The sequence below is a fragment of the Streptomyces sp. NPDC088254 genome (assembly GCF_044740925.1).
Taxonomy (GTDB): Bacteria; Actinomycetota; Actinomycetes; order Streptomycetales; family Streptomycetaceae; genus Streptomyces.
This window is the reverse complement of record NZ_JBIURQ010000008.1, coordinates 229,893-345,235: the sequence shown is the minus strand read 5'-3', so window position 1 is coordinate 345,235 and position 115,343 is coordinate 229,893. Positions and strand designations below refer to the sequence as shown.

Genomic DNA, 115,343 nt, shown 5'->3' with positions numbered 1-115,343 from the left:
CGTCCTCGGCCGGCGAGGTGGCCACCCGGGCCAGGCCGTCGGCGAGGCTCTCCTCCGCGAGCGCGTACCGCTCCAGCCCGACCAGGACCCGGACCGGACGAGCCTCCTCGTCCCCCTCCTCGCCCTCCCTGGACGCGTCGGCGGGCTTCGTGGCCCCGGCCTCGTCCAGGGCGTCCTGGAAGACGAGGGCCTCGCCCTCGGCGAGGGTGCTCTGCACGGCCGCGTCGGCGTCCCGGACGCCCTGCCTGCCGAGCGCGGTGGTCAGCGCGGGCAGCTCCAGCGCGGTGTGCCCGGCCAGGGCGGCCTGCTCCAGAAGCCACACCGTGACCGCGCGGGCGCGCCGCTCGTCGTCGGGCGCGCAGTCGGGGCCGAGCAGCGCCCGCGCGAAGCCGTCGGCCTGCTCCGGCCGGACCCCCGGGACACGCAGCAACTGCCAGGGATCCTCGGCCAGCGTCTCCCCGGCGCCCTCGCCGAGCACGGCCGCGACCTGCGGCGCGAGCGACTCGGGGGCGCCCGCGCCGGTGAGAACGCGGCGCACGGCCTCCACGGTCTCCGGCGCGGGCCCCTGAGGGGCGGGCGCGGGGGCGGGCTGCGGGCGGCGCACGGGTTCCCGGGCGGCGGGGCGGCGCGGGGCGGGTTCGGGGTCGGCGAAGACCGTGGCGGCCGGTTTCGCGCCGCCTTCCACGGCCCGCACCGCGGCGAGCAGATCGGCGGCCTTCCCGCTGAGCTTGCCGCCCGCCTCGACGGGCCCCTGCCGCTCGGCCTTGCGCCGCTCGATCCGCTCCCGCTCCACCTTCTGAGCGGCGAGCTCCGCCTCGGCCTCGGAAACCTGCCCCTCCTCACCCTCGGCCCGAGCGTCCGCCGCAGGCTCCGCGGGCTCGCCGGGCGGTGCGTCGACGGCGGGGGCCGCGGCCTCCGAGTCCGCGGTGCTCTCACCGGTTTCGGTGACCTCGGTGGACTCTGCGGTCTCGGCCGGCGTCGGTTCCGTCTGCGAAGGGCCCGTCTCCGGGGTGGCCGGCCCGGTGGGCGCCTCGTGCTCCGGGGGGTCCGGCTCCGTGCTCACAGCGTGCTCCAGTCGTGATCGGGATAGCGGTGCACCGGCGCCGACACATCGTCGAGCGCGCGGCAGATCTCGTCAGGAAGACTAAGGGCCTCCACTGACAAAGCCCCCGTGAGCTGCAGCGCGTTGCGCGGGCCGATGATCGGCGCGGTCACGCCGGGCCGGTCGCGGACCCACGCCAGGGCCACCTGCAGCGGGGTGACCGCGAGCCCGTCCGCCGCAGTCGTCACCGCGTCCACGATGCGACTCGCCGTGTCGTCGAGATAGGGCTCCACGAACGGCGCGAAGTGCTCGGAGGCGCCGCGTGAGTCCGGGGGCAGCGCGTCGCCCCGGTACTTGCCGGTGAGCACGCCCCGCCCCAACGGAGAGGACGGCAGCAGCCCGATGCCCAGATCCAGCGCGGCCGGCAGCACCTCCCGCTCCACGCCCCGCTGGAGCAGCGAGTACTCCATCTGCGTGCCGGCCAGCCGGGTGCGCGTGCCCGGCGCTGCGAGCTGCCAGGTCGCGGCCTTGGCGAGCTGCCAGCCGCAGAAGTCGGAGACCCCGGCGTACCGGGCGCGCCCGCTGGCCACCGCGATGTCGAGCGCCTGGAGCGTCTCCTCGAGCGGCGTGTCCGGGTCGTACGCGTGCACGTGCCACACGTCGACGTGGTCGGTGCCGAGGCGGGCGAGCGAGGCGTCCAGCGCGGCGAGGAGATGCCCGCGGGAGCCGTCGAAACGCCGGTCCGGGTCGGGCACGCTGCCCGCCTTCGTGGACAGGACCAGATCCCGGCGCGGGATCAGCCCGTCCATGAGCCGCCCCAGCAGGTACTCGGCCTCCCCGTCGCCGTACACGTCCGCGGTGTCGACGAGGGTGCCGCCCGCCTCCCAGAACGTCTTCAGGAGGTCCGCGGCGTCATGCTCGTCGGTGTCGCGGCCCCAGGTCAGGGTGCCGAGCCCGATCCGGGACACGCGCAGGCCCGTACGGCCGAGATGCCTCTGCTCCATGGACGCCGAGATTACTGGCCAGAACTGGGCCATGGGTTGCCTGTGGACAACGGTTCCGGCCGCCGCGCCCCGGATCGGCGCAGGCCGGAGGCCCGCCCGGCGGACGCGACCCTCGCCACACCGACCTGACCCGGCGGGCGGCCCCGCGCTACTGTCTCCGGGAACAGCGTCGTTACTGATCAGTAAGGGGAATCGGCCATGCAGCTCGGGATCAACCTCGGCTACTGGGGTGCCGGAATGGACGGGGACAACCTCGCCGTGGCCCAGGAGGCCGACCGGCTGGGGTACGCCGTGTGCTGGGCCGCCGAGGCCTACGGCTCGGACGCGGCCACCGTGCTCAGCTGGGTCGCCGCCCAGACCGAGCGGATCGACGTCGGCTCGGCCATCTTCCAGATCCCGGCCCGCCAGCCGGCGATGACCGCGATGACCGCCGCCACCCTCGACTCGCTGTCCGGCGGCCGCTTCCGTCTCGGCCTCGGCGTCTCCGGCCCGCAGGTCTCCGAGGGCTGGTACGGCGTCAAGTTCGACAAGCCGCTGTCACGCACGCGTGAGTACGTCGAGATCGTCCGCAAGGCGATGACGCGGGAGCGGCTGTCCTACGAGGGCGAGCACTGGACGCTGCCGCTGCCCGGCGGCCCCGGCAAGCCCATCAAGCTGACCGTGCACCCGCAGCGCGAGCACATCCCGCTGTACATCGCCGCGATCGGCCCGAAGAACCTGGAGCAGACCGGCGAGATCGCCGACGGCGCCCTGCTGATCTTCCCCTCGGCGGACCACCTCGAGGACACCGCCGTCAAGCACCTGCGCGCGGGCCGCGAGAAGGCCGGCAAGACGCTGGACGGCTTCGACGTCTGCCCGACGCTGCCGCTCGCCGTCGGCGAGGACAAGGACATCGAGCGGCTCGCCGACGCCTTCCGCCCCTACACCGCCCTCTACGTCGGCGGCATGGGCAGCCCCAAGCAGAACTTCTACAACCAGCTCGCCCGCCGCATGGGCTACGAGCAGGCGGCGACCGAGATCCAGGAGAAGTACCTCTCCGGCGACAAGCAGGGCGCCGCGGCCGCCGTGCCGCACGACCTGATCGACAGCACCACGCTGCTCGGCTCCGTGGAGCGCATCGCCGACCGGATGAAGGCCTACGCCGCGGCCGGGGTCACCACCCTCAGCCTCGCCCCCGCCGGCTTCTCCCTCGACGAGCGCCTCGCCTCCCTGCGGGCCGGCGCGGAGGCCCTGGAGCTCTCCGGCCTGGCGTAGGACCCTCCAGAAGTTCAGCGGCCGTGGTGGGGGCTCGGGGGTCTTCCCCGCCACGGCCGTCACGGGGAACAACGCGCCGGAACCCGGCCGGTTACGCTCCCGCGGCGAGCGACGCCGTCACCTTTTCGGCCGAGCCGTCCGGCGCACCTGTTGCAGCCCCTCTCATACCGCACTTGACTCGTTCTCCCGGTATGCAGAGAGGTGCCCCCCCATGCTTTCGGCCAAGAACCTCTTCCAGGAGATCCTCGACGACGACGAGTCGTTCCGCCTGTTCTGCTCCATCGCCGCCGGCGGCGAATCCCAGGGCGGCTGGGAGAACGCCCGGATCGCCGCCCTCGTCCCACCCGCCGAACGCGACCTCGCCCCCAAGATCGCCCGGCACGGGGCCGACGAGGACAAACACGGCCGGATCTTCGAAGCCCTCCTGAGGAAACGGGGCCTGTCACCCGCCCCCGTACCCCCCGAGACCGACTACACGATGCTCCTGGAGCGCGAGGGCATCGGCCTCCCCCACGACAGACTCCGGGCCGACGAGCCGCTCACCGTGCCCGACATCGTCACCTACCTCGCCCACAGCCGCGTCACCGAACAACGCGCCTCCGAACAGATGCGGCTGCTGCGCAAGCACTTCGGCGACCATCCCGACCTCGGCCGCGCGGTGAAGATGATCTCCCACGACGAGGACAACCACCTCGCCTACTGCCACGAGGAACTGCTGCGCTACGCGCGCGCGGGACACGGCCGGACCATCCAGCGCACCCTGCGCCGATGCGCGCTCGCCGAGATCCGCGTCTACCGCGACGTCAGCCTCGCCGTCATGGCCCACATGGGCCGCCTCCTCGGCTGGAGCCGCCCCAAACGGGCCGCCCTCGCCGCCGGCATCCACGCCGTCCACGCCTGGGAACGCCTCGCCGGCTGGCACCGCATGGTCACCCTGAAGCCACCGCGGCGCACCAACGCCCTCGGCGGCCCCGAACCCGCGACTACAGCCAGCCCCGCCGTTTGAACATCCGGTACAGGCCCACCTCCAGGACGGCCATCACCGCTATCACCAGCGGATACGACCACACCCAATGCAGCTCCGGCATGTGCTCGAAGTTCATGCCGTAGATGCCCGCGATCATCGTCGGCACCGCCGCCATCGCCGCCCACGCGGAGATCTTCCGCATGTCGTCGTTCTGGCGGACGCTCATCTGCGCCAAGTGAGCCGACAGGATGTCCGACACCAGTCGGTCCAGGCCCTCCACGGACTCGTTCACGCGCGCGAGGTGATCGCTGACGTCACGGAAGAACGGCCGCGCCTTGTCGTTGACGAAGGGCAGAGTCGACCCCATCGCCCCCGTGCCCGCCAGCCGCGACATCGGCGGCGCCAGCGGACCGGTCGCCCGGCGGAACTCCAGCACCTGCCGCTTGAACGTGTAGATCCGCGACGCCGTGTGCCGCGAACCGCCGCCGTCCGGGGAGAACACCTCCGCCTCCAACTCCTCCAGGTCCGTCTGCAACTCCGTCGCCACATCCAGATAGTGGTCCACCGTCGCGTCGGCGATCGCGTACAGCACCGCCGTCGGCCCCTTCGCCAGCAGCTCCGGCTCGTGCTCCAGCCGCTGCCGCACCGCCGCCAGCGGAGCGCCCTCACCGTGCCGCACGGTCACCACGAACGAGTCGCCGATGAAGACCATGACCTCGCCCGAGGACACCGTGTCGCTCTCCTGCTCGTACACCACCGGCTTCAGCACCAGGAACAGCGAATCGTCGTACACCTCCAGCTTGGGCCGCTGATGGGCCTTCAACGCGTCCTCCACCGCCAGCGGGTGCAGCGCGAACTCCCGCGTGACGTGGTCGAACTCCTTCTCGGTGGGCTCATGCAGCCCGATCCATACGAAACCGCCCGCGGCGCGCGCCTCGTCCAGCGCGTCGGAGAAGTCCTGCGGGCCCTCACTGCGGTGCCCGTCACGGTAAATGGCACAGTCCACGATCACGGAGCGTGTTCTCCCTTCGGCCGTTCCTCTTCGCCCCCCGGCGTACGCCTACCCTGGGCCGCATGCCCACGCTGATCCTCGTCCGGCACGGACGGTCCACCGCCAACACCGCAGGCCTCCTCGCCGGCTGGACGCCCGGCGTCGCCCTCGACGAGCGCGGCGCCGAGCAGGCCGCCGCACTCCCCGGACGGCTCGCCGGACTGCCGATCGCCGAGGTCGTCGCCAGCCCCCTGCAACGCTGCCAGGAAACCGTCCAGCCCCTCCTCGACGCCCGCCCCGGCCTGCCCGCGCACACCGACGAACGGATCGGGGAGTGTCACTACGGCGACTGGTCGGGCCGCAAGCTCGCCGAGCTGAAGGACGAACCGCTCATGGACATCGTCCAGGCGCACCCCTCCGCGGCCGCCTTCCCGGGCGGCGAGTCGATGCGCGCCATGCAGACCCGCGCCGCCGAAGCGGTCCGCGAGTGGAACGCGCGCGTGGAGCGTGACCACGGCGCCGACGCCGTCTACCTCATGTGTTCGCACGGCGACATCATCAAGTCGCTCGTCGCCGACGCCCTCGGACTCCATCTCGACCTCTTCCAGCGGATCTCCGTCGAACCGTGTTCCATCACCGCGATCCGCTACACCCGCGTGCGGCCCTTCCTCGTCCGCCTCGGCGACACCGGCGACTTCGCCTCCCTGACGCCCCGCGAGGAGCCCCCCGCCGAGGACGCCGCGGTAGGGGGCGGTGCGGGCGCACCGTGATCGTCGGCCGCAGTAGGGTGAAGCGGTCCGCATACGCACGTTCACGCATGGACGTTCACGTACCCACGATTCCCATGGAGACAGGACGTGTCCCGTCAGGTGTTCCTCTACGACCCCCCGGACCGCTTCGTGGCCGGTACGGTCGGACTGCCCGGACGCCGTACCTTCTTCCTCCAGGCCGCCGCAGGCTCCCGGGTGACCAGTGTGGCCCTGGAGAAGACCCAGGTCGCCGCACTCGCCGAGCGCATGGACGAGCTGCTGGACGAGGTCGTACGCCGTAGCGGCGGGAGCGCCGCCGTGCCCGCCGTGGCGCCCGCCGAGGTCGCCGACACCGCGCCCCTCGAAACGCCGGTCGAGGAGGAGTTCCGCGTCGGCACCATGGCCCTCGCCTGGGACGGCGAGGAACAGCGCATGATCGTCGAGGCGCAGGCACTCGTGGAACTCGACGCCGACTCCGAGGAAGACCTCGCCGAAGCGGAGGAGCGGCTCCTCCAGGACGAGGAGAACGGGCCACCGATGCTGCGGGTCCGCCTCACCGGCGCCCAGGCCCGGGCCTTCGCCAAGCGGGCCCTCGACGTCGTCAACGCCGGCCGGCCGCCGTGCCCGCTGTGCAGTCTGCCGCTCGACCCGGAAGGACACGTATGTCCGCGCCAGAACGGATACCGCCGCGGGGCGTGACGACCGCCGGCCCCGCCTTCGCCGACCTGCTCGCCCGGGGCGAGCTGACCGTGCGCGGACGCATCCAGGACGCCTCCAACGCGGCCCTCTACTGCACGGTCGCCCACGAGGGCCGCGAAGCGGCCTGCGTGTACAAACCCGTCGCGGGGGAGCGGCCCCTGTGGGACTTCCCCGACGGCACCCTCGCCCAGCGGGAGGTCGCCGCGTACGCCGTTTCCGAGGCCACCGGCTGGGGGCTCGTACCGCCCACCGTGCTGCGCGACGGACCGTACGGCGAAGGCATGTGCCAGCTGTGGATCGAGGCCTCCGCGCAGGACGGGCTGCTCGCCCTCGTCGACGCGGAGGAACCGGAGCCCGGCTGGAAGGCGATCGGCCTCGCCGACGTCGGCGAGGGCCGCACGGCGCTCCTCGTGCACGCCGACGACGAACGGCTGCGGCGGCTCGCCGTCCTCGACGCCGTCGTCAACAACGCCGACCGCAAGGGCGGCCACCTCCTGACCACCGACACCGGGCACCTGTACGGCATCGACCACGGCGTCACGTTCAACGCCGAGAACAAACTCCGCACCCTGCTGTGGGGCTGGGCCGGGGAACCCCTCACCCCGGACGCCGTCGAAGCCCTGGAGCGCCTGCGCACCGCCCTCGAACCGGCGGGGGAGCTGACCGGCGTCCTTGCCGGGCTCATCACACCGGCGGAGACCGACGCCACTCGCGCGCGCGTCGACGCCCTGCTGGCCTCCGGCAGACACCCCGCGCCCGGCGGCGACTGGCCGGCGATCCCCTGGCCCCCCGTCTGACCACACCCGCGACGTACGCGCAAGAGTGCCTTCCCGGTCAACCGGCGGGCACCGGTTCGTAACGGGAACTCCGGTCCGGTTAGGCTCATGACATGCATGCCTGGCCCGCTTCCGAGGTCCCCGCCCTGCCTGGTCAGGGCCGCGACCTGAGGATCCACGACACCGCGACCGGCGGCCTCGTCACCCTCGACCCCGGTCCCGTCGCCCGAATCTACGTCTGCGGTATCACGCCGTACGACGCGACCCACATGGGTCACGCGGCCACCTACAACGCGTTCGACCTCGTGCAGCGCGTGTGGCTCGACACCAAGCGGCAGGTCCACTACGTCCAGAACGTCACCGACGTCGACGACCCGCTCCTGGAGCGGGCCCAGCGCGACGGCGTCGACTGGACCGCCCTCGCCGAGAAGGAGACCGCCCTCTTCCGCGAGGACATGACCGCCCTGCGCATGCTCCCGCCGCGCCACTACATCGGCGCCGTCGAGGCGATACCCGGCATCGTGCCCCTCGTCGAGCGGCTCCGCGACGCCGGCGCCGCCTACGAACTGGACGGCGACGTCTACTTCTCCGTCGAGTCCGACCCGCACTTCGGCAAGGTGTCCCGCCTGGACGCCGCCGCCATGCGGCTGCTCTCCGCCGAACGCGGCGGCGACCCCGACCGCCCCGGCAAGAAGAACCCGCTCGACCCGATGCTGTGGACCGCCGCCCGAGACGGCGAGCCCAGCTGGGACGGCGCCTCCCTGGGCCGCGGCCGCCCCGGCTGGCACATCGAGTGCGTCGCCATCGCCCTGGACCACCTCGGCATGGGCTTCGACCTCCAGGGCGGCGGCTCCGACCTCGCCTTCCCGCACCACGAGATGGGCGCCTCCCACGCCCAGGCCCTCACCGGCGAGTTCCCCATGGCCAAGGCGTACGTCCACGCCGGCATGGTCGGCCTGGACGGCGAGAAGATGTCCAAGTCCAAGGGCAACCTCGTCTTCGTCTCGCAACTGCGCCGCGACGGCGTCGACCCGGCGGCGATCCGGCTCGCCCTGCTCGCCCACCACTACCGCGCCGACTGGGAGTGGACCGACCAGGCGCTCCCCGACGCGCAGGACCGGCTCGGGCGCTGGCGCGCGGCCGTCTCCCGGCCCGACGGCCCGCCCGCCGAGGCCCTCGTCGAGGAGATCCGCGACGCCCTCGCCGACGACCTGGACGCCCCCGCCGCGCTGGCCGCCGTCGACCGCTGGGCCGCGCTCCAGCAGGAGCGGGGCGGCACGGACACCGGGGCGCCCGGCGTCGTGTCGCGAGCGGTGGACGCCCTGCTCGGCGTGGCGCTGTAACCCGCGCGGGAGAACCGGCACGTGCCCTTCCCCTCGGGAGCAACACCCCCGAAGCGGAAGGGCACGTGCCGTTCCCCCGCCCGGCCCGTCGTCAGGCTGCCGGTGACGCCTGTCATGTGATGGGGTGTGAGCGTTCACGACAACCGCTCCGCCGGCCACGAGCCGGCCCCCACGCGGAAGGACGCACAGTGGCATCCACAGAACGGTCCTTAGCCCGCCGCAGACTTCTCACCGCGACCGCCGCCCTGTCCGGCGCGGCGCTCCTCGGCGGCGCCGGCGCCACCACCGCCCACGCCGCCGGCGCGCGCGGCACGGCATGGCCCGCCGCGTTCCCCCTGCCCGACGGCTTCCAGCCCGAGGGCATAACCATCGGCAGCCGCCCCCACGCCTACCTCGGCTCCCTCGCGAACGGCGACGTCCACCGGGTGAGCCTCGCCACCGGCCGCGGCTCCCTCGCCGTCAAGGGCCTCGGCGAGGGCCACCCCACCGTCGGACTGAAGATCGACCGGCACCACCGGCTCTTCCTGGCCGGCGGCCCGAGCGGCGAGATCCGCGTCGCCGACGCCCACACCGGCGAGACCGAGCAGGTCCACGCCACCGGCGGCGTCTTCGTGAACGACGTGATCCTCACCCCGGGCGCCGCCTGGTTCACCGACTCCTTCGCACCCCGGCTCTACAAACTGGTCCTCGGCCGGCACGGCACGCCGCAGGCACTGGAGAACCTGCCGCTGAGCGGCGACTGGGTGCAGGGCGACGAGTTCACCGCCAACGGCATCGAACGCACCCCCGACGGCAGGGCGCTGCTGGTGGTCGACACCGCCGCCGACGGCGGCGGCCTGATGCGGGTCGACCCGGCCACCGGAGCCGCCCGCGCGGTCGACCTCGGGCCGGCCCGGCTGCCCAACGGCGACGGCCTGCTCCTGCTCGGCCGGATCCTCTACGCCGTCCAGCAGCGGCAGAACGCGATCGACGTCTTCCGGCTGAACGCGGCCGGCACCCGGGGCACCGCCATCGCCCGGATCACCGACCCGCGCTTCCGCATCCCGACGACGGCCGCGGCGTGGGGAGACCGCCTCTACCTGCCGAACGCCCGCTTCGACGTCCCCCCGACGCCCACCACCGACTACGACGTGGTGGCCGTGGACCGCGTCTGACGACGAGAGGGCGGTGCGCCGACGCGCACCGCCCTCCCCCGCCTGCTCCCCGCGCAGGGCTTCAGTCCTCCGACGAGTCCTCGTCGTCGCTCGCCGGCTTGGGCGGCCTCGGCGGGCGGGTCCGCTCACCGGGATCGGGCGGACCACCGCCGTCCCGGCGCCGCAGATACCGCTCGAACTCGCGGGCGATCGCCTCACCCGACGCCTCCGGCAGCTCCGCGGTGTCCCGGGCCTCCTCCAGCGTCTGGACGTACTCGGCCACCTCGCTGTCCTCGGCGGCGAGTTGGTCCACCCCCGTCTGCCACGCCCGGGCGTCCTCGGGCAGTTCGCCCAGCGGGATCCGCAGGTCGATCAGGTCCTCCAGACGGTTCAGCAGAGCCAGCGTCGCCTTGGGGTTGGGCGGCTGCGACACATAGTGCGGCACCGCCGCCCACAGGCTCACCGCCGGCACGCCCGCGTGCGTGCACGCCTCCTGGAGGACGCCGACGATGCCCGTCGGACCCTCGTACTTGGTCTCCTCCAGGTCCATCCGCCGGGCCAGGTCGGCGTCGGACGTGGTCCCGCTGATCGGCACGGGACGCGTGTGCGGGGTGTCGCCGAGCAGGGCGCCCAGGATGACCACCAGCTCCACGCCCAGCTCGTGGGCGAAGCCGAGCAACTCGTTGCAGAACGAGCGCCAGCGCATGGACGGTTCGATCCCACGCACCAGCACCAGATCGCGAGGCTTCTCACCGCCGACCCGCACCACCGACAGCCTCGTCGTCGGCCACGTGATCTTGCGGACGCCGGACTCCATGAACACCGTGGGGCGGTTCACCTGGAAGTCGTAGTAGTCCTCGGCGTCCAGCGCCGCGAACACCTCGCCCTTCCACTCCCGCTCCAGATGCGCGACCGCGGTGGAGGCGGCGTCGCCGGCATCGTTCCAGCCCTCGAACGCGGCCACCATGACCGGGTCGATCAGCTCGGGAACCCCCTCGAGCTCGATCACCCAGCGCCTCCTTCCGACGTGCCCTCGCCTGACCACCCAACCTTACGGCGTTCCGCGGGGGCGCCCGCAGCCCCCTCGCACGGGGGAGTGAACGGATCACTGCCCCGATCCCGACCCCCGAACACCCGTCCCCCGAAGCCGCTCACGGCTCGACCGTCGGCGGTCAACCGGGCGTCACAACTCCCCACGCCGAGAGGGGCGCCTCCGGCATGCGGAGACGCCCCTCTCACGGTGTCGGCCCTCGACGAGGCCGCCGGCGGGACTACTTCTTCTCGAGGAGGTTCTGCACCTTCGCCCGGACCTCGTCCGAGGCCAGACCGCGGATGGTCAGCGTCGTACGGCGGCGCAGCACATCGTCCGCCGTCTCGGCCCACTCGTGGTCACGGGCGTAGACGACCTGCGCCCAGATCTCGGGGGCGTCCGGGTGGACCCGCTCGCCCAGCTCCGGGTTCTCGTTCGCCAGCCGGGCGATGTCGAAGGCCAGCGAACCGTAGTGCGTCGCCAGGTGCTTGGCGGTGTCGGCGGCCATGCGCGGGCCGGGTGCCGGGTTGTCCACCAGCAGCCGGTGGGCGATCGCCCGCGGGTTGGCGACACCCGGCAGCGGCAGCTTCTTCGGCAGCGAGGAGATCGGCTCGAAGTCGTCGCCGAGCGGGTGGCCCGGCAGCGCCTCCAGCTTCTGCATCACCGTCCGGCCGATGTGGCGGAACGTCGTCCACTTGCCGCCCGCGACGGACAGCATGCCGCCCCGGCCCTCGGTGACGACGGTCTCCCGCTTGGCCTTGGCCGTGTCGCCGGGACCACCCGGCAACACCCGCAGGCCCGCGAAGGAGTAGGTGATCAGATCACGGCTGAGCTGCTGGTCCCGGATCGAGAACGCGGCCTCGTCCAGGATCTGGGTTATGTCGGCGTCGTTGACGGCGACGTCGGCCGGGTCACCCTCGTACTCCTCGTCGGTGGTGCCGAGCAGCAGCATGTCCTCCCAGGGGAGGGCGAAGGTGATGCGGTACTTGTCGATCGGGGTGGCCAGCGCGGCCCGCCAGGGCGAGGTGCGCTTCAGGACCAGGTGCGCGCCCTTCGACAGCCGGATCGACGGCGCCGCGTTCTCGTCCTCCATCCGGCGCAGGTGATCCACCCACGGCCCGGTCGCGTTCAGCACCAGACGGGCGTTCACGCCGAACTCGTCGCCGGAGACCCGGTCGTGCAGATCGGCGCCGGTGACCCGGCCGCGGGTGAAGCGCAGTCCCTTCACCTCGGCGTGGTTGAGCACCACCGCGCCCGCCTCGACGGCCGCGCGGACCGTCATCAGCGCCATCCGGGCGTCGTTCATCTGGTCGTCGCCGTACACGGCCACGGCCTTGAGGTTGTCGGTGCGCAGCTCGGGCACGTCCTGCGCGGCCTTGGCGGGGGAGAGCAGATGGCCCACCCCGTCGCCGAAGGCCGACAGGGCGGAGTAGGCGAACACGCCCGCCCCGAGCTTCGCCGCGCCGTGCGGCCCGCCCTTGTACACCGGGAGGTAGAACGTGAGCGGGTTCGCCAGGTGGGGGGCCACCTGGCGGGAGACCGCACGGCGCTCGAAGTGGTTCTCCGCCACCAGCTTCACCGCGCCGGTCTGCAGGTAGCGCAGACCGCCGTGGAGCAGCTTGGAGGAGGCGGAGGAGGTGGCGCCGGCGAAGTCGCCGGCGTCGACCAGGGCCACCCTCAGGCCGGACTGCGCGGCGTGCCAGGCGGTGGAGATGCCCAGGATGCCGCCGCCGATCACGAGGAGGTCGTACGACGCCTTTGCGAGCTGCTCCCGGGTCTCGGCCCGGCTCGGGTTGGAGCCGGAGGCCGGGTGCGTGCCCAGGGCAGGCACGGACTGGAGGGTGGACTGACTGGTCATATCGGGTTCTTACTCCTCATGTGAGCTCCGGCCGCGGCCGGCTTCGAAGCGGGGAGCCGGCTCTCGTCAGCTCTCGTCCTCGAGCCAGCCCATGGTCCGCTCGACGGCCTTGAGCCAGCTCTTGTACTCACGGTCGCGGGTGTCCGCGTCCATGCGGGGGGTCCATTCGGCGGCCCGGCGCCAGTTGGCGCGCAGGTCGTCGGTGCTGGTCCAGAAGCCGACGGCGAGGCCGGCGGCGTAGGCGGCGCCGAGGCAGGTCGTCTCGGCGACCATGGGGCGCACCACAGGCGCGTCCAGGAAGTCCGAGAGGGTCTGCATCAGCAGGTTGTTGGAGGTCATGCCGCCGTCGACCTTGAGGGCCGCGAGCTCGACGCCGGAGTCCTTGGTCATGGCGTCGGTGATCTCACGGGTCTGCCAGGCGGTGGCCTCCAGGACGGCGCGCGCGAGGTGCGCCTTGGTGACGTACCGGGTGAGGCCGGCGATCACACCGCGGGCGTCGGAGCGCCAGTACGGGGCGAACAGGCCGGAGAAGGCCGGCACGAAGTACGCGCCGCCGTTGTCCTCGACCGAGAGCGCGAGGGTCTCGATCTCGGCGGCGGTGGAGATCAGGCCCATCTGGTCGCGCATCCACTGCACCAGCGAACCGGTGACGGCGATGGAGCCTTCGAGGGCGTAGACCGGCTTGTCGTCGCCGATGCGGTAGCCGACGGTGGTCAGCAGCCCGGAGTAGGAGTTGATGATCTTCTCGCCGGTGTTCATCAGCATGAACGTGCCGGTGCCGTAGGTCGACTTGGCCTCGCCCTCGGCGAAACAGGTCTGGCCGAACAGGGCGGCCTGCTGGTCGCCGAGCGCGGAGGCGACCGGGATGCCGCCCAGCAGGTCGCCGAGCCTGCCGCCGCTGATCTCGCCGTACACCTCGGCGGAGGAGCGGATCTCGGGGAGCATCGCGAGGGGGACGCCGATGGACTCGGCGATCTTCTCGTCCCACTCCAGGGTGTGCAGGTTCATCAGCATGGTGCGGGAGGCGTTGGTGACGTCGGTGTAGTGCTTGCCGCCGTCGACGCCGCCGGTCAGGTTCCAGATGACCCAGGTGTCCATGGTGCCGAAGAGGATGTCGCCGGCCTCGGCGCGCTCGCGCAGGCCCTCGACGTTGTCCAGCAGCCAGCGGGCCTTGGGGCCGGCGAAGTACGAGGCGAGCGGCAGGCCCGTCTCGCGGCGGAAGCGGTCCTGTCCGACGTTGCGGCCGAGCTCCCGGCACAGGCCGTCGGTGCGGGTGTCCTGCCAGACGATGGCGTTGTGGACGGGCTCGCCGGTGTTCTTGTCCCACAGCAGCGTGGTCTCACGCTGGTTGGTGATGCCGATGGCCTTGATGTCGTCCCGGGTGATGCCGGCCTTCTCGACGGCTCCGGCGACGACCTCCTGGACGTTGGTCCAGATCTCGTTCGCGTCGTGCTCGACCCAGCCCGGCTTGGGGAAGATCTGCTCGTGCTCCTTCTGGTCGACGGAGACGATGCGCCCGTCGCGGTCGAAGACGATGCAGCGGGAAGACGTGGTGCCCTGGTCGATCGCCGCGATGAAGGGGCCGGCGGTGTGGGCGTCGGTCACTGTGTGCTCCTGGGAGTTCCGTGGGTGAGTGGCAGTACGTACGGCGCGTGCTGGCGGTGCAAGGTGCAGCCTGGCCTATGCGAATGCGACGTTGTAGATGCCTGCGGCGATCGCCCCGCCGATCAGCGGGCCGACGACGGGGATCCAGGCGTAGGCCCAGTCGGAGCCGCCCTTGTTGGGCAGGGGCAGGAGGGCGTGGACGATGCGCGGACCGAGGTCACGGGCCGGGTTGATCGCGTAGCCGGTGGGGCCGCCGAGGGACAGGCCGATCGAGACGACCACGAGCGCGGTGACCAGTGCGCCCAGGGTGCCCAGACCGTTGCCCTTGTCGTTCAGGCCCTGAGTGAGGACGGCGAGCACGAGCACGACCGTGCCGATGATCTCCGTGGCGAGGTTCTGCACGACGTTGCGGATCTCCGGGCCGGTGGAGAAGACGCCCAGGACCGGGCCCGCGCCCTTCTCCTGTGCCTCCACGGCCTTGGCCGCCGTGGACTGGGCACCGGGGCCGCCGACGATCTCACGGTCGGTGAGGTGGGCGTGGAACTGGCCGTAGTAGGCCAGCCAGACCAGTGCCGCGCCGATCATGGCGCCGAGGAGCTGTCCGGCGAAGTAGGTCGGAACGTTGCTCCAGTCGCCGTCCTTGATCGCGAGTGCGACCGTCACGGCCGGGTTGAGGTGGGCGCCGGAGAGCGGCGCCGAGGTGTACACGGCCGTCAGAACGGCGAAACCCCACCCGAAGGTGATGGCGAGCCAGCCGGCGTTACGGGCCTTGGAGGCCTTCAGTGTGACGGCCGCGCAGACGCCGCCGCCGAGCAGGATGAGTATGGCGGTACCGATGGTCTCGCCGATGAAGATGTCGGAGCTGGACACCCGCGACTCCTTTGTCCTTCGTCCAGGGGACCGAACCCCGGGTCCCTCCGGGGGTTCGAGCCGCCCTCGGGGGTGAGAGCGATGCCGGCCCATGGCGTTGCCACACTCTAGCGCTTATTGCCGGTAGGTGTTCGACAATGCCGACCGATGGACGGGAGTCTTTCTCCGGCGTTCCGTGCACGTCAAGAGCTGTGTTGCCGAATGCAGGATCGTTATTGATCGGCTCCGGTCGTCGAACCTGTGATCGAATTCATGATCGAACCTGTCCGAAACATCCCTTTCAGGGTATGGCGAAGGCCGGGACGCCCGTACGGCGCCCCGGCCCGCTCTCACCTGCTTGTCGAAACCGCGCCGCCGCTTCTGGAAACCCGCGCCGCGCAGGCCCCTCAGGCCCGCGTCACACGAGCAGCGCTCAGAACCGTGCCGCGCCCAGATCCCGCGACACCGCGCGGGCGCAGTCCCGCACCGCCGCGATCAGCTCGGGGCGCAGCTCGCCCTCCCGGCACAGCCGCTCCACCGCCCCCGTGATCCCGACCGCCCCCACCGGCATGCGCCGCCGGTCGTGCACGGGCGCGGCAATAGAGGCCACGCCCTCCCAGGTCTCCTCCACGTCGGCCGCGTAACCACGCGCGCGCGTGAGGTCCAGAAGCTGCTCGAAATCCTCCAGTTCGCACACCGTGCGATCCGTGAAGGGCTTGCGGTCGGCCTCCAGCACCTCGCTGTGCGCGACCGGGTCGTACGCCGACAGCACCTTGCCCAGCGCGGTGGAGTGCAGCGGCTGCATGGCCCCGATCTCCAGCACCTGCCGGCTGTCGTCGGGCCGGAACACGTGGTGCACCACCAACACGCCCTGCTGGTGCAGTACTCCGAGATGAACGCTCTCACCGCTGGAGCGCGCCAGGTCGTCCGTCCACACCAGGGCACGCGCCCGCAGCTCGTGCACATCGAGGTAGGTGGTGCCCAGACGCAGCAGCTCCGCGCCCAGCTGATACCGCCCCGAGGCCTCGTCCTGCTCGACGAACCCCTCCTGCTGGAGGGTGCGCAGGATGCCGTGGGCGGTCCCCTTGGCCAGGCCCAGCGACGAGGCGATGTCCGACAGACCGAGCCGCCGCTCGCCGCCCGCGAGGAGCCGCAGCATCGCGGCCGCCCGTTCGAGCGACTGGATGTTCCGTGCCATCGCCGTCCTGCCTCCGTCCCCTCGACCGTCCACGCGCGGCAACACCGCCGTCGTTCGGCAATGTCGAACACTACCGGTCCATGCCGACCTCCCGCTAATGGTCGGCCGGAAGGTGTTACGCACTCGCCCCACACGGGTGAACCGCACACCGCCGCGGTCCGTCCCGTGGACGCCATGACCATAAGCCCGCCGACCCGGCTACGCTGGCGGCGAGCGCCCTTCACGGAAGATCCGTGCGCCGCCCCTCCCGGGCGGCTCCCGGGAGCGACCGCGGAGCCGGCGCCGAAGAAGCCGACAGCCGTCGCACCCGAGGGAGCCCTTACATGGCCTCAGTGCCGCCGACCCCTTCCGCCGACAGCCGGACCCGCGTGTCCGAGCTCCGAGAGGCCCTGGCCACCCGGGTGGTGGTCGCCGACGGAGCCATGGGCACCATGCTCCAGGCCCAGGAGCCCACCCTCGAGGACTTCCAGAACCTCGAGGGCTGCAACGAGATCCTCAACGTCACCCGCCCGGACATCGTCCGCTCCGTCCACGCCGAGTACTACGACGCCGGCGTCGACTGCGTCGAGACCAACACCTTCGGCGCCAACCACGCGGCCATGGCCGAGTACGACATCCCCGAGCGCGTCCACGAACTGTCCGAGGCCGGCGCCCGCATCGCCCGCGAGACCGCCGACGAGTACGCCGCCCGCGACGGCCGCACCCGCTGGGTCCTCGGCTCCATCGGCCCCGGCACCAAACTGCCCACCCTCGGCCACGTCGCCTACACCACCCTGCGCGACGCCTTCCAGCAGAACGCCGAAGGGCTCATCGCCGGCGGCGCCGACGCCCTCATCGTCGAGACCACCCAGGACCTGCTGCAGACCAAGGCCGCCGTCCTCGGCGCCCAACGCGCCCGCGAACTCTCCGGCCTGGACCTGCCGCTCATCGTCTCCGTCACCGTCGAGACCACCGGCACCATGCTGCTCGGCTCCGAGATCGGCGCCGCCCTGACGGCCCTGGAGCCGCTCGGCATCGACATGATCGGCATGAACTGCGCCACCGGCCCCGCCGAGATGAGCGAGCACCTGCGCTACCTCGCCCGCAACGCCCGCATCCCGCTGGCCTGTATGCCCAACGCCGGCCTGCCCGTGCTCGGCAAGGACGGCGCCAGCTACCCCCTGACCGCGCCGGAACTCGCCGACGCCCAGGAGAACTTCGTCCGCGACTACGGCCTCTCCCTGGTCGGCGGCTGCTGCGGCACCACCCCCGAACACCTGCGCCAGGTCGTCGAACGCGTCCGCGGCCTCGCCCCCGCCGAGCGCGACCCGCGTCCCGAGCCGGGCGCCGCCTCCCTCTACCAGAGCGTCCCCTTCCGCCAGGACACCTCCTACCTCGCCATCGGCGAGCGGACCAACGCCAACGGCTCCAAGAAGTTCCGCGAGGCGATGCTTCAGGCACGCTGGGACGACTGCGTGGAGATGGCCCGCGAGCAGATCCGCGAGGGCGCGCACATGCTCGACCTGTGCGTGGACTACGTCGGCCGCGACGGCGTCGCCGACATGGAGGAACTCGCCGGCCGCCTCGCCACCGCCTCCACCCTGCCGATCGTGCTCGACTCCACCGAGGTCGACGTCATCCAGGCGGGCCTGGAGAAGCTCGGCGGCCGCGCCGTCATCAACTCCGTCAACTACGAGGACGGCGACGGCCCCGAATCCCGCTTCGCCAAGGTCACCAAGCTCGCCCGCGAGCACGGCGCCGCGCTCATCGCCCTCACCATCGACGAGGAAGGCCAGGCCCGCACCCCCGAGAAGAAGGTCGAGATCGCCGAACGGCTCATCGCCGACCTCACCGGCAACTGGGGCATCCGCGAGGAAGACATCCTCATCGACACCCTGACCTTCACCATCTGCACCGGCCAGGAGGAGTCCCGCAAGGACGGCATCGCCACCATCGAGGCGATCCGCGAACTCAAGCGCCGCCACCCCGACGTGCAGACCACCCTCGGCCTGTCGAACATCTCCTTCGGCCTCAACCCGGCCGCGCGCATCCTGCTCAACTCCGTCTTCCTCGACGAGTGCGTCAAGGCCGGCCTGGACTCCGCCATCGTCCACGCCTCGAAGATCCTCCCGATCGCCCGGTTCTCCGAGGAGGAGGTCGCCACCGCCCTCGACCTCATCCACGACCGCCGCAGCGAGGGCTACGACCCCCTGCAGAAGCTCATGCAGCTCTTCGAGGGCGCCACCGCCAAGTCCCTCAAGGCCGGCAAGGCCGAGGAACTGGCCGCCCTCCCACTGGACGAGCGCCTCAAGCGCCGCATCATCGACGGCGAGCGCAACGGCCTGGAAGCCGACCTCGACGCCGCCCTGCAGGACCGCCCCGCCCTCGACATCGTCAACGAGACCCTCCTGGACGGCATGAAGGTCGTCGGCGAACTCTTCGGCTCCGGCCAGATGCAGCTGCCGTTCGTCCTGCAGTCCGCCGAGGTCATGAAGACCGCGGTCGCCCACCTCGAACCCCACATGGAGAAGTCGGACGCCGAGGGCAAGGGCACCATCGTCCTGGCCACCGTGCGCGGCGACGTCCACGACATCGGCAAGAACCTCGTCGACATCATCCTGTCCAACAACGGCTACAACGTCGTCAACCTCGGCATCAAGCAGCCGGTCTCCGCGATCCTCGAAGCCGCCGAGGAACACCGCGCCGACGTCATCGGCATGTCCGGGCTCCTGGTCAAGTCCACGGTGATCATGAAAGAGAACCTGGAGGAGCTCAACCAGCGCGGCCTGGCCGCCGACTACCCCGTCATCCTCGGCGGCGCCGCCCTCACCCGCGCCTACGTCGAACAGGACCTCCACGAGGTCTACGAAGGCGAAGTCCGCTACGCCCGCGACGCCTTCGAGGGCCTGCGCCTGATGGACGCCCTCATCGGCGTCAAGCGAGGCGTCCCCGGCGCGAAGCTGCCCGAACTCAAGCAGCGCCGGGTCCGCGCCACCGCCGCCGCCGAGGTCGAGGAACGCCCCGAGGAAGGCCACGTCCGCTCCGACGTCGCCGTCGACAACCCGGTCCCCGAACCGCCGTTCTGGGGCACCCGGGTCATCAAGGGCATCCAGCTCAAGGAGTACGCCTCCTGGCTGGACGAAGGCGCCCTGTTCAAGGGCCAGTGGGGCCTGAAGCAGGCCCGCACCGGCGACGGCCCCACCTACGAGGAACTCGTCGAGACCGAGGGACGGCCCCGCCTGCGCGGCCTCCTCGACCGGCTCCAGACCGAGAACCTCCTCGAAGCGGCCGTCGTCTACGGCTACTTCCCCTGCGTGTCCAAGGACGACGACCTCATCCTCCTCGACGAGCACGGCAACGAGCGCACCCGCTTCACCTTCCCCCGCCAGCGCCGCGGCCGCCGTCTGTGCCTCGCGGACTTCTTCCGCCCCCAGGAATCCGGCGAGACCGACGTCGTCGGCCTCCAGGTCGTCACCGTCGGCTCCCGCATCGGCGAGGAGACCGCCAAGCTCTTCGCCTCCGACTCCTACCGCGACTACCTCGAACTCCACGGCCTGTCCGTGCAGTTGGCCGAGGCGCTCGCCGAGTACTGGCACGCACGCGTCCGCTCCGAACTCGGCTTCGCCGGCGAGGACCCGGCCGACATCGAGGAGATGTTCGCCCTGAAGTACCGAGGCGCCCGCTTCTCCCTCGGCTACGGCGCCTGCCCCGACCTGGAGGACCGCGCCAAGATCGCCGAACTCCTCCACCCCGAGCGGATCGGCGTCCACCTCTCGGAGGAGTTCCAGCTCCACCCCGAGCAGTCCACCGACGCCATCGTCATCCACCACCCGGAGGCCAAGTACTTCAACGCACGGTGACGACCCCCGCACCGCGTGCACACGGCGGCCCGCGTCACACGACGCGGCGCGCCACACCCAGCACACTGATCGGATAAGTCGTACACTGGTCGATCCCCGGCAGGCCGGTTGCCTCTTCGTGAGAAAAGGGCAGCCGGCCTGCTCGTCCCTCCAGGAGGTACGTGGATGACCAGTACGGTTCCCGCGCTCGGCACACGGACGGCCGAAGGTTCGGCCCTGCAGGCCGTGCTCCTCGACATGGACGGCACCCTGGTCGACACCGAGGGCTTCTGGTGGGACGTCGAGGTCGAGGTCTTCGCCGGCCTCGGGCGCACCCTCGACGACTCCTGGCGCCACGTCGTCGTCGGCGGCCCCATGAGCCGCAGCGCCGGCTTCCTCATCGAGGCGACCGGAGCGGACATCACCCTCCCCGAGCTCACCGTCCTGCTCAACGAGAGCTTCGAGAACCGCATCACCCGCACCCTGCCCCTGATGCCCGGAGCCACCCGCCTCCTCGCCGAACTCGCCGAACACGAGGTCCCCACCGCCCTCGTCTCCGCCTCGCACCGGCGCATCATCGACCGTGTCCTCACCTTCCTCGGCCCGCAGCACTTCGCCCTCACCGTCGCCGGCGACGAAGTCGCCCGCACCAAGCCCCACCCCGACCCCTACCTGTTCGCCGCCGCCGGCCTCGGCGCCGACCCCGCGCGCTGCGCCGTCGTCGAGGACACCGCCACCGGCGTCGCCGCCGCCGAGGCCGCCGGCTGCCACGTCGTCGCCGTCCCCTCCGTTGCGCCCATCCCGCCAGCCGCCCGCCGCACCGTCGTCCCCTCACTCGAACACGTCGACCTGACATTCCTGCGCGGCCTCATCACCGTCTGAAGATCACCGGCGGCGCGCCGGCGACGGAAAAGAGCGGACGTTCACCCAGCGTGCGCAACCGGCGACAACGGGAATTCCGCACCCGTGCGCACGGTGAATTCGAACCATCACCGACGGCTGAATTCCGCTGTCACCGCACCCCCCGGAACCTGTGACGTTCCCCACGCAGGGCGGGGTCGACACGGACGCCACCGTGTGCTGCACACCCCCGTAAGGGGGGTCACCACGCGCCCATGTGTCCCGATTGGTCAGACGCTGCACGAAACATTCCCCGCTCGGGTTTTCGGTCCGTCCGCACCCGGTTTCGCAGCGTGATGGGCTTTCAACTCCGGTGCCCGCGAACCGCCGTGCCGACCCGGACTAACCTCGACGCGAGAACAACGCAGTTACCCCCGTGTCCCGCCGCGACACCCCTGCATGCCGGGTACACGGACTTGAGAGCTCTGGAGAAACTCGAGCATGAACCGCAAGACTTTGGTGCTGCCGGCCGTCGTCGGTCTGCTCGCGCCCGTGCTCGCCGCCTGCGGCGGGTCCGACAGCGGCAGCGGCGGCGACGACGGCGCCATCGTCGTCGGCACCACGGACCGGTTCACCGTCACCAAGGACGCCCCCGCGCCGTTCGACCCCGCCTACTCCTACGACGTCGGCACCTGGAACGTCCTGCGCCAGACCGTGCAGACCCTGATGATCCAGCCCAAGGGCGACGGCGACCCCGTCCCCGAGGCCGCCCAGAGCTGCGGCTTCACCGACAGCGGCAACGAACGCTACGCCTGCAAGCTCCGCGACGGCCTGAAGTTCTCCAACGGCGACCCCGTCACCGCCGAGGACGTCAAGTTCTCCATCGACCGCGCCCGCTCCATCAAGGCCGACTCCGGCGTCTTCGCCCTGCTGTCCACCATCGACACCGTCGAGACGCAGGGCGACAACGAGGTCATCTTCCACCTCAAGACCGCCGACGCCACCTTCCCGTTCAAGCTGTCCACCCCCGTCGCCGGCATCGTCAACCCCGCCGACTACGACAAGGGCAAGCTCCGCGAAGGCTTCGCGATCGACGGCTCCGGGCCCTACACCCTGAAGACCGAGACCGACGGCGACGCCGTCACCAAGGCCGTCTTCACCAAGAACCCCGAGTACAAGGGGGTCCTCGACGTGAAGAACGAGAAGGTCGACATGGTCTCCTTCGAGGACGCCGACGCCATGGGCGCCGCCCTCGACAAGGGCGACATCGACGTCATGACCCGCACCATGACGCCGGAGCAGATCAAGAAGCTCTCCGACGCCGCCGGCGGCAACAAGGAATCCCTCGTCGAACTCGCCGGCCTGGAGATCCGCTACCTCGCCTTCAACACGAGCGCCCCCACGGTCAAGACCAAGGCCGTCCGCCAGGCCATGGCCCAGCTGATCAACCGCAGCGAACTCGTCTCCGCGGTGTACGGCACCCAAGCCGAACCGCTCTACTCGCTGGTCCCCGCCTCGATCACCGGCCACTCCAACTCGTTCTTCAACACCTACGGCGACCCCGACCCCGCCAAGGCCAAGGCGCTCCTGAAGGAAGCCGACGTCAGCACCCCCGTGAAGCTGACCCTGAACTACACCACCGACCACTACGGCGCGGCCACCAAGCAGGAGTTCGAGCACCTGCAGAAGCAGCTCAACGCCAGCGGACTGTTCGACGTCACCATCAAGGGCACGCCCTGGGCGACGTTCGTCCCCGCCGAACGCAAGGGCCAGTACGAGGTCTACGGCATGGGATGGTTCCCCGACTTCCCCGACGCCGACAACTTCCTCGCCCCGTTCCTGGACAAGGACAACTTCCTCAAGTCGCCCTACAAGAACGGCGACATCATCGACGACCTCATCCCGCAGTCCCGCCGGGTGGCCGACCGGCTCACCGCGGCCAAGAGCCTGACGGAGATCCAGGACATCGTCGCCCGAGACGTCCCCGTCATCCCCCTGTGGCAGGGCAAGCAGTACGTCGCATCCAGCGACGACATCACCGGCACGGCCTACGTGCTCAACTCCTCCGCGAGCCTGCAGCTGTGGGAGCTCTCCCGCGGCGTGAGCGGCTGACGCACCTCTCTCATCGACGTCCCGGGGCCCGGACCTGCGGCGGCCACGGCCCCGGGACACGAGATCCGACGACAAGGCACACCTACGTGAACATGCGCAACCAGTGGCCGCTCCTGCCCATCATGGCGGGGCTGGCCTCCGGACTGCTGACCGGATGCGGCTCGCAGGACAGCGGCTCCGGCGGCGACGGCTCCTCCGTCGTGATGGGGATGTCCGACGAGGTCCTCGCCACGGACCCCGCCTCCGGATACGACCCGGGCTCATGGCTGTTGTTCAACAACGTCTTCCAGTCGCTGCTGAGCTTCCCCAAGGGGGGCACCGAGCCCCAGCCCGACGCCGCCAAGGAATGCTCCTTCACCGACACCCGGACCACGGTCTACACGTGCACGCTGAAGGACGGCCTGAAGTTCAGCAACGGTGAAGCGCTCACGTCCGAGGACGTCAAATTCTCCTTCGACCGCATGCTGAAGATCAACGACGACGCCGGCCCGGCCATCATGTTCCCCATGCTCGACCAGGTCGAGGCACCGGACGAGGCCACCGTCGTCTTCAAGCTGAAGGTCCCCGACGCCACCTTCCCCAGCAAGATCGCCTCCGGCGCCGGCTCCATCGTCGACCACCGCTCCTACGACGCGGACAAACTCCGCGAGGACGGCGAAGCCGTCGGCTCCGGCCCCTACAAGCTGGACTCCTTCAAGGACGACGAGGCCGTCTTCTCCGTCAACGAGAACTACGAGGGCACCGCCGACGTCCAGAACACCGGCGTCACGATCAGGTTCTTCAAGGGCGACCAGAGCGCCCTGAAGAAGGCCCTCCTCACCGACGACATCGACATCGCCTACCGCGGCCTCACCGCCGCCGACATCTCCGAAGTCGAACAGAGCAACGACAGCACGGGCGTCGAAGTCGTCGAGGGCACCAGCGCCGAAGTCCAGCACCTCGTCTTCAACATGGACGACCCGGTGGCCGGAAAGCTCGGCGTCCGCCAGGCCATCGCCCACCTCATCGACCGCGAAGCCCTGATCGAGAACATCTACCAAGGCACCGCCACGCCGCTGTACTCGATCATCCCGGCCGGCATCGGCGGCCACAACACCGCCTTCTTCGACCGCTACGGCGCCCGCCCCTCCAAGGCCAAGGCAGCCGCCGCGCTCAAGGAGGACGGCATCACCGGCAAGGTGAAACTCACCCTGTGGTCCACCCCCTCCCGCTACGGCCCGGCCACCGACGCGGAACTCAAGGCCATCGCCGCCCAGCTCAACGCCAGCGGCCTGTTCACCGCCGACGTCAAATCCGTCGCCTACGACCAGTACGAGAAGGACATCGCCGCCGGCAAGTACGGCGTCTACGTCAAGGGCTGGGTTCCCGACTACCCCGACGCCGACAACTTCACCGCCCCCTTCTTCGGCGAGGGCAACGTCCTCGACAACAACTACACCAACGACACCATCACCGGGAAGCTCATCCCGCGCACCGCCGCCCAGAGCACCCGCTCCTCCACCGACACCGACTTCGCCGAACTCCAGGACATCGTCGCCCGGGAGATGCCCGTCCTGCCCGTCTGGCAGGCCAAGCAGTACGCCGTCGTCCACGAGAACGTCTACGGCCTGGAGAACTGCCTCGACGCCTCCACGGTCTTCCGCTTCTGGGAACTCCACAAGGGCTGACCCGGCCGCCACACCACCACGAAGGGCGCCCCCCACGGGGGGCGCCCTTCCGTCGTACCGCACCTCTCAAGACCGCCACACAGCTGCCACGAGACGCCTCTTACTGCGCGCCCGGACGCACCAGCCCGCTCTCGTACGCGTACACCGCGGCCTGCACCCGGTCCCGCAGCCCCAGCTTCGTCAGCACATGCCCCACATGCGTCTTCACCGTCGTCTCGCTCACGAACAGATCCGCCGCGATCTCCGCGTTCGACAACCCCCGAGCCACCAGCTTCAACACCTCCACCTCACGGTCCGTCAGCGTGTGCAGCGTGTCCGGCACCGGCTCCTCACCCGACGGCAGATGCGTGGCGTACTTGTCCAGCAGCCTGCGCGTGATGCTCGGCGCCAGCATCGCCTCACCGTCGGCCACCACCCGGATCGCCTGCACCAACTCGTTGGCGGGCGCGTCCTTCAACAGAAACCCGCTCGCCCCCGCCCGCAGCGCCTCCACCACATACTCGTCGAGATCGAACGTCGTCAGCACCAACACCTTCGCCGGACCGTCCCGACCCGGCCCCGTGATCTGCCGCGTCGCCTCCACACCGTCCATCCGCGGCATACGGATGTCCATCAGAACCACATCGGGCTGCAGAGCCCGCACCTGGTCGAGGGCCTGCAAACCGTCACCGGCCTCACCGACCACCGCGAGATCCTGCTCCGCCTCCAGAATCATCCGGAAGCCGGTACGCAGCAGCGGCTGATCGTCGACCAGTAGGACGCGGATGGCCACGTAAGTCTCCTTAGTTAGTCCGGCCCCATTCTGCCCTGAGCGTCCACCGCCGGCCCGACCGCCCTCACCGGCAGCGGATACGGCGGGGGAGTCCCACCGAACTCCGGACAGTGCGCCCGGTGATCGCACCAACCGCACAACTTCGTCGGCCGCGGCCGCCACTCACCCGTCTCCGTGGCCCGGCGGATCGCCTCCCACAACGCCAGCAGCTTGCGCTCCACCCGCTCCAGATCGGCCACCACCGGGTCGTACGTCACCACATCACCGCTGCCCAGATACACCAGCTGAAGCCGGCGCGGCACCACCCCCTTCAGCCGCCACACCACCAGCGCGTAGAACTTCATCTGGAACAGCGCGCCCTCCGCGTACTCCGGCCGCGGCGCCTTGCCCGTCTTGTAGTCGACGATCCGCACCTCACCCGTGGGCGCCACATCCACCCGGTCGATGATCCCGCGCAGCGTCAACCCCGACTCCAGCTCCGCCTCCACGAACAACTCCCGCTCGGCGGGCTCGAGCCGCGTCGGATCCTCCAGCGTGAACCACCGCTCGACCAGCCCCTCCGCCTCCGCCAGCCACCCGGCCAGCCGCTCACCCTGAGGATCGTCCGCGAACAGATCCACCAGCTCCGGCCGCGACTCACGCAACCGGTCCCACTGCCCCGGGATCAGCGACTTGGCCCGCGGCGCCGTCCGCTCCACCGCCGGAGCGTCGAACAGCCGCTCCAGCACCGCGTGCACCAACGTCCCCTTCGTCGCCGCCGCACTCGGCTTCTCCGGCAACCGGTCGATCACCCGGAACCGGTACAGCAACGGACACTGCATGAAATCGCCGGCCCGCGACGGCGACAGCGAAGCGGGCGCCACTGCGACGACCGCCTTCCCACCCGCCGCCGCGCCCCCCTGAGACCCCGCTCCCGACTCCGACTCCACCCGTGCCTCCGACTCCACCCGCGACCCCACCACACCGCCCCCGACCGCCCCGGCGACCCGCTCGCTGCTGCTCTCCATGCCCCAGACCATACGGCCCACCACTGACAGTCACCCACTCCGTCCGCTACAGCAGTGAAAACACAGGGGTGCCGGGGCGGAACACGCCACCACGGCCGCATACCATCGATCCCGAGACCCTTCCGCCCGGCAGGACGGGAGACGCATCGAACGAGGGGACACCGTGGTGGAAAGCGGCGGGAACGGGCAGCCGCGGCCGGACAGCGAACAGCCGGCCAAGCCCCCCACGACACCGACCGAGGGCCCGCCCCCACCGGACACCGACACCCCCGCACCGGGCGACGCCCCGGCCCCCGGCGAAACCCCCGCACGCCACGACCCCTCCGCACCCGCCGACGCCTCACCACGCGCCGAAACCCCCGCCCGCACCCACGGCGACCACCACCCCGAACGCCCCCACGCCCACACCCCGGGCGGCGCGGCACCGGGCCCCGCCCTCGGACAAGCCCCCGCCGGCAAAGGACGCCCCCCCAAGGCCCCCGAACCCCGCGGCGGACTCCTCATGGGCCGCCCCTTCGGCGTACCCGTCTACGTAGCCCCCAGCTGGTTCCTCGTCGCCGCCCTCATCACCTGGGTGTTCGGCGGCCAGCTCGACCGCGTGCTCCCCGAACTCGGCGCCGCCCGCTACCTCGTCTCCCTCTTCTTCGCCGTCGCCTTCTACGCGTCCGTCCTCATCCACGAACTCGCCCACACCGTCGCCGCACTCCGCTTCAAACTCCCCGTCCGCCGCATCCAGCTCCAGTTCTTCGGCGGCGTCTCCGAGATCGAGAAAGAAGCCGAGACCCCCGGCCGCGAGTTCTGGCTCGCCTTCGTCGGCCCCCTGCTCTCCCTCGCCCTCGCCGGCGTCTTCTACCTCGCCATGCAGCCCGTCGAGCCCGGCACCGTCCCCGGCGTCCTCCTGGCCGGCCTGATGATCTCCAACCTCATCGTGGCGGTCTTCAACCTTCTGCCCGGCCTCCCCCTCGACGGCGGCCGCATGCTCCGCGCCGTCGTCTGGAAGATCACCGGCAAGCCCATGACCGGCACCGTCGCCGCCGCCTGGGTCGGCCGCGCCCTCGCCGTCTCCGTCCTCATCGGACTGCCCCTGCTCACCCAGTCCGGAGCCCTCGGAGACGCCGCCGAGGACAGCGTCGGCATGGACACCGTCATGGACGCCCTGCTCGCCGCCATCCTCGCCGCGATCATCTGGACCGGCGCCGGCAACAGCCTGCGCATGGCCCGACTGCGCGAACACCTCCCCGAACTGCGCGCCCGCAACCTCACCCGCCGCGCCGTCCCCGTCGAGTCCGCCACCCCGCTCTCCGAGGCACTGCGCCGCGCCAACGACGCCGGCGCCCGCGCCCTCGTCGTCGTCGACGCCGACGGCGAACCGCTCTCCCTGGTCCGCGAGGCCGCCATCGTCGGCGTACCCGAACACCGCCGCCCCTGGGTGGCCGTCAGCGGCCTCGCCCAGGACCTCACCGACGGCATGCGCGTCTCCGCCGAACTCGCCGGGGAAGACCTCCTGGACGCCCTGCGCGCGACACCCGCCACCGAATACCTCGTCGTGGAGGAGACCGGCGCGATCTACGGCGTCCTGTCCGCGGCCGACGTCGAACGCGCCTTCGTCAAGGCGATGGCCCGCCCCAGCTGACACCCCCCGGCGGTTCCGGCCCCCAGGACCGGAACCGCCCGGCCCGCCTCAGCCGGCCTTCGTCCCCACCAGGACGAACTCGTTGTACGGGAACACCTTCCCCACCGAGCGCGGGAACGGGAAGGAGAACGCCCGCGCCACCGTCAGTCCCGCCTTGTCCGCATGCCGGCGCAAGTCCTCGAAGCCCACGAAACGCACATGCGTCGCGTCCGTCTTGTAACCGGCCTCCTGCGGAGTGATCAGCACCACCCGGCCCCCCGGCTTCACCAGCGGCAGGTACTGCGCCAGCACATCCGCGCCCAGAGCCTCGTCCATGTGCTCCAGGACATGCGCGCACAGCAGCGAGTCGAACGACCCCGGACCGCAGTCCGGCGCCTTCGCCAGATCCTCCGGCACATACGCCGTCAGCCCACGCTCACGACACGTCGCCACCGAATGCTCGTTGTGGTCCACACCCACACTGTCCGGCCCGCAGTTCAGCAGGTTCCGCCCCAGGCCGCAGCCCACGTCGAGAACCCGCCCCAGCCGAAGCCGCTTCAGGTTCCACCGGTACGGCGCCTGCGTCGGCAGGAAACGCTTGATCCCCGAGGTTTCCAGCCGGGCGAGCCGCTTCGTGTAATCGGAGCCCTCCGTGCTCGCCTCGGGCTTACCGTTCTTGGCCTCGGACATCGATGACCGCCATTCCCAGATGAGAGAGATCGACAACGGGCCACACCGGCGGAACGAACGGAACCCACGAGGAAAGCCCAAGCACGGACCCGCATCGCGTCCCGCCCTCGCGGCCCATGTCCCACCCGCCATGTGACCTGATCCACAAGGCTATGAGGCACAAGGGAACAGGTAAAGCCGAACCGGCCGATGCCCGCAAGCAATTTCGACCAGTCACCCCGCCCCCGGCCGCACCCCCCTCCCGACGAACACCCGCCCCGCACCATCGTGGTCGGCGACCCCCGCAAACGCCGGTAGTCTGGTCACATGTCCGAACCGACCGGTGCCGCCCGCAGGCGCGGGCCCTTCAAGGTCGGGGACCAGGTTCAGCTGACCGACCCCAAGGGCCGCCACTACACGTTCACGCTCGAAGCCGGGAAGAACTTCCACACCCACAAGGGTTCCTTCCCGCACGACGAACTGATCGGCGCACCCGAGGGCAGCGTGGTCCGCACCACCGGCAACGTCGCCTACCTCGCGCTGCGCCCCCTGCTCCCCGACTACGTCCTGTCCATGCCCCGCGGGGCAGCCGTCGTCTACCCCAAGGACGCGGGGCAGATCCTCGCCTTCGCCGACATCTTCCCCGGCGCACGCGTCGTCGAAGCCGGCGTCGGCTCCGGATCCCTCAGCAGCTTCCTCCTGCGGGCCATCGGCGACGAGGGCATGCTGCACAGCTACGAGCGCCGCGAGGACTTCGCCGACATCGCCCGGCAGAACGTCGAACGCTACTTCGGCGGCCCCCACCCCGCCTGGCAGCTCACCGTCGGCGACCTCCAGGACAACCTGTCCGACCCCGACGTCGACCGCGTCATCCTCGACATGCTCGCCCCCTGGGAATGCCTCGAGGCCGTCTCCAAGGCCCTCGTCCCCGGCGGCATCCTGTGCTGCTACGTCGCCACCACCACCCAGCTCGCCCGGACCGTCGAGTCCATCCGCGAGATCGGCTGCTTCAACGAGCCGACCGCCTGGGAGTCGATGATCCGCAACTGGCACATCGAAGGCCTCGCCGTCCGCCCCGACCACCGCATGATCGGCCACACCGGCTTCCTGCTCACCGCCCGCCGCCTCGCCGACGGCGTCGAGCCCCCCATGCGCCGCCGCCGCCCCGCCAAGGGCGCCTACGGCGAGGACTACGCCGGCCCCAACGCCGACGCGGGCAACGGCCGCTGACACCACACCCCCGCAACGCCACGACGCCGTGACCGAGTTCCCCGTCACACCAGGGAACCCGGCCACGGCGTCACCGCGTTGACACCCCGCCCCACCCGACACCCCACCGGCCCGGCCCCGCACCCCGCCGTTCCCCCGCACTGTGACGTGTGGCACGATGCTGGCCACCCCACCCCCCGGCACAGCCCAGGAGACGCACCTCGTGCAGCAACCCGCCGTCCCGGAACTGGCACACACCCACACCCGACCGATCCACTGGCTCGCGACCGCCACCGCGCTGGCCGCCGTCATAGCCCTCTCCTCGGTCCTCCAACCCCGGCCGGCGACCGCCGCCCAGACCACCGGCCCCCACCCCACCACCGCCACGGCGCCCGCCACCACCGGAATCGACTTCCCCCTCCGGTGCGGCCCCGTCAAACCCCTCGTCGTCAAGAAAGCCACCGGAGACCTCGACGGCGACGGCAGACCCGAAACCATCGCAGCCGTCCACTGCGACTCCGCCATGGGCACCCCACCCGACGGCCTCTACGTCCTCACCCAAGGCGCCGACACCCCCCACCCCCGCCTCGTCGCCACGCTCCTCGACCCCGAGGAACGCCGGACCGTCACCGCCCTCACCGTCCAGGACGGCGCCGTCCTCGCCACCTACCTCGGCTACTCCTCGGCCGACGTGCCCAGTTGCTGCCCCGACGTCAAAGCCGACGCCAAGTGGCGCTGGAAGGACAACGTGTTCATCCGCTCCACCCCCGCGGGCACCCACACCGTCTGACACCCGCCCGCCGCCCCCACGACACCCCGCGCAGCGGCCGGCACGCGCAACTCGCCCCTCAGACAGGCCTCACCGCATCACCCCACGCGCACGCGCACTCACTCCGCGTCAGGGCCGTACACCTCGACACTGTCCGAAATCCTTCGCACATGGATGCACTCACCCGGACACTCCCGCGCCGAATCCACCACATCGGTCAGCAACGGCAGCGGAACCGGCGCCGACGCCCCCGGAGCCTGCAAAAGCTCCTCACCCGCACCCTTCACGTACGCCAGCCCGTCGATGTCCAGCTCGAACACCTCCGGCGCGTACTGCGCACAGATGCCGTCACCGGTACAGAGATCCTGGTCGATCCAGACCTCCAGCGCCTCACCGCCGACCACCGCATCCTGCTGCACGCCCATATCTCCTGCCGTTTAGAACCGAGCCCCACGGGAACCATGCGAGCCCTGACGGGTGTTGAACACTTCGACCCTACCCCTGGCGGCTTTCCAATCATGTTCGGTGGGTATCCCCCTGGCGTGAGGGAGAGCGCAAGGGTGAAGATCGGACACACCCCGACAGTCTTTGTGATCTAGGGGTTTCAATCGACACCCACCCAGGTAGGGTCTGGAAGCGTCCAGCTCCCCTTGGAGGAGGTGAGGACCGTGGCAGCCCACGACGACGACATGAACCGCGGCATCCGCCCGGGACGAGGGTCCGACGACCCGGCCGGGCAGATTGCCTACCTTGAGCAGGAGATCGCCGTCCTGCGACGCAAGCTCGCCGACTCTCCGCGACACACGAGGATTCTCGAAGAGCGGATCGTCGAGCTGCAGACCAACCTGGCCGGCGTGTCCGCTCAGAACGAGAGACTCGCCAACACGCTCCGCGAGGCCCGCGACCAGATCGTGGCCCTCAAAGAGGAAGTCGACCGGCTCGCCCAGCCGCCGGCCGGCTTCGGAGTCTTCCTGCAGGCCAACGAGGACGGCACCGCCGACATCTTCACCGGAGGCCGCAAACTCCGCGTGAACGTCAGCCCCGGCGTCGAGCTCGAAGAGCTCCGACGCGGCCAGGAACTGATGCTCAACGAAGCGCTCAACGTGGTCGAAGCCATGGAGTTCGAGCGCGTCGGGGACATCGTCACCCTCAAGGAGATCCTCGAGGACGGCGAACGCGCCCTGGTGCTCGGGCACACCGACGAGGAACGGGTGGTACGGCTCGCCGAGCCGCTGCTGGACGTCACCATCCGCCCCGGCGACGCCCTGCTGCTCGAACCCCGCTCCGGCTACGTCTACGAAATCGTCCCCAAGAGCGAGGTCGAAGAACTCGTCCTCGAAGAAGTCCCCGACATCGGCTACGAACAGATCGGCGGACTCGGCGGCCAGATCGAAGCCATCCGCGACGCGGTCGAGCTGCCCTACCTCTACCCCGACCTGTTCAAGGAGCACGAACTGCGGCCCCCCAAGGGCGTCCTGCTCTACGGACCCCCCGGATGCGGCAAGACGCTCATCGCCAAGGCCGTCGCCAACTCGCTGGCCAAAAAGGTCGCCGAAGTCACCGGCCAGGCCGCCGGCAAGAGCTTCTTCCTCAACATCAAGGGACCCGAGCTCCTCAACAAGTACGTCGGCGAAACCGAACGCCAGATCCGCCTCGTCTTCCAGCGAGCCCGCGAGAAGGCCAGCGAGGGCACCCCCGTCATCGTCTTCTTCGACGAGATGGAATCCCTCTTCCGCACCCGCGGCTCCGGAGTCAGCTCCGACGTCGAGAACACCATCGTCCCGCAGCTTCTCGCCGAGATCGACGGCGTCGAAGGCCTGCAGAACGTCGTCGTCATCGGCGCCTCCAACCGCGAGGACATGATCGACCCGGCGATCCTGCGCCCCGGCCGGCTCGACGTCAAGATCAAGATCGAGCGCCCGGACGCCGAGGCCGCCAAGGACATCTTCGGCAAGTACCTCACCGAACGCCTCCCCCTGCACTCCGACGACCTCGGCGAGCACGGCGGCAGCAAGGCCACCACCGTCGACAGCATGATCCAGACGGCAGTGGAACACATGTACGCCGAATCCGAGGAAAACCGCTTCCTGGAAGTCACCTACGCCAACGGAGACAAGGAAGTCCTCTACTTCAAGGACTTCAACTCCGGCGCCATGATCGAGAACATCGTCGGCCGCGCCAAGAAAATGGCCATCAAGGACTTCCTCGAAAAGAACCAGAAGGGCCTCCGCGTCTCCCACCTCCTCCAGGCCTGCGTGGACGAGTTCAAGGAGAACGAAGACCTCCCCAACACCACCAACCCCGACGACTGGGCCCGCATCTCCGGAAAGAAGGGCGAACGGATCGTCTACATCCGCACCCTCATCACCGGAAAGCAAGGCTCCGACACCGGGCGCTCCATCGACACGGTGGCCAACACCGGACAGTACCTGTAAAACCAGGGCGGCTGCGGGTGCCCTCCACGGGGGTACCCGCAGCCGACTGCTTTTCGGGCCACGGCTGGAGCAGCCAATGACGCAAATGATCTCCCCGCCAGCGCAGAGCCGTTCTAGGCTCTTCCGTACCGCCGGGCGCAGTGCGGGGACGGGCACCGCACACGCACCGGAGCACCCGCGGTACTGGAGTGGCGCCCACGACCGAGGGCGCCGCCGGGCAAGGAGGGCCGCATGACCGTACGGCGAGTAATGGGCATCGAGACGGAGTACGGGATCTCCGTCCCCGGCCACCCCAACGCCAATGCCATGCTCACCTCATCCCAGATCGTCAACGCCTACGCGGCCGCGATGCACCGGGCCCGCCGGGCCCGCTGGGACTTCGAGGAAGAGAACCCCCTGCGCGACGCCCGAGGATTCGACCTCGCCCGCGAGGCCGCCGACGCCAGCCAGCTCACCGACGAGGACATCGGCCTCGCCAACGTCATCCTCACCAACGGCGCCCGCCTCTACGTCGACCACGCACACCCCGAATACAGCGCCCCCGAAGTCACCAACCCCCGCGACGCCGTCCTCTGGGACAAGGCCGGCGAACGCATCATGGCCGAAGCAGCCGAACGCGCCGCCGCACTCCCCGGCGCCCAGCCCATCCACCTCTACAAGAACAACACCGACAACAAGGGCGCCTCCTACGGCACGCACGAGAACTACCTGATGAAGCGGGAAACCGCCTTCTCCGACATCGTGCGCCACCTCACGCCCTTCTTCGTCTCCCGCCAGGTCTTCGCCGGAGCCGGCCGCGTCGGCATCGGCCAGGACGGCCACGAACACGGCTTCCAGCTCAGCCAGCGCGCCGACTACTTCGAAGTCGAGGTCGGCCTGGAGACGACGCTGAAACGCCCCATCATCAACACCCGCGACGAACCGCACGCCGACGCCGAGAAGTACCGCCGCCTCCACGTGATCATCGGCGACGCGAACCTCTCGGAGATCTCCACTTATCTCAAACTCGGCACGACGGCCCTCGTCCTGTCCATGATCGAGGACGGCTTCATCGCTGTCGACCTCGCCGTCGACCAGCCCGTCCGCACCCTCCACCAGGTCTCCCACGACCCGACGCTCCAGCGCCTCGTCACCCTGCGCAGCGGACGCACGCTCACCGCCGTCCAGCTGCAGATGGAGTACTACGAGCTGTCGCGGAAATACATCGAGGAACGGTACGGCGCGGACGCCGACGCCCAGACCAAGGACGTCCTGGCGCGCTGGGAGGACACCCTCACCCGCCTGGAGAACGACCCCATGAGCCTCGCCGGCGAACTCGACTGGGTCGCCAAACGCGAGCTCATGGAGGGCTACCGGCGCCGCGACGACCTCGACTGGGACGCCGCCCGCCTGCACCTCGTCGACCTCCAGTACGCCGACGTACGGGCCGACAAGGGCCTGTACAACCGGCTCGCGGCCCGCGGCCGCATCAAGCGGCTGCTGGACGAGGCCGAGGTCGAGCGGGCCAAGGCCAAGCCCCCGGAGGACACCCGCGCCTACTTCCGCGGCCGCTGCCTGGAGCAGTACGCCGACGACGTCGCCGCGGCCTCCTGGGACTCGGTCATCTTCGACCTTCCGGGTCGGGACTCGCTCCAGCGGGTTCCAACCCTCGAACCTCTTCGCGGAACGCGAAATCACGTCAAGGAACTCCTGGACCGCTGCCGGACCGCGGAAGACCTGGTCAGGGTCTTGTCGGGCGGCTGACCGGGTACTCGGCCGGACCCGGGCGAGCGGGGTGAGAGCCCCGCCGTCCGGGAATCATCGAGGTGGCGCCCGTACGTTCCAGGAACTGCGGGGCCGATGTCGGACCCGGCTTGTAGGGTCTGATCATCACCGATCGGCAGGAAAGCCGACCTGTCGACCCATGTCGGGCGAACTGAGCGGGGTGAGGGTAATGGCGACCAAGGACACCGGCGGCGGCCAGCAGAAGGCGACGCGCTCCACGGAGGAGGTCGAAGAGCAGGCCGCGGAGACGCAGGCCTCGGACGACCTCAAGGAGCGCCAGGAGAAGCTGAGCGACGACGTCGACTCGGTTCTTGACGAAATTGACGATGTCCTCGAGGAGAATGCGGAGGATTTCGTTCGCTCATTCGTTCAGAAGGGCGGTCAGTAAGCTGCTTTGACCTTCAAATCGAAGGTCCGGTCGGGGGTGCGGGTGCAGGAAGATCAGACGGTGAAACGCTGCTCGCGGTGCAAGGAGTCCAAACCGCGGGCGGCGTTCGCCGGCAACAGGGCGGCGCGCGACGGCCTGCAGGCTTATTGCAGGGAATGCTGGGCGCAATACCACCAGGCTCGGCAACTGGCCAAGGGCAAGAAGGTGCGTCCCCGCGTCGAGGTGCCGGAGGGGCACAAGTTCTGCCGTTCCTGCTGTGAGATCAAGCCGTACAGCGAGTGGCATCGCAATGCGTCTGCTTCTGATGGCCTGTCGACGAGCTGCAAGGCGTGCCGCGCGATCAAGGGGCGCGCCGGTCATCTGAAGCGTCAGTACGGCCTCACCGAAGCCGAACCCGCCGAGTTGGTCTCCTCTCAAGGAGGCGTCTGCTGCATCTGTCTGGCAGCGGCGCCCGAGCATGTGGATCACTGCCATCAGACGGGTAGGGTCCGTGGCGTACTGTGCTTCAGCTGCAATGCAGCACTGGGGCAGTTCAAGGATCGGCCCGATGCCATAAGGCGGGCTGCCGCTTACGTGGAAGGAATCGCGTGGAAGCCAACACTCGTAGCACCGGGCGTCTACCGGCTGCCTTCCTGACGCCTGGGTCCTCGTCCTTCATGGACTTCCTCTCCGAGCACCAGCCGGAGCTGCTGCCGGGCAAGCGGCAGCTGCCGCCGACGCAGGGTGTCATCGAGGCGCCGCACGGGACGACGATCGTGTCCGTGACGTTCCCGGGCGGTGTCGTGCTCGCCGGCGACCGCCGGGCGACGATGGGCAACGTCATCGCGCAGCGGGACATCGAGAAGGTGTTCCCGGCGGACGAGTACTCCGCGGTGGGCATCGCCGGCACGGCCGGTCTGGCGGTGGAGATGGTGAAGCTGTTCCAGCTGGAGCTGGAGCACTTCGAGAAGGTCGAGGGCGCTCAGCTGTCCCTGGAGGGCAAGGCGAACCGGCTGTCGACGATGATCAGGTCGAACCTGGGCATGGCGATGCAGGGGCTGGCCGTGGTGCCGTTGTTCGCCGGGTTCGACGTGGACCGGGGCAAGGGGCGGATCTTCTCCTACGACGTCACGGGCGGGCGTTCGGAGGAGCAGAACTACGCGGCGACCGGTTCGGGTTCGATCTTCGCGCGTGGTGCGATGAAGAAGCTGTTCCGTGAGGACCTGACCGAGGAGCAGGCGACGACGCTGGTGGTGCAGGCGCTGTACGACGCGGCTGACGACGATTCGGCGACGGGTGGTCCGGATGTCGCCCGCCGGATCTTCCCCATCGTCACGGTGATCACGGAGGACGGTTTCCGCCGGCTCACGGAGGACGAGTCGTCTCAGGTCGCCCGGTCGGTGCTGGCTCGGCGTCTGGAGCAGCCGGACGGTCCGCGGGCGGCGCTGCTGTAGTGGGCCGGTTCCGTTGGTTCAGGTGATCGAGTGACTTTCACAGAAAGGGACGGATAGCCGGTGTCGACGCCGTTCTATGTCTCACCTCAGCAGGCGATGGCCGACCGTGCGGAGTACGCGCGGAAGGGCATTGCCCGTGGTCGCAGCCTGGTCGTGCTGCAGTATGCCGACGGGATCGTGTTCGTCGGCGAGAACCCGTCCCGTGCGCTGCACAAGTTCAGCGAGATCTATGACCGGATCGGTTTCGCCGCGGCCGGTAAGTACAACGAGTACGAGAATCTGCGGATCGGTGGTGTGCGGTACGCGGATCTGCGGGGTTACACCTATGACCGTGACGATGTGACGGCGCGTGGTCTGGCGAACGTGTACGCGCAGACGTTGGGCACGATCTTCTCTTCGGCGGGTGAGAAGCCGTACGAGGTGGAGTTGGTCGTGGCGGAGGTCGGGGAGACTCCGGACGGCGATCAGATCTACCGGTTGCCGCATGACGGTTCGATCGTGGACGAGCACGGTTCGGTCGCGGTGGGCGGTAACGCGGAGCAGATCAGCGGTTACCTGGATCAGCGTCATCAGGACGGCATGAGTCTTGCCGAGGCTTTGAAGCTGGCGGTGCAGGCGTTGTCGCGGGACACCAACGGTACGCAGCGGGAGATTCCGGCGGAGCGTCTGGAGGTGGCGGTGCTGGATCGTACGCGGCCGCAGAAGCGGAAGTTCAAGCGGATCGTGGGGCGTCAGCTGGCGCGTCTGCTGGAGTCGAGTGGTGCGGTGTCGGAGGCGGAGAGCGCCGAGGAGTCGGAGGACGACTCGTAGGCGTCGGTCCTGCTTGATGTTGCCCTGTTCTGCGCCCCGGTCGGTCTGCCGTCCGGGGCGCAGGCCTTCAGGGGGTCTTCCTGGGCCTTCAGGGGGTGTGTGGGGGCGCTGTGGAGCCTCGGGTGATGAGGTGGACGGGGATGTCCTGCGCGTCCGGTGTGCGGCCGTCCAGGACGGCGAGGAGGGCGTGCATGCCGTGTTCGCCGAAGAGTTCGGCGTCGAGGTGGACGGTGGTGAGTTCGGGGTCGAGGGCGCCGGCGAGGGCGAGGTCGTCGATGCCGGTGACGGAGAGGTCGTCGGGGATGCGCAGGCCGAGGCGGCGGGCTGCTTTGTAGGCGCCGGCGGCGAGTTTGTCGTCGTCGCAGATGACGGCGGTGGGGCGGTTGTGGGGGTTGTGGAGGGCGGTGAGGGTGGCGGTGAGGGCGCCGTCGATGGAGATGGGGGCGGGTGCCGTTCGCAGGGTGGTTCCGGGTGCCGAGGCGAGGCGGGCGGCGAGTTCGCGAGCGCGGAGGTGGAAGGTCCAGGAGGGGATGTCGGCGGCGAGGTGGAGGTAGTGGCGGTGGCCGAGGTGGAGGAGGTGGTCGGTGATCTGGTGGATGCCGTCGGCGATGTCGAGGTTGACGGTGGCCGCGGCGGGGTGGGCGGCGGGGTCGCTGTCGAGCATGACGAGGGGGAGTTGGTCGCCGCTGATGGCGGTGAGGGCGTCGGCGGCCATGGAGGAGGCGATGACGCCGTCGAGGGCGGCTTGGGCGGAGGCGAAGGGGTCGCGGGCGGGGCCGACGCCTTCGGGGGAGGGGTAGAGGACGACGCCGAAGCCGTGTTCGGCGGCGACGCGGGCGGCGCCGGTGTAGACGCCGGCGAAGAATTCGGTGGTGAGGGCGGGGACGACGAGGAGGACGGTGCGGGTGCGGCCGAGGCGCAGGTGGCGGGCGGCGAGGTTGGGGCGGTAGCCGAGGTCGCGGGCGGCTTGGCGTACGCGTTCGGCTGTGGTGGCGGAGACGCGGCCTTGCCATTTGTCGCCGAGGACGAGGGAGACGGTGGCTTGGGAGACTTGCGCGGCTTGGGCGACGTCGCGGCTTGTGGGGCGGGTGCTGCCTCGTGCCACCGTGGGCCTGCTCTTTCGTCTGGACTGGTGAACAGCGCACATGGTACGTATGACGCACGACGTTATACGTACAACTGAGGCGGTTCGATGGCGGCGGGATACGGCGAGATCCTCAGGGCGAGGCACGCGGCCCGGCTGCTCGCGGGCACGCTCGTGGGGCGGTTGCCGAATGCGGTGGCCCCGATCGCGATCGTGCTGTTCGTGCGGGGCGAGGGGGGTGCGTACAGTCTGGCGGGCGCGCTGGCCGCGGTGTACGGCGTGGCCAACGCGGTCGGTCAGCCGCTGCTGGGGCGGCTGGTGGATCTGTTCGGGCAGCCGAGGGTGCAGTTGCCGGCCGCGCTGGCGTCGGCGCTGGCGATGGCGGGGTTCGCCCTGTCGGGCACGGGGGTGCTGCCGCTCGCGTATGCGGCCGTGGCGGCGGCGGGGTTGTTCACGCCGCCCCTGGAGGGCGGGCTGCGGGCGTTGTGGCCGTCGGTGCTGCGCCGGGAGGAGCAGGTGCACACGGCGTACGCGTTGGACGCGGTGGCGCAGGAGGTGATGTTCACGGTGGGTCCGCTGCTGGTGACGGTGTGCGTGTCGCTGTGGTCGCCGGCGGTGGCGCTGCTGGTCATCAACGCGGTCGGGGTGCTGGGGGCGCTGTCGGTGGTGGTGTCGGCGCCGTCGCGGGCGTGGCGGTCGGCGCCGCGTGAGGCGCACTGGCTCGGTGCTCTGCGGTCGCCGGGGCTGCTGGTGCTGTTGGGGGCTTTTCTGTTCGTGGGGGTGGCGCTGGGTTCGATCACGGTGGCCGCGGTGCCGTATGCGGACGAGCACGGTGGGGATGTGGTGTACGGCTGGCTGATGGCGGCGGTGGGTCTGGGGGCGCTGGTGGGCGGCCTGGCCTACGGGGCGCGGGAGTGGCCGGGTGTCCCGGAGCGGCGGTTGCGGGTGCTGGTGGGGTTGCTGGCGGTGTGTTATCTGCCGCTGTTGCTGATGCCGGGTGCGGTGGCGATGGTGGCGTTGACGGCGGTGGCGGGGGTGTTTCTGGCGCCGGCGTTGGCTTGTGCATTCGTGATTGTGGATCGTCACGCTCCGCGAGGGACGGTGACGGAGGCGTTCTCCTGGCTGGTGACGATGTTCACGGTCGGGATGTCGTTGGGGACGGGTGTGGCGGGGCCGGTCGTCGAGGGGGGTGGTGCGGTGTGGGGGTTCGCCGTGCCGGGGGCCGCGGGTGCGGTGGCGCTGGCGGTTCTGCTGGCCGGCGGGCGGGTGCTGGCGCGTCCGGTGGGGGGCGAGGTCGTTGCGGCTTCATCGGAAAATGATCCGAACCGTGCTGTCGAACCCCGTTTCAGTTCTGGTGATCGGGCGTAATGTTCAGTCATGGACCGCCGCATTTTCGGGCTGGAGAACGAGTACGGCGTCACGTGCACGTTCAGGGGACAGCGCCGCCTGTCGCCTGACGAGGTGGCGCGGTACCTCTTCCGCCGTGTCGTGTCATGGGGCCGTAGCAGCAATGTCTTTCTGCGGAACGGCGCCCGCCTCTATCTTGACGTGGGATCGCATCCGGAATACGCGACGCCGGAATGTGACAACGTGACCGAGTTGGTCACTCACGACAAGGCCGGCGAGCGCATTCTCGAAGGACTCCTGGTGGACGCGGAACGACGCCTGCACGAGGAAGGAATCGCGGGCGACGTCTACCTCTTCAAGAACAACACGGACTCGGCGGGCAACTCTTATGGTTGCCACGAGAACTATCTGGTGGCGCGGCACGGGGAGTTCTCCCGGCTGGCGGACATCCTGATTCCGTTCCTGGTGACCCGGCAGCTGCTGTGCGGCGCGGGCAAGGTGCTGCAGACGCCCCGCGGAGCGGTGTACTGCGTGAGCCAGCGCGCCGAGCACATCTGGGAGGGCGTGTCGTCGGCGACGACGCGTTCCCGGCCGATCATCAACACCCGCGATGAGCCGCACGCGGACGCCGAGCGCTATCGGCGACTGCATGTGATCGTGGGCGACTCGAACATGTCCGAGACGACCATGCTTCTGAAGGTCGGCGCGACCGATCTGGTGCTGCGCATGATCGAGGCGGGCACGGTGATGCGTGATCTGACGCTGGAGAACCCGATCCGGGCGATCCGCGAGGTCAGTCACGACATCACGGGCCGGCGCAAGGTACGGCTGGCGAGCGGCCGTGAGGCCTCCGCGCTGGAGGTGCAGCGGGAGTACTACGAGAAGGCGGTGGACTTCTGCGAGCGCCGCGGCATCCGCACGGGCACCGTGGAGCAGGTGCTGGAGCTGTGGGGCCGCACGCTGGACTCGATCGAGTCGGAGGATCTGGACCGCATCGGCACCGAGATCGACTGGGTGATGAAGTACAAGCTCATCGAGCGGTACCGGGCCAAGCACAACATGACGATGTCGCATCCGCGGGTGGCGCAGATAGACCTCGCCTACCACGACATCCACCGTCGTCGTGGGTTGTACTACCTGCTGGAGAAGAAGGGTCAGGCGACCCGGATCTGCAACGACTTGAAGATCTTCGAGGGCAAGTCGGTGCCGCCGCAGACGACTCGGGCGCGGTTGCGCGGTGACTTCATCCGGCGGGCGCAGGAGCAGCGCCGTGACTTCACGGTCGACTGGGTGCATCTGAAGCTCAACGACCAGGCGCAGCGGACGGTGTTGTGCAAGGACCCGTTCCGTTCGGTGGACGACCGGGTGGAGAAGTTGATCGCGGGAATGTGAGCGGGTGCGCTGCGCCCCCGTGGCCTGGGGCGGAGCGTCTGTAGGGCGTCGTGCGCGGTGCGTACGGCGCCCTTGCCGTGTCGCGTGAGCCTCGGATCGGCGGGCGGGTGTCAGTAAGGTAGCGCGCACGCCATCAGCAAGATCGACCGATTACGAGGCCCTCACCGTGCGCCGACGCTCACTCATTCTCGCCGCCGTTCCCGCAGGACTGGTCTCGCTCGCCGGATGCGGCGACGACAAGTCCGACTCGTCGAGCGCGGCGGACGGCAGCGCGTCGCCTTCCGCCTCGGCGCCTTCGGCGGCGCCCTCGCCGAAGATCGTCGAAGGGCCGTTGCCGGCCATCACGGCGGGCGTGAAGTTCGGTGAGAAGCCGACGGTCGCCAAGGGCTCCGGTGAGCCGTCCGACCAGCTCGCGGTCAGGACGGTCATCGCGGGCGGCGGCCGCGCGGTCGCGGAGAACGACTGGGTCCAGGCGAACTACCTGGGGCAGATCTGGTCCACCGCGAAGGTGTTCGACAACTCCTACGACCGTAAGACGCCGCTGCTGATCCAGCTGGCGCAGGGCAGCATCATCGACGGCTGGCGGTACGCGCTGTCGGGGAAGAAGACGGGCAGCCGCGTGGAGTTCTCCGTCCCGCCGACCTGGGGTTACGGCACGGAGGGCAATGCGCAGGCCGGCATCAAGGGCACCGACACGCTGGTGTTCGTGGTGGATCTGGAGGCCACGTTCAACGCCAAGAGCTCCGCCGAGGGCAAGGAGGTCCCGCAGACGGACGCGGCGCTGCCCGTCGTCGGCACGAACACCGACGGCAAGGCGCCCTCGGTGAAGATCCCGAAGGCCGGCCCGCCGAAGGGGCTCGTGTCGAACTACGTCATCGAGGGCGACGGTGAGGTCGTCAAGGCGGAGAACACCCTGTTGGTCCAGTACCAGGGCGTGTTGTGGGAGACGGGCAAGACGTTCGACTCGACGTACGGGCGGGGCGAGCTGACGTCGTTCCCGCTGCAGAACGTGGTCAAGGGCTGGTCGCAGGGGCTGACCGGGAAAAAGGTGGGCAGCCGGGTCGTCATCGTGATCCCGCCGTCGTTGGGTTACGGCGACAACCCGCCGGCGGGCAGCGGCATCAAGAAGGACTCCACGATGGTGTTCACGGTGGACATCCTCGCGAAGATGTGACGCCGTCGTGATGTAAGACTGGAGCGTTGCCTTTCCGCGAAACAGCAGGAGCGTTAGACGTGAGCATCGACAAGCCCGAGATCGACTTCCCGGGCGGCGAGCCCCCGGCGGACCTCGAGATCAAGGACATCTGGGAGGGCGACGGCGAGGTGGCGCAGGCCGGCCAGACCGTCACCGTGCACTACGTCGGTGTCGCCTTCAGCACCGGTGAGGAGTTCGACGCCAGCTGGAACCGCGGTACGCCGTTTCGGTTCCCGCTCGGCGGCGGCCGTGTCATCAAGGGCTGGGACCAGGGCGTGCAGGGCATGAAGGTCGGCGGCCGTCGTCAGCTGACCATCCCGGCCCACCTCGCCTACGGCAACCAGAGCCCGACCCCGGCGATCCAGCCCGGCGAGACGCTGATCTTCGTGGTGGACCTGCTCGGGGTCTGAGCCGCGCACGACGTCCCGTCGATCACTGCGTGACCGATCGTGATCATCTGGAGCCCATGCCTGTCCGGGCATGGGCTCTCGGCTTTTGCCGGGGCACCGCGGAGCGGTACGGTCATCCGTCAGAAGCACCATAAGGAAGGCGAAGGGCGTCGATGGCCATTGCCAAGGCCGAGCGGCTGATGAACCTGGCGCTGTGCCTGCTGGGGACGCGGCGTCCGCTCAGCAAGCGAGAGCTGCGTGAGTCCGTCGAGGCCTACCTGGAAGCGGGAAGCGACGACTCCTTCAACCGGATGTTCGAGCGCGACAAGGACGACCTGCGGGAGCTGGGCCTCGTCATCGAGACGGTGGAGAGCCTGGACGGGGAGGTCGGCTACCTCGCCCGCCGGGACAGCAACAGCCTCCCGCCGATCACCCTGGACGCCGAGGAGGCCGCCGCGCTGGGCCTGGCCGCCAAGGTGTGGCAGCAGGCCCGGCTCGCCGGCGCCGCCAGCGGCGCCCTGCAGAAGCTGCGCGCCGCCGGACTTCCCGAGGACGTCGACCCCTACGAGGCGCACGGCGCGCTGGAGCCGCGCATCCCCGTGCACGAGGCCGCGTTCGAGCCGCTGATGCTGGCCTGCCGCGACCGCCGCCCGGTCGTCTTCGACTACCGCAAGGCCACCGCCGCCCGCCCCGAGCCCCGGCACGTCGAGCCGTGGGCGCTGGAGTGCTGGCGCGGCCACTGGTACCTGGCGGGCTTCGACCGCGACCGGGGCGCCGAGCGGGTCTTCCGGCTGTCGCGGATCACCGGCAAGGTCCGCTCCCGCGGCGGCCGCTTCACCGCCCCCGTCCCCGACGTCGTCACCGTCCGCGAGACCGTCGCGAGCTGGGCGGGGGAGAGCGCCGACCGCAGCGCGCGGATCCGGCTGCGCAAGGGCGCCGGGTACCCCTTGCGGGCGAAGGCCACGGCGGTCCGGGAACTCGGGGACGGCTGGGACGAGTTGGAGATTCCGTACGGGCACGGGCTGGACGCGTGGCTGGTGGAGTTCGGGCCGGACGTGGTGGTCCTGGAGCCCGCGGAGCTGCGGGCCGACGTGGTGGACCGGCTGCGTGCCGTGGCCATGGGCTGAGGGGGAGCGGAAGAGAACTGTGGCAGGCAAACCGGTCAGGCCCGTGAACGCCATCGACCAGACCCGGCGGATGCTCTCGCTGGTGACGTATCTGCGCGAGCGTCCCGGCGCGCGCATCGAGGACGTCGCGCGCGCCTTCGGCATCACCGAGGACGAACTGGTCTGCGACCTCGATGTGCTGCCCATGTGCGGCACCAGTTTCAGGGGCGGTGACCTCCTGGACATCGACACCGACGGCGAGCGCATCTGGTGGCACAACCCCGCCGCGCTCGGCGCGGAGGCCGCCGAGCCGCTCCGGCTGGCCGCCGACGAGGCGACCGCGCTGCTGGTGGCCGCGCGGGCCGTGGCGACGCTGCCCGGCCTGCGCGAGGGCGACCGCCAGGCGCTGCTGCGGGCCACGGCGAAGGTGGAGACCGCGGCCGGCGAGGCGGCCGGCGCCAGCTCCCGGCTGTCGGTGACGTTCGAGTCCGAGGGCGGCGTCTTCGCCGACGTCGACCGGGCGATCTCCGAGCGGCGCCGGCTGTGGATCCGGTACTACTCGCCCGCCCGCGACGAGCTCACCGAGCGGGAGATCGACCCGATCCGCCTGGTCAGCGTCGGCCATACGTACGTGGAGGCGTGGTGCCGCCGCTCGGAGGCGCGCCGCACCTTCCGGCTGGACCGGGTGGCCGAGATCCGCATCCTCGACGAGCCGTCCGCGCCGCCCGAGATCGAACTGCGGGACCTGTCGGAGGCGCTGGTGCAGCCGGCCGCCGAGGACCCGGAGGTCGTCGTCGAGACCGGCCCCGGCGGCCGGTGGGTCGCCGAGTACTACCCCCACGACAGCGCCGAGGAACTTCCCGACGGCGGCCTGCGCATCACGCTGCGCACGCCGGACCCGGCGTCGCTGCGCCGCCTGGCCCTCCGCCTCGGCCGCGACGGCCGGATCGTCTCCCCCGAGGCCCTCGCCGACAGCGCCCGCCACGCCGCCCGCGAGGCCCTCGCCGCGTACGAGGGGACCGAGGCGCAGGACTCACCCCGGACGTCCGCCGGGACGGCCCGCCGCCCGTCGCCCGGCGACGGCGTGACCGCCACCGCGCGGACCCCCGAGCAGACCGACGCTCCGGCCGGTGAACCGGCGGGCGGACCGGGCGCCGGTCCGGCCGGAGAGGCGGTCCTCGGGGTGGCGGCCGTCGTCGGCCCGGGTGGCGCCGGGGCCGGCGGAGCACGGGGAGCGGGCCTCGCGACCGGCGGCGGGGGGCGGGGTCTTGAGTGAGCCCGGGGGCCGAGGGGTCTCCGTGGCCGCGGCCTTCGCGGGGATGCGCAGCGCCGACCCCGTGATGTTCCGGGCCGGCTGCCCCGATTGCCGGGGCCGCTTCGAGCTCGCGGCGGGTGCGCTGCGCCTGGTGCTCGGGGCGTCCAGCCGCACCACGTTCTACTCCTTCACCTGCCCCGACTGCGGCGCGGCCGTGCGCAAGCCCGCGGGGGAGCGGATCGTCGAGCTGCTCACGGGCGGCGGCGTACGGACCCTGCGGCTCCACACGGCGTAGGACGGTCTAGGCTCAGCGGCATGTTCTGGCCGATGTTCGCGGTAGCCGTGGGGTTCCTGGGTCTGGTCGTACTGGCGGTGTTCGCGGTGCGGGTTTTCCTGGAAGCGCAGTGTCTGGGACGGCAGGTGGAGGACTCCGCCCGCCGTATCAGCAGGGCGGCGGAGGAGCTCGAGCGGGCGTCGCTGAGCGCGGCCCGCGCCGCGGACTCCCTGTGAGCGGGGCGACCGTCCCTGTGAGTCCCGCCCGGGACGCGTTTTGGGCCGGTTCGGCCTCCCGGCGCGGCGGTTGAGGCAGGTACGCTGCTGGTCGTGGTCCCGAAAACGAGGCCAGGACCGCGACCGGGAGTACGCACGGGGATTGCCTCACGTTTACCCCCGAGCGTTACGATCGCTGACGACCCGATCGTTCGGACACATGTCCGATCGGTCGGACACAGCACCCCCACCCAGCCGCCTCGGTGAGAAGGTAAAGACTTATGTTCGGAAGGCTCGGCGCCCCCGAGATCATTCTCATCCTCGTCGTCATCATCCTGCTGTTCGGCGCGAAGAAGCTTCCGGACATGGCCCGCTCGCTCGGCAAGTCCGCGCGCATCCTCAAGAGCGAGGCCAAGGCGATGAAGGAGGACGGCAGCAGCACGGCGACTCCGGCGGGCCCGCCCAACCCCGGCGACCAGGCTTCGCAGCGCACCATCCAGGCCGCCCCCGGCGACGTGACCAGCTCGCGTCCGGTCAACGAGCCGACGGACACCACCAAGCGCTGACGCCGGGCCGGACGCCACCGGCTCGCCGCACGAGATGAGGACGTGGGTTGCTCAAGTCTGCCCGCAAGCAGCAGAAGGACCCCGAGGGGCGGATGCCTCTCGTGGAGCACCTTCGTGAGCTGCGCAACCGGCTCGGGAAGTCGGTCCTGGCGATCGTGATCGCGGCCGTCGTGGCCGCCGTCTACTACCAGGACATCATCGACTTCCTCACCGAGCCCATCCAGAGATCGGTGGGCTGCTCGACGCCGTTCTCCGAGCTGGCCAAACAGGGCGACGGAGTCTGCGGCAACATCACGATGTCGGGCCTCATGGGCCCGTTCACGCTGATGATCAAGGTGTCGCTGACTGCCGGCGTGGTCATCGCCAGCCCGGTGTGGCTCTACCAGCTCTGGGCGTTCGTCGCGCCCGGCCTGCACAAGCACGAGCGGAAGTACGCCTACGGCTTCGTCGCCAGCGGCGTCCCCCTGTTCCTCGCGGGCGCCTGGTTCTCTTACCACGTGCTGCCCGCGGCGGCGACCGTGCTGCTGGAGTTCACGCCGTCGTCGGCGGTCAACCTTCTGCCGCTGGACGAACTGCTCGACCTCGTGACCCGCATGGTGATCGTCTTCGGGCTCTCCTTCGAGCTGCCCCTGCTGCTGGTCATGCTCAACATGACGGGGATGATCGGCGGCCGCCGGATGCTGGGCTGGTGGCGGGGCATGATCATGGGCGTCACCGTCTTCGCCGCCTTCGCCACGCCGACGGTCGACCCGGTCTCGATGCTGTCGCTCGCCGCGCCGATCATCGCGCTGTACTTCCTCGCCACCGGCTTCGCCCTGCTCAACGACCGGCGCAGGCGACTGCGGGAAGCCGAGGGCCCCGCCGACGACGAGGCGTCCGAGCTGGACCTCACCCCCGAGGACATCGGCGAGATCGAACAGGTGCCGGCCGCCCGCGCGCTCCCCGAGCAGACCTCCCGGGAACGGGTCAACGGCTACGACGACGTCACCTGACGCACCACCGACGCAGTGAAGGGCCGGACGGATTCCGTCCGGCCCTTCGCCGTGCCCGCGCACCCTCACCTGACCTGCACGGATCATATGTTTGTCGAGGACGGATCCGGATAATGATCGTCCTGTTGTCAGTGACGCCGGGTACGCTCGAAAGCACGATGACAGAGGACCTCTCACCGGCCGAGCGGTACGCGGCTGCGCGCAAACGCGCGGTCGAGCAGGCCACCGCGCTCGCGTCCTTCCGCGAGATGTACGACTTCGGTCTCGACCCCTTCCAGGTCGAGGCGTGCCAGGCGCTCGAGGCGGGCAAGGGCGTCCTGGTGGCCGCCCCCACCGGCTCGGGCAAGACGATCGTCGGCGAGTTCGCCGTCCACCTCGCCCTCCAGCAGGGCAAGAAGTGCTTCTACACGACACCCATCAAGGCGCTGTCGAACCAGAAGTACTCCGACCTGTGCCGACGCTACGGCGCCGACAAGGTCGGCCTGCTCACCGGCGACAACAGCGTCAACTCCGACGCCCCCGTGGTCGTGATGACCACCGAGGTGCTGCGGAACATGCTGTACGCCGGCTCGCAGACCCTCCTCGGGCTCGGATACGTGGTGATGGACGAGGTGCACTACCTCTCCGACCGCTTCCGGGGCGCGGTGTGGGAGGAAGTGATCATCCACCTGCCCGAGTCGGTCACCCTGGTCTCGCTCTCCGCGACCGTGTCCAACGCCGAGGAGTTCGGCGACTGGCTGGACACCGTCCGCGGCGACACCGAGGTGATCGTCTCCGAGCACCGGCCCGTGCCGCTGTTCCAGCACGTGCTGGCCGGGCGGCGCATGTACGACCTGTTCGAGGAGGGCGAGGGCCACAAGAAGGCCGTCAACCCCGACCTCACGCGCCTGGCCCGCATGGAGGCGAGCAGGCCCTCCTACCAGGACCGCCGGCGCGGCCGGATGCGCGAGGCCGACCGGGAGCGCGACCGCCGGCAGCGCTCGCGGGTGTGGACGCCGGGCCGGCCCGAGGTGATCGAACGGCTCGACGCCGAGGGGCTGCTGCCCGCCATCACGTTCATCTTCAGCCGCGCCGCCTGCGAGGCCGCCGTCCAGCAGTGCCTGTACGCCGGGCTGCGCCTCAACGACGACGAGGCCAGGGCCCGGGTGCGGGCCCTCGTCGAGGAGCGCACCGCCGCCATCCCCCGCGAGGACCTGCACGTCCTCGGCTACTACGAGTGGCTGGAGGGACTGGAGCGCGGCATAGCGGCCCACCACGCGGGCATGCTGCCGACGTTCAAGGAGGTCGTCGAGGAGCTGTTCGTGCGAGGCCTCGTGAAGGCCGTCTTCGCGACCGAGACGCTCGCCCTGGGCATCAACATGCCCGCCCGCTCGGTGGTGCTGGAGAAGCTCGTCAAGTGGAACGGCGAACAGCACGCCGACATCACCCCCGGCGAGTACACCCAGCTCACCGGCCGCGCGGGCCGGCGCGGCATCGACGTCGAGGGACACGCCGTCGTGCTGTGGCAGCGCGGCTCCAGCCCCGACCACCTCGCCGGACTCGCCGGCACCCGCACCTACCCGCTGCGCTCCAGCTTCAAGCCGTCGTACAACATGGCGGTCAACCTGGTCGAGCAGTTCGGGCGGCACCGCTCGCGGGAGCTGCTGGAGACGTCGTTCGCACAGTTCCAGGCGGACCGGTCGGTCGTCGGCATCTCCCGGCAGGTCCAGCGCAACGAGGAGGGCCTGGAGGGCTACAAGGCCTCCATGACCTGCCACCTCGGCGACTTCGACGAGTACGCGCGCCTGCGCCGTGAACTCAAGGACCGCGAGACCGAGTTGGCCAAGCAGGGCGCCGCCCGGCGGCGCGCCGAAGCGGCGGTGGCGTTGGAGAAGCTCAAGCCGGGCGACGTCATCCACGTGCCCACGGGGAAGTACGCGGGCCTGGCCCTGGTGCTGGACCCCGGACTGCCCGCCGGCCGGTCCAACGGCCACCGCGGCTTCGACCACCACGACGGGCCGCGCCCGTTGGTCCTCACCGCCGAACGGCAGGTCAAGCGGCTGGCGTCGATGGACTTCCCGGTGCCGGTCGAGGCGCTGGACCGGATGCGGATCCCCAAGACGTTCAACCCCCGTTCGCCGCAGTCCCGCCGGGACCTCGCCTCCGCGCTGCGCAGCAAGGCCGGGCACATCACACCGGAGCGCGCCCGCAAGAAGCGCTCCCAGGCCGCCGACGACCGCGAGATCGCCCGGCTGCGCACCGCGCTGCGCGCCCACCCCTGCCACGGCTGCTCCGACCGGGAGGACCACGCCCGCTGGGCCGAGCGCTACCACCGACTGCTGCGCGACACCTCGCAGTTGGAGCGCCGTATCGAGGGGCGGACCAACACCATCGCCCGCACCTTCGACCGGATCGTAGCGCTGCTGACCGAGCTGGACTATCTGCGCGGCGACGAGGTCACCGAGCACGGCAAGCGGCTCGCCCGGCTCTACGGCGAACTGGACCTGCTGGCCAGCGAATGCCTGCGCGCCGGGGTCTGGGAGGGGCTCGCCCCCGAGGAACTCGCCGCCTGCGTCTCGGCGTTGGTGTACGAGGCGCGGGTCGGCGACGACGCGATGGCGCCCAAGCTGCCCTCCGGCAAGGCGAAGGCCGCGCTCGGCGAGACGGTGCGGATCTGGGGCCGGCTGGACGCCCTGGAGGAGGAGTTCCGCATCTCCCAGACCGAGGGCGTCGGCCAGCGCGAGCCCGACCTCGGCTTCGCCTGGGCCGCGTACATGTGGGCCTCGGGGAAGGGGCTCGACGAGGTGCTCCGGGAGGCGGAGATGCCGGCGGGCGACTTCGTGCGGTGGTGCAAGCAGGTGATCGACGTGCTGGGCCAGATCGCGGCGGCTTCTCCTGCGGAGGGCTCCACGGTGGCCCGGACCGCCCGTAAGGCCGTTGATCAGTTGCTGCGGGGGGTTGTGGCCTACTCGTCCGTGGGGTGATGGTGCGGCGCGGGTGCGGGGAGGTGTGGCTGGTCGCGCCCGCGCGGCGGGCCGCACATCGGGCCCGCCCCGCGCCCCTTGCTTGAGTTGTCGTGACGTTCGGTGTTCTGTGCCCCTGCCTCACCCCTCGCGGTGAGGCTTTTCGTCTGCCTGACCTCGGTCACTGCTTGTGTTCGAATGGGTGCCGAGGGTTTAAATCGCCGACGTTACTCCAGGTGCCGTTGCGGTTTCAGGTGGTTGCCGAATGTGACGCGGCGTTGATCCGGTCGGACTAGGCTCGCCCGCGGCGCACCGAGTTGAGGGGTGATCGTGCGCTTGTTCCCGAATGTTCCGAAGACTCCGACATGTCCCTACCGAGGGTGCCTCTATGGTGAGTGTTCAGTCCCCACCCGGCCGCCGTGAACCGGCGTACGCCCGAACGCTGTTGCTGCCGGTGATACTCATGGCCGCGGCGACCGGGGCCGCCGTCGCCCTGGTCGCGGCCCCGGCGCGGCTCGCCGTCGGCGTGTGCGGAGCCGTCGCCACCCTCCTGGTGACCGCCGCAGTCGCCGAATGCGCCCGCCGTGGCAGGCGCATTCGGCGACTGCGCGTCGAACAGGACCAGCGCGTCGACCGGTTGGAGCGGCGGATCTACGCCCAGGACGAGCTGAACCTGCGGATGGCGCGGGAGTTCCTGCCCCGGACGGTGAAGTGGATGCGCAGCGGGCATTCCCCCGTCGAGGTGGTCCGCCATCTCCAGGACACCGAGCCGTCCGCCCGCGACCTCAACGAGGCGCAGAAGGCCCTGCTGCTGGGGGCATTGGAAGCCGTCGACCACGAGCAGTCGCTGCGCGAGTCCAACCAGCGCTCGTTCGTCAGCATCGCCCGGCGCGTCCAGGCCATCGTCCACCAGCAGGCCGACGAACTGCGGGAGATGGAGGAGGACCACGGGCGCAACCCCGAGGTCTTCGACGACCTGCTGCGCATCGACCACGGCAACGCGATGATCGGCCGTCTCGCCGACTCCATCGGCGTGCTCGGCGGCGGCCGGCCCGGCCGCAGCTGGCCCCGGCCGGTGCCGCTGTACAGCGTGCTGCGCGGCGGTATGTCCCGGATCCTGGAGTACCGGCGCATCCAGCTGAACTCCATCGCCAAGGTCAACATCCGGGGCCTCTCCGTCGAACCGCTGATCCACGCGCTCGCCGAGCTGCTCGACAACGCCACCCGCTACTCGCCCCCGCAGAGCAAGGTGAACGTCAACGCCGTCGAGGTGCAGACCGGCATCGCCATCGAGATCGAGGACGCCGGCGTCAGCCTCAGCGAGGAGTCCCGCGCCCGGGTCGAGGAGATGCTGGAGAAGGCCAAGGAGGGCGTCGACATCCAGGAGCTGGGCGGGAACCCGCGCCTGGGCATCGCGGTCGTCGGTCGGCTGTGCACCTCCTTCAACCTGGACGTGGCGCTGCGCAAGTCGGCGTACGGCGGCGTCCGCGCGGTGCTCATGGTGCCGAGCGAGATGATGACCACCGACCCTGCCCCCGGTTTCGCGCACGGCATCGGCGCCACCGCCGTACCCGAGATGACCTTGTACGACGCCGTCGAGGGCCCCAAGCGCGCGCCGAAGAAACGCCGTCCCACCAGCCCCCGCGTTCCCGCCGGAGTCTCGCTGACCGACGACGAGGTCCCCGAGATCACCGAGTGGACGGAGAAGGGGCTGCCGCAGCGCCGCAGCAAGGTGAAGATCCCGCTCACCCAGCGCTACGCCGAGGCGGCCGAGTCCGAGCGCCTGGAGCGGGAGGGCACCCCGGACGTCTGGACGCAGGCGGCCCGCGCCGAGGAGGAGGCGGCGGCCAGACGGAAGTCCGAGCGGAAACGGTCCGAACCCGGAGTGGCGTTCGAGGCCTTCTGGGAGGGCCTGAAGAAGGACAACCCGGGCGTCCACCCGACGGACTTCACCCGCAATCCGACCGCCTACCTGCACCTGATCGAGGACAAGGCCGAGAACCGGGCCGACGACGAGGGGGACCCCACGTGATCCAGCAGCGCGCCAACTTCGACTGGATGCTCAAGGAGCTCTACAGCGGCGTCCCGGGCATCCACATGATCGTGGTGCTCTCGTCCGACGGTCTGCGCCTGGCCCGCTACGCCGGTGACCCCGACGCGGCCGACCGGGTCGCCGCCGCCTGCGCCGGCCTGCAGAGCCTGGCGGGCGCCGTCTCCCAGGAGATCCCCTCCACCGACGGCGACATGAACCTCGTCGTGATCGAGATGGAAGGCGGCTACTTCTATCTGATGGCCGCCGGCGCCAACGCCTATCTCGCCGTCCTCGCCGACGTGCGCTGCGAGCCCGGCCGGATGAGCGGCATGATGCGCGACCTCGTGGTCCGCATCGGCGCCCATCTCACCAGTCCGCCCCGGCGTGACGGGCACAGCGTATGACGCCTGCGCGACGCCACCGGCGGCCACCGCTGCCGCACGAACCGCCCGCCGGGGAGCCGGAAGAGGCGGAGGGCGACGGCGAGGCGGACAAGCACGTCGAGCGGCTGTACACCATCTCGGCCGGCGACGGCGAACGCGCGCCCCTCGACCTGGTCACGCTGATCGTGACGCGGGCCGAACCGCCCTCCTCCGCGACCCCGGAGCAGATTGCGGTGCTCCGGATGTGCCGGGCCCCGCTCGCGGTGGCCGAGGTGTCGGCCTACCTCGGTCTGCCGTTCAGCGTGGTGACGGTGCTCCTCACCGAGATGCTGGCCGCCGACCTGGTGCACGCGCGCGACCCGATCGTCCGGCAGCAGCTACCCGACCGTTCCCTCCTCGAAGCGGTGATGCATGGACTTCAACGGCTCTGACGCGATCCCCGGCCCGCGCGCCGAGGACTGTCTGCCGGACACCATCCAGGCGGCGGCCAAGATCGTCATCGTGGGCGGCTTCGGCGTCGGCAAGACGACCATGGTCGGCTCGGTCAGCGAGATCAGGCCGCTGACCACCGAGGAGACCATGACCCAGGCCGGCATCGGCGTCGACGACGACTACGGCTCGGACTCCAAGACGGCCACCACCGTGGCGATGGACTTCGGCCGTATCCGCATCACCGACCAGGTCGTGCTCTACCTCTTCGGCACCCCGGGCCAGGAGCGCTTCTGGTTCCTGTGGGACGGCCTGTTCGAGGGCGCGCTCGGCGCGGTCGTCCTGCTCGACACCCGTCGCCTGGAGGTCAGTTACGAGGTCATGGGGCGGCTGGAGGAGCGCTGCGTGCCCTTCGTCGTCGCCGTGAACAACTTCCCCGACGGCCCCCGTCACCCCGTGGAGGACCTGCGTGTCGCGCTCGACCTGCCGCCGTACGTGCCGATCGTGGAGTGCGACGTGCGGCGTCGGGCCTCCAGCCGTGACGTGCTGACGACGCTGGTGGGTTTCCTGCAGTCGCTGCAGCTGAGCGGCAGTCTCCGCTGAGCCGCGCGGCGCCCTGCCGCGGCCATCCGACCCGACCCCGACCCCGACTCGATTCCCCCTTTTCCGGAGCGATCCCAGTGACGCCTGAGAACCCCTCCACGGCAGGCCCTCCCGACCTGGCCCCGGACGCCGGACCCGGTCCGGCCCTCGACGCGCCCCCCGGCTGCCCCGCGCACGGGCGCGGCCCGGGAGGGCTGAAGCGGCTGTACGGACCCGGCGCCCAGGACCTGAAGGAGCTCTACGAGGAGCTCCGCGAGAAGCACGGCCCGGTGGCGCCCGCCCTGCTCCACGACGACGTGCCGGTGTGGGTGGTCCTCGGCCACGCCGAGAACCTGCACATGGTGCGCACCCCCTCGCAGTTCAGCCGGGACAGCCGTACCTGGACGCCCCTGCTCGACGGCATGGTCAAGCCCGACCACCCGCTGATGCCGCACATCGCGTGGCAGCCGATCTGCGCCCACGCCGAGGGCGACGAGCACAAGCGGCTGCGCGGCGCGGTCACCTCGGCGCTGAAGGCCATCGACGACCGCAGTCTGCGCCGGTACATCAACCGCTCCTCCCAGCGGCTGGTCAACGACTTCTGCGAGAAGGGGCGGGCCGAGCTGATCGGCCAGTTCGTCGAGCACCTTCCCATGGCCGTGATGTGCCACGTCCTCGGCATGCCCGACGAGTACAGCGACCGGATGGTCAACGCCGCTCGTGACGCGCTCAAGGGCTCCGAGACGGCGATCGCCAGCCACGCCTACGTCATGGAGGCGCTCACGCGGCTCACCGCCCTGCGGCGGGCCCGGCCGGAGGAGGACTTCGCCGGCCATCTCGTCAAGCATCCGGCGGGGCTGAGCGACGACGAGGTGAGGGAGCATCTGCGGCTGGTGCTGTTCGCCGCCTACGAGGCCACGGTCAACCTGCTGGCCAACGCGCTGCGCATGGTCCTCACCGACCCGCGGTTCCTCGCCCGGCTCAGCGGCGGGCAGATGACGGTGCCGGAGGCGGTCGAGCAATCCCTCTGGGACGAACCGCCGTTCAGTACGGTGTTCGCCTACTTCGCCAAGCAGGACACGGAGTTGGGCGGACAGCGCATCAGCAGGGGCGACGGCCTTCTCTTCGCGCCGGCGCCGGGCAACGTCGATCCCCGGGTGCGGCCCGACCTGTCCGCGAGCATGCAGGGCAACCGCTCGCACCTCGCCTTCGGCGGCGGCCCGCACGAATGTCCAGGGCAGGACATCGGCCGTGCCATCGCCGAGGTCGGCGTCGACGCGCTGCTGGCACGCCTGCCGGACGTCCAACTCGACTGTGACGAGAGCGAGTTGCGCTGGACGACGTCGATCGCGTCACGGCATCTGGTGGGGCTGCCGGTCCACTTCGAGCCGAGGCCGCAGCAGGACGTGATCGTCCAGCCGACGCACGGCGAGGTGCCGCGGCCCCGCGACAGCCTGCCGATGATTCCGCCGGCCACGACAGGGGCCACCGCCCCGGCGGAGGCCGCCGAGACAGCCGGAGCCGCGGAAGGCGCGGCGACGCAGGGCGCGACCGCGGCTGCTGCACCCGCCCAGGACCCCGCCCCGCCTGCCCGGACAGCCCCTAACGCCTGGCGCCGGTTCCTGGCCTGGTGGCGCGGCTACTGACCGCGCTCGCCTCCCGTCCAGTCGTCGTACGACGACCAGGCGGCCAGCGTCCGCCGGCTCCGCAGCCGGTGCTCCACCCCCGTGAGCGGGTCGGTGAACTCCAGCTCGCGGGCGAGCAGTTGCAGCGGGCGGCGGAAGTCGCCGGCCGGGACGGGGTCGGTCACCTCGGGGTAGAGCGGGTCGCCGAGGAGGGGGACGCCCAACGAGGTCATGTGGACGCGCAGTTGATGGGTCTGCCCGGTCAGGGGCGTCAGCCGGTAGCGGGCGAGGCCGTCGCCGGGCCGGTGCTCGATCAGCTCGACGAGGCTCTCGGCGTTGGGCTCGCCCGGCACCTCGCGGGCGGTCAGCGTGCCGCGTTCCTTGACGATCCGGCTGCGCACGGTGACGGGCAGGGTGAGCGACGGGTCGTAGGGGGCGACGGCCTCGTACACCTTGCGGACGCGCCGGTCGCGGAACAGGCTCTGGTAGGCGCCGCGTTCGTCGGGGCGGACGGTGAACAGCACCAGTCCGGCGGTGAGCCGGTCCAGGCGGTGGGCGGCGCCGAGCGCGGGGACGCCCAGCTCGCGGCGCAGCCGCGCCAGCGCCGTCTCGGTGACATGGCTGCCGCGCGGGGTGGTGGCCAGGAAGTGCGGCTTGTCGGCGACGACGAGGTGGGCGTCGCGGTGCACGATCTCCACGGGGAAGGGCACCGGTGTCTCCACGGGCGTCTCCCGGTGGAACCACACGAACATCCCCGGCGCGTACGCCGTGTCCGCGGGCACCGCCCGCCCGTCGGCGCCGACGATCAGGCCCGCGGAGAACATCTGGTCGACGAAGCCCGCCCGGGCCGGGCCGAACCGTTCGCTCAGGTGCTCGCGCACGGTGGCCCAGCGTCCGCCGTCCCCGCCCGGCAGCCGCACCCGCACCGGATCGACGCCGTCACGCTGCGGCAGGGGCGAGGGCGGGGGAGGGGTGCGGCGTCTCATCGGGATCAAGGGTACGGCGGTGCGCGGCGGGCGGGGCGGCGGGAAATCCCGTTGGAGGGGGCGGGGCCCTGTCGGCAGGATGCGGATCATGCCGTATCTCACCCGTCCCGTCCTGCCCGCCGGAACGCTCGCCCGCATCCCGCAGCCCGTGCTCCCCACCGGCGACGGTCTGGTCCTGCGCCCGTGGCGGGCCGAGGACGCGCCCGCCGTCCACGCCGCCTTCCAGGACCCGCTCATCCACCAGTGGCACGTGCGTGCCTGCGACGCGGTGGAGGAGGCCGCCGGCTGGATCGGGGAGTGGACACGCGCCTGGGGCGAGGAGCGCGACGCGCAGTGGGCCGTCGTGGACGCCGACAGCGACGTACTGCTCGGGCGGGTGGCGCTGCGGGACATCGTCCTGGCCGACGGTGTGGCCGAGACGGCCTACTGGACCACGGCCGACTCCCGGGGACGGGGCGTCGCGGCACGTGCCACGGTCGCGCTGTCCCGCTGGGCGCTCGACGACGTCGGCTTCAACCGCCTGGAACTCCTGCACGCCACGGCCAACACCGCGTCCTGCCGCGTAGCCGTCAAGTCGGGCTTCGCCCTGGAAGGCACCAAGCGCAGCGCCGTCCTGCATCCCGACGGCTGGCACGACATGCACCTCCACGCCCGGGTGAGAGGTGACTGAGCCGCCGGGTCACGCGGCCGGGGCCGTGGTCTCCTGTTCCGCTTCCACGCGCGCGTTCCACTCGCGTTTGGCGGCCTGCCAGCCGTCCTCGTTGTGGCCGAGACGCCAGTAGCCGGAGATGGAGAGGTCGTCGCGGGGCACGGCGTGGTCGACCCGCAGGAGCCGGCGCAGCTCCTTGACTGTGGCGGCCTCGCCGTGGACGAAGGCGTGCACGCGGCCCTCGGGCCAGCGCAGGGCGCGGACGGCTTCGAGGAGTTTCTCACCGAGGGGGCGGTCGCCGCGGTGCAGCCAGACGACCTCCACGTCGGAGTCGATCTTCTGCTCCTCCTCGGGTCCGGCCACCTCGATGAAGGCGTGGGCGACGGCACCGGCCGGGAGGGACTCCAGGGCGGCGGCGATCGCGGGCAGGGCGCTCTCGTCGCCGGCCAGCAGGTGCCAGTCGGCGGCCGGGTCGGGGGCGTAGGCGCCGCCGGGGCCCATGAAGCGGACGGTCTCGCCCGGCTGGACGCGCGCGGCCCACGGCCCGGCGAGGCCCTCGTCGCCGTGGAGCACGAAGTCCACCGTCAGCTCGCGGTGCTCGGCGTCCCAGTGGCGCACGGTGTACGTCCGGGTCACGGGCCACTGCTCGCGGGGGAACTCGGCGCGGACGCGCTCCAGGTCGAAGGGCTCCGGGTAGGTCACGCCCTCGGCGCCGAACAGCAGCTTCACGTAGTGGTCGGTGCAGCCGCCGAGCTCGAACTCCGCGAGGCCCGCGCCGCCGAGGACGACCCGCTGCATGTGCGGGGTGAGCCGTTCGGTCCGAACGACCTGCGCGGAGTGGGGCTTCCGCGGCCTGCGTGCCGGGCGTTCTGCCATGACGGCCTCCCTGCAAAATATGGTTAGGGTTACCTAAGTTAGCATCCCCGCCCGTGACGGCAACACTCACGAGCCCAGCGTCGTCAGCAGCCGCTGCAGCGAGCCGCCCAGCCCCCAGCGCCGCGCCAGCGCCTCCAGGGTCTCCGGCTCCCGCGGCGCGCGCGGCAGCGTGACGTCCACCTCCGGCAGCGCCACGTCCGCGGCGACCCGCACCACCTTCGGTGCGACCGCCACGTACGCGCGTGCCTCGTCGAGCCGCTTGCGCTGCGACGGTGTGAGCTTGGCCTTCGGGTCGTCGACCGCGGCCATGATCCCGGCCAGATCGCCGAACTCGGCCAGCAGCTTGGCCGCGGTCTTCTCGCCGATGCCGGGGACGCCCGGCAGGCCGTCGCTCGGGTCGCCGCGCAGCAGCGCGAGATCCGCGTACCCGCGGCCGTCGACCCCATACTTCTCGCGCAGCCACGCCTCGTCCGTCACCTGGAGCGTGCCGACGCCCTTCAGCGGGTACAGCACCCGCACCCCGCGCGCGTCGTCCACCAGCTGGTACAGGTCGCGGTCGCCGGTGACGATGTCCACCGGGCCCGTCGCCCGCGCGGTGAACGTGCCGATCACGTCGTCCGCCTCGTACCCCGTCACCCCCACGCGCGCGATGCCGAGCGCGTCGAGCACCGCCTCGATGACCGGGACCTGCGGGGAGAGCGTGTCGGGAACCTCTTCCTCGTCCGGGCCGGCCGCGTGCTCCTCGGCGACCCGGTGCGCCTTGTAGGAGGGGATGAGCCCGACCCGCCAGGCCGGCCGCCAGTCGGCGTCCATGCAGGCGACGAGCTCGTTCGGCCGGTGGTCCTTGACCAGGCGGTCGATGAAGTCCAGCAGTCCGCGCACGGCGTTCACCGGCGTGCCGTCGGGCGCCTTCACCGAGTCGGGGACGCCGAAGTAGGCGCGGAAGTAGAGCGAGGCGGTGTCGAGGAGCATCAGCTGTCCGGTCACGCACGCATCATGCCGCACGCGCGTGGCCCCGACGCGCCCGCGTTCACCCGCCCGGCACGGCCTGAAGGGGTCCGTGCGTCGTGCCCGTCCGGGTGTGAAGGGGTCGGTCTCAGCCGTGAAGGGCCTGTGAACTGGCCCACTGGCGCGTTTGCACCGCTTCGGCCAGGGCAGGCGCGGCCTCGGAGTGACGCCGGTTGCGTGTTCAACCGTTCGCGACCGCCAAGGGGCCCCGGCCCCGGCAGGGCCTGGCGGCCTTCGGCGCCACCTCCCCCCTGCCCCCTATGCGAGAAGGTATGTGTGTCCTCCAGGCTTGAGGCCGAGCACCTGTACAAGGTGTTCGGCAGACGACAGGACGAGGCGGTCGAACGGCTCCGCGGCGGAGCCGACCGTGAGGAGCTGCGCGGCGACGGCGCCACGGCCGCCGTCATCGACGCCTCCTTCGCCGTCGACCCCGGCCAGATCTTCGTCGTCATGGGCCTGTCCGGCTCCGGCAAGTCCACGCTGCTGCGCATGCTGAACGGACTGCTGGAGCCCACCTCGGGACGCGTCCTGTTCGACGGCCAGGACCTCACCGCGCTCGGCGACCGCGAGCTGCGCGAGGTCCGCGCCCACAAGATCAGCATGGTGTTCCAGCACTTCGCGCTCTTCCCGCACCGCAGCGTCCTGGACAACGCCGCCTACGGCCTCGCGGTCCAGGGCGTCCCGCGCGCAGAGCGCGAGGAACGCGCCGCCGAGGCGCTGCGGCTGTGCGGCCTGGCCGGCTGGGAGAACTCCTGGCCGGACGAGCTGTCCGGCGGCATGCAGCAGCGCGTGGGCCTCGCCCGCGCTCTCGCCACCGACGCCGACCTGCTCCTCATGGACGAGTCCTTCAGCGCGCTGGACCCGCTGATCCGGCGTGACATGCAGGACCAGCTGCTCACGCTCCAGCAGACGCTGAAGAAGACGATCGTCTTCATCACCCACGACCTCAACGAGGCCATGCGCCTCGGCGACCGCATCGCCGTCATGCGCGACGGCCGCATCGTGCAGACCGGCACCGCCGAGGACATCCTGGTGCGGCCCGCCGACGACTACGTCGCCTCCTTCATCCAGGACGTCGACCGCTCCCGCGTGCTGACCGCCGCCGCCGTCATGGACGCCGACGTCCGCGGCGACGAGGCCGACTGCGGCTGCGCCACCGCCACCGTCGACACGCCGTTCACCGAGCTGTGCGCGCTCAGCGCCCGCGTCCCCCACCCCGTCGCCGTGCTCGACGCGGAGCGCGCCCTCGTCGGCGTGGTCCCGCGCAGGCGTCTCGTCGCCTTCATCGGCGACGAACGGGACACCGAGGCCCGCTGCGACAGCGCGCCCACCGCCGGCAAGGAGGCCGCCCATGCCTAGGCTCCACCTCGGCGACTGGGTCGACTCCGGCGTCGACTGGCTCGTCGCCCACATGTCCTGGCTCTTCGACGCGGTCAAGACCGTCGTCGAAGGCATGTACGACGGTCTCGACGCCGTGCTCACCGCCCCGCAGCCGCTGCTGCTCGCGGGCATCCTCGCCGTGCTCGCCTGGTGGCTGCGCGGCTCGGCCGCGGGCGTCCTCGGCTTCGCCGGGTTCGCGCTCATCGACTCCCTCGACCTGTGGGAGGAGGCGATGTCCACCCTGTCCCTGGTGCTCGTCGCCACCGTGATCGCCCTCGTCGTCTCGGTGCCGCTGGGCATCTGGGCCGCCCGCTCCAGGACGGTCAGCGCCACCTTGCGGCCCGTGCTGGACCTGCTCCAGACCATGCCGTCCATGGTGCTGCTGATCCCGGCGATCCTCTTCTTCGGCATGGGCGTCCCCGCCGGCGTCGTCGCCACCCTGATCTTCGCGCTCGCCCCCGGCGTGCGCATGACCGAACTCGGCATCCGCCAGGTCGACGCCGAGCTCGTCGAGGCCGCCGAGGCCTTCGGCACGACGCCCCGCGACACCCTGCTGCGGGTGCAGCTGCCGCTCGCCCTGCCGACGATCATGGCGGGCGTCAACCAGGTGATCATGCTCGGTCTGTCCATGGTCGTCATCGCCGGCATGGTCGGCACCGGCGGCCTCGGCGGCGCCGTCAACGAGGCCATCGGCCAGCTCGACATCGGCCTCGGCTTCGAGGCGGGCCTCGGCATCGTCGTCCTCGCCATCTACCTGGACCGCATGACCGGCGCCCTGGGCACGCGCATCTCCCCGCTCGGCCGGCGCGCCGCCGCCAAGGCCCGTACGACGGTGTGGACCTACCGCCCCCGCCCGGCCGTGGCCCTCGCCGGGGTGTCCGCGCTCGCGCTCGTCGCCGGCGGCATGGGCGTCCTCGGCCCGCAGGCCGGCACCGCCGAGGCCTCCGCCGCCGACGTCGGCAAGGGCAAGGAGATCACCATCGGCTACATCCCGTGGGACGAGGGCATCGCCTCCACGTTCCTGTGGAAGGAGCTGCTGGAGGAGCGCGGCTTCGACGTCAAGACCACCCAGTACGCCGCCGGCCCCCTCTACACGGGCCTGGCCACCGGCCAGATCGACTTCCAGACCGACTCCTGGCTGCCCACCACCCACGCCGAGTACTGGAAGAAGTACGGCAAGCAGCTCGACGACCTCGGGCAGTGGTACGGCCCCACCTCCCTGGAGCTGACCGTCCCGTCCTACATGAAGGACGTGAACTCGCTGGCCGACCTCAAGGGCAAGTCCGAGCGGTTCGGCGGCAAGATCACCGGCATCGAGCCCAGCGCCGGGATGATGGGCATGCTCAAGGACAAGGTTCTGGGCGAGTACGGCCTCGACGACTACAAGGTCGTCGACGGATCCACCCCGGCGATGCTCGCCGAGCTCAAGCGCGCCTACGCCAAGAAGGCCCCGATCGTCGTCACCCTCTGGTCGCCGCACTGGGCCTACAGCGAGTACGGCCTGAAGAAGCTGAAGGACCCGCGCGGCGCCTGGGGCAAGGGCGACGGCGTGCACACCCTCTCCCGCAAGGGCTTCGCCGCCGACAACCCCGAGGTCGGCAAGTGGCTGGAGAACTTCTCGATGACCGAGAAGCAGCTCACCGGCCTGGAGGCGGAGATCCAGAACGCGGGCAAGGGCAAGGAGCAGGACGCCGTCCGCGGCTGGCTGAAGAAGAACCCGGGCCTGCTCGACAAGTTCGCGCCCGTGGCCGGCGCGGGCGCCGAGAGCCGGGCGGCGGGGTGACCTGACAGTCCCGCGGCCGCCCGACGAGGGGCGGGCACCGACGCACGCGACGAGGCGTGCGACGGGGCCCGCCCCTCTTCGTCTGTCCCTTCACTCACGGCAAGGATCCGGCCAACCACGCAGCGCCAGGCCCACACCCCGGCTCACCGTCCCGCCCGGCCCCGCCGACGGCCGTCCCACCAGCCCGGTCGGAGCCGGCGCGTACCGGGAACACCCGGCGGCCGGCGCGCATTGAACCGGTGAGGACGAAAACGGCGGAAACGGCACCCCGCCGGCAGCCCGCCCGCGATGATCGACTGGCGTGATCCGAGGGGTGGGGCCGGGCGGTGTGCGGCTCCGATGCGGCAGCCCCGTGAAACGGTTTGCCGAACATGCGTAGGGTGCAGAGAACTCATCGGAAGAGGTGCGTCCGAACCGGGACACACGGGGTAGTCGGAGCGACGGGCGAAGGAGGGAGCCGGGGCCATGGGCGACCACAAGGAACAGCCCCTGCGGGTGGGCGCGGCCGTCCGGCGACGACGCCGGTCCCTGGACCTCACCCTCGCCGTCGTGGCCGCGCGCAGCGGCCTGTCCGTCCCGTTCCTCAGCCAGATCGAGAACGACCGGGCGCGGCCCAGCACCAGCTCCCTGGAGAAGGTCGCCGACGCCCTGCGCACCACGGCCGTCGAACTCCTCGCCGCCGCCGATCCGGCCTGCAGCGTCGACGTCGTCCGCGCCGAGCTGACCGACCCCGGCCCCGAGCCGCACAGCCGTTCCCTGGTGCGCGGCCACCACCAGATGCACGCCAGCGAGTACACCGGCGGCCATGAGGCCGGCCGCGAGTTCCAGTACCGCAACGACCAGTTGGTGTATGTCGCGGACGGGGCCGTGGAGATCGAGGCGGAGGGCCGCGCCTACCGTCTCGGCCGGGGCGACACCCTGTACCTCACCGGCGGGGTCCGCCACCGCTGGCGGGCGACCGTCGCCGACACCCGGGTGGTCGTCGTCGCGGTCGCCGAGCACATCGAGGCGGTCCGGAACCGGAAGCGGTAGTGCGGGTCGTCTCCCTGGTGCCCTCCCTCACGGAGGCGGTCGCCGTCTCCCTGCCCGGCGTCCTGGCCGGCGCCACCGACTGGTGCACGCACCCGGCGGACCTCGACGTCCCCCGGCTGGGCGGCACCAAGAACCCCCGCGTCGACGAGATCGTCGCCCTCGCGCCCGACCTGGTCGTCGCCAACGAGGAGGAGAACCGCGGACCCGACCTCGCCGCACTGCGCTCCGCCGGTGTGGAGGTGCTGGTCACCGAGGTGCGGGACGTGCCGCAGGCCTTCCGCGAACTGGACCGGGTGCTCCACGCGTGCGGGGCGCGCGCCCGTCCGCGCTGGCTGGACGAGGCCGAGGCGGCGTGGGCCGCCGTCGAGCCCGGCGCGCCCCGCAGGAGTGCCGTGGTGCCGGTCTGGCGCCGCCCGTGGATGGTCCTGGGCCGGGACACCTTCGCCGGGGACGTCCTGGCCCGCCTGGGCGTCGACCACCTCTACGCCTCCCACGCCGACCGCTACCCGAAGGTCTCCCTGGAGGAGCTGCGGGCGGCCGCCCCCGACCTGGTCGTCCTGCCCGACGAGCCCTACCGCTTCACCCCGGGCGACGGCCCGGAGGCCTTCCCCGGCCTGCCCTGCGCGCTCGTCAGCGGACGGCTCCTGACGTGGTACGGGCCGTCGCTCGCCGTCGCACCACGGGAGCTGGCCTCGGCGCTGCCGGCAGCCCGCCCCTGACCAGAGCGACGACCGTGCGCACGGCGACGAGGGCCCACACGCCGACCAGCGCGACGTACAGCCCCGCCGCCGCGGTGGCGAACCCCGCGAGCCCGGTGTGCCGGGCCAGCGCCGCCGCCCCCGTCACACAGGTGCCGACGGGGAAGGTGAACGCCCACCACGTCATCGCGAAACCCATTCCCTGCCCGCGGGCGCGTGCCGCGCGGACGGCGGCCAGGCACAGCCACAGCAGCGCGAGGCCCATCACGGGCACCCCGTACCCGACGGCGGCCGGCGCCGCCATGCGCGCGTGCGGCTCGGACACCACCCCGGGCGCGACGTCGGCGAACTGCCCCACGGCCGTGGTGGACTGGCCGAGCGGCCCGAGGACGAGGAACAGGGTCGGCGTGAGCGCGAGGGGCAGCGGTCCGCCGCTGACCAGCCGGCCGAGGACGACCGGCAGCAGGGCGAGCGTGGCCGGCAGGCTCAGCGCGAACAGCGCGCAGCACACGACGAGGAGCGCCGCACGGGGCGGCCCGGCCGGCAGGTGCGGCACGAGCGCCGGCCCCGACGCGGCCGGTACCAGCGGCGCCACCAGCGGAAGCAGCCACACCGGTGTCGCCTCGTGCCGCCGCACCCGGTGGCGTACGGCCATCAGGTACGGCACGGCGACGGCGACCGTGAGTGCGGCGAGCGTGCCGGCGGTGAACAGTGCGGCGTCGAGGGCGAGCGCCGCCGGGGTTCCGATCCAGTCCCGGCCGACCGCGAGGGCGCCGCTGCCGACGGCGACCAGCGCCATCGCCGGGCAACCGTAGAAGGGGGCGATGGCCGGGTCGTGAAGGTGCGCGCGGACCTGGTCGCGGTGGTGGCGCCGGTGCAGGGAGCGGGCGGCCAGGAGGGTGGCCAGCAGGGCGAGGGACAGTGCCCAGACGGCCGCGCAGAACGGGCGCAGGCCCGGGAGGGGGTGGGGGAGCGAGGCACCGGCGGTCGCGACGATCGCGGTGCCCATGACCGTGGCGTACCAGTTCGGGCCGAGGTGGCGGACGGAGGTGATCACCGGTGAACGGTCGCTCGTCCGGGCGTTCGCGACCAGGGAGGACGGACCTATGAGCACATAAACTGGGCTTATGAGCAGTGGTGCGGGCGGCGGGACGGGGGGCGGCGAGCGGGGCGGGAGCGCGGGGTCGCTCGCGCATCGGGTTCCCGATCTCGGGGCGCTGGAGCTGCTGTTGGCGGTGGCCAGGGTGGGCAGCCTCGGGGCGGCGGCGCGTGAGCTGGGCATCACCCAGCCGGCCGCGAGCAGCCGGGTCCGGTCCATGGAACGGCAGCTCGGGGTGGCCCTGGTGGACCGGTCGCCGCGCGGGTCGACGCTCACGGACGCCGGGGCGCTGGTCACCGACTGGGCGCGGCGGATCGTGGAGGCGGCGGAGGCCTTCGACGCGGGGGCGCAGGCGCTGCGGGACCGGCGGGACTCACGGCTCAGGGTGGCGGCGAGCATGACCATCGCGGAGTACCTGCTGCCCGGCTGGCTCCTCGCGCTGCGCGCGCAACGGCCTGACACGGAGGTGTCGCTGCACGCGGGGAACTCCGCGGGAGTGGCGGAGCGGGTGCTCACGGGGGAGGCCGACCTGGGCTTCGTGGAGGGGCTCACGGTGTCGTCGGGGCTCGACTCGGCGGTCATCGCCCATGACCGTCTGATCGTGGTGGTCGCCCCCGGTCACCCGTGGGCGCGGCGCCGACGGCCGCTGGCGGCAGGGGAGTTGGCGTCCACGCCGTTGATCCTGCGGGAGAAGGGGTCGGGGACACGGCAGGTGCTGGACACGGCGCTCGGGGGGCTGGCGCGGCCGTTGATCGAGCTGTCCTCGACGACGGCGGTGAAGGCCGCGGCGGTCAGCGGGGCGGGCCCGGCGGTGCTGAGCGAGCTGGCGGTGGGGGAGGAGCTGGGGATGCGCCGGCTGGTGAGTGTGCCGCTCGAGTCGGTGGTGCTGGCCCGCGAGCTACGAGCGGTATGGCCCACAGGCCACCGCCCCACGGGGCCGGCACGCGAACTGCTGTCCCTGACACGGGGATAGGGACGAGCGCTCGGCGTGCGCCGGGCCCGCGGACTCAGAACGCGAGTGCGGGCCCGGGCGGAGGGGACAGGGAGGAACCCGAGGCCCGTCGGATCGGCGGGGCGGGGCGGGTGAGGTGGGGGACTCAGGGGAGTGTGTCGGATGCCGCCTCGATCAGGCCCTGCATCACCCTCAAGTCCTGGGCCATCTCCGGGTGCCATTGGACTCCCAGGACCCAGCCCCGGGACGGCGGCAGTTCCACCGCCTCCACTGTGCCGTCCGCCGCGTGAGCCGACGGGATCAGGTCGGCGCCCAGGCGGTCCACCGCCTGGTGATGGAAGGTGGGGACGGTCGTCTCCTCCGGGACGAGGGCGGCGTAGCGCGTGCCGGGGACCGGTTTCACCGGGTGCTCGCCGAAGACGCCCACGGTCTCGGCGTGGCCGTCGAGATGCTGGACGAGGGTGCCGCCGGCGGCGACGTTCAGCAGCTGCATGCCGCGGCAGATGCCGAGCAGGGGGGTGCCGGCGGCCAGGGCGGCGTGGATCAGGGCGAGCTCCCACGCGTCGCGGCGTGGCGCGGGCGGGCCGCAGCGGGGGGAGCGTTCGGCGCCGTAGTGCACCGGGTCGACGTCGGGTCCGCCCGCGATGACGAGGCCGTCCAGGCGGGCGACGGCCTCGGCGGCGCGGGCGGGGTCGTCGGGCGGCAGCATCGCGGCGAGGCCGCCCGACGCCTGCACCAGCCGGGGGTACCCGACCGGCAGCAGGGCCGCCTCCAGCTCCCAGACGCCCCAGCGGGCGCCGGGCTCCAGGTACGTGCTCACACCGATCAGCGGCCTTGCCATGCGCACTCCCTCGTCTCTCAGTCCCGGGTCAACTCTGCCTCGGCGGCGGCCAGCGCCGCGAACTCCTCCTCCGGCGCCTTCGCCACCAGCCGCTTGCGGCTGTAGAGCGCGAAGTAGGCCGCGGCCACCGCGTAGACCGTCAGCGCGATGAGCGCGGCCGTCACGTCGACGAGGAACGTGGCGACCAGCGCCGAGCACGCGAGGACCAGTGCGACCGAGGAGGTCAGCACCCCGCCCGGGGTGCGGTACGGCCGCTCCAGCCCCGGTTCGCGGCGGCGCAGCACGATGTGCGACAGGGACATCAGCGCGTAGCTGATGGTGGCGCCGAAGACGGCGATGTTCAGCATCCGGCCGCCGTCGCCGGTGCCGGCGGCCAGCGCGAAGCCGATCGTGCCCGGGACCAGCAGACCCAGGTACGGCGCCTTGCGGCCGCTGGTCAGCGACAGGAAGCGGGGCAGGTAGCCGGCCCGGGAGAGCGCGAACAGCTGGCGGGAGCCGGCGTAGATCAGCGAGAAGAACGAGGCGACCAGGCCGGCCAGTCCCGCGTAGTTCACGAAGCGGCTGAGCGCCGTGGCCTTCCCGTCCGGCTGGAGCGCCTCGACCAGCGGGTTGCCGGCCGCCTGGACGGCGTCGGAGCCGCGCGCCCCGGCCGCGGCGAAGAAGGTGACCACGGCCAGCACCACGAGGACGCCCATCGACCAGCGGATGGCCTTGGGCAGGGCGCGGGCCGGGTCCTTGGTCTCCTCGGCGGCGAGCGGCACGCCCTCCACGCCGAGGAAGAACCACATGCCGAACGGGAACGCCGCCCAGATGCCGAGCAGTCCCATGGGCAGCCAGGAGTTCGCGCCGAAGGCGGAGGTGTCGACCGGGATGTCGTCGAGGGAGGAGGCGTCGAAGCCGGGCAGCGCGCCCAGGGCGAACACGATGAGGGCGAAGACCGCGATGCCGGTGACGACGAAGCTGAACCGCAGGGCCTCGCCGACGCCCCACAGGTGGATGCCGATGAAGATCGCGAAGCAGGCGAGGTAGACGGGCCAGCCCGACTCCAGGCCGAACAGGCCGAGCGACTCGACGTAGTCGCCGATGAAGATCACGATGGCGGCCGGGGCGAGGACGTACTCGATGAGGATGGCCGTGCCGGTCAGGAAGCCGCCCCACGGGCCGAGGGCCCGGCGGGCGAAGCCGTAACCGCCGCCGGCCGTGGGCAGGATCGCGGACAGTTCGGCGAGGGCGAACACCATGCAGGCGTACATGGTGCCCATGAGCACCGTGGCGATCGCGAGACCGCCGAAGCCGCCTTCGGCGAGACCGAGGTTCCAGCCGGAGAAGTCGCCGGAGACGACGTAGGCGACGCCGAGGCCGGTGAGGAGCACCCAGCCGGCGCTGCCGCGGCGCAGCGCTCGGCGCCGCAGATAGTCGTCCGCCTCCTCGGCGGTGCTGGTGGGCGTGGATTCCAGGGACATGACGCGACTCCCCACGGGCGGTGGACGAACGCAGCGGTGGACGAACGCAAGGGCACTCAGGACTACGCAGGGGACCTCAGGCCAAGGCACCGGAAGGCATGCGAACCGAGGGAACCCAATGGAATGGATGGATACCTTTGCGGTCCGTGGGCGGGATGGCAATACCCCTGCGTGAAACCCGCGTAAAACCCACGCGTCCGCCGCTCACCCCAGGAAGCCGCGCAGCAGCGCCGCCGTGCCCGCGCAGTGCTCGCGCATCATCTCCCGCGCCCCGTCCGCGTCCCCTTCGAGCACGGCCTCCACGATCGCGGTGTGCTGGCGCTGGGAGTGCTCCAGGTTGCGCACCAGCAGCGGGATGCAGTCCAGCAGGTCGTTGACGCTCGCCCGGACCGCCGCGTACCGGGCCGTCAGCGACGGCGACCCGCACAGCTCCGCGAGCGTGAGGTGCAGCAGCGTGTCCTGGCGGCGGTAGTCGGCGAGCGGCGCGTCGTGCGTGCGGGCCAGCGCGTCACGCAGCCGGGCCGCCTGCTCGTCGTCCAAACCGTGCGCCGCGCACAGCCCGGCCGCCCCCACCTCCAGCACCTCCCGGAAGCGCAGGACGTCCTCGACGTCGATCCGCTCGATCCGCCGCCGCAGTTCGTCCTCGCCGCCCCCGTCGGTCCGGGGCAGCACGAACGTGCCGCCGTAGCGCCCGCGCCGCGCCTCCACCAGGCCCTGGTCCTGAAGCACCTTCAGCACCTCGCGCAGCGTCACCCGGCTGATCCCGAGCCGATCCGCCAGCTCCCGCTCGGCCGGCAGCCGCTCCCCGGCCGGCACCAGGCCCAGCCGGACGACCTGCAGGATCTGCTCCAGCGCCTCCTCGAAGCCGTTGCCCGCCCGCACGGGCCGCAGCACCGGTGTCAGCCGGTCCTCCGCGCCGCCGTCCGCGTCCAGAGTCATGTGGCCGCGCCCCCTTCCCAAACAATGGTTCTCGGCAATACCTTATGGCTCTCGGCCCGGCCGGAGAAGTGCGCGGCGGCCCGAAGGACAGCGCGCAGCAGCCCGAAGGAGGCCCTCCCGTGGCAGACCGCACACCCCCGCTCAGCGTCGAGGAACTGCACGCCCTCGTCGCCGGCGGCGAGATCGACACTGTCGTCCTGGCCTTCCCCGACATGCAGGGCAGACTCCAGGGCAAGCGGTTCGCCGCCCGCTTCTTCCTCGACGAGGTGCTCCACCACGGCACGGAGGGCTGCAACTACCTCCTCGCCGTCGACGCCGAGATGAACACCGTCGACGGCTACGAGATGTCCTCCTGGGATCGCGGCTATGGTGACTTCGCCATGCGCCCCGACCTGAGCACCCTGCGCCGGGTGCCCTGGAACGAGGGCACCGCCCTGCTCATCGCCGACCTCGCCTGGGACGATGGCGCCCCGGTCGCCGCCGCCCCCCGCCAGATCCTGCGCCGCCAGCTCGAACGCCTCGCCGAACTCGGCTACACCGCCCAGGTCGGCACCGAGCTGGAGTTCATCGTCTTCAAGGACACCTACGAGCAGGCCTGGGACGCGAACTACCGGGGCCTCACCCCGGCCAACCAGTACAACATCGACTACTCCGTCCTCGGCACCGGCCGCATCGAACCCCTGCTGCGCCGGATCAGGAACGAGATGCAGGCCGCCGGCCTCACCGTCGAGTCCGCCAAGGGCGAGTGCAACCCCGGCCAGCACGAGATCGCCTTCCGCTACGACGAAGCCCTGGTCACCTGCGACCAGCACGCCGTCTACAAGACCGGCGCCAAGGAGATCGCCGCCCAGGAGGGCGTGTCGCTCACCTTCATGGCCAAGTACAACGAGCGCGAGGGCAACTCCTGCCACATCCACCTCTCCCTCGCCGACGCGTCCGGCGACAACGCGATGGCCGGACCCGACGGCATGTCCGACGTCATGCGGCACTTCCTCGCCGGCCAGCTCGCCGCCCTGCGCGACTTCTCCCTGCTGTACGCGCCCAACATCAACTCCTACAAGCGGTTCCAGCCCGGCTCCTTCGCGCCCACCGCCGTCGCCTGGGGCCACGACAACCGCACCTGCGCCCTCCGCGTCGTCGGCCACGGCCGCTCCCTGCGGTTCGAGAACCGGCTCCCCGGCGGCGACGTCAACCCGCACCTCGCGGTCGCCGGCCTCGTCGCGGCCGGCCTGTACGGCATCGAGCAGAAACTCGAACTGCCCGAGCCCTGCCCGGGCAACGCCTACACGGCCGACTACGACCACGTGCCCACCACCCTGCGCGAGGCCGCCGCACTGTGGGCCAACAGCCCCATCGCCAAAGCGGCCTTCGGTGAGGAGACGGTCGCCCACTACGCCAACATGGCGCGCGTCGAACTGGCCGCTTTCGACGCCGCGGTCACCGACTGGGAGCTGCGCCGCTCCTTCGAACGCATGTGAGAGGTCCAGCCTTGTCGTACGAGCACGAACTCCAGGTCCTCAACCCGGCCACGGAGGAGGTCATCGCCCGCGTCCCCGCCGCGAGCGCCGACGACGTCGACGCGGCGGTCGCCCGCGCCGCCCGGGCCCAGAGCACGTGGGCCGCGCTCCCGCCGGGCGACCGCGCCCGGCTGCTGCGCCGGTTCGCCGCCACCGTGGACGCCCACCTGGAGGAACTGGCCCTGCTGGAGGTCCGCGAGGCCGGACACACCCTCGGCAACGCCCGCTGGGAGGCCGGCAACGTCCGCGACCTGCTGGACTACGCGGCCGGCGGAGTGGAACGCCTCACCGGCCGGCAGATCCCCGTCGCCGGCGGCATCGACGTCACGTTCCTCGAACCCCTCGGCGTCGTCGCCGTGATCGCCCCGTGGAACTTCCCCATGCCCATCGCGGCCTGGGGTACCGCCCCCGCCCTCGCCGCCGGCAACGCGGTACTCCTCAAACCCGCCGAGACCACCCCGCTCACCGCGCTGCGCCTGGCCGAACTCGCCCTGGACGCGGGCCTGCCCGAGCATCTCTTCCAGGTGCTGCCCGGCGCGGGACCGGTCGCAGGCGACGCCCTCGTCGAACACCCCGGCGTCGCCAAGATCGTGTTCACCGGGTCGACCGCAGTCGGCAAACAGGTCCTTGCCAAGGGCTCGGCCCTGCTCAAGCGCGTCACCCTCGAACTCGGCGGCAAGAGCCCCAACATCGTCTTCGCCGACGCCGACATCGAGGCCGCCGCGGCCGCCGCCCCCATGTCCTTCCTCGACAACTCCGGCCAGGACTGCTGCGCCCGCACCCGCATCCTCGTCCAGCGGTCCGTCCACGACCGCTTCCTCGAACTCCTCGCCCCCGCCGTCGAGTCCGTCCGCGTCGGCGACCCCGCCGACGAGAACACCCAGATGGGCCCGCTGATCTCCCGGACCCAGCTCGACCGCGTCCGCGGCTACGTCGACCCCGGCGCCGAGGGCATCCGCGGCAAGGCGCCCGAGGGACCCGGCTTCTGGTTCCCGCCCACCGTTCTCACCGGCGTCCCCGCCGACGCGCCGGTGGCCGTGGAGGAGGTCTTCGGACCCGTCGCCGTGATCCTTCCGTTCGAGGACGAGGCCGACGCCGTACGCCTCGCCAACGACACCCCCTACGGCCTCTCCGGCTCCCTCTGGACCCGGGACGTCGGGCGCGCGCTGCGCGTCTCGCAGGCCGTCCGCGCGGGCAACCTGTCCGTCAACTCCCATTCCAGCGTGCGCTATTCGACCCCGTTCGGCGGCTTCAAGCAGTCAGGCGTCGGCCGTGAACTCGGACCCGACGCGCTCGCCGCCTTCACCGAAACGAAGAACGTCTTCATCAGCACGGAGGGCCCCGCACAGTGAGCTCATCGACCGCACAGCACACCTGCCGCCGCCTGGTCGGCCGTACCGCCGTCGTCACCGGAGCCGGCAGCGGCATCGGCCTCGCCGCCGCCCGCCGCCTCGCCTCCGAAGGCGCGCACGTCGTCTGCGCCGACGTGGACGAGACCCGCGGCAAGAGCGCCGCCGAGGAGGTCGGCGGGATCTTCGTGAAGGTCGACGTCACCGACCCCGAGCAGGTCGAGGCCCTGTTCAGGACCGCCTACGACAGCTACGGCAGCGTCGACGTCGCCTTCAACAACGCGGGCATCTCCCCGCCCGACGACGACTCCATCCTGGAGACCGGCCTGGAGGCCTGGAAGCGCGTCCAGGAGGTCAACCTCACCTCCGTCTACCTGTGCTGCAAGGCCGCCATCCCCTACATGCGGCGCCAGGGCAGGGGCTCCATCATCAACACCGCGTCCTTCGTGGCCCGGATGGGCGCCGCGACGTCCCAGATCTCCTACACCGCGTCCAAGGGCGGCGTCCTCGCCATGTCCCGTGAACTCGGCGTGCAGTTCGCCCGGGAGGGCATCCGCGTCAACGCTCTGTGCCCGGGCCCGGTCAACACCCCGCTGCTGCAGGAGTTGTTCGCCAAGGACCCCGAGCGCGCGGCCCGCCGCCTCGTCCACATCCCCGTCGGACGGTTCGCCGAGGCCGAGGAGATCGCCGCCGCCGTCGCCTTCCTGGCCAGCGACGACTCCTCGTTCGTCAACGCCACCGACTTCCTGGTCGACGGCGGCATCTCCGGCGCCTACGTCACGCCTGTGTAGCACGCCCTACAGGAACGTGTGGCCCTCACCCCGGTAGGTGGGGGCCGTCGCCGTCACCTCGTCGCCCTCGATCAGGTGCAGCTTGTCGAACCGCTCGCACAGTTCGCCGGCCTTCGCGTGCCGGAACCACACCTTGTCGCCGATCAGCAGATCGTCCGCCGGGGAGCCCAGCAGCGGGGTCTGCACCTCGCCCGGACCCTCCTGCGGGTCGTAGCGCAGCCCCTCCGGCAGGTACGGCACCGGCAGCCGGTCGCGGCCGGCTGCGCCCGACGCCGGGTAGCCGCCGCCGAGGACGGTCACGACCCCCACGCCCGGCCTGCGCACGACGGGCTGGGCGAACAGCGCCGCCGGACGGCCCGTGAACGACGTGTAGTTGTCGAACAGCCGCGGCACATACAGCCCGGAGCCCGCCGCGATCTCCGTGACCGCGTCCTCGGCCGCCGTGTGCTGCACACTGCCCGTGCCACCGCCGTTGACGTACTCCAGATCGGGCGCCACGGCCCGCACCGCGCGCACCACCGCGGCGCGCCGCTCGGCGAGTTCACGCCGGGCGGTCGCCTGCATCAGCCGGATCGCCCGCGAACGCAGCGGCCGGCCGGCCAGTGAGTCGCCGACGCCCGCGATGTGCCCCTCGTACGCCATCACACCCACCAGCCGGAAACCCGGCCGCCGGGCCACCGCCCGTGCCAGATCGGCCACTTGGGCGGGGGAGTGCAGCGGGGAGCGCAGCGCGCCGACCCGCACCCGGCCGCCGAGCAGCTTCAGCGAGGTGTCCAACTCCAGGCAGACACGCACCACTTCGCGGCCGCCGGCCCGCGCCGCGTCGATCAGGTCGAGCTGGGCGACGTCGTCGACCATCACCGTGACGGCGGCGGCCAGCTTGGGATCGCCGGCGAGTTCGGCGAAACCGGCCCGGTCGGCGGAGGGGTAGGCGAGCAGGATGTCCTCGAATCCCGACCGCGCCAGCCACAGGGATTCGGCCAGGGTGAACGACATGATCCCCGCGAAGCCGTCCCTCGCGAGGACACGCTCCAGCAGCGTCCGGCAGCGGACGGACTTGCTGGCCACCCGGATCGGCTTCCCGCCCGCCCGGCGGACCAGGTCGTCCGCGTTGGCGTCGAAGGCGTCCAGATCGACGATCGCGACAGGGGCTTGGAGATGGGCGGTGGCCCGGTCGTAACGGGCCCGGTCGGCGGCGCGCGCAGTCATGAACGCAGCCTGCCAGACCGGATTACCGCAGGGTAGGGGGACGATACGGGCAGATGCCCCCGGGGTCGCCGACTGGTTCCCGCTACCGCGGCAACTAGCCGTAGAGTGACGCGCACGTACGGGGAGACGGCTCCGGCCGGAGACCCCGTGCCGGGATGCCGGCCCGCCCGTGCGGGTATGCCTGCCCGGGGCGGACCAGCACGTCCGCTGCCGGGCCCGTGCGGGCACGAGAACCGCCCGAGCGGAGCGACGGCGGCCGGGTGGACGACGGCGGCCGGGCGCAGTGACGGCGGCCGGGCGGAACACCGGCGGCCGAGTGGAAGTACGACGGTCCGAGCGGACGTGACGGCGGCCCGAGCGGGAGAACGACGGCCCGGGCACGAGGAAACGGGGGGTGCATGAGCACGGAAGCACGCCGCGCCACGATCCCCCCACGGCCCACCGCACCCCCGCCCCCGACCGCGCCTCCGCCGCCCACCGCGCCCCCACGCCCGACAGCCCCACCCCGCCCGAACCGCCTTCCGACGGCGACGACCACCGGGGCGCCGGCGACCGGGACGCCGGCGACCGGGACGCCGGCCACCGGGACGACGCCGCCGGCCCCCCAGACGCCGCCACGGCCGACCGAAGCCACGGATCCGGCCCCTGCGGCCACCCCTCAGCGGCCCGCCGCCGGGACCGCGACCGGCCCCCTGACCCCTGAGCGGCCCGCCGCCGGGCCCTCGGCCGGAACAGGGACCGGGCCGTTGCCCCCGCAGCGCTCCACCGCGCCCGCCGGGCCGGGCACCCCGCCTCCGCCCATGCCGTCCTCAGCACCTCCGGCTCCCAAGTCCCCTGTGATCGGCGACCGTTCCGGCACGCCCCCGGAGGGCGGCTCCCTCGACGCCGTGAAGCCCTCGACCGGGGACGCCGCCCCCTCGACGGAACGCAAGGCTCCGCCCGACCGACTCGCCCCACCCGCCCCGCACTTGCGGGCCCCCCAGCCCACGGACTCCATGACCCCGCCCCCACCGCCGCCCCCGGCCTCGGCCCGCTTCCCGGACGCTCCCCCCTCCGGCACCGCCGACTGGACGCCCCCGCCCGCGCGCAAACCCGAGTCCCGGCCCGCCGCGGCCGACGCCGACACCCCCGGCTCGGCGGACGTTCCGCCCGCGCGTCCGACCGCTGCCCGCCCGGTGCGCCTGGAGACCATCCGCCCCGCCCGCACGGACGACGTCCGCACCTCCGACGACGACCAGGGTTCGCCCGCCGCGGGCGCCGACGGCCCCGCCCGCCCGGGCGTCACCCGCCCGGCCCGCCTGGAGAACTCCCGCCCCTCGTCGCCGGCAGCCGGTGCGGAGGGCGCCCGTACCCCGGGGGCGAGACCGTCGCGACCGTCCCGCTCGGCCGCGACCCGCACGGCCGGCCCGGAGGGTGCGGCCGCGCCCCACACGGACGGTGCCCGCCCACCCCGTGCCGACAGCGGCGACCCCGCCCGCCCGGGCGTCACCCGCCCGGCCCGCCTGGACGGCGCACGCCCCACCACCGCCGGCACCGCCCGCCCGGGCACAGCGGCCCCGGCCGGTGACCGTGCCACGCGCACCTCCGCCACCACCCCGGCGAGCGGCCACCCCCCGCGGCCGGACGCCGACCGCCTCTTGCGTCCGGCACCCTCCGCCGCCCCGCCCGCAGGGGCCGACGGCGGGCAGGCGCCCGGGGAAGGGAGCGCCTGGAGCCCCTTGCCGCGAGGTTGGGCGGCCGCTCCCGCTCAGGCCCCCCGGGACGCGCTGTCGTCCGCCGTGCCCGGCCAGGGAGGGGTGTGGTCGCCCGCCACCCCCGTACGGCACCCCGACTTCGACGTGCCGGACGGACACGAGCCGGAGTTCGACGCCCCGGCCGCCCGGATCCCCCGCCCCGCGGACCCCGCACCCGGCGGCCCCGTCCCCGACCCCTCCCTCTCGTGGAGCGCGCCCCCGCCCGGCGGCGGCGCGACACGGCCGGTGGTGACGTTCGCGCAGCCCGAGGGATACGGCGACGCACCACCGCGCGCCGGACGCAGACGCGTACGCGGGCGCACCCTCGCCGCCGCCACCTGCGTCGTCCTCGGACTCGGCCTCATCGGCGGCGCCGCCACCGGCAGCTGGCTCGTCGGCGACGCCGCCGGCTCGGGGGAGCGCAGCGCGTACGCCACCGCCGGCGGCCTGTGGCACAACGTCCCCGTCGACCAGCTGTTCCCGCCCACCGTGGACGGTCAGGGTGCGGGCCCCGGCGGCGCCGACCGCACCTGGACGCGGGTCGCCGTCGCCCCGGACAGCGGCTGCGCCGGCGCCCTCGACCCGCTGCTCCTCCAGCTCCTCGCCCCGGTCGGCTGCGCCCGCCTGCTGCGCGCGACCTACGTCGACGCCACCCAGAGCTACGTCACCACCGTCGGCATGGTCTTCACCGAGGCCGACGAGGCCGGCATGCGCGCGCTGGACACCCGGTTCGACAAGGAGGGCCTGGCCCGCCGGACCGACCTGATGCCCCGCACGTACGCCCCGCCGGACACCGTCGCCGCCGGCTTCGGCGACGCGCAGCGCGCCTCCTGGACGGTCTCCGTCCTCACCGACGCGCCCGTCGTCGTCTACGCCGTCTCCGGCTGGGCCGACGGCCGTACCGTCGCCACCCCCGAGCCCGCCGCCCGGGCCGCCGCGCCCGGCGCCACCTCGGCCCCGGCCCAGGCGGGTCTGGGCAACGAGGCGAAGGGCCTCGCCGACCGCGTCGAACGCGGCCTGCGCAAAACCGTCGCCGCCCCCTCGGAGCAGCCCTCATGAGCAGTCGTAGGACGACACCCCGGGCGGGCCTGCTGTGCTGCCTCCTCGCCGCCTCCCTCGCCCTGCTGCCCGCCGCCCCCGCGCAGGCGGACGGCATCCGCGCCCAGCAGTGGGGCCTTCAGGCCCTGCACACCGACCAGATCTGGCGGACCACCAAGGGCGCGGGCATCACCGTCGCCGTCCTGGACACCGGCGTCGACGGCGAACACCCCGACCTCGCCGGGAACGTCCTCACCGGCAAGGACCTCGTAGGCTTCGGCGCGCGGCGCGGCGACGCCGTCTGGGCCCGCCACGGCACCGCGATGGCCAGCATCATCGCCGGCCACGGCCACGGCCCCGCGGGTGAGGACGGCGTCATGGGCATCGCCCCCGAGGCCAAGATCCTCCCCGTCCGCGTGATCCTGGAGGATCGCGACGCGGCCCGCACCAAGGCCCGCAACACCCGCGGCAACGCCCTCGCCGAAGGCATCCGCTGGGCCGCCGACCAGGGCGCCGACGTCATCAACCTCTCCCTCGGCGACGACTCCGCCTCCGCCCACCCCGAACCGTCCGAGGACGAGGCCGTCCAGTACGCCCTGAAGAAGGGCTCCGTGGTCGTCGCCTCGGCCGGCAACGGCGGCGACAAGGGCGACCACATCTCCTACCCGGCCGCCTACCCCGGCGTCATCGCCGCGACCGCCGTCGACCGCTACGGCACCCGCGCCTCCTTCTCCACCCGCCGCTGGTACGCCACGGTCAGCGCGCCCGGCGTGGACGTCGTGATCGCCGACCCGGACCACAGGTACTACCAGGGCTGGGGCACCTCCGCCGCGGCGGCCTTCGTCTCCGGCGCCGTCGCCCTCCTCAAGGCCGCCCACCCGGGGCTGACCCCGGCGCAGATCAAGAAGCTGCTGGAGGACACCGCCCGCAACGCCCCCACCGGCGGCCGGGACGACTCCCGCGGCTTCGGCTTCATCGACCCGGCCGCCGCGATCAAGGCCGCCGGCGCGCTCAAGCCCGAAGGGCTGCGGGCCGCGTCCCACGGCGGCGCCTACTTCGGCCCCGGGCCCGACGCGGAGAAGGCCGAGGAGGACCCGTCGACCTGGGCCGCCCCGCTCGCCGGCGGCGCCGGGGGCCTGCTGCTGGTCGCCGCGGTCGTCCTGTGGCGCGGCCGCCGCGAGGAGGAACGGCAGGACGCGTACGACGCCCCCCAGCGGGAGCGGTACGACGTCCTCTAGGGCGTCCCGGCGCGGGGGGACGGTGTTCAGGCGGGCAAGAACGCCGACACCGCCGCCCTCGCCGCCGCCTCCACCAGCGTGATCCCGCCCGCCTGCGTCGCGCTGCCGTCCGACAGCACGGCCACCAGGTAGCCGTGCCCGCCGGCCGCCACCCGGCCGAGGCTGTTGACGCCGGGACGGTCGGGCCCGACGGCCTGGAAACCTGTGGAAGCGGGCCCCGCCCGCGCTCCGGGCCCCGCACCGGGCCGGCGGCCTCCCCCGATAGGGTCGGTGACCGTGGCGAACAAGAACATCCCCGACCCCGGCTACTCCGACGACGACGGCTCCGCCGACCCCGCACTGAGCGCGGCCCTCGCTGCCTGGGCCCAGGACCGCGCCGCCGTCGGCCCGGTCCTCGAAGCGCTCAAGGGCGCCCGCCTGCTCGTGCCCGTCGTGACCGTGCTCGGGGAGGTCGAGGAGGACGAGAACGGGCTGCGCCGCGAGAAGACCAGCGACATGGCCGTCCCCACCCTGAAGGCGGGCGCCCGCGTCGCCCTGCCCGCGTTCACCTCCACCGAGTCCCTCGCCCGCTGGGACCCCGAGGCCCGCCCCGTCGCCGTACCGCTGCACCAGGCGCTGCAGGCCGCCGCCCACGAGAAGGCCGACACGGTCGTCCTCGACCTGGCGGGGCCGGTCCCCTTCGAGCTGACCGGGCCGGCGCTGCTCGCCCTCGCCGAGGGCCGCACCACGACCGACCCGCTCACCGACCCGGCGGTCCTCGCCGCGGTGCGCGCCGTCGTGGCCGCCGAACCCGCCGTGCTGCGCGCCCACCTCGGGCCCGGACAGGCCGACGGCACCCTGGCCCTCGTCCTGGACCCGGCCGCCGCCCCCGCCGAGGCCGCCCGGTCGGTGGCCCGGCGCCTCGCAGGCGACGAAACACTGAGGGCCCGCCTGGTGCGCGGCCTCGACCTGGCACTGCTGCCGGCCGGGACGACGCCTCCGGGCGAGCCCCTGTACGTACGCGGATGAGCTGACGGCGTCCGCGGACTACTTGCCGTAGACCGCCCCGGTGTATTTCTCGCCCGGGCCCTGGCCCGGCTCGTCCGGGACGATCGACGCCTCGCGGAACGCCAGCTGCAACGACTTCAGGCCGTCGCGCAGCGGGGCCGCGTGGAAGGAGCTGATCTCGGTCGTGGACGCGTCGAGCAGGCCGGCGAGGGCGTGCACCAGCTTGCGGGCCTCGTCGAGGTCCTTGTACTTGTCGCCCTCTTCCGTCAGGCCGAGCTTCACGGCGGCGGCGCTCATCAGGTTGACGGCGACCGTCACGATCACCTCGACCGCCGGCACCTCGGCGATGTCGCGGGTCATGTCGTCGAAGCCGGCGGCGCCGGGGGTCTCGGGGGCGCCCGGGGAGGGGGTCTCACTCATGCTCCACACGATAGGGCCAGCGACACGCCCTGCCGACAGCGCCCTCTTGACAGCGCGGGGCGGCGGACACCTGATTCGCGCGCGCCTTCTCGACCTGCTAATCTCGTGTAACGACCGGTCGGACACGCGTGCCACTCAGCAGGCGGGTCCGGCCCACAAGTGGAGACTCCGAGCTCCCACCCGACTGTCCCCAGGGCGGCGGGTCACCCCGGTCAGGCGGCCGCCATCGTTCCGTACGGACGATGGAGTCGCCCGGTAGTGCGCCCCGCGATCCTCGCGGCGGTGCTCCGGTAGTGCTTGGAGCCCCGCCTGTGTCGTCCGGGGCATTTTTTGTGTTTCGGCGTGGTTATAGGTCTATCGAACACAGACGTTACGCGGCCGTCCGCCAGACGCTCGCGTGGTGCTACCGAGGAGGATCCATCAGCGCCGAGCCCCGCATCAACGACCGGATTCGCGTTCCCGAGGTGCGACTTGTCGGTCCCAGTGGCGAGCAGGTGGGCATCGTCCCCCTGGCCAAGGCACTGGAGCTTGCGCAGGAGTACGACCTGGACCTGGTCGAGGTCGCGGCGAACGCCCGCCCGCCGGTCTGCAAGCTCATGGACTACGGGAAGTTCAAGTACGAGTCGGCCATGAAGGCCCGTGAGGCGCGCAAGAACCAGGCGCACACGGTCATCAAGGAGATGAAGCTCCGGCCGAAGATCGACCCGCACGACTACGACACCAAGAAGGGTCACGTCGTCCGGTTCCTCAAGCAGGGCGACAAGGTCAAGATCACGATCATGTTCCGCGGTCGTGAGCAGTCCCGGCCCGAGCTGGGCTACCGACTGCTGCAGCGTCTCGCGGAGGACGTCCAGGAGCTCGGGTTCGTCGAGTCGAACCCCAAGCAGGACGGCCGAAACATGATCATGGTTCTCGGTCCGCACAAGAAGAAGACCGAGGCGATGGCCGAGGCCCGTCAGGCACAGGAAGCCCGCAAGGCGGAAGCGAAGGCCAACCCCGGCCGCTCGCAGAACGCCGCGGACGCCGTGCACGCCGAGGACCCCGCCGAGGTTCCTGCAGAGGCCCCTGCCGAGGCTTCCGCCGAGGCGTGATCCGAGGGACAGCGGTCCCGCGGACGTAACCGAAACAAGAGCGACGCTCCACCCGTGCCCGGTTGTGACGACCGGGCACCGGAGCGCCATCGACGAGGAGAGAACGGCGCTATGCCGAAGAACAAGTCGCACAGCGGTGCCAGCAAGCGCTTCAAGGTCACCGGCTCCGGCAAGGTGCTCCGCGAGCGCGCCGGCAAGCGCCACCTGCTCGAGCACAAGTCGTCCCGCGTGACGCGTCGCCTCACGGGCAACGCCGAGATGGCCCCGGGCGACGCCGCGAAGATCAAGAAGCTTCTCGGCAAGTGACGTCGGGCGCGGATCTTCCTCCCGCGCCTGATCTCTGACCGGGACCCAATCGATTACCGGGTCGTGTGAGTCCAACCACGGCCCCGCTACAAGGAGTCAATCAAGTGGCACGCGTCAAGCGGGCAGTCAACGCCCACAAGAAGCGCCGGGCGATCCTCGAGCAGGCCTCCGGCTACCGCGGTCAGCGTTCGCGTCTGTACCGCAAGGCCAAGGAGCAGGTCACCCACTCGCTGGTCTACAACTACAACGACCGCAAGAAGCGCAAGGGCGACTTCCGTCAGCTGTGGATCCAGCGCATCAACGCCGCTGCCCGCGCCAACGGCATCACGTACAACCGCTTCATCCAGGGTCTGAAGGCCGCGAACGTCGAGGTCGACCGCAAGATCCTGGCCGAGCTGGCCGTGAACGACGCCGGCGCCTTCGCCGCGCTCGTCGAGGTCGCGCAGAAGGCGCTGCCGAGCGACGTCAACGCCCCGAAGGCGGCGTGACGCTGCGCCGGCTCCAGCCGACGTGACCGGACCCGCAGGCCCCCCGGCCTGCGGGTCCGACTGCTTCCCCGAGGGCTTCGCCCCTAACCCCCGGCGCTTGACCGGTTCCGTCACATCTCCCGCCTCCCACCGAAGGTGCCATGCCCCCCGCCACCCCCGACCTCATCTCCCCCCGCTCCCCCCGCGTCTCGGCCGCGAGGCGACTGGCCCGGCGGAACTTCCGGGGCAAGGAGCGACTGTTCCTGGCGGAGGGACCGCAGGCCGTACGGGAGGCCGCCGCGCACCGCCCCCCGGGCGGCGCGGACGCGACGCTCGTCGAACTCTTCGCCACCCTCGAAGCCGCGGAACGCTACGCGGACATCATCGGCGAGGCACGCGCCGCCGGCGCCCGCGTCCACCTCGCCGACGAGCAGGTCATCGAGGACATCTCCACCACCGTCACCCCGCAGGGCCTCGCCGGCGTCTGCCGGTTCCTGGACACGCCGTTCGAGGACATCCTCGCCGCCCGCCCCAAGCTCGTCGCCGTCCTCGCGAACGTCCGCGACCCCGGCAACGCCGGCACCGTCCTGCGCTGCGCCGACGCCGCCGGCGCCGAGGCCGTCGTCCTCACCGACGCCTCCGTCGACCTGTACAACCCCAAGGCCGTACGGGCCTCCGTCGGCTCGCTGTTCCACCTGCCCGTCGCCGTCGGCGTCCCCGTCGAGCGGGCCGTGGCCGGGCTCAGGGACGCCGGGGTGCGCATCCTCGCCGCCGACGGGGCCGGCGCGCACGACCTCGACGAGGAGCTCGACAAGGGCGCCATGGGCGGGCCGACCGCGTGGGTGTTCGGCAATGAGGCCTGGGGCCTGCCCGAGGAGACCCGCGCCCTCGCCGACGCCGTCGTCCGCGTCCCCATCCACGGCAAGGCCGAGAGCCTGAACCTCGCCACCGCTGCGGCCGTATGTCTCTACGCGTCGGCCCGCGCCCAGCGCACCCCCGAAGGCTGCCGCACCGTCAGTTCCACCTAGTAGGGTGACCAGCTCGGGGGCCCCTCAGCCGTCTGAGAGGTGGGGTACGGGGAATGAGCGTCGGCATGAGCAGCACACGGGAAGCACGGGCCGTGCCGCACGCTGCCGCGTCCCCGTCGCCCGATGACGCCGCCGGCGTCGACCCCGACGACCTGCCCGACGGACTGGTCGTCGCCGACGAGCACGGCCACGTCGTCTGCTTCAACGCCGCCGCCGAACGCATCACCGCCCTGTCCGCCGAGGACGCCCTCGGCAGCCGGCTGGAGAAGGCCCTGCCGCTGGAGGACCTCGAAGGCCGCCGCTGGTGGCCGCTGACCGACCCCTACGGCGGGCTCGCCATCCGGGTGCGCCAGCCCGAACGCAACCTGCTGCTGCCCGGCGGACGCGAGGTCCTCGTCTCCGCGCGGTACGTGCGTAGCGAGCCCACCGGCCCCGTGCGCCGCGTCGTCGTCTGCCTGCGCGACACCGAGGCGCGCCGCCGCACCGAGCGCAGCCACGCCGAGCTGATAGCGACCGTGGCCCACGAGCTGCGCTCCCCGCTCACCTCCGTGAAGGGCTTCACCGCCACCCTCCTCGCCAAGTGGGCGCGGTTCACCGACGACCAGAAGCGGCTGATGCTGGAGACGGTCGACGCCGACGCCGACCGCGTCACCCGGCTCATCGCCGAACTGCTCGACATCTCCCGCATCGACTCGGGCCGGCTGGAGGTGCGCCGCCAGCCCGTCGACATGGGCGCCGCCGTCGGCCGGCACATCCAGGCCTACGTGGCCGCGGGCCAGCCCGCCGACAGGTTCCTGCTGCGCGTCGAGCAGCCGCTGCCCGACCTGTGGGCCGACCCCGACAAGGTCGACCAGGTGCTCAGCAACCTCATCGAAAATGCGGTGCGGCACGGCGAGGGAACCGTCACCATTGACGTCACGCCCGCCCCGTCCCCCCGTGAGGGGGAGGACGCCGGCACGTCGGTCACCGTGAGCGACGAGGGCGCCGGCATCCCGGAGGAGTCCATGAACCGCGTCTTCACCCGCTTCTGGCGGGGCAGCAAGCGCGGCGGCACCGGACTCGGGCTGTACATCGTCAAGGGCATCGTCGAGGCCCACGGCGGCGTCATCACGGTCGGCCGTGCCCCCGAGGGCGGCGCCGAGTTCCGATTTACGTTGCCCGTGAGCGCTCCGGCCTATCTGAGCTGAGTGCCCGCGGGCGCATTCGCACACCTCCACCCCGTTAGACTCGGCCTCTGGCACCCATGTGTCCTGCACACGGCCCTCCGCGCCGCTCACGGGGACCATCCGCCTGGGGGCACCTCCCAGCGTCAGCTGGGGGACAACCGGAAGCACGGGAAGAGATGTCGGCACCCAATAAGTCGTACGACCCTGTAGAGGTCGAGGCCTTGAAACCGGAAGAGATCGAGCGCATGCGGGACGAGGCGCTTGCCGCCTTCGCCGCCGCGGACTCCCTCGACGCGCTCCAGGAGGCCAAGGTCGCCCACACCGGCGGCACCTCCCCGCTGGCCCTCGCCAACCGCGAGATCGGCGCGCTGCCCCCGCACGCGAAGGCCGCCGCCGGCAAGCTCGTCGGCCAGGCCCGCGGCGCCGTCAACAAGGCCCTCGCCGGCCGTCAGGCGGAGCTCGAGGACGAGCGCGACGCGCGCGTGCTGGTCGAGGAGGCCGTGGACGTCACGCTGCCCTACGACCGCGTCCCGGCCGGCGCCCGCCACCCGCTCACCACGCTGTCCGAGCGCATCGAGGACGTCTTCGTCGCCATGGGCTACGAGGTCGCCGAGGGCCCGCAGGCCGAGGCCGAGTGGTTCAACTTCGACGCCCTCAACATCGGCCCGGACCACCCGGCCCGCGGCGAGGCCGACACGTTCTTCGTGCAGGCCCCCGACGGCGGCGGCGACAGCGGTGTCGTCCTGCGCACCCACACCTCGCCCGTGCAGATCCGCTCCCTGCTCCAGCGCGAGCTGCCGGTGTACGTGATCTGCCCCGGCCGCGTCTACCGCACCGACGAGCTGGACGCCACGCACACCCCCGTCTTCCACCAGGTCGAGCTGCTCGCCGTCGACGAGGGCCTCACCATGGCCGACCTCAAGGGCACCCTCGACCACATGGTCCAGGCGCTGTTCGGCGAGGGCATGAAGACCCGGCTGCGGCCCAACTTCTTCCCCTTCACCGAGCCGTCCGCCGAGATGGACATGGTGTGCTACGTCTGCCGCGGCGAGTCCGTCGGCAACCCCGACCGCCCTTGCCGTACCTGCTCCTCCGAGGGCTGGATCGAGCTCGGCGGCTGCGGCATGGTCAACCCCAAGGTGCTGACCGCCTGCGGCGTCGACCCGGAGAAGTACAGCGGGTTCGCCTTCGGGTTCGGCATCGAGCGGATGCTGATGTTCCGCCACAACGTCGAAGACATGCGAGACATGGTCGAGGGTGACGTCCGGTTCACCCGGCCGTTCGGGATGGAGATCTGATGCGGGTCCCGCTTTCTTGGCTGCGGGAGTACGTCGACCTGCCGGCCACCGAGACCGGCCGTGACGTCCAGGCCAAGCTCATTTCGGCCGGCCTCGAGGTGGAGACCGTCGAGCACCTCGGCGCCGACCTCAAGGGTCCCCTGGTCGTCGGCCAGGTCCTGACCATCGAGGAGCTGGAGGGCTTCAAGAAGCCGATCCGCTTCTGCACGGTCGACGTCGGCCAGGCCAACGGCACGGGCGAGCCCCAGGAGATCGTCTGCGGCGCCCGCAACTTCGCCGTCGGCGACAAGGTCGTGGTCGTCCTGCCCGGCGCCACCCTGCCCGGCGGCTTCTCGATCTCCGCGCGCAAGACCTACGGCAAGACCTCCCACGGCATGATCTGCTCCGGCGACGAGCTGGGCATGGGCGACGACGGCACCGGCGGCATCATCGTGCTGCCGCCGGAGACCGAGGTCGGCAAGGACGCCATCGAGCTGCTCGAACTGGTCGACGAGGTCCTCGACATCGCCGTCACCGCCAACCGCGGCGACTGCCTGTCGATCCGCGGCGTCGCCCGCGAGACCGCCATCGCCTACGGTCTGCCGCTGCGCGACCCCGCCCTCATCGACGTGCCCGCCCCGAACGCCTTCGGCTACCCCGTCCAGGTCTCCGACCCGGTCGGCTGCGACCGCTTCACCGCTCGCACGGTCACCGACCTCAGCCCCGAGGCGCGCTCCCCGATCTGGCTCCGGCGCCGGCTCCAGAAGGTCGGCATGCGCCCGATCTCGCTCGCCGTCGACGTCACCAACTACGTGATGATGGAGCTGGGCCAGCCCCTGCACGCCTACGACCGCTCCCTCGTCCAGGGGACGATCGGCGTGCGCCGGGCCGCGGAGGGCGAGAAGATCGTCACCCTCGACGGCGTCACCCGCACCCTGCACGCCGAGGACCTGGTGATCACCGACGAGCGCGGCCCGATCGGCCTCGCCGGCGTGATGGGCGGCGCCGACACCGAGATCGCCGACCACGAGGCGGACGGCGGCACCACCGCCGTCGTCATCGAGGCCGCCCACTTCGACGCGGTCTCCGTCGCCCGTACGGCCCGCCGGCACAAGCTGACCTCCGAGGCCTCGCGCCGCTTCGAGCGCGGCGTCGACCCGCAGGCCGCGGCCGCCGCCGCGCAGCGCACCGTCGACCTGCTCGTGCTCCTCGCGGGCGGCACCGCCGAGGCCGGCGTCACGGAGGTCGTCGCGCCGTCCACGCCGCACACCGTGACCGCCCCGGCCGACCACCCGGACAAGGTCGCGGGCGTCGCCTACGGCCGCGAGACCGTCGTACGCCGGCTCCAGGAGATCGGCTGCCATGTGGAGGGGCAGGACGAGCTGCTCGTCACCGTGCCGTCCTGGCGGCCCGACCTCGTCGAGGCCAACGACCTCGCCGAGGAGGTCATCCGGCTGGAGGGCTACGAGAACCTGCCCTCCACGCTGCCCAAGCTCCCCTCGGGCCGCGGTCTGACCCACCGGCAGCGGCTGCACCGCCGCGTCGGCCGGGCCCTGGCCGGCGCCGGCTACGTCGAGGCGCCGAACTACCCGTTCGTCGGCGAGCAGGTCTTCGACCAGCTCGGACTGGCCGCCGACGACCCGGCCCGCCGTGTCGTCAAGCTGGTCAACCCGCTGAACGAGGAGGAGCCCGCGCTCCGCACGACGCTGCTGCCCGGCCTGCTGGCCGCGCTGCGCCGCAACGACGGCCGGGGCAGCCACGACCTCGCGCTGTTCGAGACCGGGCTCGTCTTCCACCCCCGCGAGGAGCGGCCGGCCGCGGTCCGTCTGCCGGTCGACCGGCGGCCCACCGAGGCGGAGATCGCCGCGCTCGACGCCGCGCTGCCCGAGCAGCCGCGCCACGTCGCCGTCGTCCTCGCGGGCGCCCGCGAGCAGGCCGGCTGGTGGGGCAAGGGCCGCCCGGCCGACTGGGCCGACGCCGTCGAGGCGGCCCGGACCGTCGCCCGTGAGGCCGGCGCCGAACTGATCGTGCGCAGTGGCCAGTACGGGCCGTGGCACCCGGGCCGGTGCGCCGAGCTCGCGGTCGTCGTCGACGGTGACGAGCGGGTCGTCGGACACGCGGGCGAACTGCACCCGCGGGTGCTGAAGGCCCTGGGCCTGCCCGCCCGTACGTCCGCCATGGAGCTGGACCTCGACGTGCTGGAGCGGGTCGGCGACGACACGCCCCAGGCGCCGAGCATCTCCTCGTTCCCCGTCGCCACGCAGGACGTCGCCCTCGTCGTCGACAGGTTCGTCCCGCACGCCGACGTCGAGGCCGCGCTGCGTGAGGGCGCGGGCGAACTGCTGGAGAGCATCCGCCTGTTCGACGTGTACGAGAACGCGGAGCAGCTGGGCGAGGGGCGTAAGTCGCTGGCCTACGCGTTGCGCTTCCGCGCGGGGGACCGGACGCTGACGGTCGACGAGGCGTCGGCCGCCCGCGACGCGGCGGTCGCCCTGGCGGGCGAGCGGACGGGGGCGGTTCTGCGGGGCTAGTGGTCGTGGGCGGTGCTGCCGTCGGCCGGCTGCGGGTCCACTGCGGCCGATCGCGCAGTTCCCCGCGCCCCTAAGAGGCAAGGGCGCAGCCCCATGCCTTAAGGGGCGCGGGGAACTGCGCGACCAGCCCCCGACGACCCGCGCCGGACAACGCACCCGGTACCGAATCGGCGCCCCCGGCCAAACCCGCGGAGCGAACCGCCGGGCCGTCGCTTTCGAGGGGGAGCCGACGGCCCGGCGAACCTCTTGCGAGGCATTTCAGTCAACCGGCTGTGCACGCTGAGCGACAGCGTGCACACGGCTCGGGTGCGCGCACTCGGTTCACACCCCGTGTGAAGCCGGACCCACTACCCTGGCGGCATTGAGCCACCGGGGGGCACCCATGCAGCCCAACACACTGCTCGACGCGATCCTGGACGAGGCGGGGATCTCCCACGCGGGTCTCGCGGCCCACGTCAACCAGGCCGGGCGGGCTCGGGGGCTCGCGCTGCGTTACGAGCACACGGCCGTCGCGAGGTGGCTGAAAGGGCAGCGTCCGCGCGGGCAGGTGCCCGACCTGATCTGCGAGGTGCTCGCCGGCCGGCTGCGGCGCCCCGTCACCCTCGACGACATCGGCCTCGGCGTCCCGGGAGAGCCCTCCACCCCGCACGGCGCGTCGCTGTCGGGGTTCGTCGAGCGGGCCACCGCGCTGTGGCGCTCCGACGAACAGCAGCGGCCGCACATCCTGGGCGCCCCCGCCGTCACCGGCACGCCCGCCGTGATGCCGGTGTGGGAGTGGGAGAACCCGCCCGAGGACGTCGACGTCTCTCGCGGCGGCCGGCACCGGGTGACGTCCGCCGACATAGAGACGCTGCGCGCGGCCCGCACTCACTACGAGCAGATGTACCGGAAGACGGGCGGCGTGGCGACGCGCAGCCGGATCGTCGGCTTCCTCAACGCTGAGGCGGCCCCACTGCTGCGCGGCGGCTACACCGACGCGACGGGGCGTCAACTGCACCGTGCCACAGGCGGGTTGGTGGCAATCGCCGGTATCTGCGCGTACGACTCGGACGCGCACGGGCTCGCGCAGCGCTACTTCCACCAGGCGCTGCGGCTCGCCAAGGCCAGCGGCGACCGGGGACTGGGCGCCTATGTGATCGCGCTGCTGGTCAACCAGTCGCTGTTCATGCGGGAGCACCGGCAGGCCGTCGCCTTCGCTGAGGCCGCGCTGCGCACCGCGGGCAAGCACATCACCCCGGCCCTCGCCTCCGACCTGTACGCGATGCAGGCGAAGGCGTACGCACACCTCGGCGACGGCACCAGCGCCCTGTCGTGCATCCGCAGCGCCGAGACGGCAGCCGACCGGATCATGCGGGGCCGGGAACCCGACGAGACCGGCTACGTCCAGCCGGGACTGGTCAACGTCCAGGTGGCGGAAGCCCTGTTGAGCCTGGGCGATCTCACGGCGGCGGCGGAGCACGCCACGGCGGCCGTCGGCAGTCCCGCCCATGACCGGGGCCGGGTGCACCGGCTGGCCATGCTCAGCACGATCGAACTGCGCCAGGGCAACGCCGACAAGGCGGTGGCCATCGCGGTGGAAATGGCGGAGCAGGCACGGGGGATGGAGTCCCAGCGTCTGCGCGACAGACTCCGGGCGGTGCGCGAACACCTGGTGCGCAGCGGCTGCGCGGGCACGTCCGAGGCGGCCGAACTCATCGACGGGGCGCTGCGCGTACCCCTGTAGCGTCGTGATGTGGCCTGACTCCGGATCGGCTCGGCACGTCGCCTGCTGCGATATTGCCCCTTACCCGACGGAAGGCGGCAGACCGTGCAGTGGGCGAAGCAGAACGAACGAACCGTGTATGAGAACCGCTGGTTCAGCGTCAACCTGGCCGATGTCGAGCTGCCGGACGGCCGGCACCTCGACCACTTCCTCATCCGGCTGCGGCCGGTCGCCGTGGCGACGATCGTCAACGAGGCGGACGAGGCCCTGTTGTTGTGGCGCCACCGCTTCATCACCGACAGCTGGGGCTACGAACTCGCCGCCGGGGTCGTGGAGGACGGCGAGGACATCGCCCGCGCGGCGGCCCGGGAGCTGGAGGAGGAGACCGGCTGGCGGCCCGGCCCCCTGCACCACCTCATGAGCGTGGAACCCTCCAACGGCCTCACCGACGCCGTCCATCACATCTACTGGGCGGACCGCGGCGAGTACGCGGGACCCCCCGTGGACGACTTCGAGTCGGACCGCCGGGAGTGGGTCCCCCTGGAACGCGTACCCGACCTGGTCGCCCGGGGGGAGGTGCCGGCCGCCAACATGGCGGCCGCGTTGATGCTGCTCCACCACCGCAGGCTCGGCTGACCCGGGCCGGCCGGCCTCAGGCGTAGGTGTAGAAGCCGGAGCCGGTCTTGCGGCCCAGGCGGCCGGCGTCCACCATCCGCTGCAGCAGCGGGGGAGCGGCGTACAGCGGCTCCTTGTACTCCTCGTACATGCTCTGCGCGACCGAGGCGACCGTGTCCAGGCCGATCAGGTCGGACAGCTTCAGCGGGCCCATCGGGTGGGCGCAGCCCATCTCCATGCCGTTGTCGATGTCCTCGCGGCTGGCGATGCCCGTCTCGAACATCCGGATCGCGGAGAGCAGGTAGGGGATCAGCAGCGCGTTGACCACGAAGCCGGAGCGGTCCTGGGCGCGGATGGAGTGCTTGCCCAGCAGCTTCTCGGCGAACAGCTGCGCTCGGCCGAGCGTGCCCTCGGAGGTGGTCAGCGCCGGAATCAGCTCGACGAGCTGCTGGACCGGGGCCGGGTTGAAGAAGTGGATGCCGACGACGTGGTCGGGCCGCGAGGTGGCGACCGCCAGCTTCACCAGCGGGATGGAGGAGGTGTTGGAGGCGAGGATCGCGTCCGGGCGGGTCACGACCTGGTCCAGCACCTGGAAGATCTCGGTCTTGACCCCCTCGTTCTCGACCACGGCCTCGATCACGAGGTCACGGTCGGCGAACTCGCCGAGGTCCGTGGTGAAGGCCAGGCGCGCCTGCGTGGCGTCCCGCTCCTCCGCGGTGATCTTGCCTCGGTCGGCGGCCTTGGCCAGGGAGTTGTACAGCCGGGTACGGCCGATCTCCAGGGCCTCGCCGGTGGTCTCGGCGACCATGACGTCGAGTCCGGCGCGGGCGCACACCTCGGCGATGCCCGCCCCCATCTGGCCGCAGCCCACCACTCCGACGCGTGAGATGTCTCCCGCTGGGATGCCTGTCACATCGTCCCTTTCCCGCGCTGACTCGAAGCGCTTGATCGACGGCCGGGGGAGCCTTCCGGGTCTCGGACGGCTCTGCTCCGATCGTGCACGTTACTAGTAAGTATCGATGATCGATCGTCGGGGTGGGGGCATGCTGTGCCCGGACGACGATCCGTGACCGCACGGATCCACGGCGTGTGTGGGGATGTGCGCGATGGGGCGACTGACTCGGCGGGCGTTCGCGCTGGCGGCGTTCTCGACGGTCTCGGCGTTCACGACCGGGGCGACGACGGCCGGGGCGGCGGCGAACGCGCTGCGGCCTCCCGGCCACGGGAGCGGCGGCCACGGCAGCGGCGGCCGTGGGCACGGCGGCGGTGGCGGCGAGGTACGGGCGACGCGGGAGATGCGGGGCATGTGGCTCGCGACCGTCGCCAACCGCGACTGGCCGTCCCGTGCGGGGCTGACCGCGGCCCAGCAGCGCGCCGAACTGATCGGCTGGCTGGACCTCGCCGTCCGCAAGCGCCTGAACACCGTGATGCTCCAGGTGCGGCCCACGGCGGACGCCCTGTGGCCCTCGCCGTACGAGCCGTGGTCGCAGGTCCTCACCGGCGTGCAGGGCAGGTCGCCCGGCTGGGACCCGCTCGGCACCGCCGTGAAGGAGGCCCACGCCCGCGGGCTCGAACTGCACGCCTGGTTCAACCCCTACCGGGTCGCCACCCACGCCGACCCCTCCCGGCTCGTCGCCTCCCACCCGGCGCGCAAGCACCCCGACTGGGTCGTGCGGTACGGCGGGAAGCTGTACTACAACCCCGGCCTGCCGGCTGTCCGCGCCTTCGTGCAGAACGCGATGCTCGACGCGGTGAAGAAGTACCCCGTGGACGCGGTGCACTTCGACGACTACTTCTACCCCTACCCGGTGGCCGGGCAGACCTTCGACGACGACGACGCCTACGACCGCCACGGATCGGCCTTCTCCACCCGGGCCGCCTGGCGGCGCGACAACATCGACAAGCTGGTGCGCGAGACGGCGGCCCGCATCAAGGCCGTCCGCCCCGGCACGCAGTTCGGCGTCAGCCCGTTCGGCGTGTGGCGCAACGCCTCCACCGACTCCCGCGGCTCGGACACGAACGCGCTGCAGTCGTACGACGCCGTCTACGCCGACACCCGCAAGTGGGTGCGCCAGGGCTGGATCGACTACATCGTGCCGCAGCTCTACTGGCACATCGGCATGACCGCCGCCGACTACGCCAAGCTCGTGCCCTGGTGGGCGCAGGTCGCGCGGGGCAGCCGGACCAGGCTCTACCTGGGGGAGGCGCTGTACCGGGCGGGGGACTCCGCACAGGCCGCGGCCTGGCAGAAGCAGAACGAGCTGTCCCGCCACCTGGCCCTCGCCAAGAAGCACCCGGAGGTCCGCGGCCATGTGTTCTTCGCCGCCAAGGACGTGCGCACGGACCGGATCGGGGCGATGGCACGGGTGATCGCCGACCACTACGGGCAGCCGGCGAAACCCCCGCGCTAGGACGCCTACATCTGTTCCTGGACCTTGTGGCGGATCTCGGTGTCCGGCCCGGGGGAGCACACTCCCTCGTGCCCGTCCTCGAAGCGGACGCGGTACGGGGGGTTGCCCTCCCGGCCCAGGACCTCGACTATCTCGCCGACCTTGTCGTGTTGGCCGACCACCCTGCCGTGCTGGATCAGCTGGTCGCCCGTGGTTGCACGCATCTGTGGGGCCTCCTCACCGTGTGGGCGGCGCGTTGCGCTTGTGCGGCGCACGGCACTGCCCCGGAGCCGGCGGGTGCGCACCCGTCAGCCGCGCGCCCGCTGGGTGACGGCGATGCAGACGAGGACGGCCGCGGCCGTCAGCGGGGCGGCCGGGGTCAGCCGTTCGCCCAGAAGCAGCACCGACCACACCAGTGTGAGCAGGGGCTGCGCCAACTGCAACTGGCTGGCCTTGGGGATTCCCACGGCCGCCATGCCCCGGTACCAGACGACCAGACCGAGGAACTGCGAGCCCGCCGCGACCCACAGCAGCCCGGCCACGCTGTGCGCCGTCAGGTGCGCCGGCTCGAAGGCCAGGGCGACGGCGGCGGCCGGCGCGCTGAGCGGCAGGCAGAGCGTCAGCGCCCAGCCGATGACCTGCCAGCCCGGCATGACCCGGGCCAGCCGGCCGCCCTCGGTGTAGCCGGCCGCGCACACCAGCAGCGCCCCGAAGAGATACAGGTCGGCCGAGCTCAGCGCGCCGCCGCTCTGCTGCACGGTGAACGCAGCCACCGCGCACGCCCCGGCCAGTGCCGCCGCCCAGAAGGTGCGGGAGGGGCGTGAGCCGACGCGCAGGGCGGAGAACAGGGCCGTGGTCAGCGGCAGCAGCCCGACCACGACGGCCGCGTGCGCGGTGGTCGAGGTCTGCAGGGCGAGCGTGGTGAGCAGCGGGAACCCGACGACGACCCCGGCGGCGACGACCGCGAGCCCCGGCCAGTGCCGCCGGGCGGGCAGCGGCACCCGCAGCGCCAGCAGTGCGCCGCCCGCGATCAGCGCGGCGAGGACGCTGCGCACGGCCGTCAGCGACCAGGGGCCGAAGCCCTCCAGCCCCCAGGCGGTCGCCGGGAAGGTCAGTGAGAAGGCGACCACCCCGAGCGCGGCCTGAAGGGTGCCGAGGTTCCGGCCCCGGGGAGCGGTCACTGCTATCGCGGGAACGGCGGTAGCGCTACTCTGTGTCTTCATGCAAGAGCGTAGCAGTGTGAGTGAGCTGGCGAACCGGCTGCGACAGGAACTGGACCGCTACTCTCCCGGTGGAAAGCTCCCGTCGAGCCGGGCCCTGGTGGAACGCTTCCGGGTGAGCCCGGTGACCGTCTCGCGCGCCCTGGCCCAACTCGCCGCCGAGGGTCTGGTGGTGACCCGCCCCGGAGCCGGCGCCTTCCGCGCCGGCCCACGGCGTACGACCGCCCCCTCGGCCGGCGACACCTCCTGGCAGGAGGTCGCGCTGAGCGCCGACGGGGCCGCCGACCTCGTGCCCCGCTCGGTGGACGCCTCCGGAGTCACCGTCTCGCTGGCCGCCCCGCCGCCCGGCGTGATCGAGTTCAACGGCGGCTATCTGCACCCCTCCCTCCAGCCGGAGCGCGCCATGTCCGCGGCCCTGGCACGGGCCGGACGGCGGCCCGGCGCGTGGGGGCGGCCGCCCCTGGAAGGGCTGCCGGAGCTGCGCGAGTGGTTCGCCCGCACCATCGGCGGGACGGTCACCGCGGCCGAGGTGCTGGTCGCCGCGGGCGGCCAGGCGGCGCTCACCACCGCCCTGCGCGCCCTCGCCCCGCCCGGCGCGCCGGTGCTCGTGGAGTCGCCCACCTACCCCGGCATGCTGGCCATCGCCCGCGCCGCCGGACTGCGCCCGGTCCCCGTCCCGGTCGACCGGGACGGGGTGAAACCGCACCTGCTCAGCGACGCCTTCCGCGCGACCGGCGCCCGGGTGTTCGTCTGCCAGCCGCTGTTCCAGAACCCCACCGGCGCGGTCCTCGCCCCCGCCCGGCGCGGCGAGGTGCTGCGCATCGCCCGGGAGGCGGGCGCGTTCGTCGTCGAGGACGACTTCGTACGGCGGCTCGCGCACGAGGACGCCGGACCGCTGCCCCGACCGCTGGCCGCCGACGACCCGGACGGCGTCGTCGTCCACGTCGGCTCGCTCACCAAGGCGACCTCGCCCAGCTTCCGGGTCAGCGCGCTGGCCGCCCGCGGCCCGGCCCTGGAACGGCTGCGCGCCATCCAGGTCGTGGACGCCTTCTTCGTGCCCCGGCCCCTCCAGGAGGCCGCACTCGAACTCGTCGGCTCACCGGCCTGGCCCCGCCATCTGCGCTCCATCGCCGCCGAGTTGAGGACGCGACGCGACACGATGACGGCGGCCCTCGCGCTGCGCCTGCCCGAACTGGAGCTGTCGCACGTCCCGTCCGGCGGCTACCACCTGTGGGTCCGCCTCCCCGGCTCCGGGGGAGAGGCGGCGTTCACGGCGGCCGCCCTGCGCGCCGGCGTCGCCCTCGCCCCCGGCCGCCCCTACTTCAGCGCCGAACCCCCCGCCCCGCACGTCCGGCTCAGCTTCGCGGCGGTCGCGGGGACCGAGGAGATCGAGGACGGCGCCCGCCGCCTGCGGCAGGCGTGCGACGAGGCGCTCAAGGAAACCGTTCGACAGCACAGCCGCGATCTGTGAGGGTCCGGGCATGAACGACACCCCCGCCCTCGCCGCAGGCTACGAGCTCTCCACCGACCCCGGCCGCGTCGACGCCGAGCGCGTCCACCGCTGGCTGTCCACCGACGCCTACTGGGCGCTCGGACGCGAGCGCGAGAAGCAGGACCGGGCGATCGCCGGGTCCCTCAACTTCGGGGTGTACGACCTCGCGTCCGGGGATCAGGTCGCCTACGCCCGGGTGGTGACGGACCGGGCAACGTTCGCCTGGCTCTGCGATGTGTACGTGGATCCGGCGGTCCGGGGGAAGGGCATCGGCACCTCGCTCGTCGCCGCCGTACGCGATCACCTGCGGCCCTACGGGCTGCGCCGGATGCTGCTGGCCACGCAGGACGCGCACGGGGTGTACGAGAAGGTCGGCTTCGAGGCGCTGGAGGACCCCGGCCGGTGGATGGCGCTCATATTCGAGAAGTTCTCCCTCGGCACCCCTTGACCCGCCTACCCGGTGGTCCCACCATCGCCGCATGGCACTCCGGGTCACGTTCGTCGCCGCCGCGCGCAGCTCGCCGATGCTCGCGGAGCGCTTCGAGGACGACCGGCCGCTGGACCAGGCGGCCTGGGGCGAGGTGCAGCGCGCCGTAGGCGATCTGCTGCCGCTCGCGGCGGCCGAGCTGCGCTACTGCTCGCCGACCCCGCGCAGCCGGGCCACCGGGGACGCCCTCGGATACGCCCCACTCGTCCAACTCGCCCTGAGGGACTGTGACATGGGGCGGTGGCGGGGCTTCACCCTGGGCGAGGCGATGGCCCGGGAGCCGCAGGCCGTGGACGCCTGGCTGGCCGACCCGTGGTCCGCGCCGCACGGCGGTGAGCCGCTGCTCGCGTTCATCTCCCGGGTGGGCGGCTGGCTCGACACCCGGCCGTTGGAGGACGGCGGCCGGATCGTCGCCGTGGCCGAGCCCAGCGTCATCCGGGCCGCCCTGGTGTACGCGCTGAAGGCGCCGCCGTCGTCGTACTGGAACATCGACGTGCGCCCGCTGTCGACGACCACCGTCACCGGGCGCCACGTCCGCTGGAACCTGCGCTTCGAGGGCGCGCCTCAGCCCTCGCGGACGTAGTCGGTCGTCAGCACCAGGTCCTTGGCCGGGCCGCGCACCCGCCACACGCTTCGCCAGCGGTCGGCGTCGAGGACCGTGAACTCGCCGCGGTAGAGGTCGGCGGAGCACGGGTGGTCGGCCGTGTGCCGGCCGGTCGTCAGGTCCAGGAGGTGGAAGGGGCGGCCGTCGGCGAACCGGACGTCCGCCGTGCCGGGCGCGGGGCCCGGAAGGAAGCGCAGGGTCCGCTCGGCGGGGCGGGGCACGCCCTGCCAGGTGAACACGCCGGACTCCGCGTGCAGCAGTCCACCGCCCTCCAGTGGCCGGAACACGGTCGTGCCGGTGAAACCGCCCTCGTCGCCGCTCCCCGCATCGCGCACGGAGCGCTCCACCCGCCAGCTCCCGGCGAGGTACTCCAGGACGTCCGGCACCGGCCACAACCCGCCCATCCCGTGCCGCCCTCCGTCGGATCAGCCCTCGCACGCCCCATTGACGCGCTCAAGTCACCTCCCTATCTTGCCGTTCGAAGTGCTGATCAAAGTCCGATATTTCGAACGCCCGAATGAGCCGCGGAGTATCCATGTCACCCAGCACCACGACCGCCCGCTGGAGAACCGGTCTCACCGCCACCGCCCTGCTGACGGCGACCGCCCTCCTGCCCGCCCCGGCGCACGCCGAGGCGGTCGCCGACTACACGATCACCGTCGATCCGGCCCGCCGGGGCGCGACGATCGACGACACGATGTACGGCGTCTTCTTCGAGGACATCAACCGCGCCGCCGACGGCGGCCTGTACGCCGAGCTGGTGCAGAACCGGTCCTTCGAGTACTCCACCGTCGACAACCGCTCCTACACACCGCTCACCTCCTGGACGGTCGCCGGCGCCGCCGAGGTCGTGAACGACGCCGGCCGCCTCAACGAGCGCAACCGCAACTACCTTTCCTTGACCGCCGGTTCGTCCGTCACCAATGCCGGCTACAACACCGGCGTCCGCATCGAGCAGGGCGAGAGGTACGACTTCTCGGTGTGGGTCCGCGCCGAGAAGGGCACGAGCCTGACGGTGTCGCTCCAGGATGCCGACGGCGCCCTCGCCACCGCCCGCCGCGTCGCCGTGCGCCCCGGCGGCTGGGCGCAGTACAGGACGAAGTTCCAGGCCGCCCGCACCAGCAGCACCGGCCGCCTCACCGTCGCCTCCACCGCCGCGGCCGCCCTCGACATGGTGTCGCTGTTCCCGCACGACACCTACAAGCACCAGCCCAACGGGCTGCGCAAGGACCTCGCCGAGAAGATCGCCGACCTGAAACCCGGCTTCGTGCGCTTCCCCGGCGGCTGCCTGGTCAACACCGGCTCCATGCAGGACTACAGCGAGGCCTCCGGCTGGCAGCGCGCCCGCTCCTACCAGTGGAAGGACACCATCGGCCCGGTCGAGGAACGCGCGGTCAACTCCAACGTCTGGGGCTACAACCAGAGTTACGGCCTCGGCTACTACGAGTACTTCCGCTTCGCCGAGGACGTCGGCGCGATGCCCCTGCCCGTCGTGCCGGCCCTGGTGACCGGCTGCGGCCAGAACAAGGCCGTCGACGACGAGGCGCTGCTCGCGCGGCACATCCAGGACACCCTGGACCTCATCGAGTTCGCCAACGGCCCCGCGAACTCGACCTGGGGCGCGAAGCGTGCGCGGATGGGACACCCCGAGCCCTTCCACCTCACCCACATCGAGGTCGGCAACGAGGAGAACCTCCCCGTCGAGTTCTTCGACCGCTTCCAGCGGTTCCGCGCCGCGATCGAGGCGAGGTACCCGGGCGTCACCGTCGTCTCCAACTCCGGCCCGGACGACGCCGGCGCGACCTTCGACAAGGCCTGGCAGCTCAACCGCGACGCCAAGGTCGGCATGGTCGACGAGCATTACTACAACAGCGCGCGGTGGTTCCTGCAGAACAACGCCCGCTACGACTCCTACGACCGCGAGGGCCCGAAGGTCTTCCTCGGCGAATACGCCTCCCAGGGCAACGCCTTCAAGAACGGCCTTGCCGAAGCCGCCTTCATGACCGGCCTGGAACGCAACGCCGACGTCGTCAAACTCGCCTCCTACGCACCGCTGTTCGCCAACGAGGACTATGTGCAGTGGCGCCCGGACCTGGTGTGGTTCAACAACCACGCCTCCTGGAACTCGGCCAACTACGAGGTCCAGAAACTGTTCATGAACAACGTGGGCGACCGTGTCGTCCCCTCGGCGGCCACCGGCACCCCCTCGGTCCAGGGCCCGATCAGCGGCGCCGTCGGCCTGTCGACCTGGGCGACCTCGGCGGCGTACGACGACGTGAAGGTCACGGGCGCCGACGGCGCCACCCTCCTCGCCGACGACTTCTCCGGTGACGCCTCCCGCTGGACGCACACCGGCGGCGGCAGCTGGTCGGTGCGGGACGGCCAGTACGTGCAGAGCGACGCGGCCGCCGAGAACACCATGGTCTCGGCCGGCGACCCGAACTGGCACGACTACGACCTGCACGTGAAGGCCACCAAGAAGTCCGGCAAGGAAGGCTTCCTCGTCGCCTTCGGCGTCAAGGACACCGGCAACTACTACTGGTGGAACCTGGGCGGCTGGAACAACACCCAGAGCGCCGTCGAGCAGGCCGTGGACGGCGGGAAGTCCACCCTGATCTCCAAGGCCGGCAGCGTCCAGACGGGCCGCGCCTACGACATCGACGTCAAGGTGCGCGGCCGCCAGGTCACCCTCTACCTCGACGGCCAGGAGTGGGGCCGCTTCACCGACGACACCCCGGCCGAACCGTTCCGCCAGGTCGTCACCGAGGACGAGGTGACCGGCGACCTGGTCGTCAAGGTCGTCAACGCCCAGTCCGCCGACGCCCGCACGACCGTCGACCTCGGCGGCGCCCGGGTCCGCTCCTCGGCCCGGGTGACCACGCTGACCGCCGCGCCGGACGCGGTCAACAGCGAGACGCAGACCCCGGTCGCCCCGGTGACCTCCACCTTCACCGGAGTGGCCGACAGGTTCACCTACATCTTCCCGGCGAACTCGATCACCTTCCTGCGGATCAGGCAGAAGTAGGGCGCCACCCCCTCCGGCCGTCCGCCCCACCAGCCCGCCCCCGGCCCCGGCCCCGGCCGGGGGCGGTGTGACGCCGCTCTGCTCGCCCAGTCACCGGTCCGCCCCGACCGGCGGCGCGTGGCCGACTGGGCGTTGCGCACCGGGTGCCCTGCCCGGATCGGTGGGGCAGAGCCTCAGCTGCGATTGTCGAGCGTCTATCTCGCGGTGCGCAGCGATCCGCCCTCGGGGGAAGGACTGAGCGGGTATGCGGTTGCAGGTTCGTACCCTGGAACGGGAGGAGCGCCTGACCTGGCCGGCGGCGACGAGACCGACGTCGCGGCCAGACCGAAACTGGTCACGGTCACCCCGGTGTTCCGCCTTCCTCCGCTGGACCGCGCACACGAGTAGAGACGGGTGCATGCAGGGGCTGTCGTCGGTCTCTCAGAACACAGGTCCTGTGAATACCGGTGTCCTCCGTCGTCAGGGCACCGCGTAGGTGTCGATCCCGTCGTCAGTCGTGGGCCGTCTCGGCCTCGTGGTCCGGCGTCGTGGACAGTCCGGCCGCGTCGGCGAGATCTGGGTCCTCCGTGCTCTGGTTTCCAGCAGATACGTCCGACTCCTCGTTCGAAGTCCGGTCGCCGTCGGCGAGTGTCGGGAGGACGTATGCCTGGGCCAGCCCCGCGAGGTGGAGTGGGAGGGGGAGGGACAGGGCAGCGGCGTAGTCCGGGGCCTGGCGGAGCTGGTGCATGGCGAGGGCCAGCGCCTCGGCGTCGTCGGGCGTTCCCGGTACGGGGGCAGCCAGGTCGTCATCCTCGTGGCAGCCCAGTACCGCGATCTCCACCAGGGTCGGGTTCCAGGCGCTGGTGCCCGCCTGCGAGGTGAGGTTGCCTGCCGCGTTGACCCGGGTGGCGAGGCGGTCGAGTGCGGGGGAGATCGCATGGGTTCCGGGGCGTTCGGTGGTGCTGTAGAAGACCCGCTCGCGCGACGAAGCCCCGTCCGCGTAACGCTGCTGGGGATCCTGTGCCCAGAAGCCAGCCGGCTGTCCGTGGGGCTTGCCCGGGTCGGCCAGCCCCCACCACTGGGCGCTCTCGCGACCGCCGCATCCGCGCACGCGTACGAGGCGCAGTTCGTCGTCCAGTCGTCCCGCCGGGGCGTGGCCGGTCTTGATCAGGTCGCGTTCGGTCTGGCCGTCCTGGAGCCAGGGCCAGTGCAGTCGGCTGTTCTGAGCGTGGGTGATCAGTGCGGTGGGTTGCCCTCGGAGGGAGTGCAGCACGCGTTGGAGGAATGCCGCGGTAACCCTGCGCTGTTGGGCGAGGTTACTGCGCCACTGCTTGCCAGTGACCCTAGGGGCACCGGGACGTGCGTCATCGTCTGGAGCCCCGGGTTCCGTGAACGCTTCGGGGTCGATCTCCGCCTGTTTCACCAGAGCGAGGAGGAACTGCGGATAGGGCACCCATTCCCCCGCGGTGTCGTCCCAGCCGCGTACGGCCGCGAGGCCTTCCCCGGCCGGGAGCGGGGTGACCAGGACGGCCACAGGCAGGTGCTTGGGCAACCGGGTCGGGCCGTCCTTGCGACGTTTCACCATCCACACCGCCGCGTATTGCAGCGAGTCCGGAAGATCGTCACCGAGGGTGTGCTGGGGCAGGACGCGGACGCCGAGCTGGCGCAGTCCGTCGAGCCACGAGCTGCACGTGCGGTGGTCGAGACTCTCCGCATTGTCGATCTGCCGGTCGGTGGACGGGGTGACGACGAACTGAGTCAGCAGGCCCGCGTCGGCGCACCCGAGGCGGATGGCGAACTTGGGGTCCGTCGACGCTGGGCGGAACGTGCTGCGGTGTGCGACTTCTACGAGGGCGAGTTCGGGGCGGGAGGGGTCCGCGCCGTCCGCGCGGAGCCAGGCGCGCAGGGCGCGGCGCCGTTCGGCGACGGCCGCCGCGAGCGCCGCGCCTTTGCCTTTGACCGCCGGGTCGGGCACGAGCCGGTCGCCCAGTCCGTCGGCGAGGGGCAGGCAGCGCAGCCGGAGCGTGACCTCTGCCGTCCGCCACTCCAGGACGACCGGTGCTCCGGGCGTGGCCTCGTCGAAGTCCCGGTCCGTGACGTGGTCGGCACTGGCGCCGCCGTCGCCGTCGAGGCCCAGGGCCTTGGCGAACTGTGCCACTGCCTCGCCGCGTACCTCGGGCGACTGCCACAGCAACCGGGCCTCCACCACGGGCGGGCCGGCCTGTTCCGGGCCGTGGGAGGCGATCCGGGCCTGTGCCGCAAGTGCCACGCGCCGTGCCTGGGTTTCGCGCAGCAGCTCGGCCTTCTTGGCCTCGTCGGTCCTGGGCTTGGGCCGCCGATTCTGTGGCGCGCCGATGCCCTTCCCGCGTCCGCGCGTGAGGTCGGGTACCCGGACCAGTGTTTCAGGGAGAGCCTGCTCGGCCCATTCGGTGAGCTGGGACCGCTGGTTGGGCATGAAGCCGGTGCCGATCTCGTGCTTGCCCATCCTGGTGCTGTGGACCACGGAGGCCCGGACGCCGCGGCCCTCGCCGATCCAGGAGACCGGTTCGGTGAGGAGGTGTTCGGGGTCGGGGAAGTTGCCGGCGAGGCTGAGTCCGCGCAGGATGCCGGCGGTGTCGTTCTCCGACCAGACGAAGGTGTCGGCGGCCCGGTCGCGGCGCAGGCGTGCCAGTGCGTAGCGTTCGGTGGCCGGAGCGCCGGGCAGCCAGGGGATGGTGGGCCGCAGGTAGACGGTGGTGGCCTCCCGGTAGGGCAGGTCGAGGCGTTTGGTGGTGGTCCGAGGGTGGGTCGCCCAGCGGCGCACACCCCAGTGCAGGTGGAGACGCGGCCTGGGGTCGAACGGCGTGGTGTGCAGGGAGATGTTCAGAAGGACGGAGAACCACCACTCCTTGCGTTTGACGGTCCGGCACAGAGGCTGCGACATGAGTTCCGCGCCCTGGTCGCGAGGTCCGCGGGGCAGCGCCCGGAACCGCAGCTCCCCTCCCTCGAACGGGAAGGGGTCGAGGGTCAGGATGCGGTGTGCCAGGGCGTCGGTGGCGAGTTGGAACTGGCGCGGTTCCGGGGCGGCAGTGCCGCCCCGGGTGGTCGGGGTGGTGAGGAGTTCGACGCCGGTGACCGGCTGCCACTCGGGCAGGTTCTGCTTCAATTCGGTGCTGCTCGCGAGCAACAGCGACCGGAACCGGGGATCCTGTGCGGAGCCCTTGGGCCCGAGGGTACGCAGCCAGGCGTCGAGGAGTTGCTGCATGGAACGCCCGGGGAGGGGGGCGGGCGCCGAGGCCGGTACGTACATCCAGAAGTCCTCGGCGGCCAGCGGCCCTGGCTCGACGGGGATACGCGGCCGGGGGCGGACGATCACGTCGGGGGCGAGCGTCTGGAGCACTCCGTCGAGTCGGCGGGTGGGCAGCGTCGGCTGCCGCTTCTCCTCGTCCCGCCCGTGGTTGTGCAGTTCGAGGAGTCCGGCATGCCAGTGTTCGGGGAAAGGGAGTGCGTGGAAGTCCTCGATCCAGGGGGTGCCTTCCTCGGCCAGGTGGTACGCGGATCGGCGGATGTTCTTGTACATGCCGGTTCTCCTTGCGATGTCCGTACGTGGGCGGGCGCGGTTGTCCGCCGACAGTGCTGCCCAGGGCGGTGGTTGGCGTGCTTCAGTCGACCGATCGCGGGCCGGGTGACGTCCCCATGGCACACAGCGCTTCGTACAGCGGGCGGTAGAGCAGCTTGACGAGTGCGGCGTCGGCGGAGTGGGTGCGCTCACCGTGCGCGACGGTGTCGGTGTCGCTCTGGGCGAAGTACGGCGCCAGGACGTCCCGCAGCCGGACGAGCAGCCCCGGGTCGCCTGCGCGGCGTGCACGACGGCTCTGGCCGGTGAAGGGGGCCTGTGCTGCGGCGAGTCGCGGTGCGAAGGCCGCGTCGACGAACACGACGCGGGCGGGTACGCCACCGCGGACGAGGCGCCCGATGACCTGCCAGATGGTGACGAGCTGGTCCCAGACGAAGGACTTCTTCTCGTCATCGGAGAGCGAGGAGTAGATGTAGGGCCGTGACAGTACGTGCCGCCACACGCCGCGTGCGGTGGTCCTGAAAGCGCTGCCTGCCGCGTTCAGGTCCCCGGCCTGGGCGACCATGTCGCTGAACGTCCCTTCGTCCGGCAGCTTCAGTTGACCGCGTACGAACCGCGTCGCCCAGTCGTTGATGGCGAAGACCGCCAGGGAGAGGTCGTCGGGGCGGGGGTGCGGGCGGACCATGAAGAACACCGTCCCGAACGCCGCCACCTTCTCCTCGCCGGCCCGTTGGGGGGCGGTGAGGATGTTGTGTCCTCGCTCCACGGCGAGGAGGGGCGCCACGAGCAGTTCGGCGTCCGGGTCGTCGGCGAAGGACGCGAGGTCCCCACGCCGGACCGCTCCCGCCCCCGATTCCGTGCCCGGCGCCTGGCTCCCTGCCGACGCCGTCCCGTTGACGGCGGCCTCCAGTTCGGCATCGTCGGCGGCCAGGACGCGTACCCGGCCACGCCACCGCGGGATCTCGTTCAGCGCGGTGGCGGCCACTTTGGCTTCCGCGTAGCTGCCCACCAGGAGCAGGGCACGTTTGCGGCGCTGGTCGGGGATTCGGGCGAGTTCGCTTTGGAGAGGGGAGGAATTGCCGTCACTCCGGGACCGGGCGAGCCGGTCGATCATCAGGCGCAGGACGTCCTCGCGCTGGTCGGGGTCCTGGCCGGAGAGCCGGATCGGCTGTCCTGCGGCGTTGTACAGGAACTCGGTGCGGAACACGGTCTTCCGGATGGCGTCGAGAGCCTTGGGCTGCGGTTTCAGCACGGCGCGGACGGGGGCGAGGACGTGGGCCCGGGTGGAGGTGCCGGCCCAACTGGTGCCCGACATCAACAGCACGTGTGGCCCTGCCTTGCCCAGGCCTGGGTCGGCGCCGAGCTGGGGAAGACCCAGGAGCAGTTCCCGGCCCACGCCCGCACAACGGAAGAAGCGCAGGGTGCCGGTGCGGTGTCCCTCCTTGTTGCGGGCTGCGGCCCGTTCGTCCACCAGGTACTGGAAGCCCAGGACGTTGCCCATGGGCGCTTCGGGCAGCAGTGGCGCGTAGTCGAGGGGCGGGCGGCGGGTCAGCTCGTGGGCCGCGGAGTCCAGCCGTAGCGCTGCCTCCACCTGAGGCCACAGGAACGTCACCCGGTCCAGGCGTTGGTGCAGGGCGGCGAGGACGAGGGTGAACTCCAGCCGTCGTGCGTTGAGTTCACGCCACTCCTCGGTGAGCGGTACGTCCTCGGGGGCAGGCTCCTTGCCTCGCTCGGCAGTGGGCGCGGGGCGCTGTTCCGGGCCCGGAGCTCCGATGAGGAAGGAGTCGAGGAGCGCGCGGACTCGGCGTCGTGTCCGCTTCTCGTCGAGGGTGTGCAGGACGTCGTGGGCGAGGGCCGTGAGCTGGTCGGCGGGGGTTCCGTAGGGGCCGCGTCCACCGAGCGGATCGTCGCGGAACGTGTCGAAGAACCCGGTGATCTCGGTGCGTCGCTGCGCCCAGGGAGCGTCGGGGACGGGGGAGTCGCCAATGGCCCCGAGCCCTTCCTCGTCCTCGTAGAGTGCGCTCTCGTCCTCGACACCCCCTTCGTTCGTGCTGTCCGGCCGCCTGGCGGCCTGGCCTCGCGTTAGCGGATACCAGGCGTGCAGCAGCTTCTCCTGGAGGGTCCAGGCACTGAAGTAGTCGATCTGTGCCCAGTCCCGCAGGCTTCCGTCGTCGATGAGCATGGCGTACAGCCGGTCCGCGGCGGAACCTACGACGTCCAGGGCGGCGGACCACCGTTCCACGTCCTGGTCGGAGAGCTGCAGCCGTCCCTGCCGGGCGAGTTCGGCGATCTCGTGGGTCTGCAACTGGTCGAGCCAGGAGTCGGAGACACTGGTGGTGACGAGCGTGGCCGACGGGGCGAACATCTGGTCGAGCTGCATCTGTACGCGGTCGGCCTCGTCGACGACGACGATGTCGCTGCGCAGGCAGGCCAGCTCCAGATAGCGCAGGCGCTCGGCGTTGAGCTGACGCGGAACCGCGGTCTGGACGAGACTGGCCGGGTTCGCGACCCAGATCAGCGCGTCCACGAGGTCACGGGCGGCGGAGTGCCGGGGGCAGACGCTCCACAGCGGGCAGGCGTGCGGGGTGCCCAGGTCCTCCTCGTCGGTGTCGGTGTCGTCAGTGATGGCCTCTTTGTCGGCGGCGCCTCGGGCTCGTTCGAGCTCGCGTACCGCGCGCACGGCCGCGGGCTCCTCGGCGGTCTCCTGGCGCCTAGCGGGGTGAAGGGCACCGCACGGCGCGTCGGTGTAGCGCAGGGGCTCGGACGTGTCGAGTGCGCGCAGGGCGTCCAGCGGGCAGGCGGTGCTGAGGTGGGCGAAGACGGGTCCGGTGTGAGCCAGTAGGGAGTGTTCTCCCCGTGCGGCGAGTCTGCGGTGCAGTCGCTGGGTGTGCTGGGGCCGCGTCGTTCCCCCCTGCACCAGGGCGGCGCTCAGGCCGAGCGTGCGGAACAGCTCGGTCAGCGTCAGCTGTTCGGCCACGTCGCCGACGACGAGAGTGATGCGCAGGTCGTTGTGGTGCGCCCAGACGGCGAGCACGGTCATCAAGGTCGACTTACCGGCACCGACCATGCCGACGAGGTGGGTGAGCCGGTCGAGCGGCAGCGCGGACGCCGCTTCGAAGACTGTCCCGTCCGGGGTACGGGTGTCGAGGTCGAGTTGGGTGAGACGCTGCTCCCAGTTCCCCGCCTTGAGCCCGCACCGCCGCTCCTCCGCGTCCATCCACCGTGCGACGTCGGCAAGTTCGTCGAGTGGTACGTCGAGGGGACCTGCGGTGGCGGGGTGTTCGGCGGTGAGGGGGTGGCCGGGGAAGGGGTCCCGTACCAGATCGGCGGGGACCGTGACGGAAGTGCGCCGGTGGCGGCGGTCCATGAAGCGGTGTTCGCCCGCCTCCGCCGGGGGAAGCACCTTCGTGGCGAAGCCGGGGAGGCTGGCGAGCGCGTCGTCGTAGGTCGTGAAGCGGTCGGCCGCCACCTTGAGGGGGACCCGATGGGCGGGCTCCCCGGCCGCCGGGACGCGGTACGCACGCAGCCGTTCGGGCAGTTCCAGGTAGGCGTCCAGGCTCTGCTGCCACATCCGGCCGCGGCGCATCGGCCAGAGCAAGTGCCGGGCCGCGGCCAGCGCGATCTGTTCGGTGGTGCCGGTGGGGAGCTTCGAGGCCCGTGCGAAGGCTGGGCCGTAGCCGCCGAGGAGCGTCCACGCCCCGTCGGCAGCGTGACCGGGCGCCACGGTCTCCATCAGCCGAAGAGCGAGCTCGACCTGGCAGAGCAGAGCGGGCCGGGTCCCAGCGTGTTCTTCGGGCCAAGGCCTCAGTGCGGCGACGACCGGCTGGTACCAGCTGCTGCGGTCACGCATGGTCTGCTCCCTTCTTCCCGGCGCCGTCGGTCGCCGCCGTCTGACTTCCGGACCGGGACGACGCTGTGCGTGTCCCGCCGTGCTCCCTGGCCGGAGGCACGGTGTGCAGAGGCGCGATGGACGCATCCGGCCCGCGCTCGCCGGACAGCCGCAGCCGCGCGGTCCGTTTCAGCTGGTCGTCCGTCAGCAGCCGCAGACCGCCCGCCCCCGAGCCCCGCTCCTTGGCATACATGGCCAGGTAGTCACGGCGGGCGCGCACCCGGAATGCGGGCACCACCCAACAGGCTTCGTCGTACGGGGGGTCGGGGCGGACGGCGGTGGCGGCGCGTCCGAGGAAGGCGGGGTGTGCCCAGTCCTTGACGTCGACGGCCCACACGTGACCGTCGGGGAAGGTGATGCGAAGGTCGTACGCGTCGAAGCCGGGCCACATCTCGACGATGAGGCCCAGGGCGCGTAGCTCGCCCTCCAGGAAGACCTCGGCGCGTCCGGGCCCGGTGACGAACTGTCGCAGAGGTTTCCGCAGTTGACGCAGCTCGCCCACCTCGGACGCGACGAGTTCCCGGCCGTGCGGTGGGGGACCTTGGTGCCGGCACTGGTCGCGCTCGCACCACCACTCGGTGTCGGACACTGGATGGAGCAGGGTCAGGCAGCGATGACAGCACAGGTACGCGCCGTCCCGGCGGAACCCGAGCGGGACGGGGGCATAGATCTCCTCGACGAGGAAGCGCACGGGGTCGAGGAAGAGGTCGGTGCTCACCTCGGCCCAGTCCGCCTCGGTGAGGACGGGCTTATTCACCAGGAGGCGACGGAAGGCCGTGTACGACTCGGGTGACGACACGGCCCGGCAGGCGCGCAGGGCCTCGTGGATCACCAGGCGGTCGTACTGCCGTCCGGTGCTGTCGCCATACCCCTGCACGGCGAGCTCGTGGCAGAGCTGCGCGGGTTCTCCGGAATCCTCGTCGATCAGCCGGTCCGCAGTGTCGAACAGGTCGCTGGGCAGTCGGTCCAGGGGCCAGCTGCCCAAGGGGCGGGCGCGGGCCCAGCGCATCATCTCGGGCACTCCGGACGGGGGCTTGGCGCCGTTGCGCAGGCACTGGAGTACCAGGGCATCCAGGGCCCGCTGCGCGCCGGCCGGGTAAGGCAGAGTGAAGGAGTCGAGGCGGTCGACGGCCGCCAGGTGCAGTACGGCGGTGGCCACGTCCCGCAGGAGGACGACATCGGGGTTGGACAGCCAGTCCGGCACGAGCTGTTGGTCAGGCATGGGGCGTGACGTCTCCTCGCGGTGAGGTCTGCGTGTCGGGGCTCGGCGAGCGCGGATGGTCGGTGACGTAGGCGGTGCCGGGCCGACACCAGGTCCGGGCCTGACAGCCGTGGCAGTGGCGTCCGGTCCTCGGTTCGTAGGTGGTGTCGTCCAGGAGTGGCTGGGCGAGTTCGGCGATGACGGCCCGGGCCTCGTCGACGATCTCGGCGCGCCCGGGGTCGATCGGTTCGAGCCGACTATCCCCTTGGCCTTCACGCAGGTGCTCCAGCTCGACCCAGGAGCGGCGCGGGTCGTCGCCAAGGGCGCCCGCGTGGAACAGCAGCACACCGAGGGCAAGTTGGGGATAGGTGCGGAGCAGGGAATCACGTTCCCACAGCGGGCGGACCGACGTCTTGGTCTCGCGCCAGATCCACCGGCCGCGGTGGGTGTACACCAGGTCGGGTACGGCGAGGACGACGACGTCGAGTTCGGGCACGTAGGCCGTGACCCGATGTTGTACGAGCACCTGCTCGTCGGCGTCAAGTCCGTTGAGGGGGCACAGGAGCCGGTGTTCCGCGAGCATCCCGGCAGCCTCGCGTGCGGAGGTGTCGTCGAGTCCGGCCCTGGCCCGTACCGCCGTCGGCTCGGGGATCTCGCGGTCCCGGCAGCCGCGCACCGGGCGTTCGGCGTGCTCTGCGTCGAGCCAGGCGTCGACGGCTCTGCCGCGCCGCGCCCCCCGGTCCTCGGCCGAGAGGTCGTTGAGGTGCAGGCGCCGCACAAGGTGGTACTGGGCGGGGCACTCGGCGTGCAGCCGCAGGTCCCAGACGGAGACGGAGCGGCGTTCGCGTGCGGGAGTCGGAGGGCGCCCGCCCCACAGCCGATGGGTGCGTTTCAGATCCACGCAGCCGGCGATGGCCTTGCAGTCGACACAGCTCTCCCCGGGCTGCACGCCGAGTTCGGTGGCAGCCGTGACGAAGGCAGGCACAGCGTCGTCCCGGAACCGCTGCCTCGCCCCGGCGGGGTCCTCGGAGAGCAGCTCCTGCACGGACCCGTCGGCGCACCCGACGTCGAAGACGCGGACCAATCGGGGCAAGCTGGTGCTCTCGGTCGCGGTGGGCGGAGGCTGGGCGCGTTGCTTGCGGCGAGGCGTGGGCGCGCCGAAGGCCATCACCTGCGCCACGGCCCCGAGCTCCGCGTCGGGGCGGCCGGTCTTGGCCCGGCCCATGGAAGGCAGCCACAGGTCGCGCACCTTTCCGTCGGAGGAGGCGTACATGCGGCCCCAGAGGGTGTGCTCGTACTGTCGGGCGCCACGGGCGTCGGGAGCGTCCGTGCGGGGAGTGCGCCACGTCCATGGCTGCTTCACCGGCTTGGTCTCAGGCAGCCCGGCCTCGACGGCGGCTGCCTGTTCGCGGGTACGGGCGGCCACGTAGCGCTCCAGGGCGTGGGCGGTCCAGGCCAGGTGGGCGGGGTGGACCGGGCCGCCCCATCCCCGGAAGGCGCCGCGGGTGCTCCGGAGTTCCTCGCGTACCCGCTCCACGGACCATCCGTCGTGTTCCAGCAGGTCGAGGGCGGTGAACAGCGGGCCGAACCCGAACTCCTCGCGGGGTGGCCGCCGGAACGGCACGGCCGGGTCGGCGACGAGCAGGGGCCGCATCGCGGTGCGTCGGTGGGTGGGACAGGCCGCGTCGTCGGGCCGGGCCATCCGGGGGCTCGCCCTGATCAACCAGTCGTGGCCGGCGACGCCGGGTGGGTTCTGCATGGTGACCCCCGTGGCAGACGGTATGGGCAGGAGGGTGCCCAGAGCAGCGGGAGTCCGAGGACGTCCGGGCACCACTAGAGCATGGCATAAATCTGTGAACTGAGTCCATGGACGACTCATGTCTAGAAACTTTCACGCTACGCTGGTGGGTCTGATGCGCAGTGGTGCGAAGGGGCACAGTGGTGGACGCGGATACGTACAAGCCCGGCGTGGGTGATCTGGTCGACGGGCGCTACGAGTTGAAGGACTCTCTGGGCAAGGGCGGGATGGCCCAGGTCTGGCGGGCCCGAGAGGTGTCCGGGGGGCGGGAGGTGGCGGTGAAGTTCCTGCGCCACGACTCCGAGGCCCTGTACTGCCTCGACCCGTACGAGCGTGAGGCCGAACTCGCCGTCAGGAACGCCCGGTTCCGGCGCGAGGCCAACCTCCTGGGCACGCTCGATCATCCGGGAATCACCGAACTGTATGGGAGCGGATCGCACCGGGGCGTCCCCTACATCGCCATGCGCCTGGTGACCGGAGTGAGTCTGCGGACCTTCCTCGACGAGCACAGCCCCCTGCCCCTGGCCACGGCGGTTGCCGTCGCCATCCAGGTGGCAGGGGCGTTGGCCTGCGCACACACGCTCCCGGTCGTACACCGGGACCTCAAGCCCGCGAACATCATGATCGACGAAGAGGGGTGGGTCGTCCTCATCGACTTCGGCATCGCCAAGCCGCTGCACGCCGACGCCACCCGTTACACGGCGCACGGTTCGACGCTTGGCACCCGCGGCTATCTGGCGCCGGAGCAGCTCCTGGAGCGCGAGCCCACCACGCGCACGGATGTCTACTGCTTCGGCTGCATCTTCTACGAACTCCTCACCGGGCGGCCCCCGTTCCCGCTCGGCGCGGAGGTCGGCCTGACCGACAAGCACCTCAACGAGGTGCCGCTGCCGCCGAGTATGTACGCCGCGGGCATCCCGGAGCCGATCGACGATCTGGTGCTGCGGATGCTCGCCAAGAAGCCCGAGCAGCGCCCGGCCGTTGACGAGGTCCTGGAGGTCCTCGACCCGTTCGCCCCGGGGGTCGGCGATCTCGAGCCCCGGCCCCGCACCCACCCCGACCCCACCGCCCCCATGCGTCGGCCGCCGGATCGGGCTGTTCGTCCGCGCCCGATTGCTCTCACGCTGCCTGTCGCGTCCGCACCGGCCGACGAGTGGCTGGACGCCCGCGTGGTGGAACAGCTATGCGCGCAGGCCGAGTCGGAGATCGCGTCCGGTGAGCCGGGTGACGCGATCGACCGGCTGCACGGTCTGACAGAACGGGTCCGCAAGGAGTGGGGTGAGCGGCGCCCTCTGGTGCGTCGCGTGTGGCAGGGGGCTGCGGACGGATTCCGCCTCTCCGGCAACTTCGGCGCTGCGGCCCGCCTCTACCAGGCTGTCGACAACGATCTCATTCACGGGGACGGTCCGGCCGAGCGGGCCGATCGCGCGCTGATCCGGCTGCGCCTGGCCGAGTGCCGGCTCACGTTCGGGGAACTGGAGGCGGCCATTGCGGCGGTTGACACGGCGGGCCGCACCGCCGCCGGACTGCCACCGGAACTCGCGGCTCGTGTTGAGGCCGTACGCCACGCGGTCGACGCCCAGCTCACGGCCCGCCTGGCCGAGCCCAGGCGCAGGGAGGCGTGACGCCGACCCTTGCGGGCGAGCCGGTGTGCTACGCCTGGTTGGCCAGGCGTCCGGCAGCCAGTTCGTCGCCCAGGTCGCGGACAAGGCTGGTGCCGAGGTCGGCTGCGCGGCGCAACAGCCTTTCGAAGGCGGTGAGTTCGCGGAACGCCTCTCCGTAGCGCCGCTGTTCTCCGAGGGGAACCTGGCGGATCTGGAGACGGCGGACGTCGATGCGGGAGGAGTTCGTGGTGTGGGTGCCGGCCTGCCGGGCATTGGCGGGAGCCCGCAGTGAACCGGCGAGGAACCAGGTGTCGAGCTGTTCGGGCTGTACCCGCACGACATGCAGTTGTGGGCCGAGGGCGGTCGGCGGCCCCTCGTGGACCCAGGCGGAGAAGGCACGGGCGACGCCCACCACCACGATGTCCCCGGGTTCGGCGATCACGGCCTCGCCGGCCGCCGCGGTGCCGGGAGCGAGCCAGCTGCGGGGTTCGCCGTCCATCAGAAGATCGGGGACGGTGAGGAGGGGGATGCCGTCGTCGGACGGCGGGCCGGCGTGGATTGATTCCTCCGGCGGCTGCTGACCGCCGCGCAGGGTGAGCGCCCCGGCCCGGGCGAGCTCGGCGACTGTGGTTGCCGTCGGTGTGTCCGCCGCGGCCGTGGCGAGGTCGAGCGCCGCGAGCAGCCTGGCCGACTTGTTCACGTTCGCGGTGAGCCCGGTGAACTCCCGCCAGGATTCGGCCAGTCGGGGTGCCGTGTCCGCCGGGGACGGGGCAATGTGGCGTCCAGGGGTCAGGTCGACCTCGTCGTTGAGGAGTTCGATGACGGGCACCTGTCGTACGTAGGTAGATACCTGTGGGGAGTCCGCCTCTTCGACGGCCTCGCGCACGAAAGCGCTGATCGCCGCCCAGTCGGGGGTCCACTTCTCCTCCGGGTCCCGGGGGAAGCGCGAGGCCGCGTCGGCGACCAGCAGCCGATCGCCCACCGGTGTGCCTTCCCCGTGGGCGGGCATCCGCAGCACCCACAGGTGCAGGGAGACGCTGTGCGGTGCGGCGCAGCCCGGCGGCAACGCGACGACGGCCCGCAGTTGCCCGGTGCGCAGCAGCGAGCCGCGGATGCGGCGTCCGGCCTTCCTGGCCGCGACGGCGGGCGGCAGCAGCAGTACCGCGGCGCCGCCGGGCCGCAGCTGGGCCAGGCAGTGCTGGACCCAGGCGAGTTCAGGCTCGGTGCGCGGGGGAAGGCCGTGGCTCCAGCGAGCGTCGGTGGCCAACTCCTCGTATCCCCAGTCCCGTTCGTTGAACGGCGGGTTGCACAGGACGATGTCGGCGGGGGTGCCGGAGAACGGGTCGTCGCGTAGGGAGTCCGCAGCCCGTACGGAGACCTGCGCCCATTCCTTCTTCCTGTGGCCCTCGTTCTCGGCGAGGGCCAAGCGGGAGTCCGCCAGCGAGGCGAGGACGGCGTCCCGGTCACTGCCGAGCAGCGTGAGTGCCTCGGCGCCGGATGCCCTCGCGGCGTCGGCCCCGGCCAAGAGGAGATGCCCGGGGCCGCAAGCAGGGTCCATGACCGTGGTGCCGCCGGAGCTGCCCGCGCTATCGCCCACCACGCCGTTGGCCGCCCCGAGGGCGAGCTGCGCCATGAGGGATGCCAGCGGTTCCGGGGTCGTGGCGATCTGGCGCACATGGACGTCGAGCCAGCGGCGCAGCAGAAACGCGAACGTTTCCGTGCCCCCTTCACGCTGTCCGAGATCCACGGCCCGTTCGATCAGCTCCCGTGTGTCGGCACGGATCTCTTCACCTTCGCCGCTCACCCGCCCGGAGAGGAGCCGTCCTACCTCGGCGATCGCGGCCCCGGTCTCGTCACGCCCGCCGAGCGCCTCGAAACCGGGCCAGAGCCATTCCCTCTCGGCGGACTTCTTCAACTTTTTGTTGTCGCGCAGCCAGCCCTCGATGTCGGCCAAGGAGAATTGAGGGTTGGTGTCGGTGCCGGCGATCCGCTCGGGGAAGGACGGATGCCGCCGCCGCCAGTTGCTCACCGCGGCTCGTCCCACACCCGCAAGGCGGGCGATTTCGGCCAAGGTCACCGGTACGGCGCGCGACGTGGACATCTACACTCCCAGGGCATTTCTGGTGGAGGGAGGACTTTCCCCTCGGTCATGGGTGTGTGATCAAGCCACCCTTCCTCCGAACTGCATCGGTCAGCGTACATGACCATTGACTTTGTTCACAGATGCGTCATGGCGGGTTTGGGGGCGTACGTCGCGTTCTGGTCGGCGAGGCGCGCGGGTCAGCGCGACGGCCGGCCGTGCCGCCCTGGCGTCGCCCCCGTCCGTCAGGGTCGGCCGTTCCGCCCCGATGCCGCCCATGCCCGCACCGGCCGGGCCTCGGGTCCCATCGGGTGGGTGAAGGGCCGCAGCGGGTCAACCTCGGCCCACGGGGCGAGTGCCTGTTCGGGGGTGCGGCGTTCGGGCAGCCACACGGCTAGGCGCCGCCACACCTCGCCGGCGTGGGCGGGTCGCTCGTCGGGGTCCTTGGCCAGTAACTGAAGCACCAGGCCCTCCAGTTCGGAGGGGATGCCCGCGCGGAGCCTTCCGGGCGGTACGGGCGGCTGGTCAAGGATCATGCCGGGCAGCATCAGTTCGGACTCGTGCGTGAAGACCGGCTCACCCGTCAGCATCGCGTACAGCAGGCAGCCCAGCGCGTACAGATCGGTGCGGGGGTCGACCGGCTTGCCCCGCACCTGTTCCGGCGCCATGCACTCCAGACTGCCGGGGCGCTCACCGGTCGTAGTGAGGCCTGTGGTGTCCGGGTCGAGGAAGGCGGCGACGCCGAAGTCCAGGACCTTGACCACGCCGTCCGTGCGGATCACGACGTTGCTGCCCTTGAGGTCGCGGTGCACGACGTCACGGGCGTGTACCGAGCCCAGGACGGAGGCGATCTGGACGCCGATCGACGCGGTCTCCTCGATGGAGAGCGGGCCCGCCTCGACGATCCGGTCGTCGAGCGGGGGTCCGATCACGTACTGCATGACGAGAAAGCGGGTGCCGTTCTCCTCGCCGAGGTCGTAGACGGTGGCGAGGCCCGCGTGGTCGAGTCGCGCCACGGCCTGCGCCTCCCGGCGGAACCTTTCGGCGTCGCGGGCGCGCTGCTCCTCGGTGAGTCCCGGATCGACGTTCATGGTCTTCAGCGCCACGTCGCGGCCCAGGTTCTCGTCGTGGGCGAGCCAGACGACTCCCATGCCGCCCCGTCCGATGAGGCGCTTGATCCGGTAGCGACCGGCGATCAGTGTTCCGGTGTCCATTCGCGCTGCGGCCCGTCCCCTCCGTGCCCTGCCCGGGCTGGTGTCAGGGAGAGTGTGACACGGTGGTGCGTCGAATGGTGCCCGCGCGACGCTTTATTCGTTGACTGAGTTCACATGCTCTTGCTCTAATGGGGTGAAGGCGGGGCGGTTCGTCCCGTGCGCCTCACCCACTACGGTGATGCGTGGATCGCGTCGGGAGCTAGTGAGGATCACGTGGACGTCTTCGAGGTGCACCGTCGGCTCATCCGAGACTACAAGGAGTACACGTCCGGATCGGTGGTGATCGACGACCCGCGGATCGGCGACAAGGTGTCCAAGTCCCTTGCCGACGGCGACCAGTGGCCCGACCCCTGGCTCTCGCTCAACCCGAGCTTCGCGAGCGGCGGCACCGTCGACCACCTCGCCGACGACCTCGGCCTCCTCCATCCCGAGTGCAAGCGGATCTTCCGCACCGGCAAGGACAAGCGGGGCGCGACGATCCGTCCCATCCGCTTCCACCGGCACCAGCGCGACGCGATCGAGGCCGCCGACTCGAAGGACTCGTACGTCCTGACGACCGGCACCGGCTCAGGAAAGAGCCTCGGCTACATCGTGCCCATCGTCAGCCGGATCCTGAGCGAGAAGCGGCCCGGAGACCCCCCGAGCATCAAGGCGATCATCGTCTACCCGATGAACGCGTTGGCCAACAGTCAGCGGGGCGAGCTGAGGAAGTTCCTCACTGCCGGATACGGCGAGGGTGACGAGCCCGTCACGTACGCCCGTTACACCGGCCAGGAGAAGCAGTCCGAGAAGGACGCGGTCCTCGACACCCCCCCGGACATCCTGCTCACCAACTACGTGATGCTGGAGCTGATGCTCACCCGCCCCGAGGAGCGCAAGCGGCTCATCGGCCGGGCCAAGGGCCTGCGCTTCCTCGTCCTGGACGAACTGCACACCTACCGCGGTCGCCAGGGCGCCGACGTCGCCCTGCTGGTCCGGCGCGTGCGTGAGGCGTGCGAGTCGCCCGCCCTGCAGTGCGTCGG

Annotated in this window: 98 protein-coding genes (2 of these 98 cut by a window edge); 65 read left to right on the top strand and 33 right to left on the bottom strand. The window is 71.5% G+C overall.

What is annotated here, in order from left to right:
- Positions 1 to 1,063 carry the 5' portion of a helix-hairpin-helix domain-containing protein gene (locus tag ACIOC0_RS24445; protein WP_402157506.1) on the bottom strand. The gene continues 1,184 nt to the left of window position 1, outside the view, so only the first 1,063 of its 2,247 coding nucleotides appear in the window; its start codon is at positions 1,061 to 1,063; the stop codon falls past the left edge of the window.
- Positions 1,060 to 2,046, bottom strand: a complete 987-nt coding sequence (locus ACIOC0_RS24440; protein WP_130444167.1) for an aldo/keto reductase — start codon at positions 2,044 to 2,046, stop codon at positions 1,060 to 1,062. Before ACIOC0_RS24440 ends, ACIOC0_RS24445 begins: the two co-directional genes overlap by 4 nt.
- Before the next feature lie 198 nt (positions 2,047 to 2,244).
- Between ACIOC0_RS24440 and ACIOC0_RS24435 the strand changes: the two genes are divergently transcribed.
- Entirely contained in the window at positions 2,245 to 3,300 is a 1,056-nt protein-coding gene (locus ACIOC0_RS24435; RefSeq protein WP_402157504.1) for an LLM class F420-dependent oxidoreductase, read from the top strand.
- A gap of 211 nt (positions 3,301 to 3,511) precedes the next feature.
- A complete protein-coding gene (locus tag ACIOC0_RS24430; protein ID WP_402157503.1) occupies positions 3,512 to 4,306 on the top strand; it encodes a ferritin-like domain-containing protein in 795 nt (264 codons plus the stop codon).
- On the opposite strand, the gene corA is transcribed toward ACIOC0_RS24430, so the two are convergent.
- Positions 4,284 to 5,279, bottom strand: coding sequence for a magnesium/cobalt transporter CorA (corA, locus tag ACIOC0_RS24425; protein WP_402157501.1), 996 nt, complete (start codon positions 5,277 to 5,279; stop codon positions 4,284 to 4,286). The genes ACIOC0_RS24430 and corA overlap by 23 nt on opposite strands.
- Before the next feature lie 62 nt (positions 5,280 to 5,341).
- Between corA and ACIOC0_RS24420 the strand changes: the two genes are divergently transcribed.
- From ACIOC0_RS24420 to ACIOC0_RS24400, 5 genes are all read left to right on the top strand, one after another.
- Positions 5,342 to 6,028 carry a histidine phosphatase family protein gene (locus ACIOC0_RS24420; protein WP_130444175.1) on the top strand — a complete coding sequence of 229 codons (687 nt, stop codon included), beginning with the start codon at positions 5,342 to 5,344 and terminating at the stop codon, positions 6,026 to 6,028.
- Between the two features lie 87 nt (positions 6,029 to 6,115).
- Complete coding sequence (locus ACIOC0_RS24415) at positions 6,116 to 6,706, top strand: DUF3090 domain-containing protein (protein ID WP_351097470.1); 591 nt, start codon at positions 6,116 to 6,118, stop codon at positions 6,704 to 6,706.
- Positions 6,670 to 7,503: an SCO1664 family protein gene (locus ACIOC0_RS24410; protein ID WP_402157500.1), complete on the top strand. Its 834-nt coding sequence runs from the start codon at positions 6,670 to 6,672 to the stop codon at positions 7,501 to 7,503. The genes ACIOC0_RS24415 and ACIOC0_RS24410 overlap by 37 nt, the downstream gene beginning before the upstream one ends.
- Positions 7,504 to 7,595: 92 nt before the next feature.
- A complete protein-coding gene (gene mshC / locus ACIOC0_RS24405) occupies positions 7,596 to 8,825 on the top strand; it encodes a cysteine--1-D-myo-inosityl 2-amino-2-deoxy-alpha-D-glucopyranoside ligase (protein ID WP_402157499.1) in 1,230 nt (409 codons plus the stop codon).
- Positions 8,826 to 9,013: 188 nt separating this feature from the next.
- Positions 9,014 to 9,979 carry an SMP-30/gluconolactonase/LRE family protein gene (locus tag ACIOC0_RS24400; RefSeq protein WP_402157497.1) on the top strand — a complete coding sequence of 322 codons (966 nt, stop codon included), beginning with the start codon at positions 9,014 to 9,016 and terminating at the stop codon, positions 9,977 to 9,979.
- Between the two features lie 61 nt (positions 9,980 to 10,040).
- On the opposite strand, the gene ACIOC0_RS24395 is transcribed toward ACIOC0_RS24400, so the two are convergent.
- The 5 genes from ACIOC0_RS24395 to ACIOC0_RS24375 form a co-directional block, all read right to left on the bottom strand.
- Positions 10,041 to 10,967 carry a PAC2 family protein gene (locus tag ACIOC0_RS24395; RefSeq protein WP_402157495.1) on the bottom strand — a complete coding sequence of 309 codons (927 nt, stop codon included), beginning with the start codon at positions 10,965 to 10,967 and terminating at the stop codon, positions 10,041 to 10,043.
- 262 nt (positions 10,968 to 11,229) lie between these two features.
- The gene (locus ACIOC0_RS24390; RefSeq protein ID WP_402157493.1) at positions 11,230 to 12,846 is read right to left on the bottom strand and encodes an FAD-dependent oxidoreductase; all 1,617 of its coding nucleotides are present in this window, start codon (positions 12,844 to 12,846) and stop codon (positions 11,230 to 11,232) included.
- 66 nt (positions 12,847 to 12,912) lie between these two features.
- Complete coding sequence (glpK, locus tag ACIOC0_RS24385) at positions 12,913 to 14,451, bottom strand: glycerol kinase GlpK (protein WP_130444189.1); 1,539 nt, start codon at positions 14,449 to 14,451, stop codon at positions 12,913 to 12,915.
- Between the two features lie 75 nt (positions 14,452 to 14,526).
- A complete protein-coding gene (locus tag ACIOC0_RS24380) occupies positions 14,527 to 15,321 on the bottom strand; it encodes an MIP/aquaporin family protein (protein WP_402157491.1) in 795 nt (264 codons plus the stop codon).
- A gap of 412 nt (positions 15,322 to 15,733) precedes the next feature.
- Entirely contained in the window at positions 15,734 to 16,498 is a 765-nt protein-coding gene (locus ACIOC0_RS24375; protein ID WP_352247843.1) for an IclR family transcriptional regulator, read from the bottom strand.
- A gap of 323 nt (positions 16,499 to 16,821) precedes the next feature.
- Between ACIOC0_RS24375 and metH the strand changes: the two genes are divergently transcribed.
- From metH to ACIOC0_RS24355, 4 genes are all read left to right on the top strand, one after another.
- Positions 16,822 to 20,337, top strand: a complete 3,516-nt coding sequence (gene metH / locus ACIOC0_RS24370; protein ID WP_402157489.1) for a methionine synthase — start codon at positions 16,822 to 16,824, stop codon at positions 20,335 to 20,337.
- A gap of 165 nt (positions 20,338 to 20,502) precedes the next feature.
- Complete coding sequence (locus ACIOC0_RS24365) at positions 20,503 to 21,198, top strand: HAD family hydrolase (RefSeq protein WP_402157487.1); 696 nt, start codon at positions 20,503 to 20,505, stop codon at positions 21,196 to 21,198.
- A gap of 459 nt (positions 21,199 to 21,657) precedes the next feature.
- Positions 21,658 to 23,268, top strand: coding sequence for an ABC transporter substrate-binding protein (locus ACIOC0_RS24360; RefSeq protein WP_402157485.1), 1,611 nt, complete (start codon positions 21,658 to 21,660; stop codon positions 23,266 to 23,268).
- An 86-nt stretch (positions 23,269 to 23,354) separates the two neighbouring features.
- Positions 23,355 to 24,935, top strand: a complete 1,581-nt coding sequence (locus ACIOC0_RS24355) for an ABC transporter substrate-binding protein (RefSeq protein ID WP_402157483.1) — start codon at positions 23,355 to 23,357, stop codon at positions 24,933 to 24,935.
- A gap of 100 nt (positions 24,936 to 25,035) precedes the next feature.
- Here the strand turns inward: ACIOC0_RS24355 and ACIOC0_RS24350 are convergent, their stop codons facing one another.
- On the bottom strand, positions 25,036 to 25,707 hold the full coding sequence (locus tag ACIOC0_RS24350; protein ID WP_130444203.1) for a response regulator transcription factor: 672 nt from the start codon (positions 25,705 to 25,707) through the stop codon (positions 25,036 to 25,038).
- A gap of 14 nt (positions 25,708 to 25,721) precedes the next feature.
- Positions 25,722 to 26,714: a RecB family exonuclease gene (locus ACIOC0_RS24345; protein ID WP_402157481.1), complete on the bottom strand. Its 993-nt coding sequence runs from the start codon at positions 26,712 to 26,714 to the stop codon at positions 25,722 to 25,724.
- 163 nt (positions 26,715 to 26,877) lie between these two features.
- On the opposite strand from ACIOC0_RS24345, the gene ACIOC0_RS24340 reads away from it, so the two are divergent.
- Positions 26,878 to 28,347 carry a site-2 protease family protein gene (locus ACIOC0_RS24340; RefSeq protein WP_402157479.1) on the top strand — a complete coding sequence of 490 codons (1,470 nt, stop codon included), beginning with the start codon at positions 26,878 to 26,880 and terminating at the stop codon, positions 28,345 to 28,347.
- A 48-nt stretch (positions 28,348 to 28,395) separates the two neighbouring features.
- Here ACIOC0_RS24340 and ACIOC0_RS24335 read toward each other — a convergent pair whose 3' ends face one another.
- Positions 28,396 to 29,016, bottom strand: coding sequence for a class I SAM-dependent methyltransferase (locus tag ACIOC0_RS24335; RefSeq protein ID WP_402157477.1), 621 nt, complete (start codon positions 29,014 to 29,016; stop codon positions 28,396 to 28,398).
- Between the two features lie 306 nt (positions 29,017 to 29,322).
- Between ACIOC0_RS24335 and ACIOC0_RS24330 the strand changes: the two genes are divergently transcribed.
- Together ACIOC0_RS24330 and ACIOC0_RS24325 are read left to right on the top strand one after the other, a co-directional pair.
- A complete protein-coding gene (locus ACIOC0_RS24330) occupies positions 29,323 to 30,225 on the top strand; it encodes a tRNA (adenine-N1)-methyltransferase (protein ID WP_130444212.1) in 903 nt (300 codons plus the stop codon).
- Between the two features lie 202 nt (positions 30,226 to 30,427).
- Positions 30,428 to 30,994, top strand: coding sequence for a hypothetical protein (locus tag ACIOC0_RS24325; RefSeq protein ID WP_402157474.1), 567 nt, complete (start codon positions 30,428 to 30,430; stop codon positions 30,992 to 30,994).
- A 98-nt stretch (positions 30,995 to 31,092) separates the two neighbouring features.
- Here ACIOC0_RS24325 and ACIOC0_RS24320 read toward each other — a convergent pair whose 3' ends face one another.
- Entirely contained in the window at positions 31,093 to 31,398 is a 306-nt protein-coding gene (locus ACIOC0_RS24320; protein ID WP_402157472.1) for a ferredoxin, read from the bottom strand.
- A gap of 243 nt (positions 31,399 to 31,641) precedes the next feature.
- Between ACIOC0_RS24320 and arc the strand changes: the two genes are divergently transcribed.
- The 6 genes from arc to prcA all read left to right on the top strand — a co-directional run bounded on the left by arc (position 31,642) and on the right by prcA (position 37,803).
- The gene (gene arc / locus ACIOC0_RS24315; protein WP_130444220.1) at positions 31,642 to 33,408 is read left to right on the top strand and encodes a proteasome ATPase; all 1,767 of its coding nucleotides are present in this window, start codon (positions 31,642 to 31,644) and stop codon (positions 33,406 to 33,408) included.
- Between the two features lie 231 nt (positions 33,409 to 33,639).
- The gene (gene dop / locus ACIOC0_RS24310; protein ID WP_351098318.1) at positions 33,640 to 35,151 is read left to right on the top strand and encodes a depupylase/deamidase Dop; all 1,512 of its coding nucleotides are present in this window, start codon (positions 33,640 to 33,642) and stop codon (positions 35,149 to 35,151) included.
- Between the two features lie 190 nt (positions 35,152 to 35,341).
- Positions 35,342 to 35,560, top strand: a complete 219-nt coding sequence (locus ACIOC0_RS24305; protein ID WP_130444223.1) for a ubiquitin-like protein Pup — start codon at positions 35,342 to 35,344, stop codon at positions 35,558 to 35,560.
- A gap of 60 nt (positions 35,561 to 35,620) precedes the next feature.
- Complete coding sequence (locus ACIOC0_RS24300; RefSeq protein ID WP_402157670.1) at positions 35,621 to 36,196, top strand: endonuclease VII domain-containing protein; 576 nt, start codon at positions 35,621 to 35,623, stop codon at positions 36,194 to 36,196.
- Complete coding sequence (prcB, locus tag ACIOC0_RS24295; protein ID WP_402157470.1) at positions 36,148 to 36,993, top strand: proteasome subunit beta; 846 nt, start codon at positions 36,148 to 36,150, stop codon at positions 36,991 to 36,993. Before ACIOC0_RS24300 ends, prcB begins: the two co-directional genes overlap by 49 nt.
- 60 nt (positions 36,994 to 37,053) lie before the next feature.
- The gene (prcA, locus tag ACIOC0_RS24290) at positions 37,054 to 37,803 is read left to right on the top strand and encodes a proteasome subunit alpha (protein WP_402157468.1); all 750 of its coding nucleotides are present in this window, start codon (positions 37,054 to 37,056) and stop codon (positions 37,801 to 37,803) included.
- A gap of 88 nt (positions 37,804 to 37,891) precedes the next feature.
- On the opposite strand, the gene ACIOC0_RS24285 is transcribed toward prcA, so the two are convergent.
- Positions 37,892 to 38,950: a LacI family DNA-binding transcriptional regulator gene (locus tag ACIOC0_RS24285; RefSeq protein WP_402157466.1), complete on the bottom strand. Its 1,059-nt coding sequence runs from the start codon at positions 38,948 to 38,950 to the stop codon at positions 37,892 to 37,894.
- A gap of 45 nt (positions 38,951 to 38,995) precedes the next feature.
- Here ACIOC0_RS24285 and ACIOC0_RS24280 point away from each other — a divergent pair, with 45 nt between their 5' ends.
- The 16 genes from ACIOC0_RS24280 to ACIOC0_RS24205 all read left to right on the top strand — a co-directional run bounded on the left by ACIOC0_RS24280 (position 38,996) and on the right by ACIOC0_RS24205 (position 55,632).
- Positions 38,996 to 40,255, top strand: a complete 1,260-nt coding sequence (locus ACIOC0_RS24280) for an MFS transporter (RefSeq protein ID WP_402157464.1) — start codon at positions 38,996 to 38,998, stop codon at positions 40,253 to 40,255.
- A 9-nt stretch (positions 40,256 to 40,264) separates the two neighbouring features.
- The gene (gene pafA / locus ACIOC0_RS24275; protein ID WP_037670540.1) at positions 40,265 to 41,626 is read left to right on the top strand and encodes a Pup--protein ligase; all 1,362 of its coding nucleotides are present in this window, start codon (positions 40,265 to 40,267) and stop codon (positions 41,624 to 41,626) included.
- A gap of 166 nt (positions 41,627 to 41,792) precedes the next feature.
- A complete protein-coding gene (locus ACIOC0_RS24270) occupies positions 41,793 to 42,800 on the top strand; it encodes an FKBP-type peptidyl-prolyl cis-trans isomerase (protein WP_402157462.1) in 1,008 nt (335 codons plus the stop codon).
- Positions 42,801 to 42,859: 59 nt separating this feature from the next.
- Positions 42,860 to 43,231: an FKBP-type peptidyl-prolyl cis-trans isomerase gene (locus ACIOC0_RS24265; protein ID WP_015661657.1), complete on the top strand. Its 372-nt coding sequence runs from the start codon at positions 42,860 to 42,862 to the stop codon at positions 43,229 to 43,231.
- A gap of 152 nt (positions 43,232 to 43,383) precedes the next feature.
- Positions 43,384 to 44,337: a YafY family protein gene (locus tag ACIOC0_RS24260; protein ID WP_130444237.1), complete on the top strand. Its 954-nt coding sequence runs from the start codon at positions 43,384 to 43,386 to the stop codon at positions 44,335 to 44,337.
- A gap of 19 nt (positions 44,338 to 44,356) precedes the next feature.
- Positions 44,357 to 45,592 (top strand): helix-turn-helix transcriptional regulator, encoded by a 1,236-nt coding sequence (locus tag ACIOC0_RS24255; RefSeq protein WP_402157460.1) that lies wholly within the window; start codon positions 44,357 to 44,359, stop codon positions 45,590 to 45,592.
- Positions 45,593 to 45,635: 43 nt separating this feature from the next.
- The gene (locus ACIOC0_RS24250) at positions 45,636 to 45,866 is read left to right on the top strand and encodes a hypothetical protein (RefSeq protein ID WP_402157668.1); all 231 of its coding nucleotides are present in this window, start codon (positions 45,636 to 45,638) and stop codon (positions 45,864 to 45,866) included.
- A 20-nt stretch (positions 45,867 to 45,886) separates the two neighbouring features.
- Complete coding sequence (locus ACIOC0_RS24245) at positions 45,887 to 46,081, top strand: hypothetical protein (RefSeq protein ID WP_130444241.1); 195 nt, start codon at positions 45,887 to 45,889, stop codon at positions 46,079 to 46,081.
- A gap of 260 nt (positions 46,082 to 46,341) precedes the next feature.
- A complete protein-coding gene (gene tatA / locus ACIOC0_RS24240; RefSeq protein ID WP_352247816.1) occupies positions 46,342 to 46,626 on the top strand; it encodes a Sec-independent protein translocase subunit TatA in 285 nt (94 codons plus the stop codon).
- A gap of 47 nt (positions 46,627 to 46,673) precedes the next feature.
- Positions 46,674 to 47,618, top strand: a complete 945-nt coding sequence (gene tatC, locus ACIOC0_RS24235) for a twin-arginine translocase subunit TatC (RefSeq protein ID WP_130444245.1) — start codon at positions 46,674 to 46,676, stop codon at positions 47,616 to 47,618.
- Positions 47,619 to 47,731: 113 nt separating this feature from the next.
- Positions 47,732 to 50,581 carry a DEAD/DEAH box helicase gene (locus ACIOC0_RS24230; protein WP_402157459.1) on the top strand — a complete coding sequence of 950 codons (2,850 nt, stop codon included), beginning with the start codon at positions 47,732 to 47,734 and terminating at the stop codon, positions 50,579 to 50,581.
- A gap of 367 nt (positions 50,582 to 50,948) precedes the next feature.
- On the top strand, positions 50,949 to 52,592 hold the full coding sequence (locus ACIOC0_RS24225; protein WP_402157458.1) for an ATP-binding protein: 1,644 nt from the start codon (positions 50,949 to 50,951) through the stop codon (positions 52,590 to 52,592).
- Positions 52,589 to 52,996 carry a roadblock/LC7 domain-containing protein gene (locus tag ACIOC0_RS24220; RefSeq protein ID WP_402157456.1) on the top strand — a complete coding sequence of 136 codons (408 nt, stop codon included), beginning with the start codon at positions 52,589 to 52,591 and terminating at the stop codon, positions 52,994 to 52,996. The genes ACIOC0_RS24225 and ACIOC0_RS24220 overlap by 4 nt, the downstream gene beginning before the upstream one ends.
- Complete coding sequence (locus ACIOC0_RS24215; RefSeq protein WP_402157455.1) at positions 52,993 to 53,406, top strand: DUF742 domain-containing protein; 414 nt, start codon at positions 52,993 to 52,995, stop codon at positions 53,404 to 53,406. The genes ACIOC0_RS24220 and ACIOC0_RS24215 overlap by 4 nt, the downstream gene beginning before the upstream one ends.
- A complete protein-coding gene (locus ACIOC0_RS24210) occupies positions 53,387 to 54,007 on the top strand; it encodes an ATP/GTP-binding protein (protein WP_130444255.1) in 621 nt (206 codons plus the stop codon). The genes ACIOC0_RS24215 and ACIOC0_RS24210 overlap by 20 nt, the downstream gene beginning before the upstream one ends.
- Positions 54,008 to 54,084: 77 nt before the next feature.
- Positions 54,085 to 55,632 carry a cytochrome P450 gene (locus ACIOC0_RS24205; protein WP_402157453.1) on the top strand — a complete coding sequence of 516 codons (1,548 nt, stop codon included), beginning with the start codon at positions 54,085 to 54,087 and terminating at the stop codon, positions 55,630 to 55,632.
- Here ACIOC0_RS24205 and ACIOC0_RS24200 read toward each other — a convergent pair.
- The gene (locus ACIOC0_RS24200; RefSeq protein WP_402157452.1) at positions 55,626 to 56,597 is read right to left on the bottom strand and encodes an RluA family pseudouridine synthase; all 972 of its coding nucleotides are present in this window, start codon (positions 56,595 to 56,597) and stop codon (positions 55,626 to 55,628) included. The genes ACIOC0_RS24205 and ACIOC0_RS24200 overlap by 7 nt on opposite strands.
- An 88-nt stretch (positions 56,598 to 56,685) precedes the next feature.
- On the opposite strand from ACIOC0_RS24200, the gene ACIOC0_RS24195 reads away from it, so the two are divergent.
- Positions 56,686 to 57,267 carry a GNAT family N-acetyltransferase gene (locus tag ACIOC0_RS24195; RefSeq protein WP_402157451.1) on the top strand — a complete coding sequence of 194 codons (582 nt, stop codon included), beginning with the start codon at positions 56,686 to 56,688 and terminating at the stop codon, positions 57,265 to 57,267.
- Positions 57,268 to 57,276: 9 nt separating this feature from the next.
- Here the strand turns inward: ACIOC0_RS24195 and ACIOC0_RS24190 are convergent, their stop codons facing one another.
- Together ACIOC0_RS24190 and ACIOC0_RS24185 are read right to left on the bottom strand one after the other, a co-directional pair.
- On the bottom strand, positions 57,277 to 58,122 hold the full coding sequence (locus ACIOC0_RS24190) for a siderophore-interacting protein (RefSeq protein WP_402157449.1): 846 nt from the start codon (positions 58,120 to 58,122) through the stop codon (positions 57,277 to 57,279).
- A 66-nt stretch (positions 58,123 to 58,188) separates the two neighbouring features.
- Positions 58,189 to 59,094, bottom strand: a complete 906-nt coding sequence (locus tag ACIOC0_RS24185; RefSeq protein WP_402157667.1) for a 5'-3' exonuclease H3TH domain-containing protein — start codon at positions 59,092 to 59,094, stop codon at positions 58,189 to 58,191.
- Between the two features lie 312 nt (positions 59,095 to 59,406).
- Here ACIOC0_RS24185 and ACIOC0_RS24180 point away from each other — a divergent pair, with 312 nt between their 5' ends.
- The 4 genes from ACIOC0_RS24180 (at position 59,407) to ACIOC0_RS24165 (ending at position 64,044) form a co-directional block, all read left to right on the top strand.
- Positions 59,407 to 60,489: a glycine betaine/L-proline ABC transporter ATP-binding protein gene (locus ACIOC0_RS24180; protein WP_402157448.1), complete on the top strand. Its 1,083-nt coding sequence runs from the start codon at positions 59,407 to 59,409 to the stop codon at positions 60,487 to 60,489.
- Entirely contained in the window at positions 60,482 to 62,293 is a 1,812-nt protein-coding gene (locus tag ACIOC0_RS24175; protein ID WP_402157447.1) for an ABC transporter permease/substrate binding protein, read from the top strand. Before ACIOC0_RS24180 ends, ACIOC0_RS24175 begins: the two co-directional genes overlap by 8 nt.
- A gap of 465 nt (positions 62,294 to 62,758) precedes the next feature.
- A complete protein-coding gene (locus ACIOC0_RS24170) occupies positions 62,759 to 63,325 on the top strand; it encodes a helix-turn-helix domain-containing protein (protein WP_402157446.1) in 567 nt (188 codons plus the stop codon).
- The gene (locus ACIOC0_RS24165) at positions 63,325 to 64,044 is read left to right on the top strand and encodes a helical backbone metal receptor (protein WP_402157445.1); all 720 of its coding nucleotides are present in this window, start codon (positions 63,325 to 63,327) and stop codon (positions 64,042 to 64,044) included. The genes ACIOC0_RS24170 and ACIOC0_RS24165 overlap by 1 nt, the downstream gene beginning before the upstream one ends.
- Here the strand turns inward: ACIOC0_RS24165 and ACIOC0_RS24160 are convergent.
- On the bottom strand, positions 63,956 to 65,080 hold the full coding sequence (locus ACIOC0_RS24160) for a TDT family transporter (protein WP_402157443.1): 1,125 nt from the start codon (positions 65,078 to 65,080) through the stop codon (positions 63,956 to 63,958). The genes ACIOC0_RS24165 and ACIOC0_RS24160 overlap by 89 nt on opposite strands.
- 70 nt (positions 65,081 to 65,150) lie before the next feature.
- Here ACIOC0_RS24160 and ACIOC0_RS24155 point away from each other — a divergent pair, with 70 nt between their 5' ends.
- Positions 65,151 to 66,095 (top strand): LysR substrate-binding domain-containing protein, encoded by a 945-nt coding sequence (locus ACIOC0_RS24155; RefSeq protein WP_402157442.1) that lies wholly within the window; start codon positions 65,151 to 65,153, stop codon positions 66,093 to 66,095.
- Positions 66,096 to 66,219: 124 nt separating this feature from the next.
- On the opposite strand, the gene ACIOC0_RS24150 is transcribed toward ACIOC0_RS24155, so the two are convergent.
- The 3 genes from ACIOC0_RS24150 to ACIOC0_RS24140 form a co-directional block, all read right to left on the bottom strand.
- Positions 66,220 to 66,915 (bottom strand): gamma-glutamyl-gamma-aminobutyrate hydrolase family protein, encoded by a 696-nt coding sequence (locus ACIOC0_RS24150; protein WP_402157441.1) that lies wholly within the window; start codon positions 66,913 to 66,915, stop codon positions 66,220 to 66,222.
- A gap of 17 nt (positions 66,916 to 66,932) precedes the next feature.
- Positions 66,933 to 68,378, bottom strand: coding sequence for an ethanolamine permease (gene eat / locus ACIOC0_RS24145; RefSeq protein ID WP_402157440.1), 1,446 nt, complete (start codon positions 68,376 to 68,378; stop codon positions 66,933 to 66,935).
- A 204-nt stretch (positions 68,379 to 68,582) separates the two neighbouring features.
- The gene (locus ACIOC0_RS24140) at positions 68,583 to 69,317 is read right to left on the bottom strand and encodes a FadR/GntR family transcriptional regulator (RefSeq protein WP_402157438.1); all 735 of its coding nucleotides are present in this window, start codon (positions 69,315 to 69,317) and stop codon (positions 68,583 to 68,585) included.
- 119 nt (positions 69,318 to 69,436) lie between these two features.
- Here ACIOC0_RS24140 and ACIOC0_RS24135 point away from each other — a divergent pair, with 119 nt between their 5' ends.
- Genes ACIOC0_RS24135 through ACIOC0_RS24125 form a run of 3 tightly spaced genes read left to right on the top strand, consistent with a single transcriptional unit; the run spans position 69,437 to position 72,974 of the window.
- Positions 69,437 to 70,795: a glutamine synthetase family protein gene (locus ACIOC0_RS24135; RefSeq protein WP_402157436.1), complete on the top strand. Its 1,359-nt coding sequence runs from the start codon at positions 69,437 to 69,439 to the stop codon at positions 70,793 to 70,795.
- Positions 70,796 to 70,806: 11 nt separating this feature from the next.
- Positions 70,807 to 72,186 carry an aldehyde dehydrogenase family protein gene (locus ACIOC0_RS24130; protein ID WP_402157435.1) on the top strand — a complete coding sequence of 460 codons (1,380 nt, stop codon included), beginning with the start codon at positions 70,807 to 70,809 and terminating at the stop codon, positions 72,184 to 72,186.
- Positions 72,183 to 72,974, top strand: a complete 792-nt coding sequence (locus tag ACIOC0_RS24125) for a 3-oxoacyl-ACP reductase (RefSeq protein ID WP_130444281.1) — start codon at positions 72,183 to 72,185, stop codon at positions 72,972 to 72,974. Before ACIOC0_RS24130 ends, ACIOC0_RS24125 begins: the two co-directional genes overlap by 4 nt.
- 6 nt (positions 72,975 to 72,980) lie before the next feature.
- Here the strand turns inward: ACIOC0_RS24125 and ACIOC0_RS24120 are convergent, their stop codons facing one another.
- Complete coding sequence (locus tag ACIOC0_RS24120) at positions 72,981 to 74,183, bottom strand: amino acid deaminase/aldolase (protein ID WP_402157433.1); 1,203 nt, start codon at positions 74,181 to 74,183, stop codon at positions 72,981 to 72,983.
- Between the two features lie 394 nt (positions 74,184 to 74,577).
- Here ACIOC0_RS24120 and ACIOC0_RS24115 point away from each other — a divergent pair, with 394 nt between their 5' ends.
- From ACIOC0_RS24115 to mycP, 3 genes are all read left to right on the top strand, one after another.
- On the top strand, positions 74,578 to 74,886 hold the full coding sequence (locus tag ACIOC0_RS24115) for a hypothetical protein (RefSeq protein ID WP_402157432.1): 309 nt from the start codon (positions 74,578 to 74,580) through the stop codon (positions 74,884 to 74,886).
- A gap of 133 nt (positions 74,887 to 75,019) precedes the next feature.
- Positions 75,020 to 76,975, top strand: a complete 1,956-nt coding sequence (locus tag ACIOC0_RS24110) for a hypothetical protein (RefSeq protein ID WP_402157430.1) — start codon at positions 75,020 to 75,022, stop codon at positions 76,973 to 76,975.
- Positions 76,972 to 78,192 (top strand): type VII secretion-associated serine protease mycosin, encoded by a 1,221-nt coding sequence (gene mycP, locus ACIOC0_RS24105; protein WP_402157429.1) that lies wholly within the window; start codon positions 76,972 to 76,974, stop codon positions 78,190 to 78,192. The genes ACIOC0_RS24110 and mycP overlap by 4 nt, the downstream gene beginning before the upstream one ends.
- A 26-nt stretch (positions 78,193 to 78,218) precedes the next feature.
- Here the strand turns inward: mycP and ACIOC0_RS24100 are convergent, their stop codons facing one another.
- Positions 78,219 to 78,485, bottom strand: a complete 267-nt coding sequence (locus ACIOC0_RS24100) for a hypothetical protein (protein WP_402157680.1) — start codon at positions 78,483 to 78,485, stop codon at positions 78,219 to 78,221.
- Between ACIOC0_RS24100 and ACIOC0_RS24095 the strand changes: the two genes are divergently transcribed.
- Positions 78,469 to 79,200 carry an SseB family protein gene (locus ACIOC0_RS24095; protein WP_402157427.1) on the top strand — a complete coding sequence of 244 codons (732 nt, stop codon included), beginning with the start codon at positions 78,469 to 78,471 and terminating at the stop codon, positions 79,198 to 79,200. The genes ACIOC0_RS24100 and ACIOC0_RS24095 overlap by 17 nt on opposite strands.
- Before the next feature lie 18 nt (positions 79,201 to 79,218).
- Here the strand turns inward: ACIOC0_RS24095 and ACIOC0_RS24090 are convergent, their stop codons facing one another.
- Positions 79,219 to 79,599 carry a DUF1844 domain-containing protein gene (locus ACIOC0_RS24090; protein WP_130444291.1) on the bottom strand — a complete coding sequence of 127 codons (381 nt, stop codon included), beginning with the start codon at positions 79,597 to 79,599 and terminating at the stop codon, positions 79,219 to 79,221.
- A 419-nt stretch (positions 79,600 to 80,018) separates the two neighbouring features.
- Between ACIOC0_RS24090 and infC the strand changes: the two genes are divergently transcribed.
- The 9 genes from infC (at position 80,019) to ACIOC0_RS24045 (ending at position 89,803) form a co-directional block, all read left to right on the top strand.
- Positions 80,019 to 80,690: a translation initiation factor IF-3 gene (infC, locus tag ACIOC0_RS24085; RefSeq protein ID WP_402157666.1), complete on the top strand. Its 672-nt coding sequence runs from the start codon at positions 80,019 to 80,021 to the stop codon at positions 80,688 to 80,690.
- A gap of 111 nt (positions 80,691 to 80,801) precedes the next feature.
- Positions 80,802 to 80,996, top strand: coding sequence for a 50S ribosomal protein L35 (rpmI, locus tag ACIOC0_RS24080; protein WP_004933563.1), 195 nt, complete (start codon positions 80,802 to 80,804; stop codon positions 80,994 to 80,996).
- Positions 80,997 to 81,100: 104 nt separating this feature from the next.
- Complete coding sequence (rplT, locus tag ACIOC0_RS24075; protein ID WP_004002577.1) at positions 81,101 to 81,484, top strand: 50S ribosomal protein L20; 384 nt, start codon at positions 81,101 to 81,103, stop codon at positions 81,482 to 81,484.
- A gap of 140 nt (positions 81,485 to 81,624) precedes the next feature.
- Complete coding sequence (locus tag ACIOC0_RS24070) at positions 81,625 to 82,491, top strand: TrmH family RNA methyltransferase (RefSeq protein WP_402157425.1); 867 nt, start codon at positions 81,625 to 81,627, stop codon at positions 82,489 to 82,491.
- 53 nt (positions 82,492 to 82,544) lie between these two features.
- The gene (locus ACIOC0_RS24065; RefSeq protein WP_130444295.1) at positions 82,545 to 83,678 is read left to right on the top strand and encodes an ATP-binding protein; all 1,134 of its coding nucleotides are present in this window, start codon (positions 82,545 to 82,547) and stop codon (positions 83,676 to 83,678) included.
- A gap of 155 nt (positions 83,679 to 83,833) precedes the next feature.
- A complete protein-coding gene (pheS, locus tag ACIOC0_RS24060; protein WP_402157423.1) occupies positions 83,834 to 84,955 on the top strand; it encodes a phenylalanine--tRNA ligase subunit alpha in 1,122 nt (373 codons plus the stop codon).
- The gene (pheT, locus tag ACIOC0_RS24055; protein WP_402157422.1) at positions 84,955 to 87,465 is read left to right on the top strand and encodes a phenylalanine--tRNA ligase subunit beta; all 2,511 of its coding nucleotides are present in this window, start codon (positions 84,955 to 84,957) and stop codon (positions 87,463 to 87,465) included. The genes pheS and pheT overlap by 1 nt, the downstream gene beginning before the upstream one ends.
- A gap of 382 nt (positions 87,466 to 87,847) precedes the next feature.
- Positions 87,848 to 89,188: a transcriptional regulator gene (locus ACIOC0_RS24050; RefSeq protein ID WP_402157420.1), complete on the top strand. Its 1,341-nt coding sequence runs from the start codon at positions 87,848 to 87,850 to the stop codon at positions 89,186 to 89,188.
- Between the two features lie 84 nt (positions 89,189 to 89,272).
- On the top strand, positions 89,273 to 89,803 hold the full coding sequence (locus ACIOC0_RS24045) for an NUDIX hydrolase (protein ID WP_402157419.1): 531 nt from the start codon (positions 89,273 to 89,275) through the stop codon (positions 89,801 to 89,803).
- Between the two features lie 16 nt (positions 89,804 to 89,819).
- Here the strand turns inward: ACIOC0_RS24045 and ACIOC0_RS24040 are convergent, their stop codons facing one another.
- Complete coding sequence (locus ACIOC0_RS24040) at positions 89,820 to 90,695, bottom strand: 3-hydroxybutyryl-CoA dehydrogenase (RefSeq protein ID WP_130444342.1); 876 nt, start codon at positions 90,693 to 90,695, stop codon at positions 89,820 to 89,822.
- A gap of 193 nt (positions 90,696 to 90,888) precedes the next feature.
- On the opposite strand from ACIOC0_RS24040, the gene ACIOC0_RS24035 reads away from it, so the two are divergent.
- The gene (locus tag ACIOC0_RS24035; protein WP_402157417.1) at positions 90,889 to 92,193 is read left to right on the top strand and encodes a glycoside hydrolase family 10 protein; all 1,305 of its coding nucleotides are present in this window, start codon (positions 90,889 to 90,891) and stop codon (positions 92,191 to 92,193) included.
- 5 nt (positions 92,194 to 92,198) lie between these two features.
- Here ACIOC0_RS24035 and ACIOC0_RS24030 read toward each other — a convergent pair whose 3' ends face one another.
- The gene (locus tag ACIOC0_RS24030) at positions 92,199 to 92,396 is read right to left on the bottom strand and encodes a DUF1918 domain-containing protein (protein WP_402157415.1); all 198 of its coding nucleotides are present in this window, start codon (positions 92,394 to 92,396) and stop codon (positions 92,199 to 92,201) included.
- Positions 92,397 to 92,480: 84 nt separating this feature from the next.
- Positions 92,481 to 93,395 (bottom strand): DMT family transporter, encoded by a 915-nt coding sequence (locus ACIOC0_RS24025; protein ID WP_351098275.1) that lies wholly within the window; start codon positions 93,393 to 93,395, stop codon positions 92,481 to 92,483.
- Between ACIOC0_RS24025 and ACIOC0_RS24020 the strand changes: the two genes are divergently transcribed.
- From ACIOC0_RS24020 to ACIOC0_RS24010, 3 genes are read left to right on the top strand one after another with little or no spacing between them, the layout of a single operon-like run.
- A complete protein-coding gene (locus ACIOC0_RS24020) occupies positions 93,394 to 94,863 on the top strand; it encodes a PLP-dependent aminotransferase family protein (RefSeq protein ID WP_402157414.1) in 1,470 nt (489 codons plus the stop codon). The two genes, ACIOC0_RS24025 and ACIOC0_RS24020, sit on opposite strands and share 2 nt — an antisense overlap.
- Before the next feature lie 10 nt (positions 94,864 to 94,873).
- Entirely contained in the window at positions 94,874 to 95,332 is a 459-nt protein-coding gene (locus ACIOC0_RS24015; protein WP_402157412.1) for a GNAT family N-acetyltransferase, read from the top strand.
- Positions 95,333 to 95,363: 31 nt separating this feature from the next.
- Positions 95,364 to 95,954 carry a histidine phosphatase family protein gene (locus tag ACIOC0_RS24010; RefSeq protein ID WP_402157410.1) on the top strand — a complete coding sequence of 197 codons (591 nt, stop codon included), beginning with the start codon at positions 95,364 to 95,366 and terminating at the stop codon, positions 95,952 to 95,954.
- Here the strand turns inward: ACIOC0_RS24010 and ACIOC0_RS24005 are convergent.
- On the bottom strand, positions 95,936 to 96,379 hold the full coding sequence (locus ACIOC0_RS24005) for a DUF6314 family protein (RefSeq protein ID WP_402157409.1): 444 nt from the start codon (positions 96,377 to 96,379) through the stop codon (positions 95,936 to 95,938). The two genes, ACIOC0_RS24010 and ACIOC0_RS24005, sit on opposite strands and share 19 nt — an antisense overlap.
- A gap of 131 nt (positions 96,380 to 96,510) precedes the next feature.
- Between ACIOC0_RS24005 and ACIOC0_RS24000 the strand changes: the two genes are divergently transcribed.
- On the top strand, positions 96,511 to 99,000 hold the full coding sequence (locus ACIOC0_RS24000) for an alpha-L-arabinofuranosidase C-terminal domain-containing protein (protein WP_402157407.1): 2,490 nt from the start codon (positions 96,511 to 96,513) through the stop codon (positions 98,998 to 99,000).
- 490 nt (positions 99,001 to 99,490) lie between these two features.
- Here ACIOC0_RS24000 and ACIOC0_RS23995 read toward each other — a convergent pair whose 3' ends face one another.
- The 4 genes from ACIOC0_RS23995 to ACIOC0_RS23980 form a co-directional block, all read right to left on the bottom strand.
- A complete protein-coding gene (locus ACIOC0_RS23995) occupies positions 99,491 to 102,538 on the bottom strand; it encodes a pPIWI_RE module domain-containing protein (protein WP_402157405.1) in 3,048 nt (1,015 codons plus the stop codon).
- 82 nt (positions 102,539 to 102,620) lie between these two features.
- Positions 102,621 to 106,385, bottom strand: coding sequence for a hypothetical protein (locus tag ACIOC0_RS23990; protein WP_402157404.1), 3,765 nt, complete (start codon positions 106,383 to 106,385; stop codon positions 102,621 to 102,623).
- Positions 106,378 to 107,646, bottom strand: a complete 1,269-nt coding sequence (locus ACIOC0_RS23985) for a hypothetical protein (protein WP_402157402.1) — start codon at positions 107,644 to 107,646, stop codon at positions 106,378 to 106,380. The genes ACIOC0_RS23990 and ACIOC0_RS23985 overlap by 8 nt, the downstream gene beginning before the upstream one ends.
- A complete protein-coding gene (locus tag ACIOC0_RS23980) occupies positions 107,639 to 109,384 on the bottom strand; it encodes a PD-(D/E)XK nuclease family protein (protein WP_402157401.1) in 1,746 nt (581 codons plus the stop codon). The genes ACIOC0_RS23985 and ACIOC0_RS23980 overlap by 8 nt, the downstream gene beginning before the upstream one ends.
- A 182-nt stretch (positions 109,385 to 109,566) precedes the next feature.
- On the opposite strand from ACIOC0_RS23980, the gene ACIOC0_RS23975 reads away from it, so the two are divergent.
- Positions 109,567 to 111,048, top strand: a complete 1,482-nt coding sequence (locus ACIOC0_RS23975) for a protein kinase (protein WP_402157400.1) — start codon at positions 109,567 to 109,569, stop codon at positions 111,046 to 111,048.
- A gap of 28 nt (positions 111,049 to 111,076) precedes the next feature.
- Here ACIOC0_RS23975 and ACIOC0_RS23970 read toward each other — a convergent pair whose 3' ends face one another.
- Positions 111,077 to 113,128 carry an N-6 DNA methylase gene (locus ACIOC0_RS23970; protein WP_402157398.1) on the bottom strand — a complete coding sequence of 684 codons (2,052 nt, stop codon included), beginning with the start codon at positions 113,126 to 113,128 and terminating at the stop codon, positions 111,077 to 111,079.
- 224 nt (positions 113,129 to 113,352) lie between these two features.
- Complete coding sequence (locus ACIOC0_RS23965; RefSeq protein WP_402157397.1) at positions 113,353 to 114,321, bottom strand: serine/threonine-protein kinase; 969 nt, start codon at positions 114,319 to 114,321, stop codon at positions 113,353 to 113,355.
- Between the two features lie 213 nt (positions 114,322 to 114,534).
- On the opposite strand from ACIOC0_RS23965, the gene ACIOC0_RS23960 reads away from it, so the two are divergent.
- A protein-coding gene (locus tag ACIOC0_RS23960) for a DEAD/DEAH box helicase (RefSeq protein WP_402157396.1) crosses the window boundary here: on the top strand, positions 114,535 to 115,343 show its 5' portion. 4,471 nt of this gene lie beyond the right edge of the window; the window shows 809 of its 5,280 coding nt (coding positions 1-809); its start codon is at positions 114,535 to 114,537; its stop codon lies beyond the right edge, outside the window.

Coding starts and splice junctions, on each gene's coding strand:
- ACIOC0_RS24440 (WP_130444167.1), bottom strand. CDS start 2,046: ATGGAGCAGAGGCATCTCGGCCGTACGGGCCTGCGCGTGTCCCGGATC.
- ACIOC0_RS24435 (WP_402157504.1), top strand. CDS start 2,245: ATGCAGCTCGGGATCAACCTCGGCTACTGGGGTGCCGGAATGGACGGG.
- ACIOC0_RS24430 (WP_402157503.1), top strand. CDS start 3,512: ATGCTTTCGGCCAAGAACCTCTTCCAGGAGATCCTCGACGACGACGAG.
- ACIOC0_RS24420 (WP_130444175.1), top strand. CDS start 5,342: ATGCCCACGCTGATCCTCGTCCGGCACGGACGGTCCACCGCCAACACC.
- ACIOC0_RS24410 (WP_402157500.1), top strand. CDS start 6,670: ATGTCCGCGCCAGAACGGATACCGCCGCGGGGCGTGACGACCGCCGGC.
- mshC (WP_402157499.1), top strand. CDS start 7,596: ATGCATGCCTGGCCCGCTTCCGAGGTCCCCGCCCTGCCTGGTCAGGGC.
- ACIOC0_RS24390 (WP_402157493.1), bottom strand. CDS start 12,846: ATGACCAGTCAGTCCACCCTCCAGTCCGTGCCTGCCCTGGGCACGCAC.
- ACIOC0_RS24375 (WP_352247843.1), bottom strand. CDS start 16,498: ATGGCACGGAACATCCAGTCGCTCGAACGGGCGGCCGCGATGCTGCGG.
- metH (WP_402157489.1), top strand. CDS start 16,822: ATGGCCTCAGTGCCGCCGACCCCTTCCGCCGACAGCCGGACCCGCGTG.
- ACIOC0_RS24365 (WP_402157487.1), top strand. CDS start 20,503: ATGACCAGTACGGTTCCCGCGCTCGGCACACGGACGGCCGAAGGTTCG.
- ACIOC0_RS24360 (WP_402157485.1), top strand. CDS start 21,658: ATGAACCGCAAGACTTTGGTGCTGCCGGCCGTCGTCGGTCTGCTCGCG.
- ACIOC0_RS24345 (WP_402157481.1), bottom strand. CDS start 26,714: ATGGAGAGCAGCAGCGAGCGGGTCGCCGGGGCGGTCGGGGGCGGTGTG.
- ACIOC0_RS24335 (WP_402157477.1), bottom strand. CDS start 29,016: ATGTCCGAGGCCAAGAACGGTAAGCCCGAGGCGAGCACGGAGGGCTCC.
- ACIOC0_RS24330 (WP_130444212.1), top strand. CDS start 29,323: ATGTCCGAACCGACCGGTGCCGCCCGCAGGCGCGGGCCCTTCAAGGTC.
- ACIOC0_RS24320 (WP_402157472.1), bottom strand. CDS start 31,398: ATGGGCGTGCAGCAGGATGCGGTGGTCGGCGGTGAGGCGCTGGAGGTC.
- dop (WP_351098318.1), top strand. CDS start 33,640: ATGACCGTACGGCGAGTAATGGGCATCGAGACGGAGTACGGGATCTCC.
- ACIOC0_RS24305 (WP_130444223.1), top strand. CDS start 35,342: ATGGCGACCAAGGACACCGGCGGCGGCCAGCAGAAGGCGACGCGCTCC.
- ACIOC0_RS24285 (WP_402157466.1), bottom strand. CDS start 38,950: ATGTGCGCTGTTCACCAGTCCAGACGAAAGAGCAGGCCCACGGTGGCA.
- ACIOC0_RS24280 (WP_402157464.1), top strand. CDS start 38,996: ATGGCGGCGGGATACGGCGAGATCCTCAGGGCGAGGCACGCGGCCCGG.
- pafA (WP_037670540.1), top strand. CDS start 40,265: ATGGACCGCCGCATTTTCGGGCTGGAGAACGAGTACGGCGTCACGTGC.
- ACIOC0_RS24260 (WP_130444237.1), top strand. CDS start 43,384: ATGGCCATTGCCAAGGCCGAGCGGCTGATGAACCTGGCGCTGTGCCTG.
- ACIOC0_RS24250 (WP_402157668.1), top strand. CDS start 45,636: ATGCGCAGCGCCGACCCCGTGATGTTCCGGGCCGGCTGCCCCGATTGC.
- ACIOC0_RS24245 (WP_130444241.1), top strand. CDS start 45,887: ATGTTCTGGCCGATGTTCGCGGTAGCCGTGGGGTTCCTGGGTCTGGTC.
- tatA (WP_352247816.1), top strand. CDS start 46,342: ATGTTCGGAAGGCTCGGCGCCCCCGAGATCATTCTCATCCTCGTCGTC.
- ACIOC0_RS24230 (WP_402157459.1), top strand. CDS start 47,732: ATGATCGTCCTGTTGTCAGTGACGCCGGGTACGCTCGAAAGCACGATG.
- ACIOC0_RS24225 (WP_402157458.1), top strand. CDS start 50,949: ATGGTGAGTGTTCAGTCCCCACCCGGCCGCCGTGAACCGGCGTACGCC.
- ACIOC0_RS24215 (WP_402157455.1), top strand. CDS start 52,993: ATGACGCCTGCGCGACGCCACCGGCGGCCACCGCTGCCGCACGAACCG.
- ACIOC0_RS24210 (WP_130444255.1), top strand. CDS start 53,387: ATGGACTTCAACGGCTCTGACGCGATCCCCGGCCCGCGCGCCGAGGAC.
- ACIOC0_RS24200 (WP_402157452.1), bottom strand. CDS start 56,597: ATGAGACGCCGCACCCCTCCCCCGCCCTCGCCCCTGCCGCAGCGTGAC.
- ACIOC0_RS24195 (WP_402157451.1), top strand. CDS start 56,686: ATGCCGTATCTCACCCGTCCCGTCCTGCCCGCCGGAACGCTCGCCCGC.
- ACIOC0_RS24190 (WP_402157449.1), bottom strand. CDS start 58,122: ATGGCAGAACGCCCGGCACGCAGGCCGCGGAAGCCCCACTCCGCGCAG.
- ACIOC0_RS24185 (WP_402157667.1), bottom strand. CDS start 59,094: ATGCTCCTCGACACCGCCTCGCTCTACTTCCGCGCCTACTTCGGCGTC.
- ACIOC0_RS24175 (WP_402157447.1), top strand. CDS start 60,482: ATGCCTAGGCTCCACCTCGGCGACTGGGTCGACTCCGGCGTCGACTGG.
- ACIOC0_RS24170 (WP_402157446.1), top strand. CDS start 62,759: ATGGGCGACCACAAGGAACAGCCCCTGCGGGTGGGCGCGGCCGTCCGG.
- ACIOC0_RS24155 (WP_402157442.1), top strand. CDS start 65,151: ATGAGCAGTGGTGCGGGCGGCGGGACGGGGGGCGGCGAGCGGGGCGGG.
- ACIOC0_RS24150 (WP_402157441.1), bottom strand. CDS start 66,915: ATGGCAAGGCCGCTGATCGGTGTGAGCACGTACCTGGAGCCCGGCGCC.
- eat (WP_402157440.1), bottom strand. CDS start 68,378: ATGTCCCTGGAATCCACGCCCACCAGCACCGCCGAGGAGGCGGACGAC.
- ACIOC0_RS24140 (WP_402157438.1), bottom strand. CDS start 69,317: ATGACTCTGGACGCGGACGGCGGCGCGGAGGACCGGCTGACACCGGTG.
- ACIOC0_RS24120 (WP_402157433.1), bottom strand. CDS start 74,183: ATGACTGCGCGCGCCGCCGACCGGGCCCGTTACGACCGGGCCACCGCC.
- mycP (WP_402157429.1), top strand. CDS start 76,972: ATGAGCAGTCGTAGGACGACACCCCGGGCGGGCCTGCTGTGCTGCCTC.
- ACIOC0_RS24100 (WP_402157680.1), bottom strand. CDS start 78,485: ATGTTCTTGTTCGCCACGGTCACCGACCCTATCGGGGGAGGCCGCCGG.
- ACIOC0_RS24090 (WP_130444291.1), bottom strand. CDS start 79,599: ATGAGTGAGACCCCCTCCCCGGGCGCCCCCGAGACCCCCGGCGCCGCC.
- rpmI (WP_004933563.1), top strand. CDS start 80,802: ATGCCGAAGAACAAGTCGCACAGCGGTGCCAGCAAGCGCTTCAAGGTC.
- ACIOC0_RS24070 (WP_402157425.1), top strand. CDS start 81,625: ATGCCCCCCGCCACCCCCGACCTCATCTCCCCCCGCTCCCCCCGCGTC.
- ACIOC0_RS24065 (WP_130444295.1), top strand. CDS start 82,545: ATGAGCGTCGGCATGAGCAGCACACGGGAAGCACGGGCCGTGCCGCAC.
- pheS (WP_402157423.1), top strand. CDS start 83,834: ATGTCGGCACCCAATAAGTCGTACGACCCTGTAGAGGTCGAGGCCTTG.
- pheT (WP_402157422.1), top strand. CDS start 84,955: ATGCGGGTCCCGCTTTCTTGGCTGCGGGAGTACGTCGACCTGCCGGCC.
- ACIOC0_RS24050 (WP_402157420.1), top strand. CDS start 87,848: ATGCAGCCCAACACACTGCTCGACGCGATCCTGGACGAGGCGGGGATC.
- ACIOC0_RS24035 (WP_402157417.1), top strand. CDS start 90,889: ATGGGGCGACTGACTCGGCGGGCGTTCGCGCTGGCGGCGTTCTCGACG.
- ACIOC0_RS24030 (WP_402157415.1), bottom strand. CDS start 92,396: ATGCGTGCAACCACGGGCGACCAGCTGATCCAGCACGGCAGGGTGGTC.
- ACIOC0_RS24020 (WP_402157414.1), top strand. CDS start 93,394: ATGCAAGAGCGTAGCAGTGTGAGTGAGCTGGCGAACCGGCTGCGACAG.
- ACIOC0_RS24025 (WP_351098275.1), bottom strand. CDS start 93,395: ATGAAGACACAGAGTAGCGCTACCGCCGTTCCCGCGATAGCAGTGACC.
- ACIOC0_RS24015 (WP_402157412.1), top strand. CDS start 94,874: ATGAACGACACCCCCGCCCTCGCCGCAGGCTACGAGCTCTCCACCGAC.
- ACIOC0_RS24010 (WP_402157410.1), top strand. CDS start 95,364: ATGGCACTCCGGGTCACGTTCGTCGCCGCCGCGCGCAGCTCGCCGATG.
- ACIOC0_RS24005 (WP_402157409.1), bottom strand. CDS start 96,379: ATGGGCGGGTTGTGGCCGGTGCCGGACGTCCTGGAGTACCTCGCCGGG.
- ACIOC0_RS24000 (WP_402157407.1), top strand. CDS start 96,511: ATGTCACCCAGCACCACGACCGCCCGCTGGAGAACCGGTCTCACCGCC.
- ACIOC0_RS23995 (WP_402157405.1), bottom strand. CDS start 102,538: ATGTACAAGAACATCCGCCGATCCGCGTACCACCTGGCCGAGGAAGGC.
- ACIOC0_RS23990 (WP_402157404.1), bottom strand. CDS start 106,385: ATGCGTGACCGCAGCAGCTGGTACCAGCCGGTCGTCGCCGCACTGAGG.
- ACIOC0_RS23985 (WP_402157402.1), bottom strand. CDS start 107,646: ATGCCTGACCAACAGCTCGTGCCGGACTGGCTGTCCAACCCCGATGTC.
- ACIOC0_RS23980 (WP_402157401.1), bottom strand. CDS start 109,384: ATGCAGAACCCACCCGGCGTCGCCGGCCACGACTGGTTGATCAGGGCG.
- ACIOC0_RS23970 (WP_402157398.1), bottom strand. CDS start 113,128: ATGTCCACGTCGCGCGCCGTACCGGTGACCTTGGCCGAAATCGCCCGC.
- ACIOC0_RS23965 (WP_402157397.1), bottom strand. CDS start 114,321: ATGGACACCGGAACACTGATCGCCGGTCGCTACCGGATCAAGCGCCTC.